Origin of the sequence: Paraplanobispora takensis (assembly GCF_016863195.1) — a bacterium.
Taxonomy (GTDB): Bacteria; Actinomycetota; Actinomycetes; order Streptosporangiales; family Streptosporangiaceae; genus Planobispora; species Planobispora takensis.
In genome coordinates this window covers 56,710-171,545 of the sequence record NZ_BOOK01000010.1, presented here as the reverse complement: position 1 = coordinate 171,545, position 114,836 = coordinate 56,710, and the positions used below count along the sequence as shown (strand labels likewise).

Below are 114,836 nucleotides of genomic sequence, written 5' to 3'. Positions count from 1 at the left end.
CAGGCCGAACTCCCCCGCCCTGATCTCCCGACCGCCCAGCGTGAGGTCCTCCTTCGCGCCGCGGAACATCACCAGATCGACGATCGACAGGTACCGCAGCAGCTCGTCGGCCGCTCCGGGGGCCCCCTCCCGGACCAGGGCGAGCTGGTCGGGGTGGTGCAACAGCAGCAGCGTGCCGAGGCCGAGCATGTTGGCGGTCGTCTCGTGCCCGGCGAGCAGCAGCAATATCGAGATATGGACCAGTTCCCCATCGGTGAGGGCTCCCTCGCGGATGAGTTCCCCGATGAGCGCGTCGTCCGGCTCCTCCCGTTTGGCGGCGATCAGCTTCGCCAGGTGGGCGCCGAGCCGGGCCATGGCGGCATCCGACTGCTCAGGCGAGGCGGTCATGTCGACGCCCGTGCGGGCGGCCTCCTGGAACTCGGCCCGGTCCTCGTACGGCATGCCGAGCAGCTCGCAGATGACCAGGGACGGCACCGGCAGCGCGAACTCGGCGACCAGGTCCACCGGGTGGGGCAGGCGCTCCATCGCGTCCAGCCGCTCGGCGACGATCTGCTCGATCCTGGGACGGAGCCGGTTCATCCGCTGGACGGTGAAGTGGGCGGTGAGCATGCGCCGGTAGCGGCCGTGCTCCGGGGCGTCCATGCTGAGGAACATCCCGGGCTCCGGCTGCGTCATGTGCAGCGGCTGCTCCGGGCTGAGGCCGCCGTCCACCGTGGAACTCCACCGGGGGTCGGCGAGCATCCGGCGGACCAGATCATGGCTGGTGACCAGCCAGAGCTCGGTGCCGTCGAGCGGCATCACGCGCCGCGTGATCGGTTCGGCGGCGCGTAGCCCGGCCAGGCCGGGAGGCGGATCGAACGGGCAGGCCCTCCTGATCGGGACCTCGAAAAGCCCGGAGCCCGAGGAGGAAGCGGGACCCGAAGAGGATCCGGGGTCCATGGGGTGTCCGGGAGCCTCCGGACGCCCGGAAGGACCGGCGGGCCCGGAGTGCAGAGGACTCCCGGAAGGACCGGCGGGCCCGGAGCCCACGAGGTGTCCGGGACGATCGAGATGCCCGGAAGGACCGGCGGGCTCGGAATCCGCGAAGCGCCCGGGACGGTCCGGACCCTCCGGACGCGGGGAGTGTTCAAGGCGCCTGGTCTGTTCGGAGATCTCAGGATTCGGTGTCATGCCCTCCACGGTGCGCGAGGGCGCTCACCGCGAGCCGACCCGGCGCTGACAACCACCGCGTCACCGCGGTGAGCGCCGCGTCACCGGTCATCCCCGCGCCCTCGTCATAGGCCGTGCCGTACCCGGCCTCGCCCAGTACGGCCCGCGCGCGGCGGCCCGTCTCCCGCACGTCCGGGTCGCAGATCGCCAGCCCGCGCAGCGCGCACGCCGCCCCCAGCAGGAACGCCGACCGCTCCGCGTCGCCGCAGGCCAGCGCCAGGCCCGCCAGCCCCTCGACGGCCGAGGCCGCGGACGGCCGGTCCCCGGCGCCGGCGGCGAGGCGGAACGCCTCCCGATAGCGCCGCAGCGAGGTCCCGAGGTCGCCCCGGCTCTCCGCCACCCGCCCGAGACCGGTCAGCACCCGTGCCCGGGCCTGTTCCACCCCGCCCCAGTGCGGCCGGCACCCCGCCAGGGCCAGCTCGTACAGCTCCCCGGCCTCCGCCACCCGGCCGCTCCGGTGGGCCACGGCAGCCAGGCCGAGCCGGGTCGTGACCCAGACCTCGGGAATGTCGAGCCCACGGGCGATCCCGGCCGCCTGCGCGCAGTCGGCCGCGGCGGCCGCCACCGCTCCGGCGTCCCCGGTGCGCAGGCGCTCGGCGGCGCGGCTGCACAGCAGGAAGACCCGGTCCTCCGGCGAGCCGATCTGGTCGATCAGTTCCATGGCCCGCTCGACGGTCGCCACGGCCCGCCGGTGCTCGCCCCGCCACCCCTGCGGCTCGGCGATCGACAGCAGCGCCTGGGCCATGCCCCACCGGTCGCCCCGGTCGGCGAACCCCTCCAGCGACCGGGCGAACTCCTCCTCCGCCTCCGCCACCCGGCCCGAGCTCAGCCGGACGAATCCGAGGACCAGCCGGGCCATCGCACGGGTCCACGGGTCGGAGTCGGTGGTGGCCCGCAGGACGTCCTCCCCGACGGCCCCGTACTCCCCCCGGGCGATGGTGACCATGGAGCCGATCACGAACAGCATCGGGTGCCGGGGCGGGGACGGCAGGACGCCGGCGAGCCTTCCCACCTGGTCGAGCAGGCTGCGGTCCGAGGTGTTCACCATCGCCACGGCGAGCACGCACAGGACGTACTCCTCCTCCATGCCGCGCGGCGGGGTCCGGCCGACCACGGCGAGGGTCCTCTCCGCGAACGCGGCGCCCTCCATCCGCATGCCGCGCAACATCCAGGGCCACCACAGCGCGGCGACCAGCCGCAGTGCCCGCTCCCCCCGCCCGGCGGCCAGGGCCCGGTGGAGCGCGGCCCGCAGCTCGTCGTCCTCGGCCGCCAGCCGCCGCAGCCACACCGGCTGGTCCCGGTCGCGCACCTCCGGAGCGGCCCGTTCGGCGAACGCGGTGAAGTAGGCGGCGTGGACCTCGCGCAACCGCTCGGCCTCCCCCGACTCGGCCAGCCGCTCGGCGCAGAAGGCCCGGATGGTCTCCAGCATCCGGTAGCGGCCCCCCACCACCTCGATCAGCGACTTGTCCACGAGCGCGGCCAGCAGGTCGAGGGCGTCCCGTCCGCCCAGGGCAGCCGCGGAACCGGAACCGCCGGCGACGTCGGGACCGCCGGGACCGGGCAAGGTGCCCGCGACCTCGGGGGCACCGGGAGCACGCGGGACCCGGTCTCCGCAGACGAGGTCTCCGCAGACGAGGTCCCCGCGGACGCGCTCGGCGTCCCCGCAGATGCGCTCGGCGGCCTCCAGGGTGGCGTCCCGGGCGAACACCGCGAACCGCCGGGCGAAGACCCGCTCCGGTTCCTCAAGCAGATCCCAGCTCCAGGCCACGACCGCGCGGAGCGTGCGGTGCCGGGGCAGCGCCGTACGGCTGCCGCCGGTGAACAGCCGGAACCGGTCGTCCAGCCGGTCGGCGACCTCCTCGGCGTCCATCGAGCGCAGCCGGGCCGCGGCCAGCTCGATCGCCAGGGGCAGCCCGTCCAGGGCCCGGCAGATCCGCAGCAGGACCTCGTCCCCGGGCTTCCCGGAGTGTTCGGAGGCTCCAGAGCGCCCGGCGCTCTCGGCGCTCCCTGCACTTCCAGCGTCTCCGGCATCTCCGGTGCTCCCCGCCTCGAAGTCGGGCCGTACGGCGGCCGCCCGGTCCCGCAGCAGCCGCAGGGCGATTCCCTCCGGCAGCGGGTGCACCGGGAGCAGCACCTCCCCGGTGATCCCGAGCGGCTCGCGGCCGGTCGCCAGCACCCGCACCCCGGGGCAGGCCGCGAGCAGCCGATCGGCCAGGCGGGCGGCGGCCTCCACGATGTGCTCGCAGTTGTCCAGGACCAGCACCAGGTCCCGGCCGGAGAGCGCGGCCAGGAGCCTCTCCTCCGGCTCGGGAGCGCGGGTCACGCGGAGCGCGGTCTCCCGGAGGCCGAGCTCGCCGAGCAGCAGCCGCGGCAGGTCGCGGCCGTCGCTCAGGTGGGCCAGCTCGGCGAAGCAGACCTCGCCGTCGAGCCCGGCGGCCGTCTCGGCCGCGAGCCTGGTCTTGCCCACCCCGCCGGGGCCGGTGAGGGTGACCAGCCGCCGCTCCCGCAGCAGCTGACGGAGGCGCAGAAGGTCCTCCCGCCGCCCCACGAAGCTGGTGAGCTGGGCCCGGACGCCGCGCCTGACCGGCTCGCCGGCAGGCCCGGCGACCGGTCCCTCGACCGGCTCGGTCCCGCGCAGGATCGCCAGGTGCGTCCCGGCCAGAGCGGGTGAGGGATCGGCGCCCAGCTCCTCGGCGAGCACGCGCCGGGTTTCCTCGAAGACGGCCAGGGCCTCGGCCGGCCGTCCCTCCTCCTGCAGGGCCCGCATGAGCAGCGCGCACAACCGCTCCCGCAGCGGGTGCCCGGCCAGCAGCGCCCGCATCTCGGCGACCGACCCGCCGCCCGCCTCGAACCTGTCCTCCAGGGCGCCGAGCCGCAGCTCCTGCAGGCGTCCGGCCAGCGGCTCGGGCGCCGGTCCGCGCCACAGCGCCAGCGCCTCCTCCACGAGGGCGAGCGCCCTGCGGCGTTCACCGGCCGCCAGCGCGCTCCGGCCCTCCTGCGCCAGTAGCTCGAACCGGTGCGCGTCGACGTCCTCGGGCCGGACCGCGATCCGGTAACCGGACGGGAGCAGCTCGACGGCGACGCCGAGCCTGCGGAGCCGGGAGATCTGGGAGTGCAGGGAGCGCGGGGCGCCGGACGGAGGACTCCCGCCGTACAGGACGTCGATCAGGCGGCCGGCGGAGACCGTCGTGCCGGGTTCGGCCAGGAGCGCGACCAGCAACGCGCGCAGCCCCGGCCCCGGGATCTCGACGGGCCCGCCGCCCTCGCCCACCAGACGGACGGGACCCAGCACCTCGAAGCGCATGGTTCGATTCTCACCGCCGGGCGCGTGACCCGCGCGCCGCCGATCTCCACACACCGGACCTGTGACCCGCGCGCCGCCCATCCCCGCGTGCCGGGCGCGTGACCCGCCCGCCGCCCATCCCCGCGTGCCGGGCCCGGAACGGGCCGCCGTGCTCCAGCGGCGGACCCTGCCGGGAAGCGGGCGCCCGGGGGCTATTCCAGGCGGCGGGTGCTCTCGCGGATCACGACCTCGCCGGCCACCCGCTCGATCCTGACCCGCTCCGCCGGGTCGAGGGCCAGCTCCATCGCCCGGGCGCCCATGTCCGCCAGCGGGAGCCGTACGGTCGACAGCGACGGGACCAGGTCCCTGAGAGTGGCGATGTCGTCGAACCCGGCGACGGAGACGTCCTGCGGCACGCGGACGCCGCGGTCCCTGAAGGCCGCCAGCGCGCCCATCGCCATCACGTCGTTGACGGCGAACACGCAGGTGATCTCCTTGCCCGCCTCGGCGAGCCCGGCCGCCGCCGCGTAGCCGCCGTCGCGGTCGAAGGTGCCGTGCACGATCCGCGGCTCCGGCAGGCCGAGCGCGGCCAGCGCCCCGCGGAAGCCGGTCGTGCGGTCGCGGGCGGTGACCAGCCCGGCGGGGCCGGCGAGCACGGCGAAGCGCCGGTGCCCGAGGCCGGCCAGGGCCCGGGCCAGCTCGGCGGCGCCCTCGGCGTTGCCGGGCGCCACCGTGTCGGCGCCGAGCAGGTCCTGGCCCACGCAGGCGACCTGGCCGCCGCTCTCGCGGTAGCGGTCGAGCTCCTGGCGCAGCCGCCGGGTCACCTGGACGTCGTCGAGCCGGGATCCGGTCAGCAGGACGGCGCGCACCCGCTGCGCGTTCAGGGTCGAGACGTAGGCGATCTCCCGCTCGGGGTCCCGGTGCGTGGTGCCCACCATGACCATCAGGCCCCGGCTCTCGGCCACCCGCATCGCCCCGTCCGCGATCGCGGCGAAGTAGGGGTCGACCAGGTCGTGCACCACGAGGCCGATCACGTTGCCGGCCCCGCGCGCCAGCGTCTGCGCCGCGACGTTCGCCCGGTAGCCGAGCTGTTCGGCGGCCATCTCGACCTTGGCCCGCAGCGGCGCGCCCACCTGGCGGGTGCTGCCGTTGAGCACCCGCGACGCGGTGGCGAGAGAGACTCCCGCGTGCTTGGCGACATCCTCGAGCGTGACCACGGGCGACCTCCAGGAAAACGATTTCCAAGTCTGCCAGACGATCACCTCCCGCGCATCCGGCCCCGCCGCGGGGAAGGCTCCGCCCTCACCTCCGATTCTGCGCCCCGCCGGGCCGCCGCGCACCCTGGACGGACCGAGTGTTGTTACCGGCGAGTAGCATAGGGAGGGTAGCCACCCAGCAACGAGGAGCTAACCCCGTGCCTTCGTCTCGTGACGTCGTATTCGTCGACGGAGTGCGCACGCCTTTCGGCAAGTCCGGCCCCAAGGGCCTGTACGCCGAGACGCGCGCCGACGACCTGGTGATCCGCGTCATCCGCGAGCTGATTCGGCGTAATCCGAACCTGCCGCCGGAGCGCGTCGACGAGGTGGCCATCGCGGCCACGACCCAGATCGGCGACCAGGGGCTGACCATCGGCCGCTCCGCCGCCGTCCTGGCCGGTCTGCCCAAGAGCGTCCCCGGTTACGCGATCGACCGCATGTGCGCCGGCGCCATGACCGCGGTCACCTCCGTCGCGGGCGGCATCGCCTTCGGCGCCTACGACGTGGCCATCGCCGGCGGCGTCGAGCACATGGGCCGCCACCCGATGGGCGAGGGCGTCGACCCCAACCCGCGGTTCGTGGCCGAGCAGATCGTGGACGGCTCCGCCCTGGTCATGGGCATGACCGCGGAGAACCTGCACGACCGCTACCCGACCATCACCAAGGATCGCGCCGACGCCTTCGCCCTCGCCTCCCAGGAGAAGGTCGCCAAGGCCTACGCCGACGGCAGGATCCAGCCCGACCTGGTCCCGGTCGCCGTGCGCTCCGCCGAGAAGGGCTGGGGCCTGGCCACCGCCGACGAGGCTCCCCGCCCCGGCACCACGCTGGAGGGCCTGGGCACGCTGAAGACCCCGTTCCGCCCGCACGGCCGGATCACCGCGGGCAACGCCTCCGGCATCAACGACGGCGCCACCGGCTGCATCGTGGCCGCCGCCGACGTCGCCCGGGAGCTGGGCCTCGCCCCGAAGATGCGCCTGGTCTCCTACGCCTTCGCGGGCGTGGACCCCGAGGTCATGGGCGTCGGCCCGATCCCGTCCACCGAGCGCGCGCTGCGCCTGGCCGGACTGTCCATCGACGACATCGGCCTGTTCGAGATCAACGAGGCGTTCGCCGTCCAGGTGCTGGCCTTCCTGGAGCACTTCGGCATCGCCGACGACGACACCCGCGTGAACCCGTACGGCGGCGCGATCGCCTTCGGCCACCCGCTGGCCTCCTCGGGCGTGCGGCTGATGACCCAGCTCGCCCGCGAGTTCGGTGAGCGCCCCGAGGTCCGCTACGGCATCACCACGATGTGCGTCGGCATGGGCATGGGCGGAACGGTCATCTGGGAGAACCTCGCCTGGGAAGGTGCGAAGTAGTGAGCGACATCAAGGAACTCTTCGCTGACGAGGTCGTCACCAAGGCGATCGTCCGCGACGTCGAACTGCCGTACGGCGCCGGCACGATGGCCCTGATCACGCTGGACAACGGCTTCGACCACACCAAGCCGTCCACCTTCGGCCCCGGCGGCCTGACCTCGCTGAACGAGGCCGTCGACGCCGTCGCGGGCCGGACCGACCTGGCCGCGGTGGGCGTCGTCGGCAAGCCGTTCATCTTCGCGGTCGGCGCCGACCTCAAGGGCGCCGCCCTGGTCTCCGAGCGCGAGCAGGCGCTGGCCATCGGCAAGCTGGGCCACGACGTCTTCCGCCGTCTCGGCGAGCTGCCGGTGCCGTCGTTCGCGTTCGTCAACGGCGCGGCGATGGGCGGCGGCCTGGAGGTCGCCCTGCACTGCACCTACCGGACCATCTCCTCCGGCGTGCCCGCGGTGGCCCTGCCCGAGTGCTTCCTCGGCCTGGTCCCCGGCTGGGGCGGCACCCAGCTGCTGCCCCGCCTGATCGGCCCGGAGAGCGCGCTCAAGCTGATCATCGAGAACCCGCTCGCGCAGAACCGCATGATCAAGGGCCGGGACGCGTTCAAGCTCGGCATCGCCGACGCGATGTTCGAGGGCGCCGACTTCCTGGAGGAGTCGCTGCGCTGGGCCGCCCAGGTGCTCCGCGGCGAGGTGACGGTCTCGCGTACCGACCACACCGCCGCCGACTGGTCCAAGACCGTCGCCGACGCCCGCTTCCTGCTCGACATGAAGCTGCGCGGCGCCAACCCGGCCCCCTACCGGGCGCTGGAGCTGGTCGAGCTGGCCCGCACCGCCTCCCGCGACGAGGGCTTCGACGCCGAGGACCAGGCCCTGGCCGACCTCCTCATGGGCGACGAGCTGCGCGCCGGGCTCTACTCCTTCGACCTGGTGCAGCGCCGCGCCAAGCGGCCCGCCGGGGCGCCGGACAAGTCGCTGGCCCGCAAGGTCACCAAGGTGGGCGTCGTCGGCGCCGGCCTGATGGCCTCGCAGATGGCGCTGCTGTTCGCCCGCCGCCTGGAGGTCCCGGTCGTCCTGACCGACCTGGACCAGGCCCGCCTGGACAAGGGCGTCGCCTACGTCCACGCCGAGGTCGACAAGCTGCTGGGCAAGGGCCGCGTCTCCGGCGACCAGGCCAACCGGCTCAAGGCCCTGGTGACCGGTTCGCTGACCAAGGACGCCTTCGCCGACGCCGACTTCGTCATCGAGGCCGTCTTCGAGGACATGAAGGTCAAGCAGAAGGTGTTCGCCGAGGTCGAGGCCGTGGTCTCGGAGACCTGCGTGCTGGCGACCAACACCTCCTCGCTCTCCCTCACCGAGATGGGCTCGGAGCTGAAGCACCCCGAGCGCCTGGTGGGCTTCCACTTCTTCAACCCGGTCGCGGTCATGCCGCTGCTGGAGATCATCCGCGGCCACGCCACGGACGACGCCACCCTCGCCACCGCGTTCGCGGTCGGCAGGTCGCTGAAGAAGTCCAGCGTGCTGGTGAAGGACGCCCCGGCGTTCGTCGTCAACCGGCTGCTGACCCGCTTCATGGGCGAGGTCATCACCGCCGTGGACGAGGGCACCCCGCTGGAGGTCGCCGACCACGCGCTCGACGGCCTGGGCCTGCCGATGACCCCGTTCGCGCTGCTGCAGCTGGTCGGCCCGGCCGTCGGCCTGCACGTCTCCGAGACCCTGCACGCCGCCTTCCCCGACCGCTTCGGCGTCTCGCAGAACATGGCCGAGCTGGTCGCGGCGGGCAAGCCCGGCGTCTACGCGCCGGACTTCTCCCTCGACCCCGAGGCGGTGGCGATCTTCTCCGGCGGGACCTCCCCGTCCACGGCCGAGCAGGTGCGCGAGCGCACGCTCCGGGCCCTGGAGCAGGAGATCCGCATCATGCTCGAAGAGGGCGTGGTCGCCGCGGCGCAGGACATCGACCTGTGCATGATCCTGGGCGCGGGCTGGCCGTTCCACCTGGGCGGCATCACCCCGTACCTGGACCGCGCCGGCATCGCCCGGCCGCGCTTCCTGGAGCCGGGCGTGGCCTCCGTCCCCGCCTGACCCGTCCCGCTCTCCGCCCTCCGTCCCCTGCCCGGGGCGGAGGGCGGAGGCGTCTCACGCGGTCGCTCTGCGGATTATCACGCAGTCGTTGTGTGGATTATGCGGAGGTGACCGATCCGTCCCGGCGGCATCGTCGGGTGCACCGGCCGAGGTGGCCGGTGACCCGGACGGCCCGCCTCGGCGGGCTCTCGCCCACGGGAGACCGCCATGACCGCCCTCCGCCCCGCGCCCCCCGTCCCCTCCCCGCCCGCCGGCGGGACCCCGCCGGCGGCGCCCGGCCCGCGGCGGATCGGGTGGGCCGACACCGCCAAGGGCGTGTGCATCCTGCTGGTGGTCCTGTGGCACGTGGTCGCCAAGCAGTACCTCCGGCTCGACTGGCGGCTCGGCCTGCCGATCCCGGGGGCGTGGGGTGCCCTGGGCGAGCTGCTCCTGCCGCTGCGGATGCCGTTGTTCTTCGCCGTCTCGGGCATGTTCGCACTCGGCGCGGTGAACCGGCCGTGGCGGGTGGTCGCCCGGTCGCGGGTCGCCAGGTTCCTGTACCTGTACGTCCTGTGGCTGCTGGCCCACACCGCGCTGCTGAACACGACGCCGGGTTTCCCCACCGACCGGGCCGCCGACGCGCTCGGGCTGCTGGAGCAGCTCACGATCACGCCGTCCAACCTGTGGTACCTGTACGCGCTGGCGCTGTACTTCGTGATCGCCAAGCTCACCCGGCGCTTCCCGCGGATCCTCGTGCTGGGGCTCGCCCTGGCGCTGTCGGTCCTCGCCTCCGCCGACCTGCTCGCGGCGCCCGGCAACCGCGCCGGGCTGTACCAGAACCTGGTGTTCTTCCTGGGCGGGCTGTACTTCCGCCCGGCCGTCGAGCGGCTGGCCGCGGCGGCGGACTGGCGGCTGCTCGTCCTGACCGGGGGCGTGTACGGCTCGGCGCTGCTGGCCATGACCCTCACGCGCTCGCAGGACGTCCCCGGCGTGTGGCCCCTCGTCTCGGCGGCCGCCACGGTCTTCGGCGTGACCGCGGCGGCCGTGCTGAGCCGCTGGAGCGCTCCGGCGAGGCTGCTGAGGAGCATCGGCCGGCAGACGTTGCCGATCTACGTCATGCACATGCCGATCCTCGCGCTGCTCGGCCTGGCGCTGGCCGGGCCGCTGTCCGGGCTCGCGGGCCCGTGGCGGGCCGTCGCCGCGCTCGTCCAGCCGCTCGTCCTGACCGCCGCCGTCGCCGGGATCTGCCTCCTGCTGCACCGGGGGCTGCACGCGGCCGGGGCCGGGCGGATCCTGTTCGACCTGCCCGGCCGCCGGACGGAGCGCGGGCCCGCCCCTCAGCCGCCCTTCACCGGGCCTCCCGCCGGCCGGTCGGCCACGCGGCTGTGACGGTAGCCGTAGGAGAAATAGATCACGACTCCGATGAGCATCCACGCCAGGAAGCGCAGCCAGGTCTCCACCGGAAGGTTGATCATCAGGTAGAGGCAGGCCAGCACCGACAGGATGGGCACCAGCGGGACCAGCGGGGTGCGGAAGGAGCGCGGCAGGTCGGGGCGGGTGCGGCGCAGGATCACCACCGCGATCGAGACGACCACGAACGCGAAGAGCGTGCCGATGTTGACCAGCTCGGCGATCGTGGACAGCGGCACCAGCCCGGCCAGGATCGAGATGATCACGCCCAGCAGGATGGTGATCCGGTACGGCGTGCCGTACACGGGGTGCACCCTGGCCAGGCCGCGGGGCAGCAGGTTGTCGCGGCACATGGAGAACATCACCCGCGACTGGCCCAGCATGAGGATCATCACGACCGTGGTCAGACCGGCCAGCGCGCCGATGCTGATCAGCGTCGCCGCCCAGGTCTGGCCGACCGCCTTGAACGCGTCGGCGAGCGGGGCGGCCTCGCTCAGGCTCTGGTACGGCTGCATGCCGACGACGACCAGGGAGACCGAGACGTACAGGACCGTGCAGATGACCAGCGAGGCGATGATGCCGATCGGCAGGTCCCGCTGCGGCCTGCGGGTCTCCTCGGCGGCGGTGGCCACCACGTCGAAGCCGATGTAGGCGAAGAACACGATCGCGGCGGCGCTGAAGATGCCCAGGACGCCGAAGGCCACCGGGGTGATCCCGAACATCACCTGGATCAGCGGCGCGGACAGCCCCTCGACGGCCGCGGTCTGCTTGGCGGGCGGGATGAACGGCGTGTAGTTGGCGCCCTTGACGAAGAACAGTCCCGCCACGATGACCAGCAGGATCACCGTGACCTTGATCGCGACCACGACCAGGTTGAGCCGCGACGACAGCTTCACCCCGGCCACCAGCACCGCGGTGAGGATCAGCACGATGAGCGAGGCGGGCAGATTGAAGACCGGGTCGTCGCCCGCCAGCGAGGCGGGCAGGTCGATGCCGAACGACGACAGCAGCGAGGCCAGGTATCCCGACCAGCCGACCGCGACGACCGCGGCGCCGAGCATCATCTCCAGGATCAGGTCCCACCCGATGATCCAGGCGGGGAACTCGCCCAGCGTCGCGAAGGAGAAGGTGTAGGCCGAGCCGGCCACCGGGACGGTGGAGGCGAACTCGGCGTAGCAGAGCGCCGCCAGCGCGCAGACGACCGCGGCGGCCACGAACGACAGGGCGACCGAGGGCCCGGCCATCTCCTTGGCCACCCGTCCGGTGAGCACGAAGATGCCGGTCCCCACGATGACGCCGATGCCGAACACGGTCAGGTCGAGCGCCGTGAGCTCCCTTCTCAGCCGATGCTCCGGCGCCTCGGTGTCCGAGATGGACTGCTCGACCGACTTCACGCGGAACACGCTCATCGGGTACACCTCCCGGGGTCGTGTGATCACCCGGGTGCTTCCCCCGCGAACGGCGGGTCATGCGGACCCGGAGCGTACGGATGTCCGCTCCGGCGGCACCCGGCCGGGCCGAAACCCCGGCGGCGGCGCCCCGGGCCGTCAGGACAGCCCGGGCAGGGTGGCGAAGCCGTCCAGGAGCGCCGCCAGGCCGACCTCGAACAGCGCGTCGAGATCGAGGTCGTAGCCGTCGGCGAAGAACGTCAGGGTCCTGGTGAAGACCGGGTAACGGCCCGAGGCGACTATCGCCTCGAACGCGGCCTGCTGGGAGTCCATCCACTGGTCGTCGGTGAGGCCGGTGGCGGCCTCGGCCTGGGCGCCCCGCTCCAGGTTGACCGCCAGGCCGTGGACGAAGGTGTAGAGCAGCAGGTGCAGCTCGAACGCCCTGTCCGGTCCGAGCCCGCGGGCGTCGAGTGTGGCCAGGGCCCACTCCGCGTGCCCGGCCAGTCCTCCCAGGGGCAGCGGCCGGGACAGTGAGCTGATCTGCGCCAGCCACGGATGACGGCGGTAGAGCGCCCACATCGTGCGCGCGCCCAGCTCCAGCCGGGCGCGCCAGCCCTGCGGGGGGTCGTCGGGGTAGGTCCCCTCGGCGTAGGCGGCGTCGGCCATCAGCAGGATGAGCTCGTCCTTGCCGTCCACGTAGCGGTAGGGCGACATGGTGGCCACGCCCAGCCGGGCGGCGACGCCGCGCATGGACAGCGCGTCCAGCCCTTCGGCGTCGGCGATCTCGATGGCGGCGCGCACGATCCGCTCGCGGGTGAGCTCCCGGTCGGGGCCGGCGGCGCGCGGGCGCGTCCGCTCCGATCCGGCGGCGCGGGGCCGTACCCGCTCGGGGGCGGGATCGCGCGGTGCCACCACGGTGCCCGCGCGGGGCCGCGCCTGCACGACGCCCTCCTGGCTCAGCTTGGCCAGCGCCCTGGTGGCGGTGGCCAGGGCGACACCCCATTCCCGGGCGATCCGTCTCGTCGAGGGCACCCGGTCACCGGGAGCCAGCTCCCCGTCGGCGATGCGCCTGCGGATCTCGGCGGCGATCCGCAGGTAGGGCGGATCGATTTCTCCGGTCACCGGCGTCCCTTTCCTGCTGTCCTAGTACAGACGATAGCAGGCGGTTTTCCGCAATCCCGCCCTCTGTACTAGCTCAGCAAGGCGAAAAGGCCAGTTGACCACCCTGTTCGTACACCGTACATTCAGCCGCATACGGCGTATCCCAATGATGCGAGGGGACTCTTCCATGACGACGGTTCTCATCTCCGGCGCGGGTGTCGCCGGTCCGGTCCTGGCCTACTGGCTGCACCGCCACGGCCTCACTCCGACGGTGGTCGAGCGGGCCCCCGCGGTGCGCGGCGGCGGGCAGGCCGTCGACGTCCGCGGCGCCGCGCTCGGCGTCGTCGAGCGCATGGGCCTGCTGCAGGAGGTAAGGCGCACCCGCACCCGCATGCGCGGCATGTCCGTGCTCGACTGCGACGGCAACGAGATCATGCGTGACACCGAGGCCACCTTCAGCGGCGGACGGCTCGACAACGACGACGTCGAGCTGCTGCGCGAGGACCTCGTCCGGATGCTGCACGAGATCACGTGTGACGACGTCGAGTACGTCTTCGGCGACTCCATCACCGCGCTGCGCGAGCACGAGCACGGCGTCCTGGCCGGTTTCGACAGCGGGGCGAGGCGCGACTTCGACCTCGTGGTGGGCGCCGACGGCCTGCACTCGAACGTGCGCGGTCTCGTCTTCGGCGAGGAGGGACGCTTCCTCCACCACCTGGGCACCCACCTGGCGATCTTCAGCACGGAGAACTTCCTGGGCCTGCAGGACTGGCAGGTCTGGCTCAGGGAGGGCGAGGCGGGGTACGGCATCTACCCGGTGCGCGGCAACACCGAGCTCAGGGTCACCATCGGCTTCGGCTCCGAGCCGTTCGACTACGACCACCGCGACGTCGAGCGGCACATGCGGCTCGTCGAGGAGCGCTGCGCCGGCCTGCGCTGGGAGACCCCGCGGCTGCTGAAGGCCATGCGGGAGGCGCCCGACTTCTATTTCGACGCGATGGCGCAGGTCCGCATGGACCGCTGGTCGTCGGGACGGGTCGCGCTGCTCGGCGACGCCGGCTACTGCCCGTCGCCGATGTCCGGGCAGGGCACCAGCCTGTCCCTGGTGGGCGCCTGCGTCCTGGCCGGCGAGCTGGGCCGGGCCGCCGGGACGCCCGGCGGGCACCGCGCCGCGTTCGCCCGCTACGAGGAGCGGATGCGCCCCTTCGTCGCGCTCAACCAGGCGCTGGCCACCGAGAACCCGGGCGGTCCCGCGCCCGAGGAGTCGGTCGAGCGGGCCAAGAACGCGATCTCCCTCGACGGCTGAGCCGCGGGGCCCCGGCCGGGAGCGGGGGGCGGGGGGCGGTCCGGGAAAGTAAGGGTTCTTCTCGGGGTAAGTCCGGATCTGCTCGGCGGCCCGGCCGAGGAGGATGGGAGCATGATCCTGGACATATTGGGCCAGCTGGATCCCGCCCTGGTGGGCGGGGTCCTGATGGCCGTGCTGGCTCTGGACAACACCCTGCTGACCGGGCTGGTGATCCCCGCCGACGCGTCGATCATCGTGGCCGGCGCCGCGCTGACGAGTCCGGCCGAGATCGCGCTGGTCGCGGCGGCCGGCACCGCCGGCTGCTTCCTGGGGGCCAGCGGCGGCTGGCTGCTGGGCCGCCGGTACGGCGCGCGGGTCCGCCACAGCAGGGCCGGCCGGTGGATCGGAGAACACCGCTGGGCCCGCGCCGAACGGATCGCCACGGGCAGCGGCGGCGGTCCCGCCCTGGCCGCCGCCCACTTCCTGCCGGTGGTGAACGCGCTGACCCCGATCCTCGCCGGGACGCTGGGCATGCCGTACCGGAGTTTCATCCGCTGGGCGCTGGCGGGCGGGGCCGCCTGGGTGACGACCTATCTGACGCTGGGATCCCTGGCGGCGGACTTCATGCGCGACAACCAGCACCTGACGGTGCCCCTGGCCGCGTGCGCCGCCCTGCTCGCCGTGGGCCTGGCCGTCGTCACCCGGCGGACCCGCGCGAGCAGGAACGCGCGGGCGGCGTCCGGGAACTCCGGTGGATCCGGCGAGCCGGGGCCCGCCGGATCCGGTGCCGCCGAGATCAGCGGGCCGGGTGGTTCTCCAGAACCGGAGAGCGCTTCGCGACCGCCTCGGTGACCTCCCGGGCGATGTCCTGGGCGGTCAGGCCGATGTCGCTGAGGACCTTCGCCCGCTTGGCGTGGTCCAGGAAGCGCTGCGGGATGCCGTAGGTGCGCACCGGGACGTCCACGTCGGCGTCGCGCAGCATCCTGGCCACCGCGTCGCCGACACCGCCCACCCGGCCGTTGTCCTCGACCACCACGACCAGCTTGTGCACCCGCGCGGCCGGCACCAGCGCCTCGTCCAGCGGCTTGACCCAGCGCGGGTCCACCACCGTGGCGGAGATCCCCTGGGCGTCGAGCAGCCCGGCCGCCTCCATGCACGTCTCGGCCATCGGGCCCGCCGAGACGATCAGCACGTCGGGGTCGCCCGCGCGCAGCACGTCCATCCCGCCGAGCTTGCCGACGGCCTCGATCTCGGGGCCGACCGGGCCCTTGGGGAAGCGCACGACGGTGGGGCCGTCGTCGACCGCCACGGCCTCGGAGAGCAGTTCGCGCAGGCGCGGCTCGTCGCGCGGCACCGCGATGGCCAGGCCCGGCACGACCTGCAGGATCGACAGGTCCCACATGCCGTTGTGGCTGGCGCCGTCGTCGCCGGTGACGCCCGCCCGGTCGAGCACCACGGTGACCGGGAGCTTGTGCAGGGCGACGTCCATCAGCAGCTGGTCGAAGGCCCGGTTGAGGAAGGTGGCGTAGACCGCCACCACCGGGTGCAGCCCGCCGAGCGCCAGACCGGCGGCGCTGGTCAGCGCGTGCTGCTCGGCGATGCCGACGTCGTAGAGGCGGTCGGGGTAGGCCTCGGAGAACGGGATCAGGCCGGTCGGGCCGAGCATCGCGGCGGTGATCGCCACGATGTCCTGCCGCTCGGCGCCGAGCCGTACGATCTCCTGGCTGAACACGTTGGTCCAGCCGTGCGGCTTGGGCTTCTCCTCGCCGGTCAGCGGGTCGAAGACGCCGGGCGAGTGGAAGCAGTCCTCCCCGTGGTTCTCGGCCGGGGAGTAGCCGAAGCCCTTCTTGGTGAGCACGTGCACGATGACCGGGCGGCGGAAGTCGCGCGCCCTGCGCAGCGCGGCCTCCACGGCCTGCTCGTCGTGGCCGTCGACCAGGCCGATGTACTTCAGGCCGAGGTCCTCGAACATGACCTGCGGGGCCAGGACGTCCTTGAGGCCCTTCTTGACCCCGTGCAGCGCGTCGTAGACGGGGGCGCCGACCAGGGGCACCTTCGTCAGGTTGTCCTTGACGAAGTCGAGCACGTCCTCGTAGCGCTGGGTGGCGCGCAGCGAGGCCAGGTGGTTGGCCAGGCCGCCGATGGTCGGCGAGTAGGAGCGGCCGTTGTCGTTGACCACGATGATCAGCGGCAGGTCCTTGTGCCCGGCGATGTTGTTGAGCGCCTCCCAGGCCATGCCGCCGGTGAGGGCACCGTCGCCGATCACCGCGACGACCGAGCGGTCGCCCTCGCCGCGCACCTTGTAGGCCTTGGCCAGGCCGTCGGCGTACGACAGCGCGGTGGAGGCGTGCGAGTTCTCGATGATGTCGTGCTCGGACTCGGCCTGGCTGGGATAGCCGGACAGGCCGCCCTCCTGGCGGAGCCTGTCGAACAGTCCCGCGCGGCCGGTGAGCATCTTGTGCACGTACGCCTGGTGCCCGGTGTCCCACAGGATGCGGTCGCGCGGCGAGTCGAAGACGCGGTGCAGGGCGATGGTCAGCTCGACCACGCCGAGGTTGGGGCCGAGGTGCCCGCCGGTTCGGGCGGTGGAGGAGACGAGCAGGTCCCGGATCTCGGCCGCGAGTCGCGGGAGCTCGTCGGCCGCCATCAGCTTGAGGTCCCGTGGTCCCTTGACCGACTCCAGAAGACTGCCCGGCCGTGCGGTCCGCTCGCTCACGGAATCATCCCCTCTGTCCAGTCACCTTCAAAGCGAGTCTAGTTCGCCTACCATGCGGTGCCGCCCATCGAGGGCGAACCTGCATGCTTTATTCACACATGTCATAACCTTTTGCACACCATGAACTCCCTCCTCTCAGGGTCACTGGTGTCCCTCGCCGTGGCCTCCCTCTCCCTTTCCCTGGCGCCCGGCTCGGGCGAGGCGGGCACGGTCGCCATTTCGGCCGTCGCCGCCGCCGGGAAGCAGGGAGTGCAGTTGAGCGGCAAGGCCGCCGCCACGTCGAACTCCCTGTACCGGACCGGCGAGATCGCCGGCGGCAGGTGCGAGGCCGGCCGGATCATCGCGGGGAACGCGGCCTCCTACCGGCGTTTCATGACCCGCGTCAACCGCTGCCTCGGCAGGACGTGGGCGGCCCAGTTCAGGAAGGCCGGCCTGCCCTTCAGCCAGCCGACGCTGCGCTTCGTCACCTCCAGGGTGAGCAGCCCGTGCGGCAAGTGGCCCACCGGGGCGGGCGGCTACTACTGCTCCAGCAACCGCACCATGTACATCGGCGTCACCCGCAGGGTGCTGCAGAACCCCTACGCCCCCAACCACGCGCAGTTCATGGCCCACGAGTACGCCCACCACGTGCAGCAACTGGCCGGCATCCTGCCGTACTACGGCCAGAGCGCCTGGCAGGCCCGCACCGGCGTCAGGCTCGCGCTCTCCCGCCGCCTCGAACTGCAGGCCGACTGCCTGGCCGCGGTCTTCCTGCGCGGGGCCGCCCGGGATCTGGAGGTCACCCCGGAGCACTGGGAGGCCATGCTGGAGTGGACCACCGAGAACGGCCACAAGACCTGGCCGACCAACGACCACGGCAAGGGCCGCAGCCAGGCGTTCTGGATGCGGCGGGGCTTCGACTCCGGCTCTCCGGCCTCCTGCAACACCTGGACGGCCTCCAGCCGCAGCGTCTCCTGAGCCGCGCACCGTTCCGGAACCGCGGGATCGCCGCGGTCCCGTCACGATCCGGCGCGGGCGAGGACCTCCAGGGGGTCGGCCAGGACCTGGGCGAAGGCCAGCTCGGCGGCGCCGATGAGGGTGGCGTCGTCGCCGAGGGCGGAGGTGCGAAGGCGCAGGTGCTCCCGCGCCGGGGGAAGCGCGTCGGTCGTGATGCGGCTGCGCACCTGGGCGGCGGAGCCGAGGTAGACCTCGCGGAGCGTGCCGCCGAAGACGACCATCTCCGGGTTGAAGATGTTGACCAGGTTGGCGACGCCCAGCCCGAGCCAGTCGCCGACCCTGCCCAGCGCCGCCTGGGCGACGATGTCGCCGCGGTCGGCCGCGTCGACCACGGCGCGGACCGCGTCCCGGCCGATCAGGGCGCCGGACCCGTTGGAGCCGTTGGATCCGTTGTACGGCTGGGCGCCGTGGTTCTCGAAGCGCCCGGCGGCCTCCAGCAGGGCCCGCTCCCCCACCTCGGCCTCCAGGCAGCCGAGCGAGCCGCACCCGCAGGAGCGGCCCTTGGGGTTGACGACCATGTGCCCCACCTCGCCGCCGAAGCCCTGGTGCCCGCCGAGCAGGGCGCCGTTGACGATCACGCCTCCGCCGACGCCGACATCGCCGTGGAGGTAGATCAGGTCGCGGCATCCGACGCCCACGCCGCGGGTGTGCTCGGCCATCGCCCCGAGGTTGGCGTCGTTGCCGACCGTCACGGGCAGGCCGAGCCCGAGGCGCCGGGCCATCTCCTCGCCGAACGGCACGTCCACCGAGTCCATGTTCGGCCCGAACCGAACGACGCCGTCCTCACGGGCCACCCCGCCGGAGAAGGCCGCGGCGGCTCCGACGCAGACCGTGTCCGGCCGGGTCTTGCGGTGCATCTGCCGGGCGAAGGCGGCCAGCGGCCCGACGACCTCCTCCATGACGAAAGGGCCGCGGCGCCGTACCGTCTCGCGCCGGTCCAGGACCGTTCCGCCCAGGCCCACGCGGGCGGCGACCAGCCGGTCGACGCCCACGTCCAGGGCGAACACGTAGACCCGCGCCGACTCCGGGCGGACCACCAGGGAGGGGCGTCCCGCGCGTCCGGTCTCGCGCGGCAGCTCCTCCCTGACCAGGCCCGCGGCGGTGAGGTCGGCGGTGAGGGCCATGATGGTGCTGCGGTTGAGCCCCATCCGGCTGGTGAGCTCCGCCCGCGAGGTCGGCCCGCCCAGATGAACGTGACGGAGCAGGGCGCCGAGGTTGTGGCGCCTGATCTCCTCTTGGGAGGGACCGGCTCGCATCGCGTGGCGTTCCTTAGGTCGGTCGGAGTCGTGGATCACCCTAGACCAGTTGCGGCGGCGCGCCTGCGGGACAGCGCGTCCACGCTGGCGGCCAGGAGCAGGACGGAGCCGGTGACGATGTACTTCACGCCGGAGCTGTAGCCCATCAGGCCCATGCCGTTCTCGATGACCGCGACCACCGCGCCGCCCAGGACCGCGTCCAGGACGCGGCCCTTGCCGCCGAAGAGGCTGGTGCCGCCGATCACGGCCGCGCCCACGGCGTACAGCAGCACGTTGCTGCCGCCGGTGTTGGGGTCGACCGAGGCGCCCCGGGAGGCCGCGATGATGCCGCCGACCGAGGCCAGGACCGAACAGAGCACGAACGCGGTGATCTTCATCCGGTCCACGTTGATGCCGGCCCGGCGGGCCGCCTCGGCGTTGCCGCCGACGGCGTACAGGTGCCGGCCGTACCCGGTGCGGCGCAGCACGAAGGTCAGCACCAGCAGGAGCACGACGATGATCGGGACGACGATCGGCACGCCCTTGAGCGAGACGACCGCCGCGTTGCGGCTGCGCTCCAGGTTCAGGAAGTAGACGGCCAGCCCGCCCAGGACGGCCAGCGCCCCCACGCGCAGCGCGATCAGCGAGATCGGGTCGGCGGCCAGGCCGCGCGCGGTCCGCTTGCGCGCCCGCAGGAGCTGGACCGCCGCGTAACCGACGACGCCGGCGATCAGCAGAGCCCAGCCCCACACCGGCGGCAGGTTCTTGTTGGCGATCGCGAGGATCGTCTCGTCCCGGATGGAGATGTTCGTGCCGCCCTTGACCAGCAGCAGCACCAGGCCCTGGAAGCCGAGGAAGCCGGCGAGCGTCACCACGAAGGAGGGGATGCCGAGCTTGGCGACCAGTGTGCCGAGGGCGGTGCCGATCGCGACGCCGGTGAGGATGGCCGCGGCCACCGCCACGTACCAGGGCTGGCCCTGGTCGGTGAGCAGGATCGCGAGCACCGCGGCGCAGACACCGCTGGCGAAGCCCGCCGACAGGTCGATCTCGCCGAGGAGCAGGACGAACACCAGGCCCATGGCGATCACGGTGATGGCCGCGCCCTGGGTGAACAGGTTGGCGAAGTTGCCCGAGGTGAGGAAGGAGGGCCGCAGGATCGAGAAGACCGTGCAGAGCACGATCAGGCCGAGCACCGCGGGCAACGCGCCCATGTCGCCGCCGCGGACCCGCTCGGCGTAGCCGCGGACGTTGGAGGCGATCGAGGGGGACTCTGGCTTGCTCTCGATGGTGGTGGTCATGCCGGAACTCCGTTGGTCAGGCCGAGGTCCCCGCTCCGGCCGGAGGTGATCAGTTCGACGACCTGCGCGTGGGTGACGTCCGAGGTCTTCACCTGGGCCGCCATCCGGCCGAGGTACAGCGCGGCGATCCGGTCGGACACGGCGAACACGTCGTTCATGTTGTGCGAGATGAGCACCACGGCCAGGCCCTGGTCGGCCAGCCGGCGGACCAGTTCCAGCACCTGCGCGGTCTGCGCGACGCCCAGCGCCGCGGTGGGTTCGTCGAGGATGACGACCTTGCTGTTCCAGAGCACGGCCTTGGCGATCGCCACGGTCTGCCGCTGGCCGCCGGAGAGGCTGGAGACGTGCTGGCGGATGGACTTGACGGTCCGGACCGACAGGCCCTCAAGCGTCTTGGCCGCCATCTCCTCCATGGTGTCCTCGTCGAGGACGATGCCGCGCTTGTGCTCGCGTCCCAGGAACATGTTCTGGACGATGTCGAGGTTGTCGCACAGCGCCAGGTCCTGGTAGACGATCTCGATGCCCAGGGCGGCGGCCTCGCGCGGGCTGTGGACCTGGACGGGCTTGCCCTCGAAGAGGTACTCGCCCGAGTCGATGGGGTGGATGCCGCCGACGCACTTGACGAGGGTGGACTTACCGGCGCCGTTGTCGCCGACCAGCGCGGTCACCTCTCCGGCGTGGACGGAGAGGGCGACGTCGTGCAGGACCTGGACGGGACCGAAGCTCTTGTCGATCCCGCGGAGTTCCAGTACGGGGGTCATATGGGGCTCCTCAGGTGCGGCGGGGTACGGCCGGCGGAGGGGACGCCGGCCGTACCCCGCCTGCGCGTTACTGGATTCCGGCCTCGGTGCACTTGGCGGCGAAGTCGCCGGTGCACAGCTCTTCCTTGGTCACGAAGCCGTCGGCGACGACGTCCTTGACGTTCTCGAAGAAGATCGGCTGCGGGTCGAGCAGGACCGAGGGAACGTCCTGGCCGCTCTCGGTGTCCTTGACCGTGCCGGTCGCCGCGGGCTTCTCCCCCTTGGCCAGGCCGATCGCGAGCGCGGCGGCCGCGTCGGCCTCCTTCTTGATCGCCTTGTAGACCGTCATGCACTGGTCGCCGGCGAGGATGTTCTGCAGGCCCTGCACGGTGGCGTCCTGGCCGGTGACCGGGATCTTGCCGTTGAGGTTGTTCTTCTTCAGGATGGTGATGGCCGCGTTGCCGAGACCGTCGTTGGCGGCCAGCACGCCGGCGATGTCCGGCTTCTCGGTCAGCATCTGCTCGAAGATCGTGCCGGCCTTGGTGTTGTCCCACTCCGGCACCGACTCGTCCGGGCCCTTGGTGTACTCGCCCGCGTCGAACTTGGGCTTGAGCACGCCGTCGTAGCCGTTCTTGAAGAGCGTGGCGTTGTTGTCGGTCGGCGAGCCGTTGAGGTAGGCCACGAGCGGCTTCTCGGCCTTCTTGTCCGTGAGGCACTTGACCAGGCCCTCACCCTGCAGGGTGCCGACCTTGGTGTTGTCGAAGCTCACGTAGTAGGAGGCGCCGCCGTTGAGGGTCAGGCGGTCGTAGTCGATGGTGGCCACGCCCTGGGCCTTGGCCTTGTCGAGCACGGCCTTGCCGGTGCCGCTGTCCAGGTTGACGATCATCAGGACCGTGGCCCCGTTGGTGATCATCTGGTCGGCGATGGTCTGGAACTGGTTCTTGTCGCCCTGGGCGTTCTGGATGTCGTAGGCCACGCCCGCGGCCTTGAACGCCTCCTCCAGGTACTTGCGGTCCGCGGTCTCCCAGCGGGCGGAGGACTTGCTGTCCGGCAGGATGACGCCGACCTTTCCGGCGGCCTTGCTCTCGGCGGGGGCGGCGCTGCTCTGGGCGCCGGTGTCGCCACCGTCGCTCCCGCAGGCGGCGAGGCCGACAGTCATCACCGCGGCGGCGGCGGTCAGGCTGAGGATCCCCTTGCGCATGGTGCACGGGTCCTTTCTTCGAGAACTTCGAGAAGTGGGGGGTCGGAAGTGCGGCATGCCGAATTCATCGGGACGGCCCGGCCGGGTTGCGGCTCACCGCCCCGTTGAATGTTGTTTGCGGCAACGTATTCCGCGTTGGCCAGGAACGCCAGACCTCCCAGAGGGAAAGTTTGTTGTGGCCGGTAACAATCCAGAAACGCGGGCTTAACCCAGGGTGCTCTGGAGGATCAGGCCCAGCGCGGAAAGCGCGGCCACCGTGAGGATCGCGGCCCTGACGCGCCCGCCGTCGAGATAGCGGCGCAGCGGGCCCGAGACGAGGAAGCCGGCGACCAGGAACGGGATCAGCACGGCCCCGAAGCCCAGCGCCCGCGCCGGCAGCCGCCCCAGGACGGCGAGGATGACCAGGGACTGCGCGGCGCTGAGGAAGAAGAACATCGCGAGGGTGGCGCGGATCTGCGGCCCCTTGGCGTTCTGGTAGACCAGGGCCATCGGCGGCCCGCCGATCCCGGTCGCGGTGCCGGTGACCCCCGAGACGAACCCCGCCCCGGCCAGGGTCGCCGGGTTGCGCGGTACGGCCGCCGCCCGCACGGTCAGGGCGACCGCGACCAGCACCATGGCGCCCACCATGACGCCCAGGGCCCGGGTGGAGACGTAGACGACCACCAGGCCGCCCAGGAGGCTGCCGGGCAGCCTGCCCAGCAGAGCGAAGCCGAGCCCGCGCCAGTCCACCCGGCGCCACTCGACCATGAGGGTGAACAGCGGCAGCGTGACGTTCACGACCTGGATCGCCCCGGGTGCCGCCGCCTCGGGCGGGGCCGTGTTCCGGGCATGACGCCCCGGGCGCGGCATCTCTGGCGTGACGCCCCGGGCGTGGCATGCCGGGCATGACGGAGCCACCCGGCGGCGGTGCGCCGCCGGGTGGCTCACGTCTGGGGTGTCTCCCCGATATGGGCGGGTCCCCGAGGGGCCCCGTCCCCCCGGCTCAGCTCTTGGCGAGCAGGGAGCGCAGGACGTACTGCATGATGCCGCCGTGGCGGTAGTAGTCGGCCTCTCCGGGCGTGTCGATGCGCACGACCGCCTGGAACTCCTTGTCCCCGGCCTTCACCGTCACGGTCCGGGGGATGCCGCCGCCGTTGAGCTCCTCGACGCCGGTGATGTCGAAGGTCTCCTCGCCGGTCAGGCCCAGCGAGGAGGCCGTCTCGCCCTCGGGGAACTGCAGCGGCAGCACGCCCATGCCGATCAGGTTGGAGCGGTGGATGCGCTCGTAGGACTCGGCGATGACGGCGCGCACGCCGAGCAGCGCGGTGCCCTTGGCCGCCCAGTCGCGCGAGGAGCCGGAGCCGTACTCCTTGCCGGCCAGGACGACCAGCGGGATGCCCGCGGCCTGGTAGTTGGCCGAGGCGTCGTAGATGAAGCTCTGCGGGGCGCCCTCCTGGGTGAAGTCGCGGGTGTAGCCGCCCTCCACGCCGTCGAGCAGCAGGTTCTTCAGCCGGATGTTGGCGAAGGTGCCGCGGATCATCACCTCGTGGTTGCCGCGGCGCGAGCCGTAGGAGTTGAAGTCCCTGACCTCGACCCCGTTCTCGCGCAGGTACTCGGCCGCCGGGGTGCCCGGCTTGATGGAGCCGGCCGGGGAGATGTGGTCGGTGGTGACCGAGTCGCCGAGCTTGGCCAGCACCCGGGCGCCGGAGATGTCCTTGACCGGCTCCGGCTGGGCGGGCATGCCCTCGAAGTAGGGGGCCTTGCGCACGTAGGTCGAGGCCGGGTCCCACTCGAAGGTGTTGCCGGTCGGGACCGGCAGCGACTGCCAGGTCTCATCGCCCTTGAACACGTCGGCGTAGTCGCGCAGGAACATCTCCTGGTCGATCGAGCCGTTGACGACCTCGGAGACCTCCTCCGGCGACGGCCAGATGTCGCGCAGGTAGACCGGGCCGTCGGCGCCCTCGCCGAGCGGCTCGTTGTCCAGGTCGATGTCCATGGTGCCCGCGAGCGCGTAGGCGACCACCAGCGGCGGCGAGGCCAGGTAGTTCATCTTCACGTCGGGGTTGATGCGGCCTTCGAAGTTGCGGTTGCCGGACAGCACCGCGGTGACCGCGAGGTCGTTCTCCTGGATCGCGGCCGAGATCTCCTCGTCCAGCGGGCCGGAGTTGCCGATGCAGGTGGTGCAGCCGTAGCCGACCAGGTTGAAGCCGATCTTGTCGAGGTACGGCTGCAGGCCCGAGCGCTCGAAGTAGCCGGTGACGACCTGCGAGCCGGGGGCCAGGGAGGTCTTGACCCACGGCTTGCGGGTCAGGCCCTTCTCCACCGCCTTCTTGGCCAGCAGGGCGGCGCCCATCATGACGTACGGGTTGGAGGTGTTGGTGCAGCTGGTGATGGCCGCGATGGTCACCACGCCGTGGTCGATCTCGAAGCCGGTGCCGTCGGCCAGGGTGACCGGGACGCGCCTGTGCGGGCGCTCGCCGTTCAGGTCGGCCGCGTGCGGCTTGTCGCCGTTGCCGTCGTGGGAGATCGCCGGGGAGTCCGAGGCGGGGAACGACTCGGCGGACGCCTCGTCGGCCGGGCCCTGGATGCTCGGGGCGTAGTCCTTGACGGCGGCGCGCCAGGCCTTCTTGGCGTCCGACAGGGCGATGCGGTCCTGCGGGCGCTTGGGGCCGGCGATCGAGGGGACCACGGTGGACAGGTCCAGCTCGATGTACTCCGAGAAGACCGGCTCCTCGGCCGACGGGTCCAGCCACAGGCCCTGGGCCTTGGCGTAGGCCTCGACCAGGGCGACCTGCTCGTCGGAGCGGCCGGTGAGCCTCAGGTAGTTGATCGTCTCGCCGTCGATCGGGAAGATCGCGCAGGTCGAGCCGAACTCGGGGCTCATGTTGCCGATGGTGGCGCGGTTGGCCAGCGGCACGCTGGAGACGCCCTCGCCGTAGAACTCGACGAACTTGCCGACCACGCCGTGCTTGCGCAGCATCTCGGTGATGGTGAGCACCAGGTCGGTGGCGGTGGCCCCGGCCGGGAGCTTGCCGGTCAGCTTGAAGCCGACCACGCGCGGGATCAGCATGGAGATCGGCTGGCCGAGCATCGCGGCCTCGGCCTCGATGCCGCCGACGCCCCAGCCCAGCACGCCGATGCCGTTCTCCATCGTGGTGTGGGAGTCGGTGCCGACGCAGGTGTCCGGGTAGGCCTTGCCGTCGCGGATCATGACCACGCGGGCGAGGTGCTCGATGTTCACCTGGTGCACGATGCCGGTGCCCGGCGGGACGACCTTGAACTCGTCGAAGGCGGTCTGACCCCAGCGCAGGAACTGGTAGCGCTCGCGGTTGCGCTCGTACTCCCGCTCGACGTTGCGCTGGAAGGAGTCGGGACCGCCGAAGAAGTCGACGATGACCGAGTGGTCGATGACCATCTCGGCCGGGGCCAGCGGGTTGATCCTGGCGGGGTCGCCGCCGAGGTCGCGCACGGCCTCGCGCATGGTGGCCAGGTCCACCACGCAGGGGACGCCGGTGAAGTCCTGCATGATCACGCGGGCCGGGGTGAACTGGATCTCCACACTCGGGGCCGCGGACGGGTCCCACTGACCCAGCGCCCGGATGTGATCGGCGGTGATGTTGGCACCGTCCTCAGTGCGCAGCAGGTTCTCCAGCAGGATCTTCAGGCTGTACGGGAGGCGTCCCGACCCCTCGACGGCATCCAGCCGGTAGATCTCGTAAGCCGCGTCTCCGACGCGGAGCGTGTCACGGCTGCCGAAGCTGTTGGCGGACACGATTCGCCTCCCTCATCACCATGTCGTCTGGCGCGCCTCGCCTGCGGGGCGCAATTGAATCCTGCCGCACCGCGGAAGTGCCCATGTCAGTTAGGTATGCCTAACCGTCGGCTCCCCGCAGGTTGCAGCGGTTGTCTCGACGTCAAGATATCCCCGTAGATATCTCGACATCAAGTTACCCACCAGTATGATCAGAGTGGCGCGAGACGCCAGTACAGAAGCCCGAGAACGACGACGGAAAGTACCGGGGCGAGAAACTTCTGCTCGAAGGCACGGCCCGTCTTGATGCCGATCTTCCATGGCAGCAGCCAGCGCTGCTTCATCGGCCACAGGACCGGGCAGCCCTTCTCGGTGCAGCAGTCCCCCACGACGTGCACCAGGCATCCGACCGCGACCGCGAGCCCCAGCCAGGCGTAGCCCACGTTGTCGGAGCGGAACACCGCGAACAGCCCGGCGGTCATGGCGATGTTCACCATCGCCGAGGCGAACTTCTTGCCCGGGATCCCGATGCCGATCGCCCGCAGCGCCAGGCCGATCAGCAGCACGACGAGGATGTCCCGGCCGATCGGCTGGCTGCTCGCCAGGTAGTGCGCGCCGAACCCGGCCCCGACCGCGAACAGCAGCGAGTGGGTGGCGTTGCGGTGCCCGCCGGCCAGCCAGTTGACCCCCTTGCTCAGCGCCCAGGTGACGGGTCCGAAGGTCTGCGCGATCGTGGCGCTGGGGTGGTCGAGGTCCGGGAGCATCGCGGCCCCGGCGCAGATCAGCGCCCCGGCGACGAACTCGGCCGGGCTGAGCGCGTTCACCATGACCCCGGTCTCGGCGAACCTGGAGGAGTCGGTCAGCAGCGGCAGCGCGGCCAGCGTCGGCGCCACGCCGAGCCAGGCGATCGCCCCCGTCAGCGCGTGCGTGTGTCCCATCAACGCTCAATCACCACCAACAAGATCACGGTGGGTGACTGTACGGCAAAGCCGACCCGAAGGACAGACGACGGCGGCAGACGCACCGGATGTGTCGCCTCCCCCGGGATCGCGGCAGGATTCCCCATGTCCACACCAGGTGAACGGACGGCGCGGGCGGTTGGTGCCCCGCGGGGACGGACGGGGCGGCCGATCGGCGCCCCGGAGCCGACACGGGGCCGCATGCTGCGCAAACGACAGACGGGACCGTTCCGCACCGAAAGCACCCCCCAGCCCTTCCGGCACGGAACGAATCCCGTCTATGTCATTTGTAACGCCTAGGTCTCGGTGCTTGTTCCGAAATCCGCCGAGAATCCAGTGATCTATCTCACTTATTTTTCCCGGGGGCAGGTAAGTCACCCTCCGTGACCGCCCATGAGAGGACAGTCCGCACAAAAGGGGGTTGGCAGTAGAACATTGTCGATATATCTTTGAAGAGTCGAGAACGATCGAAGGTCGATCGTGGACAGATCCTCAAAGGAGAACACCATGACATCCGCACACGCGATGGGCGGCCCGTGGGGGATGAACCCCCACCAGATGCGCCGCGAGATGAAGCAGGCCGTGGAGGCCCTGCGCAGCATGGCCGAGGGCTGGCAGCACACCAGGACGCACCACGCGGGCCCGCCGGGTCACCACGGCCCGCACGCCCCTCATGAGGGCGGGCCGCATGAACACCGCCGCCGCGGCCGGCGGGGTTCGGGCCCGTGGGGCGGGGACTTCCCGTGGGACTTCGGCCGCGGCCCCTGGGGCGGCCCCGGTGGCCGCGGCGGCCCGTTCGGGCGCCCGCCGTTCGGCCGCGGGCGCAAGGCCAAGCGGGGCGACGTGCGCGCCGCGATCCTCGCCCTGCTGTCGGAGGAGCCGCGCAACGGCTACCAGATCATCCAGGAGATCGCCGAGCGCAGCCAGGGCGGCTGGAAGCCCAGCCCCGGCGCGGTCTACCCGGCCCTGCAGCAGCTCACCGACGAGGGCCTGGTCCTGTCGGAGGAGAGCGACGGCCGCAAGACCTTCCGCCTCACCGACGCGGGCCGTACCTACGTCACCGAGCACCCCGACGAGGTGCGCGCGCCGTGGGAGGAGATGACGCCCGACGTCGACGACAGCACCTGGGAGCTGATGGACCTGGGCCGCCAGTCCGCCTTCGCCATGCTGCAGATCCTGCAGACCGGCACCGAGGCCCAGATCCGCCAGGCCAGGCAGCAGCTGATCGAGACCCGCCGCAGGCTCTACCAGATCCTCGCCGACGGCGACCCCGGCGAGGAGTGAGGACGGGAGTGAGCATGATCCCCGGGGATGACCTCCGCATCGGAGACGCGGAGCGCGAAGCGACGATGGCCGCCCTGCGCGAGCACTACGCCCAGGGACGGCTGACCCACGAGGAGCTCGACGAGCGCCTCGGCCTGGCGCTGACCGCCCGCACCGGGCACGAGCTGGCGCTGGCCCGGCAGAACCTGCCCGACCTGTACGGCGCCGCGGACCACGCGGCGCGGCGACCAGGCGACCAGGCGGACCGGAAGGCGTGGCACCACGCCGACCGGAACGCCTGGAGGGCCCAGTGGAAGGCTCGGCACCACGCCGACCGGGCGGCCTGGAAGGCACAGTGGCACGCCGACCGGAACGCGTGGAAGGCGCAGCACCATGCCGCCCACGCGGCCTGGAAGGCGCAGTGGCGGGCGGAATGGGCCGCCCGGTCCGGGCACCCCTCCCGGCATGCGGGCTGGCACCGCCACCCGGCGCGCAGGGGCGGACCGCCCGTCGCGCCGCTGCTGTTGCTGGCGCTGGTCATCGCGGTGATCGGCGGCGGCTTCGGGTTCCTGAAGTTCGTGCTCCTCGCCTGGCTGGTGATCGGCCTGTTCCGGATGATCCACCACCGCGGTCACGCCCGGCGGATCAGCCGCTCCGGCACCCCCTGAGACGGGCCGGCCCGCACCGCGCGGCCGGCCCGTACAACGCTTCCCGCGAGCCCGGGCGGATCACGCCTCCGGGCGTCCGATGGACTCCCGGAGCCGCCGCATCTCCCCCGCGATCCGCTCCAGGGACCAGTGGGCGTTCAGGCCGCTCGGGTTGGGCAGCACCCACACGGCCGTGCCGCCGACCTCCTCCTCCTGGGGACCGATCGCCGCCTTCGGCCGCCCGAACGCCGTGCGGTAGGCCGTCACCCCCGCCACCGCCAGCACCCGGGGCCGGATCTCGGCGACCAGCCGCGCCAGCCGTACCCCGCCCTCGCGGTACTCCTCCTGCGACAGCTCCGCCGCCTGCGCGGAGGGACGGGCCACCACGTTCGTGATGCCCAGCCCGAAGGAGGGCAGCAGGTCCTGCTCGGCCGGCGACAGCAGCCGGGGCGTGAAGCCGGAGCGGTGCAGCGCGGGCCAGAAGCGGTTGCCGGGGCGGGCGAAGTGGTGACCGGTCGCGGCGGAGTACAGGCCGGGGTTGATCCCGCAGAACAGCACGTCCAGCGAGGGACCGAGCACGTCCTCGATCGTCCGGTCCCCGGCGGCCTCGATCTCGGCTCTCGTGGGAGGCATGGGCGTGAACCTAACCCATCTCCTCCAGTTTCCTGCCCTTGGTCTCCCTCACCTTCAGCAGTACGAAGACCAGCGACAGCGCCGCGAACAGGGCGTATCCCACGTAGGCGCCGGACAGGCTCCACTCCGCCAGCGAGGGGAAGGAGACCGTGATCAGCCAGTTGGCCACCCACTGCGCGGCGGCGGCCACCGACAGCGCCGCGGCCCTGATCCGGTTGGGGAACATCTCGCCGAGCAGCACCCAGACGACCACGCCCCACGACAGTGCGAAGAACAGCACGAAGACGTGGGCGGCGACCAGGGCGACGGTCCCCTCCGTGCCCGGCAGGGTCACGGTGTCGCCCGCGCCCGGCACCCCGGAGGCGAACGCCCAGGCGGCCACGGCCAGGGAGACCGCCATGCCCGCAGAGCCCACCAGCAGCAGCGGCCGGCGGCCGACCCGGTCGACCAGCGCGATGGCGATGAACGTGCCGACGATGTTGATGATCGAGGTGGAGAAGCTGATCAGCAGCGAGTCGGCCTGGTTGATGCCGACCGACTGCCACAGCGACGCCGAGTAGTAGAAGATGACGTTGATTCCCACGAACTGCTGGAAGACCGAGAGCGCGATGCCGATCCAGACGATCGGCAGCAGCCCGAACGCCGGGCCGCGCAGGTCCCGCAGACGGGTGCGGCGTTCGCTGTGGACCGACTCCCGGATCTCCGCCAGCCTCGTGTCCAGGTCGATGTGCCCGCCCTCCACCTCGGCCAGCACCCGGCGCGCCCGGTCCGTACGGCCGACCGCGACCAGGAACCGCGGCGACTCGGGGATGATCGTCGAGAACAGCAGATAGAGCAGGGCGGGCACCAGGCAGGCGCCGAGCATCCACTGCCAGGCCTGCATGCCGAGCAGCTCGTTGTTGACGTCGCCCCCGGCCAGCTGCGCGATCGCGTAGTTGACGAGCTGGGAGACCGCGATGCCCAGCACGATGGCCAGCTGCTGGAAGGAGCCCAGCCGCCCGCGGTAGGCCGGCGGCGCGACCTCGGCGATGTAGGCGGGGCCGATGACCGAGGCCATGCCGATCCCCACGCCGGCCAGCACGCGCCACATCGCCAGGTCCCAGGTCGCGAACGGCAGCGCCTGGCCCACCGAGCTGATCGCGAACAGCACGGCGGCCAGCTGCATCGCCTTCGTCCGGCCCCAGCGGTCGGCCAGCCCCCCGGCGATCCAGGCGCCGAGCGCCGAGCCCAGCAGCGCGATCGCCACCACGAAACCGGTCTCCACCGGCCCGACGCCGAAGTGTTTCTGGATGCCGGTGACGGCCCCGTTGATCACGGCGCTGTCGTAGCCGAAGAGGAAGCCCCCGATCGCCGCCGCCGCGGTGATGAAGACGACGTGCCCGATGTTTTCTCTGTGGGTGCCCGTAGACAGCGTGCCGGCCATGACAGTCCTTTCCCCCGAAAGGCGCTTTAAGTCATTTCTGCCCATTTCCGTCGGCGGGCATCCCGGTAAAAGCGGCTTCGACCTGCCCGGATGCTTCATCGTGAACCGCACCCCCTCGGTCGGCTCCCGCCGCAGACCCGCTCGCAGCCTCGGCGGCTCCTCGGACACGCCGCCCACTCCCCCGGGCGCCGGTACGGCGGGCGGCCCGGGGGAGTTTCGCGGTTCTCTCGTCAGAGGCGGGGGTCGACCGGCTCCGACTCAAGGGCGAGGACGGCGAAGACCGGTTCGTGCACCCGCCACAGCGGCTCGCCGTCGGCCAGCCGGGACAGCGCCTCCAGGCCGAGCGCGTGCTCGCGCAGGGCCAGGGAGCGCTTGCGGCCCAGGAAGCGGTTGCGCAGGATGTCCAGGCTCTCGGTGTAGTCGGGGCCGTAGATGATCCGCAGGTACTCCCGCCCGCGCACCTTGATCCCCGGCTGCACCCGGTCCAGGCCCCGGCGAGCCGCCCCGGACCGGGACGGCTCCGTCCCGCCGTCCACGGCCGCGTCGCTCTCCGCCGCCTCCGGTCGCGCCCCGGGGACGGTGACCGGCTTGACCACCATGCCCTCGCCGCCGGCGACCGTCAGGCTCTCCCACCACGCCGTCGCCGCCCGCACCGACTCCGGCGAGTCCAGGTCGGCGTAGATGTGACGGGTCGGGGTGATCAGCGGGTCGTCCAGGCGGGACAGCAGGTCCAGGTGCCAGGGGTGCGGCTCGGTGGCCGCGGTCGCCCGGCCCTCGCAGGCCAGGATCTGGAACGGCGCCAGGCTCACGCCGTCAAGTCCCGATACCGGCCGGCAATAACGCGCGTAGGCGTCCCTGAAGCGGGAAGCGTTCACCGAGCGGAGCCGGGCGCGGTCCAACGCATCGCCCACATCCACGCCGCGCCCGGCCGCCGCCTCCAGCGCCGCGACGACCTCCGGCAGCGCGGTGCGGGCCGCGGCCCCCACCGAGGCGTACTGGTCGCGGATCAGTCCTTCGGCCTTGGCCGACCAGGGCAGCAGCTCGCAGTCGAGCACCAGCCAGTCCGAGTCCAGCTCGTCCATGAGCGGCGCGCACACCCGCCGGAGCCGCTCGACCAGCTCTCCGGCGAGCTCCGGGCGGTTGAAGAAGGGCCGCCCGGTGCGGGTGTACACCGCGCCCGCGCTCCCGTCGTCCACCCCGAAGCGCGCCGCCGCGGTCTTGTGGTCCCGGGCCAGTACGGCGACCGCCCGCGAGCCCATGTGCTTCTCCTCGCACACCACCCGGGTGACCCCGGCCTCGGCGAACTCGGCGAACGCCTCGGCCGGGTGCTCCAGGTAGCCCTCCCGCCGGGACGTCTCCGGCGGCGCCATGGTCGGCGGCAGGTAGACCAGCCAGCGCGGGTCCACCGCGAACCGGCTCATGACCTCCAGCGCGGCGGCGGCGTTCTCCTCCCTGACCTTGATCCGGCCGCCGCCGTGGCGCACCTCGATGTGCTTGGTGCCCCGCACGTCGTCGATGGACAGGACTCCCGGGTCGCGGTGGCCGGGGGCCGTCAGCGGCCTGACCGGGTCGTACCACGTCCTCTCCGCGGGCACCGAGATGATCTCCCGGCTCGGGTAGCGCAGCGCGGTCAGCTTCCCGCCGAAGACCACCCCGGTGTCCAGGCAGATCGTGTTGTTGATCCACTCTGCCTCGGGGACCGGGGTGTGCCCGTAGACGACCATGGCGCGGCCCCGGTACTCGCGCGCCCAGGGGTAGCGCACCGGCAGGCCGTACTCGTCGGTCTCGCCGGTGGTGTCGCCGTACAGCGCGAAGGAGCGCACCCGGCCCGAGGCCCGGCCGTGGTAGGACTCCTTCAGCCCGGCGTGCGCCACGACGAGCCGCCCGCCGTCGAGCTGGTAGTGGCTGATCAGGCCGTCCATGAAGGCCAGCGCGGCCGTGCGGAACTCCTCGGGCTCGGCGGCGAGCTGGTCGAGCGACTCCTGCAGCCCGTGGGCGAGGCGCACCTTGCGGCCGTTGAGCGCACGGGCGAGCTTCTGCTCGTGGTTGCCCGACACGCACAGCGCGGTCCCGGCCGCGACCATGCCCATGACCAGCCTGAGCACGCCCGGCGTGTCCGGCCCGCGGTCCACCAGGTCGCCGACGAACACCGCCGTGCGGCCCCCGGGGTGGGACGCGCCGGTGCCGCCGGGCTCGATCTCCCAGCCCAGCTCGCGCAGGAGCGCCTCCAGCTCGGCGCGGCAGCCGTGCACGTCGCCGATGATGTCGAACGGCCCGGTCAGCTCGCGCCGGTCGGTCCACGCCTTCTCGGTGACGACCGTGGCGGCCTCGATCTCCTCCACGCCGCGCAGCACGTGGACCCGGCGGAAGCCGTCCCGGGAGATCTTCCCCAGGGACCGGTTGAGCTCCTTGCGCTGCCGCCGGATCACGTGCGGCCCGAAGTCCCGGTCGGGCCGGGAGGCGTTGCGCCCGGCGGCGACCTCCTCGGGGACGTCCAGGACGATCGCGTCGACCAGCACGTCCTGCGACTTGGCCAGGTCGATCAGCTTCCTGCGCGCGTCCCACTGGACGTTGGTGGCGTCCACGACGGTGAGCAGGCCCCGCTTCAGGCGGGTGCGCACGATGTAGTGGAGCACGTCGAAGGCGTCGGGGGTGGCCGCCTGGTCGTTCTCGTCGTCGGCCACCAGGCCCCGGCAGAAGTCCGAGGAGATGACCTGGGTCGGCGCGAAGTGCCTGCGCGCGAAGGTCGACTTCCCGCTCCCGGACACCCCGACGAGCACGACCAGCGACATGGCCGGCACGGCGATCTCGGTCATCCGGTCCCTCCTGTCCTTTGTCTCTCCTGTGCTGATCCCGGCCATCACGCCTCCCTCCGGGTGAAGACGGCCATCTGGGTGGGCGGTCCCAGCTCGGGGTCGTCGTCGCCGACGGGCCGGAACGCGACGTCGTAGCGGTACTCCTCACCCGCCTTCGCCGCCCAGGCCGCGAACTCCTCCCGGGTCCACTCGAACCGGTGGTCGGGGTGGCGCATGCCCGTCAGGAACTCGTAGCGGACGTTGTACTCGGCGTTGGGCGTGGTCACGACCACGTGCCCGGGACGGGCCGCGCCGAAGACCACCCGCTCCAGGGCCGGCAGGCGGGGCGGGTCGACGTGCTCGACGACCTCCATGAGCACGGCGGCGTCGTAGCCGGCGAAGCGCTCGTCGGTGTAGGTCAGCGCCCCCTGGAACAGCTCCAGCCGCTCCCGCTGGCGCTCCGTCATGCGGTCGAGCTTGAGCTTCCTGGCGGCGATGGTCAGCGCCTGCGAGGACACGTCGGTCCCGGCGACCCGGGTGAACGCCGGATTCGCCAGCAACGCCCCGACCAGCTGCCCGGTCCCGCACCCCAGGTCGATGACCGTGCGCGCGCCCAGCTCCCCCAGCACCCCGAGCACGGCCTCCCTGCGCACCGTGTTCAACGGCCGCTTCCCCGCAACCCCCTCGCCCCTGAGCGCGGAACCCTCCCCGGTCCCGGCGGGCACCTCGGCCCCCACCGCGGACGCGGAACCCGCCTCGGCGGGCGGCGGAGCGGTGAGGGCCGGCTCCGGGGACAGGTCCTCTTCCAGGGGCGGCTCCAGATCCTCCTCCACGTCGTCGCCCAGCTCGGCCAGGCGGGCGAAGGCCGTACGGGTCAGGGCTCCGCGGCGGCCGAGGTAGCGGCGGGTGATGAGGCCCCTGTCGGGGTGGGCGGCCAGCCAGGACTCGCCCGCCCGGATGAGCTTGTCCACCTCGTCCGGGGCGATCCAGTAGTGCTTGGCGTCGTCCAGGACCGGCAGCAGCACGTAGAGCTGGTTGAGCGCGTCGGCCAGCCGGGCCCGCCCGCGCAGCGCCAGCCGTACGTAGCGGGAGTCGCCCCACTCGGGGAAGGCCTCGTCCAGCGGTACGGCGCGCGCCTCGACCTCCCAGCCCAGCGGGCCGAACAGCCGGTGCGCCAGCTCGGGGCCGCCCCGGCAGGGCAGCGCGGGAAGCGTGATCTCCAGCGGGATCGGCGTGGCCGCGAGTTCGGGACGGCTCGCGCAGCGCCCGGAGCGCGCCGTGCGGAAGACGTCGGCCAGCGCACCGGCCAGCAGCGAGGACGCCGCGTAGGGCCGGTCGTTGACATACTGCCCGAGCGCGTAGTCGGGCGTGGAGCGGCCCCGCGAGCGCACCAGGCGGATCGGGTCGACGTCGAGCATCAGCGCCGCCGTGCAGCGCTCCTCGCCCGCCTCCGGATAGAAGACGCGGGCGACGCCGTACGACTGGCCGAACTCCTGTACCCGATCGGGATGCTTGTGCAGCAGAAAGCCCAGGTCGGTGGCGGGACGCATGGTCGTGGAGATCGTCAGCAACACCCTGGACAGTCTGCCGGATGTCCGATTCGTCCGGCCAGCGATTAATGCCCGAGACGGTGCCGACGCAGCCGGAGGACCCTCTCCGGCCGCATCCCGGCCGCGTTCCGGCGAAGAGAAGCACGTTCCGGCGGACTGCGGCCACGAGGGGGCGCCGTCCGCCGGAACGCCGCGGCGCTACACGTGCGGCTTGACCTCGGCCGCGATGAGCTCCAGGTGATCGAGGTCGTTCAGGTCCATCACCTGCAGGTAGATCCGCTCGGCTCCCAGCTCGGCGAACTTCCCGATCTTCTCGACCACCTCGGCCGGGGTGCCCGCCAGCCCGCCGGCGCGCAGCGTGGCGAGATCCTGCCCGACGGCCTCGGCCCGGCGCGCCAGCTCGGCGTCGTCGGTCCCGACGCAGACGGTCTGCGCGGCCGAGAACACGATCGAGGAGCGGCCCTGTTCCTCGCACGCCTCCCGGATCCGGTCGAAGGCGGCGGCCGTGTCCTCGACGGTGCGGAACGGCACGTTGTACTCGTCGGCGAAGCGGGCGGCCAGCCGCGGGGTGCGCCGGGCGCCGAAACCGCCGATGACGATCGGCGGCCGGGGGCTCTGCGCGGGCTTGGGCAGCGCCGGAGAGTCGGCGAGCCGGTAGTGGGCGCCCTCGAAGGAGAACGTCTTGCCCGGAGGCGTGGTCCACAGACCGGTGATGATCTCCAGCTGCTCCTCGAACCGGGAGAAGCGCTCGCTCACCGGCGGGAACGGGATCCCGTACGCGATGTGCTCGTCGTCGAACCACCCGGTGCCCAGGCCCAGCTCGACCCGGCCCCCGCTCATCTGGTCCACCTGGGCCACGCTGATCGCCAGCACGCCCGGCAGCCGGAAGGTGGCCGGGGTGACCAGCGTCCCGAGCCTGATCGTGGAGGTCTCCCTGGCCAGGCCCGCGAGGGTCACCCAGGCGTCGGTGGATCCGGGGCCGGGGTCGCCCGGCCCGATCCGCATGTAGTGGTCGGAACGGAAGAAGGCATCGAACCCCAGCCGCTCCGCGGTCTGCGCGACCGCCAGCAGCTCGTCGTAGGTGCCGCCCTGCTGCGGTTCGGTGAAGATCCTCAACTTCATGCACCCATTATCCGGGCACTCCGGACGGCATCCGCAGAAAGGTCGCGCGATGCCGCCGTGGCTTGCTACCGTTCGAACTCCCGGTGCTCTGAGTATCCGTCCGAATACCCAGTGCGATCGCGCGCGCCGCCGAGAGGGGGAGACATGCCGGTGGCGACAGACCGCTCCGCCGCCCGCCACGCCCGCGGGCCGGGCACTCTGCCCCGCTCCGTCACCGCGTTCGCGTCGGTGACGCTCGCCGCCGCGACCGGCGCCGCCGTATGGCTGCTGCCCACCGAGACCGGCCAGTGGGCCGCGCCCGCCCGGGCCGCGCGTCCCGAGGTCTCGGTCTCCTCGCCGGTCCCGCCGCCCGTCGCCGAGCACGTGCAGGCCGTCGACCTCCCGGACGGCGGCGGCCCTTCGGGGTTCGTGACGTTCGTCGACGTGGTGCGCCACCCCTCCTTCGACCTGCCCCGCGCGGCCAGGCGCGGCGACGTGCGCTGGTTCGCCCTCGGCCACCTCACCGCCGGTCCCGACGGCTGCACCCCCAGGTGGGGCGGGCGGCAGGAGCAGGGCGACAACCCCGCCGCCGCCGGGCTGGGCCGGCTGCGCGCGGCCGGCGGCGACGCCGGTCTGGTCTTCGGCGGCCCCTTCGGCAGGGAGCTGGCGGCCGTCTGCGTCGCGCCCGGCGCCCTGGCCGCGGCCTACCGGCAGGCGGTGGGCGCCTTCGACGCCGTGCACATCGACTTCGAGGTCCAGGACTCGGCCGACCACGAGACCGTACGGCGCCGCGCCGAGGCGCTCGCGACCCTCCAGCGGGAGGCCCAGGCGCGGGGCCGCCCCCTGGCGGTCAGCTTCAGCCTCCCGGCGACCGAGACGGGCCTGTCCCCGCGTGACCAGATGATGCTCCGGACCACCCGGGAGGCGGGCGTGCGCATCGCCGCCGTCAACCTCCTGGTCCCCATCCGCCCGGTCCCCGCCGGCGGGAGCCGCCTGCGCCCCGCGGCCTCGGCCGTGCGCGCCGCCCAGCCCCAGATAGCCGCCGGCCTGGGCGAGCCCACCGCCTCCGAGCGGGTGGCCCTGACGTTCGTGCTGGCCGACCCCGGCGACCTGTCCACGGCCGACGCCCGCAAGGTCGCGGACTTCGCCGCCCGCAACGGGCTGGCCTGGCTGTCGGCCCGCGGCGCCTCCCCCGACCCCGAGGCCGTCCGCCTCCTGGGCGTGCCCCCGCTCTGAGAACCGCCCGTACGGTCCCCGCCCCGGATCCCCGGTCAGTCCCTGACCAGCAGGGCCACGGACTCCACGTGGGCGGTCATCGGGAAGGCGTCGAAGGCCCGCAGCCCGGCCAGGCCGTACCCCCGCTCGCCGAGCCAGGCCAGGTCGCGGGCCAGCGTGGCGGGGTCGCACGAGACGTAGACGATGCGCGAGGCCTGCAGACCGGCCAGGCGCTCGACGACCTCGCGGCCGAGCCCGGTGCGGGGCGGGTCGACGACGACCAAATCGGCGCGCTCGATGCCGTAGCGGTCGAGGGCGTCCTCGACCAGGCCCCGGCCGAAGCGGGCCTGGGGCAGGTCCCTGAGGTTGCGCTCGGCGTCGCGCACCGCCATGGGATCGGCCTCGACGCCGAACACCGCGCCGTCGGGACCGACCGCCTCGGCCAGGGAGGCGGCGAACAGGCCGACGCCGCAGTAGAGGTCCAGCGCCCACTCCCCCGGCTTCGGAGCGGCGAACTCCATGACCGCGGCCAGCAGCGTGGCGGCCGCGCCGGGGTGGATCTGCCAGAACCCGCTGCCGGTGACCTGGAACTCGCGCCCGCCGACGCGCTCGGTGAGGTGGTGGCGGCCGTGCACCGTGCGGGTGCGGCCCCTGCCCTCGTTCACGAAGACGGCCACGCTGTCGTCGAGGTCGGGCACGGCGACCGTACGGCGGGGCTTGGGGGCCACCGCGACGGCCTGGTCCCCCGTCAAGGAGGCGATGACCTCGACCGCGGAGGCGCCCCGCCAGTTCATCACCTCGGCGCCGACGTTCTCCACCTCGGGGTGGGCGATCAGGCAGGCGTCCACCGGCACGATGTCGTGGGAGCGGTGGCGGCGCAGGCCGGGCACGCCCTCGCGGTCGACGGCGAACTGCACGCGGGTGCGCCAGCCCAGCCCGTCGGGGGCGCCCGGGACCTCCTCGACCCGGCCGGTCCACTCGATCCCGGCCAGGCGGCGCAGCTGCTCGGCGACCACGTCGGTCTTCAGCCGGCGCTGCGCCTCCAGGGAGGCGTGCTGCCAGTCGCAGCCGCCGCAGCGGCCGGGGCCGGCGAAGGGGCAGGGCGGGACGACCCGGTCGGCGGAGGCGTCGAGGACCTCCACGGCGTCGGCCCGCAGGAACCGCGCCGTCTCCTCGGTGATCTCGGCCAGGACGCGCTCGCCGGGCAGCGCGTGCCGGACGAACACCACCCGGCCCTCGTGACGGGCGACGCACCAGCCGCCGTGCGCGACCGGGCCCACCGTCAGTTCAATCGCCATCGTCCCCAGATCCCGTCGTGTCGTGCCTCCCTGCCGCCGCAGAGTCGTCGCCGCAGAGTCGTCTACGAAAGGTTATGCCTTGTCGCCGCCGCCGCGTGCCGTCTCCGGCCGGGAACGGCGAGCCGCACCCGCGGCGAAGGGCTCTGGGCGGCCCTTCAGGCGGTCGGAGGAGTGCAGCTGCCAGGGCACGCTGATGACCATCACCCCGGGCTGGAAGAGCAGGCGGCCCTTCAGGCGCAGCGCGCTCTGGTTGTGCAGGATGTGCTCCCACCACCGGCCCACGACGTACTCGGGGATGTAGATGCTCACGACGTCGCGCGGCGAGCGGCGGCGCACCGACTTGACGTACTCCAGGATGGGGCGGGTGATCTCGCGGTAGGGCGAGTCGAGCGTCTTGAGCGGCACCGGGATGCCCCGCCGTTCCCACTCCTCCTGCAGTGCCCGGGCCTCGGCCCCCTCCACGCCCACGGTGACCGCCTCCAGGGTTGAGGGCCGGGTGGCCCTGGCGTAGGCCAGGGCCCGCAGGGTCGGCTTGTGGATCTTCGAGACCAGGACGACGGCGTGGTTGCGGGCGGGCAGCATCGACTCCTCCCCCTGCCCGTCCTCGTCCACGGCGAGCTCGCGGGCGATGTTCTCGTAGTGGCGGTGGATGCCCTTCATCATCAGGAACAGCAGCGGCATGGCCACGCAGACGATCCACGCGCCGTGGGAGAACTTGGTCAGCAGCACGACCACCAGGACCAGGCCGGTCATGACTCCGCCGAAGGCGTTGATCATCCGGGAGCGCTGCATCCGCAGCCGGACCCTGGAGTCGGGCTCGGTCTTCAGGTGCCGGGTCCAGTGCCGGACCATGCCGATCTGGCTCAGCGTGAACGACACGAACACGCCGACGATGTAGAGGTTGAGCAGGCGGCTGACGTCGGCCTGGAAGCCCCACAGCAGCAGGCAGGCCCCGGCCGCCAGGATGGCGATGCCGTTGGAGAAGGCCAGCCGGTCGCCCCGGGTGTGCAGCTGGCGGGGGAGGAAGCGGTCCTGGGCGAGGATCGAGCCGAGCACCGGGAAGCCGTTGAAGGCGGTGTTGGCCGCCAGGAACAGGATCAGCGCGGTGACCGCGGCGATCGCGTAGAAGAAGATCGAGGTGCCGCCGAAGACGGCCTCCGCCACCTGCGCGATGATCGGCTGCTGGTGATAGTCGAGGCCGGCGATGTGCCCGTCGATGATCACGTCCTGGGCGGCGTGGGCGGGGTCGGCGACCTTGACGCCGGAGGCCAGGCCCAGCGTGATGATGCCGGCGAACATCGTCACCGAGATCACGCCCATCATCAGCAGCGTCTTGGCGGCGTTCCTGCTCTTGGGCTTGCGGAAGGCCGGCACGCCGTTGCTGATGGCCTCCACCCCGGTCAGCGCGGCGCAGCCGGAGGAGAACGCGCGCAGGATCAGGAAGGCCGCCGCGAACGAGGTGAGGTTCGTCTGCTCGGCGAGGATCTGGTAGTCCGCGGTGGGCGCGCGCAGTTCCTCTTCGAGGATGAACAGCCGGAAGAAGCCGTAGGCGATCAACCCGAGGACCGCGGCCATGAAGGCGTAGGTGGGGATGGCGAAGGCCGTGCCCGACTCCCGGATGCCGCGCAGGTTCACCATCGTCAGCAGCAGGACGATGAGGATCGCGACCATCGGCTTGTGCTCGGCGACGAAGGGGATCGTGGCGCCGACGTAGTCGACGCCGTTGGCCACCGAGACCGCGACGGTGAGCACGTAGTCGACCATGAGCGCGCTGGCCACGGTGAGCCCGGCGTTGCGGCCGAGGTTGACGGTGGCCACCTCGTAGTCGCCGCCGCCGCTGGGGTAGGCGTGCACGTTCTGCCGATAGGAGGCGACGACCGTCAGCATCACCACGACGACGGCACTCGCGACCCAGGGGCTGAAGTTGTAGAACGACAGCCCCGCCAGCGAGAGGATGGCGAGGATCTCCTGCGGGGCGTAGGCCACCGAGGACAGCGCGTCGCTCGCGAAGATGGGGAGGGCGACCCGCTTGCGGAGCAGCTGCTCGTGGAGCTGCGTGCTGCGCAGTGCACGCCCAATGAACAGGCGTTTGGTGAGGTCCGTCACTTTCGGCACGTCTGACGATGCTAGCTTCCCGTGCACCCGCCCACTCACCCGACGCTCCAGAACGGGGCCATACTGGCTGGGTACCATCGTGAACCGAGATCCGCCTCAACACACCGGCGGGGGAGCATGCATATCGTGATCATGGGGTGTGGCCGGGTGGGTTCGACCCTGGCGCACATCCTTGAGGACAGCGGCCACTCGGTCGCGATCATCGACCGTGACCCGCAGGCCTTCCGGCGGTTGCGCGCCGGGTTCCGGGGCCGCCGGGTCACCGGGGTCGGCTTCGACCGCGACGTGCTGGAGGAGGCGGGCATCGAGTCCGCCGGCGCGTACGTCGCGGTCAGCAGCGGGGACAACTCCAACATCATCTCCGCCCGCGTCGCCCGCGAGACGTTCGGCGTCGACAACGTGGTCGCCCGCATCTACGACTCCCGGCGCGCCGAGGTCTACCAGCGCCTGGGCATCCCGACCGTGGCCACCGTGCGCTGGACCGCCGACCAGATCCTGCGGCGGGTGCTCCCCGAGGGTGCCGAACCGCTCTGGCGCGACCCGACCGGGTCGGTCGTGCTGGCCGAGGTCGCCTACCACCCCGGATGGATCGGCACCAGGACCAAGGATCTGGAGGAGGCCGCCGGCACCCGCCTGGCGTTCGTCAACCGGCTGGGCGAGACGCTGCTGCCCAGGCACGACTCCATGGTGCAGGAGGGCGACGTCCTGTACGTCATGGCGGCCGAGAACGACATGGACCGGATCAACAAGGTGCTCTCCGGAGCGCCGGAGGAAGGTCACTGATGCGCGTCACCATCGCGGGGGCGGGGGCGGTCGGCCGGTCCATCGCCGCCGAGCTCCTGGAGAACGGTCACGAGGTCCTGCTGATCGACGTCGACCCCAAGGCCATCAAGATCGATTCGGTGCCCCGGGCGGAGTGGCTGCTGGCCGACGCCTGCGAGATCTCCTCCCTGGACGAGGCCGGCCTGGCCGACTGCCACGTGGTCGTCGCCGCCAGCGGCGACGACAAGGTCAACCTCGTGGTGTCGCTCCTGGCCAAGACCGAGTACGGCGTGCCGCGCGTGGTCGCCCGGATCAACCACCCCAAGAACGAGTGGCTGTTCAACGAGTCGTGGGGCGTCGACGTCGCCGTCTCGACCCCGCGCCTGCTGAGCGCGCTGGTGGAGGAGGCGGTGAGCGTGGGCGACCTGGTCCGCCTGATGACCTTCCGCCAGGGTCAGGCCAACCTGGTCGAGCTGACCCTCCCGGAGAACGCGCCGGTGGTCGGCCAGCGCGCCGGCTCCGTGCCGTGGCCCACCGACACCGCCCTGGTCGCCATCCTGCGCGAGGGCCGGGTGCTGGTGCCCACCGCCGACGATCCGCTGGAGGCGGGCGACGAGCTGATGTTCGTGGCCAGCCAGGAGGTCGAGGACGAGCTGGCCCAGCTGCTGTCCCCCCACGCCGTCAGGGATCTGTCCGACCGCCCGTGAGCGGACGCGCCCGCCGTACCGCCCGGGGTACGGCGGGCAGGCCGGAGGCGCGCGGTACCGCTTGCGGCAGGGCGGGCGCGCCGGGGCAGCCGCCGGGCCGCGGGCGTGTCAGGACGCGGCGGGCCGCACGGGCGTACGGCCGCGGGTCAGCACCCACACCATCGCGGCCAGGGCCGCGATCTGCAGCGGCCAGCCCATCACGATCTTGAGGATGCCCAGCTCGGCCACGGCGTCGTTGCCGCCGATGAGATAGACCGGGGCCTGCACCGCCACCCGGACCACGCAGGGGATCATCAGCAGCCAGGTGAGCTTGGTGCAGAGCCGCACCACGGCCGGGTCGTCGCGCCAGGCGGTGGGGTCGCCGGTGACCGAGCCGATCAGGAAGCCGACCACCGGCCACCGGGTGACGATCGAGATCAGCATCGCCACGGAGTAGGCGGCGTTGTAGAGGATGCCGGGCAGATAGACGTCCTTGGCCTCGCCGGTGCGGGAGGCGAAGAACCAGCCGATGCCGATGCCGATGAGGCTGTTGATGACGTACTGCGGGGTCGAGCGCTGCACCAGCCGGACCACCAGCAGCAGCACCGCCGCCGAGACGCTGACGATCAGCGAGCGCTGGAGGTCGGCGGTGGCGATCCACATCACGGTGAAGGCGGCCGTGGGCACGGCGGCCTCGATGACGCCTCTGATCCCGCCGAACGCCTTGGCGAGCTGGGACCGTATCGCGGCCTCCACCGTCTCGTGCGCGGCGGCCTGTTCGGTGGTGCTCATCTTCTCGCTCACCGTTTCCCACTCGCCAGTTCTGGGCTCGTCGCGCACTTATGCCCCGTTCGCCGGGCGCAGCTCGTACCGCGGGTTGAACATCACCTTGCGACCATCCTGCATGCTGACGAGGCCTTCGGCCAGCACCATCCGGCCCGGCTCGATGCCGGCGATCTTCCGGCGGCCCAGCCAGATCAGATCGATCACATCCGACCCGTCGTAGAGCTCGGCCTCGAGAGCCGGAGCCCCGCCACGGGGCCTCAGGGTCACCGTTCGTAGTGTACCGGTGACGCAGAATCGGCGACGCCCACCGCATGAAGCGATGGGCGTGGCACCGTGCCTGTCGAGGTCCTGCTGCAGTTCATCGGCTTCCAGCTCGGCCTGGCTTGTGGCCAGCCGCTGGAAGAAGCCTCGCAATCCGCGTTTTCTATGCGGTTCCTGCGAACTCACGACCTCTCCTTTGCGAACGTGTCGAATCAGCGTACGCGATCCGGCACCTCAGCGAACCTCCGCAATCTCAGGTCCGCGCTCGAAGGGGTTGAGGTCGGACTTGCGCCGGCCGGGTCCCTCCTGCTCCGCCGCCTGGCGGGCCTCGGCGGGCAGGCGCAGCTCGATCGGCTCGTGCGGGGCCATCGGCTCGTCGCCGCGGACCACCACGATGTCGCGGACGACGTCCTCCAGCGTCGCGGCGACGTCGGCGTCCAGCGCGGCACGGCCGCTGATCGCCGCCCGCAGGAACCAGCGCGGCCCGTCGACACCGAGGTAGCGGACCGGCTGCATGGCCCCCTCGTTCGGGATCTGCGCGGCCAGCTCGGCGCCGAAGGGCCCCTCCTGCTCCTGCGAGGTGCCGCCGGCGTTCTTCACCGCCTCGGCGAGCTCGGCGCGGACGTCGTCCCAGATGCCGCTCTTCTTCGGCGCGGCGAACGCCTGCACCTGCAGGGCGCTCTCCTGGAACAGCACGACCGCTCCCACGATGCGGTCACCGGCCATGTTGAGCTGCACCTCGAACCCGGCGTCGACCGGCAGGCGCAGCCCGCCGAGGTCGACCCGCTCCCGCTCGGGGTGCGGCTCGTCGGCGTCCCACGGGCCGGACTCGCGTGCCGGCGCCGACTCGGCCTCCTCCACCACCGAGGCCGGTGTGTCCTTATGACGGCGACGTCCGAACATCTTCCTCACGCTCCTTGAACGATTGACTGGCGGCCCTGCGGCCGGCGGGCCGCACCCTGCCCGCTTCCCCTCAACGGCCCGTGGAACCGAACCCGCCGGCGCCGCGCGCCGATCCGGGCAACCGGTCCACCTCGTAGAACGCCGCCTTCTCCACCTTCTGGATCACCAGTTGCGCGATGCGGTCGCCTCTGCGCAGCCGCACCGCCTCCTTGGCGTCGGTATTGATCAGCGTCACCCTGATCTCTCCCCGGTAACCGGCGTCGACGGTGCCGGGGGCGTTCACCAGCGTCACCCCGTGCTTGACCGCCAGGCCGGAACGCGGATGCACGAACGCGGCGTATCCGTCGGGCAGGGCGATGGCCACGCCGGTGCCCACGCTCGCCCGCTCGCCGGGGAGCAGTTCGACGTCCTCCGCGGCGTACAGATCGGCGCCCGCGTCGCCCGGATGCGCGTAGGAGGGCAGGGGCAGGCCGGCGTCGAGCCGGTGGATCAGCACCTCGACCTGGTGGGTCACGGGTTCACCTCGTAATCATGGTGCTCGTCGAGGATGGTCTGGGCGTCACCGTGCTTGGCGAAGTGCTCCATGCCGACCTCGATGAAGAGCGCGGCGGCCCGCACGGCGACCGGGCCGTCCGGCGCCCCGATCCGGCCCTCGGCTTCAAGATATGCCTTCCTGCCGGACATGCCGGTGCACCAGGCGCGCAGGTGCAGCGTGGTGCCCACCGGGACGGGCGCCAGATAGTCGGTCTCCAGCCGCCCGGTGACGTAGGGACGCTGGAACAGCCAGACGGACATGCCGATGACCTCGTCCATCGCCGCGGCCAGCACGCCGCCGTGCGCCAGGCCCGGAGCGCCCTGGTGCGCCTCCCCCACGACGAACTCGGCGGTCACCGAGACCCCGTCGGGGGTGACGGCGGACAGGTGCAGGCCGGTCGGGTGCCGGTCGCCGCAGCCGAAGCAGCGGCTGTAGTGGGATCCGAGCGCGGCGCCGGGCGCGGGCGCGCCGGGCAGGGGCTCGGGGAGCGTGGCTCCGGGCGGAGGTGTGGTGATGGTCGAACGGGTCACGACGGAGAACGTTACCCGTTGTGCTGCGACGATTCCCTATTCACCCGGTGAACGGGAGCCCGCGGACGGCCTGGCGGGCTCCGCCGAGGGCGTGACGGCTTCCCCGGCGGGCGCGGCGGGCTCCCCGGAGGCCGTCCCCGGGGCGGCGGACGTCGTACCGGAGGAGCCGGGCACCGTCTCCGAGGCCGCGGGCGTCGCGCCGGGAGTCCCGGACACCGTCTCGGGACCCGCGGGGCCGGGGCCGGGGCCGGGATCGCCGGGCTCCAGCGCGCGCGCCGACGGTCCCGGGGGCAGCGGGACCGGAGGGTCGCCGGTCAGCTCGGGCAGCGCGCGGTAGATCACCGCGGCGATCGGCACCGCCACCGCGGCCCCGGCGATGCCGCCGACGATGCCGCCCACGGCCAGCACCAGGATGATCGCCAGCGGGTGGAAGCTCAGCGCCCGGCCGACGATCAGCGGCTGGAGCACGTGGTTCTCCAGCTGCTGCTCGACCACCAGGATGCCCACGAAGATCAGGGCGTAGATCGGGCCCTTGGCGCCGAGGGTGACCAGCGTGGCCACGGCCCCGGCGAAGAAGATGCCGACGATCGGGATGAAGCTGGCCAGGAAGATCAGCACCGCGAGGGGCGCCCAGAGCGGCACGCCCATCCCCGCGAGCACGATGCCCATGATCACACCGTGCACCGCCGCCACCGCCACGGTGCCCTGCACGTAGTGCGAGAGCGTCACCCAGGCGGCCCGCCCGGCCCGGTCCACCCGGGGCGTGGCCGAGCCGAACGCCTTGAGGAACCAGGCCCAGATCCGGTCGCCGTCCTTGAGCAGGAAGAACGTGACGAACAGCAGCAGGACGATCGAGGCCAGCACCTCCAGCGCCACGGTGGCGCCGGTGAGGACCGTCTGGGTGATCTGCTGCTGTTGCTGGGTGATCTGTCCCGCGATCCGGTCGATCCACTCGCTGATCTGGGTCGGCTGCAGGTGGAGCGGACCGGTCTGCAGCCAGCCCTGCACCTCCCTGGCGGTCGCCTGGACCTGGGTGACCAGCCGGGGGAACTCCTCGTTGGCCCGCACCCCGATGAGCCATCCGGTGCCGCCCAGTACGGCGAACGCGAACAGCATGGTGACCCAGGTGGCGTAGATCGGGCGCATGCCCGCCGATCTGAGCCTGCGGGTCACCGGGAACAGCAGCGCGGTGAGCAGGAACGCCACGGCCAGCGGCAGCATGACGATGCGCAGGGCGGCCACGAACTGGGCGACGTAGAAGACGGCCCAGCCGATGATGATCAGGCACACGCTCCACACCGCGAGGCGGAGCAGCGTGCTGGGCACCAACTTCGTCAGACGTTCCCGATCGGAGATCACGCGTTCCAGACTGTCACGCCCGGCCCCGGAACGCGCGCCGTTATCCCGCCGGTGCGGGCGTGGGAAGCCGGGGAGGAGGCGGACGCACGGGAGCCGATGGGGAGAGGCGGATGTGGAGGGGCGGCGCCGTACCGGCCTGCCCCCCACATCGCGATCGGGGTCAGCGCTCTTCCGGTGGGCGGGTGATCACCCGATCCTCCAGATAACAGTCGCAGTTACCGCACCCTGGGGGCATGCCGTGTCCTCCCCTCGCCTGTGACCCCTCGATCGTACGGCGGGCGCACCCCCGATGACCTGCCCGGAAGGGCCAGAGTGCCGTGCGCGGGGGCCACGGTGGTCGTGCCCGCGGGTTCGGGCGCCGGCGCCGGGAAGCCGTACGCGCCTCCTCTGCGGCATGAGAGCGCGCCGCGGATGGAACCCGGGCCGGAGGGATCGGCTGCGTCACGGTGGGAGATTTCTCCGGGGCCGTGTCGATCCGCGGGCCACCCCGTTCGACGTAAGGATGCGAGAGTCGACAGACGGCTCCGCCGGACGAAACGAGGAGAACGCGATGCCGAAGTACCTGCTGATCATGCGGGGGACCGACGAGTCGAACGCGGCCATGATGGCCGACATCGACGAGATGATGGCCGCGACCCACCGATTCATCGAGGAGATGGTCAAGGCAGGCGTTCTCCTCGCGGCCGAAGGGCTGGACGATCCGGGCCAGGGCGCCGTGGTCGACTTCGGCGGCGAGGCCCCGGTGGTCACGGACGGGCCGTACGGCGAGACCAAGGAACTGTTCGGGGGCTTCTTCCTGCTCGACGTCGCCTCGAAGCGGGAGGCGGTCGAGTGGGCCAAGCGGGTCCCGGCGGCCCCCGGTTCCAAGATCGAAGTCCGGCGGGTGCCCGGGAGCGACGAGGTCCCGCAGGTCGACAAGTGATCGTCGAGGACCGGGCCGGGCGCGAGAGCGACGGCCGGATCTGATGGGCGGAGCCGATGTCGAGGCCGTCTGGCGGATCGAGTCGGCGCGGATCGTCGCCGCGCTGACCCGGTTCACCGGCGATTTCGAGCTGGCCGAGGACGCGGCCCAGGAGGCGGTGGCCGAGGCGCTGGTGTCGTGGCCGCTCACCTCTCCGGCGAACCCGGCCGGCTGGCTGATGGCCACGGCCCGGCGGCGGGCGATCGACGCGATCCGCCGCCGGACCGCCCTTCAGGACCGATACGCCCTGCTGGCGGCCCGCTCGGCGGTCGGCTCGGCGATTGACGAGGAAATCGATCCCGACAGGATCGATGACGACGTGCTGGCGCTGATGTTCGTCAGCTGCCATCCGGTGCTCTCCCCCGAGGCGCGGGTGGCGCTGACCCTGCGCGTGGTAGGCGGCCTGTCCAGCGAGGAGATCGCCCGCGCGTTCCTCGTGCCCGTGTCGACCGTGCAGGCCCGCATCACCCGGGGCAAGAAGACGATCGCGGCGGCCGGGGTGCCGTTCGGGCTACCGTCGGCCGCCGAGCGCCGGGAGCGGCTGGGCGGCGTGCTCAGCGTCATCTACGTGATCTTCACCGAGGGGTCGACGGCCACGTCGGGCGACCGGCTGCTGCGCCCCGACCTCGCCTACGAGGCCGTCCGGCTGGCCCGCACGCTGGCCGCCCTGCAACCGGCCGAGCCGGAGGTGCACGGCCTGCTCGCGTTGTGCGAGCTGACGGCCGCGCGCTTCCCGGCCCGGACCGGCCCGGACGGCTCGCCGATCCTGCTGGAGGACCAGGACCGGCGGCGGTGGGACATCTCGGCGATCCGCCGTGGGCTGGCCGCCCTGGCCAGGGCGTCGGCCCGCGGCCTCGGCCCCTACGGCCTGCAGGCCGCGATCGCCGCGACCCACGCGTCGGCGCCATCGGTCGAGGCGACCGACTGGGACCGGATCGTGGTGCTCTACGAGGCACTCGGCCGCGTCGCGCCCTCGCCGGTGGTCGAGCTCAACCGGGCCGTCGCCGTCGCCATGGCCTCCGGCCCGGCGCAGGCCCTGGCCATCGTGGACGAGCTGATCGCCTCCGACCGGCTCCCCGGTTCGCATCTGGTCCCGGCCGTACGCGGTGAGCTGCTGGCCCGGCTCGGACGGCGGCCGGAAGCGCGCGCCGAGCTGGAGCTGGCGGCCCGGCTGTGCGCCAACCGGCGCGAACGGTCGGTGCTGCTGCGCAAGGCGGCCACGCTGAGCTGACCTCTCCGGATCAGCCGGCCGGGAAACGCGGACGGCCGCCGAGCCGGCGGGAGTCGTGAGCCCCCACCGGCTCGGCGGTCACGGACCGGGCGCGCCGGTCACCGGGCAGCCGCGGCGGTCGCGGATCAGGTGAGAACGACCTCCACGGTCAGCTCGCCCTCTCCCGGCTCCAGGACGAACTCCTCGACGGCCCCGGCGCCGCACAGGTCGTCCTGGGCCTGCCGCACCAGCCCCGCCGGGGCGCCGGCCACGGTCAGCCGGGAGACCTCGGCGCGCATCGACAGCTTGGCGTCGGACTTGGCCCTGCGGACGCGGCCGAGGACCGCGGCCACGGCCGGCAGCAGCTCCGGGTCGCCGCCCCGCCCGTCCGGCTCGGGCCAGGAGGCCCGGTGGACCGAGCCCTCACGCCACCAGGACCAGACCTCCTCGGTGACGAACGGCAGGAACGGGGCGAACAGCCGGAGCATGACGTCCAGCGCCTCGCGCAGCGCCTCCCGCGCCGACCGCGCGCCCTCGTCGTCGCCGTACGCCCTGACCTTCACCAGCTCCAGGTAGTCGTCGCAGAACTCCCAGAAGAACCGCTCGGTCCGCTCCAGCGCGCGGGCGTAGTCGTAGCCCTCGAACGCCTCGGTGGCCTCGCCGGCCACCTGCGCCAGCCGGGCCAGCATCGACAGGTCGAGCGGCTCGGTGATCCGCGGCTCCCCTGGCGCCTGGCCCTCCCGCTCCGGCCCGCCGAGGCCGAGGACGAACTTCGAGGCGTTCAGGATCTTGATCGCCAGCCTGCGGCCGATCTTGATCTGGCCGGTGTCGAAGGCCGTGTCGGTGCCGGGACGGCCGCTGGCCGCCCAGTAGCGGACCGCGTCGGAGCCGTGCTGCTCCAGCAGGTCCAGCGGCGTGACGACGTTGCCCTTGGACTTCGACATCTTCTTGCGGTCGGGGTCCAGGATCCAGCCGGAGATGGCCACGTGGCGCCAGGGCAGCGTGCCCTGCTCCAGGTGCGCCCGCACCACGGTCGAGAACAGCCAGGTCCGGATGATCTCGTGGGCCTGCGGGCGCAGGTCCATCGGGAACACCCGCCGGAACAGGTCGTCGTCCTGCTCCCACCCGGCGGCGATCTGCGGGGTCAGCGAGGAGGTGGCCCAGGTGTCCATGACGTCCGGGTCGCCGGCGAAGCCGCCGGGCTTGCCGCGCTGGTCCTCGGCGTAGCCGGGCGGCACGTCGATCGAGGGGTCCATCGGCAGCATGGACTCCTCGGGGACGATCGGCGAGGAGCGGTCGGGCTCGCCGTCGGCGTCCAGCGGATACCAGACCGGGATGGGCACCCCGAAGAACCGCTGGCGGGAGATCAGCCAGTCGCCCGCCAGGCCCTCCACCCAGTTGTCGTAGCGGACCTTCATGTGCGGCGGGTGCCAGGCCAGCTCCGCGCCCCGGGTCAGCATCGCCTCGCGCAGCCCGCGGTCGCGTCCGCCGTTGCGGATGTACCACTGGCGGGTGGTGACGATCTCCAGGGGCCGCTCGCCCTTCTCGTAGAACTTCACCGCCCGCTTGACCGGCCGCGGATCGCCCTCCATCTCGCCGGACTCGCGCAGCAGCTCCACGATCCGCTCGCGGGCGCCGTGCACGGTCTTGCCCGCCAGCTCGGCGTACGGCTGCGCGGGCACGCCGTCCGGCGGCTCGGACAGCAGCCGGCCGTCCCAGCCGATCACCGCCCGGGTGGGCAGGTCGAGCTCCCGCCACCACACGACGTCGGTGACGTCGCCGAAGGTGCAGATCATCGCCAGGCCGGAGCCCTTGTCGGGCTCGGCCAGGCGGTGCGCCAGGATCGGGACCTCCACGCCGAACAGCGGCGACCTGGCGGAGGTGCCGAACAGCGGCCGGTAGCGCGCGTCGTCCGGATGGGCGACCAGCGCGACGCAGGCGGGGATCAGCTCGGGCCGGGTCGTCTCGATCCAGACCCGGGCCCCCGACGGCAGGGTGAAGGCGACCCGGTGGAAGGCGCCCGGCCACTCGCGGTCCTCCAGCTCGGCCTGGGCCACGGCCGTGCGGAAGGTGACGTCCCACAGCGTGGGCGCCTCGGCCACGTAGGCCTCGCCGCGGGCGAGGTTGCGCAGGAAGGCCCGCTGGGAGGCGGCCCGCGCGTTGCCGTCGATGGTGGCGTAGGTCATGGACCAGTCGACCGACAGGCCCAGCCGCCGCCACAGCTCCTCGAAGGCCTTCTCGTCCTCGATCGTGAGCTTCTCGCACAGCTCGATGAAGTTGCGCCGGCTGATCGGGATCTGCTGCCTGCCCGGCTTGTCCGGCGGCCGGAACGAGGGGTCGTAGGCGATGGAGGGGTCGCAGCGCACGCCGAAGTGGTTCTGCACCCGGCGCTCGGTGGGCAGGCCGTTGTCGTCCCAGCCCATGGGATAGAAGACCTCACGGCCGCGCATGCGCTGGAAGCGGGCGATCGTGTCGGTGTGGGTGTAGGAGAAGACGTGGCCGACGTGGAGGGATCCGGAGACGGTCGGCGGCGGGGTGTCGATGGAGTAGATCTCGTCCCGCGTGCGCGAGCGGTCGAAGCGGTAGGTGCCCTCGGCCTCCCAGCGGCCTACCCATACGCGCTCCAGGCCGTCGAGAGTCGGTTTCTCGGGCATGGGCGCATGGCGCGGTCGCTGATTCGTCATGCCACCTTATGGTATGGCTTCGCGCCCTTCTTCGCCGAGAAGACTAGTGTTCGTTATCTGAAGCGACCTAGGTACCGCGCACTGGAGGGATCGTGGCCGACGAGAAGGAAAAGCAGGACATGGCCTGGCGTGCCATCGGCGGCCTGGTCGGGCTCGTCACGGCATGGGCCGCGAAGAAGATCCTGGGTTTCGCCTGGGAGAAGGCGACGGGCAAGAAGCCTCCGTTGGACAACGACTCCCTGGAGGTCGGCCTGGGCGAGGCGATCGGTTACGCCGTGTTGATGGGAGTGGGCATGCAGGTGGCGCAGATCCTGGCGGCCCGGACCGCCCGCAAGCGCTACAACGCCTGGAAGGCCCTGAAGGAGGCGGCCAAGGAGGTCTCCCCCTGACCGGCGGCGGGCCGGCGGCCCCCTGTGGTCCGCCGGCCCGCCGGCCCGTGTCCGCTCGTCGTGCGGTCCCGGTCCCCTCCGCCCGCCGTACGGCTCTGATCCCGCCCGCCGTACGGCCCGCGTGTGAGGTCAGGCCTCCAGGGCCGCCAGGAAGGTCTTCGCCCAGTGGTCCACGTCGTAGGTGGACACCCGGCGGCGCAGCGAACGCATCCGCCGCGACAGGTCGTGCGGCGTGGCCCGCATCGCCGACAGCATCGTCCGCTTGAGACCGTCGATGTCGTAGGGGTTGACCATGAAGGCCTGCTTCATCTCGTCGGCCGCCCCGGCGAACTCGCTGAGCACCAGCGCGCCGCGCAGGTCGTGGCGGCAGGAGACGTACTCCTTGGCCACCAGGTTCATCCCGTCGCGCAGCGGGGTCACCACCATCACGTCCGCCGCCAGATAGAGCGCGGCCAGCTCGTCGCGGCCGTACGACTGGTGCATGTACTGCACCGGCTGCTGCCCCAGGTCGCCCTGTTCCCCGTTGATCCTGCCGACCTGCAGCTCGATCGAGTCGCGCAGCCGCATGTACTCCTCGACCCGCTCCCGGCTGGGCGTGGCGATCTGCACGAACACGGCCTCGCCCGGCTTGATCGAGCCGTCGGCGAGCAGCTCCCCGAACGCCTTCAGCCGCTGGCCGATGCCCTTGGTGTAGTCGAGCCGGTCGACGCCCAGCAGCACCTGCTCGGGGTCGCCCAGCTCCCGGCGGATCTCCGCCGCCCTGGCGACGATGTGCGGCTCGCGGACCAGGGAGTCGAGCTCGGAGAAGTCCACCGAGATGGGGAAGGCCTCGGCCCGCACCACCCGGTCCTCGACGTAGATCTCGTGCTTCTGGTACGACAGGCCGAGCGTCTTGCGGCACAGCCGGATGAAGTTGGAGGCGCCGCCGGGGCGCTGGAAGCCGACGAGGTCGGCGCCGAGCAGGCCCTCCAGCAGCTCGCGCCGCCAGGGCAGCTGCTGGAACAGCTCGCCGGGCGGGAACGGGATGTGCAGGAAGAAGCCGATGCGCAGGTCCGGCCGGAGCTTCCTGAGCATGGCGGGGACGAGCTGGAGCTGGTAGTCCTGCACCCACACGACCGCGTCCGGGGCGGCGGCCTCGGCGGCGGCCTCGGCGAAGCGCTGGTTGACCAGGCGGTAGGCGTCCCACAGCACGCGGGAGTACACCGGGGTGGCAACCACGTCGTGATAGAGCGGCCAGAGGGTGGCGTTGGAGAAACCCTCGTAGTAGAGCTCCACCTCGCGTTCCGACAACGGCACCGGGATCAGGTGCATGCCGTCGTGGTCGAAGGGGTCGAGCTGTTCGTCCGGGGCGCCGTGCCAGCCGATCCACGCTCCCTCACGGCGTTGCAGCACGGGGGCGATCGCGGTGACCAGGCCGCCGGGGCTGCGCCGCCACATGTCCTCCCCCACCCGGTCGACGGGCAGACGGTTGGCGACGATCAGGAACGAGCTGGAGCCCGGCACTAAATCCTCCAAGTAGTTGACTTATCCAATCAACTACCCCATTAACCCCCTTTTATGACGTTCCAGGAGGTAGAGCTCGATGGCGGCGCAGATCGACGCGGACCACCTCCGAGAGCTTTCTGGTCGCCGCACGGTTGAGCGTCCCACCGGCCACGGCCCCGGTCAGGAAGGGGCCGAGCGTGGTGAGGTGCCGGCCGAGGGTGCGCATGAGGCGGTTGCGCAGGGCCGTCTTGGCCGCGGCGCCCAGGGCGAGGGTGACCGAGGCGGGGGCCATCGGGTCCACACCGCGCTGCTTGGACCAGGCCGTCACGAAGGCGATGGCCCGCTGGGGGCCGCCGCCGGGCACCTGCACGCCGTACACCTCGTGGAGCTCGGCGATGAGCTTGACCTCGATGGCCGCGACCACCAGGGTCTCGGCGACGAGCTGGGCGGGGGCGGACAGCAGGAGGGGCGGGGCGGCGAACTCGGCCGCCGCGAGGGCGCCTCCGATCGCGCCGACCGTCATGGTGGCCTTCGCCGCGGTGCGAGCGAGGTCGTCGGCCAGGGCCTCGCCGATGAGGCCGTGGTGGTGGGCGGAGAGGGTTTCCAGGTCGCGTATGGGGATGCGGGGCGCCACGGCCATGAAGACGTCGGCCAGCCAGCGTCCCCGGCCCACGCCGGACTCCCTGGCCTTCTTGGCGCCGGTGTTCAGTGCCCTGCTCAGACGTCCGAGCAGCCGCCGCCGCTCGGCCCCGTCCATCTCGCCGGGCTCGGCCAGGCGGCCGACGATCTCGGCGACCTCGTGATGGGTCTCACCTGCCGCGTCGTCGTGCGGTACGCCGGACGACTCCGCGGCCCCGGAGTCGTCCGGCATGGCACCGGTCTGCCTGTTCTCTGACGTCATGTCGCGGAACCTCCTCAAGGCTGTCCCTGGGCCCTACCCGTCCACGGGGGGACACACATCGGACAGGCCATCGGAACGGTCGTCAGGCAGCGCACTCCCGGCAGATCTGCTGCCCGTTCTTCTCCACGGCCAGCTGACTGCGGTGGTGCACCAGGAAGCAACGCGCGCAGGTGAACTCGTCAGCCTGGCGAGGAATCACCCGGAGCGAGAGCTCCTCGTTCGACAGGTCCGCACCCGGCAGTTCGAGCGACTCGGCGAGGTCGGTCTCGTCGATGTCGATGCTGCCCGAGGACTTGTCGGTACGGCGCGCCTGCAGTTCCTGAAGACTGTCCTCACTGAGGTCGTCGTCAGTCTTGCGTGGGCTGTCGTAATCGGTAGCCATCGGTCTGCTCCATCCCCCTCATCTATCTGTCTGCGCTCGCTCGCGCGTGTGTAACGTACGAGAGGCCCGTCTTGTGCCCGATCCGGCAGAGAGATTCCTGCTTCGGTACCCCGCCGGAATGGTCGCCGAACCTCCCTACACGTGAGGGGCCCGCCGCCAATGGGCATGGTTAGCCAAATATGGCGAAAACCACAGCCTTGCCAGCATGCACCACCGTGTTCGACGGCACATCCAACCACATGTACGGCGCGAACGAGACGCTCCCCGCCGGATCAACGCGGCTGAAGTCTCACGGTCACCACGAGACCGCCTCCGTCCCTGGGGACGGCGGTCACGTTGCCCCCGTGAGCCCGCACGACCGCGCGGACGATGGACAGTCCCAGACCCGCCCCCTTGGACGAGTCGACCCGCTCGGCGTTCAGGCGCCGGAACGGCTCGAACAGGCTGCTCACCTCGTACGCGGGCACGTGCGGCCCAGTGTTGGCCACCTGAACAACCAGAGCACCCTCCACCATTCCCGCCCGGACCCAGACATGTCCGGACTCGGGAAGGTTGTGCTTGATGGCGTTCTCCACCAGGTTGGCCACGCACCGCTCCAGGAGGACCGGGTCGCCCACGGTCTCGGCGCTCTGGATCTCGGAGACGACCGTGACGTCGGCCTCCTCGGCGCGCGGCGCCAGCTGCTCCACGGCGGTCTCGGCCACGTCCTTGACGTCCACCGGCTTGCGCACGCTCAGCTCCCGCTCACTGCGGGCGAGCAGGAGCAGGCCCTCGATGAGCCTCTCGTTGCGTGCGTTGACCTCCAGGAGCGTACGGCCCAGCGCCTTGAGATCCTGTGACGCCTCGGGGTCGCCCAGGGCGATCTCCAGGACCGTCCGGTTGATCGTCAGCGGCGTGCGCAGCTCGTGTGAGGCGTTGGCCACGAACCGGCGCTGCGTGTCGAAGGCGACGTTGAGCCTGGTCAGCATGGCGTCGAAGGTGTCGGCCAGCTCCTTCAGCTCGTCGTCGGGACCCTTGAGGTCGATCCGCTCGTGGGCGAGGGTGCTGCCGGACAGCTTGCGGGCGGTGGCGGTCATCTGCTGGATCGGCTTGAGCGCCCGGTCGGCGACGAGATAGCCGATGACCAGCGCGAGGATGCCCACGCCCGCCAGCGCCAGGAGCGAGCGGATGAGCAGGGTCCTGCGGACGCCGTAGATGGCGGTGTGCTGGTACCAGTTCCACTGCCGCTCGATGTCCGCGGCCAGGTTCGGCTCGACGGTGTCCAGCCGGAGGGGGAACTCGGGCCAGGCCGAGTCGAGCACCCAGCCCACCATCATGTAGATGACCAGCAGCAGCAGCGCGCCCGCGATGAAGAAGAGCGCGCCGTAGGTGAGCGTGAGCCGCCACCGGATGCTGACCCGGTCGGTGACCTTCTTCACCCGCTCCAGCAGGGAGGCGCCCGCGGGAGGGGGGCCCATCGGCGGCCCCTCCCAGACGGGCGGACCGGCCGGCGAGGGGGCCTGGACCGTCGCGGTCCCCGCGCCCCCGGGCCCGGGCGCCGCGCCGCCGGCGGGCGCGCCCTGGGAACCCGGGGCCGCGCCGGAGACGCCGGGTCCGGCCGGCCGGGCGGCGGGCCTCCCCGCGGGCGCGGCGCCGCCGATCTCCAGGACCTCCGGCGCGCCCGTCTCCGCGTCGCGGCGCGGCCTGCGCTCCCCGCGCTCGGAGTGCGGGCTGATCATGGGATGGGTCGGCTCGGAGTCCTGCCGCCCACCGGGCGGGACGGGCGCCGGCCGCTCCTGCGGCGTGCCGCTCACAGCTTGTATCCGACCCCGGGCACCGTCTCGATCGCCTGAGGCTCGCCCAGCTTCTTCCTCAGGGTCATCATGGTCACCCGCACCACGTTGGTGAACGGGTCGATGTTCTCATCCCACGCCTTGTCCAGCAGGTCCTCCTGGCTGACCACCGCGCCCTCGGCGCGCATCAGCTCCTCCAGGACCGCGAACTCCTTCTTCGTGAGATTGATCTCCTCGCCGTTCCTGGTCACCAGCCGCTTGCCCGGATCCAGCCGGATGCCGGAGCGCTCCAGCACCGGCGGCAGGGCCGGGGCCGAGCGACGGCCCAGGGCCCTGACCCGGGCGACGAGCTCGATGAACACGAAGGGCTTGGCCAGGTAGTCGTCGGCGCCCAGGCCCAGGCCCTCCACCTTGTCGTCGACGTCGCCCGAGGCGGTCAGCATCAGGATGCGGGAGGCGGTCCGCCCGGCCACCAGTCGGCGGCAGACCTCGTCCCCGTGCACTTTGGGCAGGTCGCGGTCCAGCACGATCACGTCGTAGTCGATGTAGCCGGTCCGTTCCAGCGCGCCGGCGCCGTCGTAGGCGACGTCCACGGCCATGGCCTCACGCCGGAGTCCGGTCGCGATCGCGTCCGCGAGCACCCGCTCGTCTTCAACCACAAGCACCCGCACGGCCTCTGGCACCTCCCGTGAAATCCGTCGGACAGCCGCTCGAGCGGCTTCTCATTGTCACCTCACCGGCTGTAAGCCGGTGGTAAGTCCACTGTCACGATAGACACACTTCCGGCGATCTGGACCATGGGAGGTTTAGAGCGATCGCGCGGGTGGGTAAGCACGCCCTCAGTCCCTTTTGTCGAGCACCCTCCGTCCCCCCATGAGAGAGAAGGTGAGATGGGCGAGTTCACGACCACGATCGAACACCGCCTCGACCAGGCCTACAGGAATCTGCAGGAGGCCCGGTCCACCGGCGACGACTACCTCGCCGACACCCTCACCGCCGAGATCGAGGACCTCCGCCGTCTCGCCACCGACAACGGTGTCCCGCTCCAGCGCTGACGCAAACATCGACGGGTAAGGCCCCGCACCTCCTGCGGAGGTGCGGGGCCTTGTCCGTGTGCCGGCGCCCGTCCGGGCACGCCCGTGTCACCCGGCGCGCCCGCGCGGGCCCGGCGGTCCGTACGGGCGCCGGGCTCAGGAGTCCCGTTCGGGGTTCAGCGGGGCCAGGAGCGCGTGCAGCTCCTCGAACAGGCCGGGCGCCGCGCACAGCGTCAGCCCCGGGTTGGCCGGCTTGCCGTGCAGCCCGCCGAACCTGGCCCCGGCCTCGGCGGCGATGAGCCCTCCGGCCGCGTAGTCCCAGTCCTGCGGGCCGCGCTCGTAGTAGCCGTCCACCCGCCCGGCCGCCACCGAGCACAGGTCCGAGGCCGCCGAGCCGCCCCGGCGGATGTCCCGCACGCGCGGCACCACCTGGGCCAGGACCTCCGCCTGGACCGCGCGCCGCCCGGGGCCGTAGCCGAAGCCGGTGGCGATCAGCGCCTGCTCCAGCGGCACGCCGGTGTTGCAGCGCAGCCGCTCGCCGGCCAGCCACGCTCCGCCGCCCCTGGCCGCGGTGAAGACCTCACCGCGGGGCACGACGTTGACCACGCCCGCGACCACCTGCCCGTCGACCTCCACGGCGATGCTGACCGACCACTCGGGCAGGCCGTACAGGAAGTTGACCGTGCCGTCGATCGGGTCGACGATCCAGCGGACCCGGCCGTCGCCGGTGCTCCCGCCCTCCTCGCCGAGGATCGCGTCATCCGGCCTCGCCTGCCTGATCCTGGTGCGGATCAGCTCCTCCGACGCCTTGTCCAGCGCGGTCACCACGTCGGTGGGGCTGGACTTGGTCGCCAGCACCTCGGGCCGGGCCGGCCGCTTGGCCAGGAGCATCTCCCCGGCCTCGCGGGCGATCCGCTCGGCCAGCTCCACGAAACCCGCGGCCTCACTCGCGGCGGCCTCACTCACAACGGGGTCACTCACAACGGGGTCACTCACAGTCGTTCACCACTCCTCGGTCGCTTCACGGTCCCATCGTCCCCCGTGGACCGTTCCGCGCGCCGGGCCGGGTCCACGACGCCGCGGACCCGGCCCGGTCGTGCTCGGAGACGTGCCGGGAAGGGCGGCTCCGGGTCAGAAGAGCGACTCCGGGCGCTTCCACTCCCGCTCCAGGACGTGCTGCGCCAGGAAGGCCAGCACGGTCTCGTACCAGGCGACCGCGTTGCCCGGCTTGAGCACCCAGTGGTTCTCGTCGGGGAAGTACAGGAACTTCGACTCCACGCCGGAACGCTGCAGGTCCCACCACAGGCGCAGGCCCTCGCCGATCGGCACCCGGTAGTCCTTGTCGCCGTGGATCACCAGCATCGGCGTGACGATCTTCTCCAGCGACAGGTGCGGGGAGAGCCTGTCGTACAGCTCGCCGCCCGGCCGGCCGAACTCGCGCTGCCAGTACATGGACGCGTCCGTGGTCCCGGCGAACTGGTCCAGGTGCCAGAGCGAGGCGTGGGTGACGATCGCCTTGAAGCGGTCGGTGTGCCCGGCGACCCAGTTGGCCATGTAGCCGCCGAAGGAGCCGCCCATCGCGGCGGTACGGCTCGCGTCGATCTCCGGCAGCTCCAGCGCCGCGTCGGTGACCGTCATCAGGTCGGCGTGGGTGCGCGGGCCCCAGTTCGCCCAGCCCCGGCGGATCATCTCCGGCCCGTAGCCGGTGGACAGGCACGGGTCGGGCAGCAGGACGGCGTAGCCGTTCGCCGCCATGATCCACGGGTTCCACCGCCAGGACCAGTCGTTCCAGCTCGACAGCGGGCCGCCGTGGATCCACAGCAGCAGCGGCGCCGGGTCCTCGGCCGAGGCGCCCTCGGGCAGCACCAGCCAGGCCCGGATCTCCGCCCCGTCGTCGGCGGTCGCGGTCACCTCGGTGAGCGTGCCGGGCACCTCCAGGTCCGGGACCGGGGAGACCAGCTCCTCGGCCGCGCCGGCCGCGTCGCCCGCGGCGATCCTGACCGGGCCCGCCGCCCGGTCCACGGCGCTGCGCAGCGCGTAGAGGGTGCCGTCGGGGGCGACGTTGAGCGAGGAGTAGGCGCCGTCGTCCGCGGTGAGCCGTACCGGCTCGGAGCCGTCGGCGGGGACCCGGAAGACCGGGCGGCGGCCCAGGTGGTCGGCGGCCGCGTACAGCGAGGCCGAGTCGGGCGCCCAGATCACCTCCGACGGCCAGAGCCCGCCGCCCGCGGCGTGACCCTCGCCGGTGGCCAGGTCGACGATCCACAGAGTGCGCTCCGGGACGGCCGAGGTCTCGGCGTGCTTCTCGCGGATGCAGGCGACCAGGCGCCCGTCGGGTGAGACGGCGAGCGGGCCCTCGAAGTCGTGGCCCTCCAGGCTCGCCAGGACCCTGCGGGTCCCGCCGTCGGCGGTCTCGATCAGCACCAGCTCGGAGCGGACCTCTCCGCCCGGCTGCGGGACCGCCCACGTGGCGACGACGGCGGAGCCGTCCGGGGTCACCTCGTAGGAGGCGTTGACCAGCGCGCCGCCCGAGTCGGGGGTGAGGTCCCGCACGTCCTGCAGCCGGTCCTCGCCGAGGGCGCCGGCGAACAGGCGGGGCCGGCCGGGTCCCAGGTCGTGATCCCAGTAACGCACCGGGTAGCCCTCGTGCAGGATCGCGCTGATCCCGGCGTCCTTGCGGGCCTTGCGCCGCTCGGCCTCGGTGGTCTCGTCACCGGGCAGCACGTCCGAGGAGAGGACGACCACCGGCCCGCCGGTCGCGAAGCCGCCGATCCCCCCGGGCCGGGAGGCGACCTGCCGGGCCTCCCCGCCGCCCGCGGGCAGCAGCCAGAGCGCGGAGACCTCCTCGTCGGGGTCCTTCACCACGGGGTCGGGACGGCGCGAGCCGAACAGGACGTCACCCGCGGCGGTGAACTCGGCCCCGGCCTCGCCCTTGACGGACCTGGTCAGCCGGTACGGCCTGCGCCCGTCGAGGGGGATCTCCCACAGGGACGTCCCGTAGGACTTGCCGTCCGGGTTGAGCGCCTGCACCACGCCCACCAGACGATTCCCGTCCGGGGAGAGACGCAGGGACACCAGTCGCGGTACACCGACGTATTCACGGATGTCAGAGAAAGGGGTCACGGAACCGAACCTACCTCTACTGCCGCCCCCCATCGCGCGCCCCCGCGGCCGGGCCCGTGCCCCGACCACGACCCCCCATGCGGTTGGATGAACCACATGGGGACTTACGACGCGCTTCTCGTCGTCTCGTTCGGAGGCCCGGAGAAGCCGGACGACGTGATGCCGTTTCTGGAGAACGTGGTGCGGGGCCGTGACATCCCCCGCGAGCGCCTGCTGGAGGTCGAGGCGCACTACCAGCGGTTCGGCGGGGCCAGCCCGATCAACCAGCAGTGCCGCGACCTCATCGCGGCCGTCGGGCCGACCGTCGACCTGCCGATCTACTGGGGCAACCGCAACTGGCACCCCTACCTGGAGGACACGCTGCGGCAGATGGCCGCCGACGGCGTGCGCAGGGCCGCGGCGTTCGTCACCTCCGCCTACGGCTCCTACTCCGCCTGCCGGCAGTACATCGACGACATCTCCCTGGCCCGCGCGGCGGTGGAGGGCGCCCCGGAGATCGTCAAGCTCCGGCACTACCACGACCACCCCGGCTTCGTCGCGGCCATGGTCGACCACGCGCGCGAGGCCCTGGACCGGCTCCCCGCCGAGCACCGCGACACCGCGCGCCTGGTCTTCACCGCGCACAGCATCCCGGCCTCCATGGCCCGGACGGCCGGGCCGGACGGCGGGCTCTACGAGGCCCAGTTGCTGCGGACGGCCGGGCTGGTCGCGGCCGGGCTGGGCGGCGGGCACGAGTGGGACCTGGTCTGGCAGAGCCGCAGCGGCGCCCCCCACATCCCGTGGCTGGAGCCCGACGTCTGCGACCACCTGGAGGAGCTCGCGGGGCGGGGCACCCCGGCGGTGGTCCTGGTGCCGATCGGCTTCGTCTCCGACCACATGGAGGTCGTCTACGACCTCGACGTGGAGGCCGGGGACATGGCCGCCAAGCTCGGCCTCCCGCTGACCAGGGCCGCCACGGCGGGCACGCACCCGCGGTTCGTGGCGATGGTGGGCGAGCTGCTGGCCGAGCCGGAGCCCGTGGCCTGCGGCGCGACCTGCTGTCCGGCCCCGCCGCGCCGCCGGGCGCCGCAGGAGGCCCGGGGGTAGGGACGGCCCGGGTTCAGGGGTAGGTGCGGGCGTAGGCCTCGGAGACGGCCAGGACCTTGCTCACATACGACCACGAGTGGTTGTAGAACCAGATGGCCTTCTCCAGCTTCTCGCCGCCCTGCCCGGCGCCGTTGGCGCACAGATAGTTGGCCGCCGAGGGCACGGCGTCGTAGGGGCTCCAGATGTCGGCGACGCCGTCCCCGTCGCCGTCCACGCCGTACGCCTTCCAGGTGGCGGGCATGAACTGCATGGGGCCCTGCGCCCCCGCCGACGAGGGGCCGTTGTTGCGCCCGTGCGAGCTCTCCACCTGCCCGATCGCGGCCAGCACCGTCCAGGACAGGCCGGGGCAGACCCCGGCCGACCTGCGGTAGAGCTCCAGATAGTTGCCGGGCCGCCCGACGGTCGCCCGGCCCGCCGCCTGCGGCCGCGCCGTCGCGGCGGGCGCCTGCCCGGCGGACTCGGCGGTGGCCTTCCCGGTGCCGACCGCCACCACCTGGGACCCCGCCCCCAGCAGCTTGCGCACCCCCGCCTCCAGGGTGCCGGCCGCCTTCTGCGGGGCGTGCACCAGCAGCGCCACCCCGGGCAGCAGGCCCAGCCGCCGCCCGGTCTCCACGCCCACCAGCCCGTCGACGCCGGGCAGCCCGAGGCGGGCCGAGGCGGCGACCCGCAGCCGGGGTCCCCCGTCCACCTGGTAGTGCGACCCCAGGACCAGCCCCAGCCGGCGCACCGCCCCGCCGTCGGCGACGACCTCGCCCCGCAGCAGCGCGTTCCAGACCTCCTGCTGACCGGCCACGCCCTCGGGCGCCCAGGCGCGGAAGAGCGCCGGGTCGACCGCGAGCAGGTTGAGGCCGGTCCCGGACACCGTCACCGCCCCGCCGTCGAAGGAGGCGATCTTCTCGACGTGCTTGAGCCCGGCGATGTCCTCCTTCGTCCGCTCCGGGAGGGTGGCGTGGGAGATCACCATCAGCCGGGGCGGGGTGAGGGAGATCCCGGGCCCCTCCGCGGCCTGGGCCGGCGTGGCGCTCTGGACGGGAGCGGCGGTCTGGACGGGAGCGGCCTGCGGGCGCCCGGCCTGCGGGGCGAGCACCGCCAGGTCGGGGACCTCGCTCCTGGCCACGGGGGTCGCGGCCGGCAGGAGGGGGCGCACGGCCAGGAACACCGCGCCCGCGGCGGCTCCGAGGACCGCCAGCCCGGCCAGCACCACGATCACTATCCTCATCCCGGGAAGACGCACCTTTCTGACGGCGTTTGCCCCAGCATGCCGTGATTCGTAGCTTCGTGGGAAAACTCACTTGCCGGGCGGCCGTCTTGTGAACGAGAGTCGGAGCGATCCACGCCTGGTGCGTGCGGAAGGGGTGTATCGGTGGTCGGGCCGTACCGGGGGCTGTTCAGCACGCCCGGCGTCAAGGGTTTCGTGATCTCGGGCTTCGTCGGGCGGATGCCCATGTCGATGCTCGGCATCGGCATCGTGCTGCTCATCGAGGCCCTCACCGGCTCGTACGGCATGGCGGGCGCGGTCGCGGCCACCGTCAACGTCTCCTACGCCATCGCCGCGCCCCTCATGGGACGCCTGGTGGACAGATTCGGTCAGGCCAGGGTAATCGTGCCGCTCGTCATCACGCACGGTGCCGCGCTGGCCGCCCTGATGCTCTGCGCCGAGTTCGGGGCGCCCACCTGGACGCTCTTCCTGACCGGCCTCGTGGTCGGCGCGGCCGCGGTGCCGCTCGGCTCGCTGGTGCGCGCCCGCTGGTCCCACCTGCTGGCCGGATCCAGCCGGCTGCACACGGCGTTCTCGTTCGAGTCGGTGGCCGACGAGGTCATCTTCGTCGCCGGCCCGGCGCTCGTCACCGCCCTGGCCACCATGGTCAACCCCTTCGCGGGCCTGATCGTGACCCTGGTGTGCACCGTCGTGGGCACCCTCGCCTTCGCCATGCAGCGCGGCACCGAGCCGCCGGTCCGCGTCGGCGAGCGGCACGCCGGCAGCCCGATCACGATCCCGGGGATCATCCTGATCTCCTGCGTCTTCCTGGCCATGGGCGCGGTCTTCGGCTCGGTGGACGTGATCACCATCGCCTACGCCGAGGAGCACGGCGTCAAGCCGGCGGCCGGGCTGCTGCTCGCCTCGGTCGCGGCCGGCAGCATGGTCTCCGGGCTCTGGTACGGCGTGCGGCACTGGAAGATCTCCCTGCGCAGCCGGTTCGTGCGCGCGCTGGCGGTGTTCGCGGTGGGGCTGACCCCGATCGCCCTGATCGGCGACGTCCGGGTGATGGCGGTGGCGCTGTTCCTGGCGGGGCTGGCCATCTCCCCCACGATCATCACCGGCTACTCGCTGATCGAGCGGCTGGTCCCGCCCGCCCTGCTGACCGAGGGGATGTCCTGGGTCTCCACCGCGATCGGGTTCGGCGTGGCGATCGGCGCCTGGGCCGGCGGGCGGCTCACCGACGAGTTCGGCGCCTCCAGCGCCTACGCCTTCTCCTTCGGGTGCGCCGTCCTGGCCGCCGTCATCGGGATCGCGGGCTCCACGTCGCTGCGCGCCCCTGTTGCTTCGCCCAAATCATGAGTACCGTTCATATTTATGCGCGAGTTCCGTAACTGGGCGGGCAACCAGTCCGTCACGCCCTCCGAGATCCGTACCCCCTCCTCGGTGGAGGAGGTCGTGCGGGCCGTACGGGACGCCTCGGCGTCCGGGCGGCGGGTGCGCATGACCGGCACCGGGCACTCGTTCACCGGCGTCGCGCTGACCGACGGCCTGCTGCTGCGGCCGCACGGGCTGACCGGGATCCTGGAGACCGGCGACGGCTGGGTGAGGGCGGCGGCGGGGACCCCGCTGCGGGTGCTCAACGAGGAACTGCACCGGATGGGCCTGGCCCTGGCGAACATGGGCGACATCACCGACCAGACGCTGGCCGGCGCCATCCAGACCGGCACCCACGGGACCGGCCGGGACGTCGGCGGGCTGGCCGACCAGGTGCTCGCGCTGGAGCTGGTGCTCGCCGACGGCGAGGTCGTCACCGCCCGCGCGGACGACACCGGTGAAGGGCGCGACCTGTTCGACGCCGCCCGGGTGGGCCTGGGCGCGCTGGGCGTGCTGACGGCGGTGACCTTCCGGGTCGAGCCGTCGTTCCTGCTGCGCAGCACCCGGGAACCGATGGCGCTGAGCGCGATCCTCGACTCGCTCGACGAGATCACCTCCAAGAACGAGCACCTGGACTTCTTCTGGCTGCCGCACACCGACACCTGCCTGGCCAAGCGCAACAACCGCAGCCAGGGGCCGGCGAACCCGCCGAGCGCGTTCAAGCACTGGCTGGACAACAGGTTCCTGGAGAACACCCTGTTCGGCGTGCTGTGCGCGGCGGGCGCACGCCTGCCCGGCGCGATCCCCCGGCTCAACGCGGTCTCCGCGGCGGCGCTGTCGGCGTCCACGCACACGGACCTCTCCTACAAGGTCTTCACCAGCGTGCGGGAGGTGCGGTTCCTGGAGATGGAGTACGCCGTCCCGCGCCGCCATCTCGCCCAGGCCCTGCGCGAGACCCGCGACCTGGTGGAGCGGCGGGACTGGAAGATCACCTTCCCGGTCGAGGTACGGGTCACCCCGGCCTCCGACGCCTGGCTGTCCACCGCCTACGACCGGGAGACGGCCTACGTCGCCTGCCACATCTACCGGCCCACGCCCAATCCCGCCTACTTCGAGGGCGTCGAGGAGATCATGACGCGGCTCGGCGGCCGCCCGCACTGGGGCAAGATGCACACCCGGGACGCCGCCTATCTGAGCACGGTCTATCCGCGCTTCGCCGACTTCCTGGCGCTGCGCGACCGGCTGGATCCGGGGCGTCTGTTCTCCAACGCCTATCTGGAGACCGTTCTGGGTCCCTGAGCCGCCACCCGATTCCGGGCAGGGCGGGGACGGCGCGCCCGGAACTCGGCACGACCGGAACTCGGCACGACCGGAACTGGGCGTGCCGGTAAAAGGGCGCGCCAAGGCTCCGGCGAAGAATGGCGCTCCCGCGTGTCCGGGGGTTCCCGCACCGTCTTTCCCGGGCACATTCACAGGGCCTCGCCCACCCCGAACCCCGAGGGAGCCCCCTGTAAATGATCTTCTCCTGCCGTCCGGATCCGCCGTATCCCGGCTCTTCGCCCAAGTGCACGGCGGCGCGACGGGTTATTCGGAAGAATCCCCGGGGAACGTCGGACCTGCTAGTCCATATTCGTGACCGATAAGGGATGAAAGACGTAAATGTGACGCGCGTCACATCGTCGCTAGCCCCCTCCGGGAAGGCGATGTTCGGACATGCCGGGTACGGTGCTGGCAGGCAACCGGCACACGCGAGAGACTCAAGGGTCCGGGGGAAGAATGAGCACGACGACGAAGGGACTCGCATGCAGGAGCTCCGACTCGTCGCGGTGAGCGAGGACGGGACCTATCTCGTGCTGGCGACAGCCGGCCGGGGGACCCGGTTCACGCTGCCCGTCGACGACCGGCTCCGTGCTGCCGTCCGCGGCAACTTCTCCCGTCTCGGCCAGTACGAGATCGAAGTGGAGAGTCCGTTGCGCCCGAAGGAGATCCAGGCTCGCATCCGTGCAGGCGAGACCGCGGAGGAGATCGCCGCGACGGCGGGCATCCCGGTCGAGCGCGTGCGGTGGTTCGAGGGTCCCGTCCTCCAGGAACGCGAGTACATGGCCCAGCAGGCACAGCGCTGCGCCGTACGGCTGCCCGGCGAGTCCTCCCCCGGTCCGACCCTCGGCGATCTCGTCGCCGAGCGGCTGACCCGGCGCGGCGTGCCCGCCGACGAGATCGACTGGGACTCCGCCAAGCGCGACGACAACCTGTGGCGGATCAAGCTCGGCTTCATGTGGAACGGTCACACGCGCAACGCCGAATGGCTCTTCGACCCGCGCCGCCGCCACATCACCCCGCACGACGACGAGGCCATGCGCCTGTCGGCGAGCGAATACGTCGATCCGGTCGAGGACAACACGGTCACGCCGTTCGTGCCGCGCGCGGCCAAGCTCGCCCCGGTGCCGCCGCTGGGATCCGAGCCGCTGAGCCAGCCGCCGGTGTCCTTCCCCACGGTCATACGGCAGGAGCCCGCGGCCCCGGCCCGGCCCGCCTACCAGCAGCCCGAGCCGCCCGCACCCTACTTCCGGCCCGACGCGCCCGTGGCCTCCGAGCTGCCCGCGGCGCCGGAGCCCCCCGCCGCCGGCACGGGCCGCGCCGCGCCCGAACTGCCCGCCCCGGGTGCCGGCCGCGCCGCCGCGGAGCTGCCCAAGGCCGCCCCGGAAGCGCCCAGGTCCTACGAGCGTCCGCCGATGCCTCCGCTGCCGGAGGGGTTCGAGGGCCCGTCCATCCCCTCGGTGCCGCCGCTGCGCGCCCCCGACCCGTCCGCCCCGGAGCCTTTCAGGCCATCGGCCAGGGCGGTCTCCGCGGAGACCCCTGAGACGCCCGTCAGGGCCACGGAGCCCGCTCCGGGGCCGATCGGGGCACCCGAGCCCGCCTTCCGGCCCTCCGAGCCCGTGAAGCCCCCCTCCGAGCCCGCGCGGACGGACACCGACGCCACGGCCGCCGCGTCCACCACGGCCGCATCCGCCGACCCGGCGAACGTCTCCCGCACCCCGGCCGAGCAGGTGTCCGCCACGGGGACGCCGTCCGGCCGGGGCACGGCCCCCGCCGGCATCACGGTGCCCGCGCCCACCGCCCCGGCGGAAGGGACCGGCCAGGTCGCCGCCTCCGGCCCCGGGCCCGCGGCGGAGACGGCGAGCGACCGCGCGCCCGAGGTGCACAGCGGGTCCCGCCCCACCGCCGAGAGCGCGTCTCATCCCGCCGCCGCCGAGGTGCGGAGCGGTGATGTCCGCACGCCCGGGCCCGATCCCGCCGCCGAGATACGGACCGGCGACGCCCGCGCGTCCGAGGCGGAGAGCGGATCCCCTCCCACCGCCGAGAGCGCGTCTCGCCCCGCCGCCGAGGCGCGGGCCGGCGACGCCCGCGCGTCCGAGGCGGAGAGCGGGTCCCGTCCCTCTGCCGAGATGCGGACCGGTGACGTGCGCGTGCCCGAGACCGGGCCCGATCCCGCCGCGACGGCGGGGCCGGACGCGGGTGACGGCGCGCGGACCGGCACCGGCGCCCACACCGCTCCCAAGGCCGACGAGGAGACCGCGTCCGGTCGCGAGCCCGCCGCCGGCCCCGCTCCGGAGGCCGAGCCCGCCGCCGACTCGTCGATCGCGGTGCCCGCGGCCCGGGTGAGCGTGGACAAGCTGAACGGCAAGCCCTCGGAGGGTGGCACGGCGCCGGTGGAGCCCGCGCAGGAGACGCGCACGGGCAAGCCCGCCGAGCCCCCCGCGGCCGAGCAGCCTCCCGCCGCGCCCGCGGAGCCCCCGGCCCCCGCACCGGTGCCCAAGCCCACGCCCGCACGTCCGGCGAAGAAGTCCCGAGGCCGCCGCGCCTCCGTACCGACCTGGGACGAGATCATGTTCGGCGCCCGCCGCCCCGACTGACCGCGCCCGGGCCGACCGCCCAACCTCGCACGCGCCCCACGACGGCCGCCACCGGCACCACCGGCGGTCCCGCCGTGGGGCGCTCGGCATTCGGCCGGAGGTCGCCCCGGCCCCCGCCCGGAGGCGTCCGACCGGCCGCCGGCGGCGCTCAGCCGTTCGATCGGTTACTGGATCGGTCACTGACGGCGCTCAGCCGTTCGATCGGCCGCCGGTGGCGTTCAATCAGAGGTCGCCGACGGCCGTCCGGAGACCTCCGGCGACTCGGCGGTTCCGGCCGGGGCGGAGGCGATGAACGGGACGAGCCAGTCGGGGGTGACCTCGGCGATGAAGTCGACGCCCTGGGTCTCCCCCATGTCCAGGGCGGCGTAGCCGCCGGTGCCCGCACCCACTCCCGCGGTCACGGTCAGCAGCCCGGCCTTGCGCTGGAACCAGGTCTGGCTGAGTGACCAGCCGACCACGGCACGCCGTTCCACCACCGCCTGGGACCGGCGCAGCGACCCGGACCTGACCGACAGGCGGGAGCCGTCGTAGGTGTGCCCGAGCGAACGGTAGCGGTCGAGGCCGAGCGGCACGCCCAGCGCCGCCAGGACCAGGGCCGGCACCGCGAGCGCCCACCAGAACCCGGACCAGGTCACGGCCGCCGCCGTCGCGCACGCGGCGACCACCAGCCACGGGAAGATCGCCCTGAACAGTCTGCGCCTGCGCGCCGCCGGGGGGTGGGGCCGCAGGCTCGTCGTGATCGGGCCGATCGCCTCCCCCACCACCTCCAGCGCCACCTCGCGCGGCACCACCGGCAGCAGCTGGCCGCGGGTCTGCGAGTCACCGAGCCCGGTGACGATCGCCCACGCCCTGGCCATGCCCGTCCTGCGCTCGGCCGGGCCCTCGACCAGCTCGAACCCGCGTACCCTGCGGCGCTCCAGCGAGACGCTCCTGCGGTTGACCAGGCCGCGGTCCGCCACGAGATAGCCCTCGCGCGCCCGCAGGGTGAAGTCCCAGTTGAACACCGAGTACATCACCACGCCGACGACCGGCATGGCCAGCAGCAACAGGACGAAGCCCGCGGCCAGCAGGAGGGGGTGCTCCCACAGCCACTCCCCCGCGTCCCACATGATCCGCCGGTCGATGTTGAGCTCTTCGCCCCACTGGAACGCGGCGCCCACGGCACCGGCCATCAGCGCGAACGGGGTGAGCAGGTACGCTCCCGACAGCGGACCGTAGGTGAGCCACTTGCGCGGCACCACGAGGAACACGCGCTCGGGGGTCCTCTCGCCGACCTCGTGACGGACTTCGGCGGGTCCCGCGGTGCCGGGCGCCATCCCGGCCGGGACGCTCACGCCGGGGCCGCCGAACGGGACGTCCGCACCTCCCGCGCCGGAGCCGCCGGCGGCCGGGGTCCCCGAGCCTCCCCCGCCGGGACCGCCGGGGGCACCGGCGCCCGGGATCCCGGCACCGCCCGTTCCGGGAACACCGGTCACCGGGACGCCCGGGCCGTACGCGCCCGGAGCGCCGGTCATCGGAACGTCCGGTGTGTACGCGCCGGGAGCACCGGCCACCGCGCCGCCCGCCGTACCGTGCCCGGTGGCCTCCGTGACGCCCCCCTGCGCCGCCGCGGCGCGCCGGGCCATGCGGGCCCGGGCGTGCCACAGCAGTACGGCCTGGAGCCGCTCGGCCTCGGCCACGGTCACGCCGTCGAGCTCGCCCTCCTGCTTCTCGGAGCCGCCCGCGCCGGTGTCGACCCTCAGTACGGCGATGCCGAGCAGGCGGTGCAACGGCGGCATGCTGACGTCGACGCCGCGTACCCGCTCCAGCGGGATCGTCCGTACCGACCGGCTGATCAGCGCCCGGGTGAGCTCCAGCCGGTCGCCGACGACCTGGTAGGTGAAGGTCGCCCAGCGCACGGCGGAGTAGACGACGGAGCCCACGACGCCGAACGCCGCCCACGCGAACGAGCCGGGCGAGAAGCCGCCGATGAACAGGACGCCGACCAGCGGCAGGAAGAGAGAGGGCAGCATCCGGATCGGATAGGTCAGCAGCACCTTCGGGCTGAGCCGCAACGCCGGTACGGCCGGCACGCCGTACGGCCCCGGGGCGGACGGCCCGAGACCGGGGACCCCGGGAACGATCGGCCCGGGGGCGGGCACGCCGGGGCCGGGTGGCCCCGCTTGGGACGACCCGGGACGGACCGGCTCGGAGGCGGACCGGCCGGAATGGGCCGATCCGGGGGCGGACGGCTCGGAGTGGACCGGCCCGGAGTGGACCGGCCCGGAGACGGACGGTTCCGGATGGACCGGCTCGGAGCGGACCGGCTCGGGGGCGGAGGGGTCGATCACGTCGCGTCGTCCCTCAGTTCTTCGGCCCGGCGGGCCAGTTCGGCGGCGAGTCCCGCGGCCACCTCGTAGTCGAGGCCCTTGATCGTGGACGATCCCGCGTGGGAGGCCGTACGGATCTCCACCGTGGCCAGGCCGAACATCCGCTCGAACCAGCCCTGCGCCTTGTCCACGGTCTGGATCCGGCTCACGGGCACGAAGACCCAGTCCCGGCTGATCCAGCCCGACCGCGCGTAGACCACGTCGCCGGTGAGCTCCCAGCGGTGCGTCGCGTAGCGCCACAGCGACTCGGTGACCGTCAGGCCGAGCAGGACGATCCCCGTCAGCCACGGCAGGAGATCGATGTTGCCGGCCACCCAGCCGGGCAGCCACGAGTCGTCGCCGGCTCCGCCGGCCAGCCAGGAGGCGTTACCGACCCAACCGGCCAGAAGGTACGCGACGAGGGTCAGGATCGCCGTCCAGATCACCCCTTGCAGCAGCCACAGGCCGATGGCCCGGCGGGACACCGGGTGGGCCGGGTCGCGCAGGGGGACGCCCTCGGTCCGCCCGGCCGGACGAAGGTGTTCGCCCACTCGGCCGCCTCTGCGCGTTCCGTCTGCTACGTCCCTTTTCGCGCCACTTTGGTCGTCCACACCATCAGCCTAAACGGTCATGTTCCGGCGGATGGGAGGGCCGTGTCAGCCATATGTCAGCGGCCCCGTCCCCCCGTCAGCGCGCGGTCGGAAAAGTGTCAGTGGGGCTCGCCATGCTGAAGGAACGAGCCGACGAAGGAGAAACGAATCATGCGGTATGCCATCCAGGCGGAAGGCTTGGCCAAGCGCTACGGGGAGACCCGGGCGCTCGACGGAGTCGACCTCGCGGTGCCGCAGGGGCGCCTCCTCGGCGTTCTGGGGCCGAACGGCGCGGGCAAGACCACCGCCGTGCGGATCCTGGCGACCCTGCTGCGCCCGGACGAGGGCCGGGCCGCGGTCGGCGGCTTCGACGTGACGAAGGACGCCCACCGGGTGCGCTCGCTCATCGGTCTCACCGGGCAGTACGCCGCGGTGGACGAGATGCTCACCGGCGTCGAGAACCTCATGATGATCGGCCGCCTGCTCGGCATGTCGAGGGCCGACTCCCGGCGCAGGGCGGAGGAGCTGCTGGCGAGGTTCGACCTGTCGGAGGCCGGCGGGCGGGCCACCAAGACCTACTCGGGCGGCATGCGCCGCCGTCTGGACCTGGCGGCGAGCCTGGTCGGGCGGCCGCAGGTGCTGTTCCTCGACGAGCCCACCACCGGCCTCGACCCCCGGAGCCGCACGGAGCTGTGGAGCGTCGTGCGCGGCCTGATGGCCGACGGGGTGACGGTCCTGCTCACCACCCAGTACCTCGAGGAGGCCGACCAGCTCGCCGACGACATCGTGGTCTTCGACCACGGCAAGGTGATCGCCTCGGGAACCTCCGACGAGCTGAAGGCGACCACCGGCGCGCAGATCCTGGAGGTCCGCCCGCTGGAGGCCGCCCACCTCGACCTGGTCGCGCAGGTCGTCACCGACGTCATCGGCGAGACCCCCGACCTGGACGGCGGCAGGGTCACGGTGTCCGTCCACGACCCGGCGGCCGTTCCCGCGGTCGTCCGCCGGCTCGACGACCTGGGCGTGGTCGCGACCGAGCTGGCGCTGCGCAAGTCCAGCCTCGACGAGGTGTTCCTGGCCCTGACCGGCCACCGGGCCGAGGAGCCCGCCGGGGAGAAGGAAGAGGTCTTCGCATGACGACGATGACGACGGCGGCCACGACGGCGATGCCGGCCGCCGGCAGGCACGTCACCCCGCTGGCCACGCTCAGGCAGACCATGACGCTCTCCTGGCGCAGCCTCGTGCAGGTCAAGCACAACCCCTGGGAGCTGCTCGACCTGAGCATCCAGCCCATCATGTTCCTGCTGCTGTTCACCTACGTGTTCGGCGGCGCGATCTCCGGGTCGACGGGTGACTATCTGCAGTTCGCGCTGCCCGGGCTCCTGGTGCAGAACGCCCTGTTCTACACGCTGTCCACCGCGATCGGCCTGAACACCGACATCACCAAGGGCGTCTTCGACCGGCTGCGGAGCCTGCCCATCGCCCGCACCGCGCCGCTGTCCGGGCGGATCATCGCCGACACCGTCAAGCAGGTGTGGGCCTTCGCCCTGCTCGTCGGCTTCGGCATGATCCTGGGCTTCCGGGTCGAGACCAGCGTCGCCGGCCTGCTGGGCGCCCTGGCGCTGCTGGTGGTGGTCGCCCTGGCGATGTCGTGGATGTCGGTGCTGATCGGCCTGAAGGCCTCCAGCCCGGAGAAGGTGCAGATGATCGCCTTCTCGACGATGATGCCGCTGACGTTCACCAGTAGCGCGCTGGTGCCGTCGCAGACCTTCCCGGGCTGGCTGGAGGCCTGGTCCGACATCAACCCGGTCACCCATCTGGCCGATGCCATCCGCGGCCTGATGATCGGCGGTGAGGTCGCGACGCCCACGATGGTCTCCCTGCTCTGGGCGGCCGGATTCGCCGTGGTCTTCGCCCCCCTGGCGATCCGCGCCTTCCGTAACCGCGTATGAACCGCATATGAGCGCCCATGAGCCGTGCAACGTATGAGCCGCAGATAAGGGCGCGACTCCGCGGGCCCGCCGTGGCATGATCCCTCAGATGCGTCCGCGGGGGGCGCGTCCGGGGCGGGCAGGTCGGCGAGAGGCGGGGTGGTCGCGTGCTGGTGGTCCACGGTGCGTGGGTGGACGGCAGGCTGGGGCTCTGGGCGGAGGACACCGCCCGGGGCCCCGTTCCCGTCTCCCGTGCCGCCTCGCGCCCCCACCCCTTCGCGGCCCCCGCCCACCTCCTCGGCGCCGCCCTGTTCCCGACCGGCGACACCCCGATCATCCCCTCACCGGCCGCCGACGGCCCCGCCACCGTCCCGCCCGCCGTCGGCAACCGCCCGGCCGCTTCCCCGGCGGCCGCCCTCTCGACGGCCGCCGGAGCAGGTCGGGCGGCCGAGCTGGTCCTTCTCCTGCCGGGGTCCGCGAAGGGCCCGTCACCGTCGCCCGAGTCGGGGCTCTCCACCACGGCGAGGAAGCCCAGGATCACCCCCTGGCGCGTCCCCGCCCTCCTGCTTCCCCCGGCCGAGGCCCTGCGCCTCCTCGACGAGGTCCTGACGCTCCAGCCGGGCGACGGCACGGCCGATCCCGGTCTTCCGGCCTCTCCCGGCGATCTCTTCGGCGGGCTCGGACGGGCGCCCCGGTGGATCCCGGGCCTGTCGCTGCGCTACCTCGCCGTCGTGGCCGAACACGCCCGTTCCCTGGTACGGCGGGGCCGGATCCTGCCCCAGCTCACTGTCGAGTACGGCGTGCACGCCGCCCGCTGGCGGCCGGTGCTGACCGGGGACGACCGGGCCGCCTTCGGTGCCCTCGCCGCCGCGATGCCGCCGGTCTGCCGTGCCGTGGGCGAGGAGCGGCCGTCCGCGGAGGTGCTTCGCGAGGCCCTGGACGGGCTGGCGGACGGCGCGGCGCGGTCGTCGCTGCCGGATCGCCTGATCACCGGACCCCGGCCGGGTCCGAAGACGGCGCTGTCCGACCGCTGGCTGCACGCGCTGACCGGTGAGGACGCCTCGCTCCCCGGGGCGAAGCCGGCCGAGGCGGCGGAGCTGGGCCGGGCCCTGGACGGGTGGTTCGCCGCCGCTCACGAGCTGGACGGCCCGGTCCGCGCCTGCTTCCGGCTCATCGAGCCGGCCGGGGACGACGACCTGTGGAAGGTGGAGTTCGGCCTGGCGCCGTCCGGTGCCCTCCTCACAAGACCGTACGGATCTGAGGCGGGGACCCGCCCCCGGCCCGCCCCGTCCGATGGCGCCACCTCCGGAGCGCAAGGGACGGGCTCCGGAACCCGCCCCCGGCCCGCCCCCTCCGGAGCGCGAGGGACGGATTCCGGAACCCGTCGTCGGCCCGTCTCATCCGGCGTCTCCGCCTCCCGGTCGCAGGCCGCGGAGACGGAGGTCCCGTACCTGTCCGCCGATCGAATCCGTTCCGGGGAACGGGCGGCGTGGTTGCCCGAGCATGCGCCGGAGCTCCTGCGCGCCGAGCTCGGGCGTGCCGTACGGCTCCACCCCGACCTGCACCTCGCGCTGCGCGATCCGGAGCCCTCCGGATTGGCGGTGGAGCCGGCCTGGGCGTTCTCTTTCCTGCGCCACGGCGCCCCCGTGCTGCGGGCCGCCGGGTACGGCGTGCTGCTGCCCGCCTGGGCCGGGCGTCAGGGTCTGGGGCTCAAGCTGACCGCCCGCATGACCGGTGACGATCCGGGAGCCGGGCTGGAGGGCCCGGTGAACGTCCGGGTCGAGGTGGCCGTCGGCGATCACACGATCGGCGAGGAGGAGCTGGCCGAGCTGGCCGCCCGCCGGATTCCCCTGGTCCGGATCGGGGACCGGTGGGTCGAGCTCGACGACGCCCAGCTCAAGGCCGCCATGCGGGTCGTCGGACGGCGGCGCGGCGGCGAGACGACCGTGGGACAGGTGATCCGGGAGGTCGTGGAGGGCGGTGAGGAGGAGCTGCCGCTGGTCGGCGTGGACGCCGACGGTTTCCTCGGCGCCCTGTTCTCCGGTGAGCCGGACCGCCGTCTCACTCCCGTCGCCACCCCGGACGCCTTCCGGGGCACCCTCCGCCCCTACCAGGAGCGCGGCCTGTCATGGCTGAGCTTCCTGTCGCGGCTCGGCCTCGGCGGCGTGCTGGCCGACGACATGGGCCTGGGCAAGACGGCGCAGACGCTGTCCCTGCTGCTCGCCGAACGGACGGCGGGCGGGCCGCCGCCGACGCTGCTCGTCTGCCCGATGTCGCTGATCGGCAACTGGCGCAAGGAGGCCGCCAGGTTCGCTCCCTCGCTGCGGGTCCATGTCCACCACGGCGGGGGCCGCAGGCGCGGGGAGGAGCTGGCGGCGGCCGTACGGGAGGCCGATCTGGTCATCACCACCTACGGCACGGCGCTGCGGGACCTCGGGGCGCTGGCCGGGCTGGAGTGGGACCGGGTCGTCTGCGACGAGGCCCAGGCGATCAAGAACAGCGCGGCGCTGCAGTCGCGGGCGGTGCGGTCGATCCCGGCCCGGACCCGGCTGGCGCTGACCGGCACGCCGGTCGAGAACCACCTCGCCGAACTCTGGTCGATCATGGAGTTCTGCAACCCCGGCCTGCTCGGCCCGGCCAGGCGCTTCCACCTGCGCTATCGCGAGCCGATCGAGACCAGGGGCGACGAGGACGCCGCCCGGGCGCTGAAGCGGGCCACCGGGCCGTTCGTGCTGCGGCGCCTCAAGACCGACCGGTCGATCATCTCCGACCTGCCCGAGAAGCTGGAGATGAAGGTCTGGTGCACGCTCACCCCCGAGCAGGCGGAGCTGTACAAGGCGGTGGTCGACGACATGCTCGGAAAGATCGACGGCAGCGAGGGCATCGAACGGCGCGGCAACGTCATGGCGACGATGACCCGGCTCAAGCAGATCTGCAACCACCCCGCCCACCTGCTCAAGGACGGTTCTCCCCTGGCCGGGCGGTCGGGGAAGCTGGCCCGGCTGGAGGAGATCGCCGCGGAGGTCGTCGAGGAGGGCGACAAAGCCCTGGTGTTCACCCAGTACACCGAGTTCGGCTCCCTGCTCGCGCCCTACCTCGCCGCCCACCTGGACCGGCCGGTGCTGTGGCTGCACGGAGGGCTGTCCGGGAGGAGACGCGAGGCCCTGGTCGAACGCTTCCAGAACGACGACGAGCCCATGCTGTTCCTGCTGTCGCTGAAGGCCGCCGGGACCGGGCTCAACCTGACCGCCGCCAACCATGTGATCCACGTGGACCGGTGGTGGAACCCGGCGGTGGAGCAGCAGGCGACCGACCGGGCGTTCCGGATCGGCCAGACCAGGAACGTGCAGGTCAGGAAGTTCATCTGCGTGGACACCCTGGAAGAGCGGATCGACGAGATGATCGAGAGAAAGAGGGCGCTCGCCGAGAGCGTGGTCGGCACGGGCGAGGACTGGATCACCGGTCTGTCCACCGAACGGCTCCGCGAACTGTTCGCTCTGGGCCCCGGAGCGGTGAGCTGACATGGGGCGGGAACCGTACGCCGGGATGGGGTGGGAGCGGTGAGCCGGGACGGGACGCGGGAGAAGCAGGAGCCGGTGAGGCACGAGGAGGGTCCGACCCCGGAGGCCGGGGCGCACGAGGAGAGTCCGACCCCGGAGGCCGGGGCGCAGGATCCGCCGTTCGAGGACCGGCTGGGCGACTTCTACTCCCCCGCCGTCTCACTGAGCGGCCTGCGCCCCCGCGCGGGAGGCGCCGGGGCCCCCGCCGACCTGCTGCTGCGCGCGGTGGAGCCGCCCCAGGTCAAAGTGCGCCACATCCCGCTGGTCGACCTGCTGAGAAGGCCCTACCGGGAACTGTCCGGAGGCTGACCCCGACCGGCGCACCGGCCCCCGGCCCCGGTCAGCCGGTCAGCCGGTCAGCCGGTCAGCCGGTCAGCCGGTCAGCCGGTCAGCCGGTCAGCCGGTCAGAGAGACGATCTCCTCGCGCGGGAGGGTACGGCCGTGCTCGTAGGAGCGCCGGAAGTCCTGCTCTCCCAGGGCGGTCCTCGCGCGTTCGGTGATCCGGACGTGGTCGAAGTCGATCACCGACTCGATGCCGCGGATCGTCGCGGCCCCGCCGAGCAGGACCGCCGCCCTGGCGGGGTCGGCCTCGGAGAGCGCCAGGCCCGCGAGACCGATCAGCACCATGCCGAGCACCCAGGAGTCCGAGGAGGTCAGGGCCTCCCGCAGCGCGGCGTCCAGGAGCCGCCGGGCCCGGACGAGGTCGCCCTCCTGCTCGGCCAGCAGGCCCAGCGAGGCGTCCGTCAGCGCTCTGACCTGGACCGGCATGCTGGCCTCCTCGTCCACCACCTGCAGGGCGCGGGCGTAGTGGCTCTTGGCCTCGATGAGACTCCCGCCCTCGCGGGCGAAGTCCCCCCGCGCGAGCAGCAGGGTCACCGCGGCCACGCGGTCCCCGCCCCTGAGGGCGTCGTGCAGGGACTCCTCCAGCAGCCGGCCGGCGGTCGCCCGTTCTCCCAGCAGGTTGAGCCCGACGGCGAGCCTGCCGCGCATGTAGGCGACCTCGTCGGCCGAGCCCGCCTCCTCCAGGACGGCGATGGCCTCGCGGACCTTCTCCACTCCCCTCTCCGGCTCGCCGCGCACGAAGTCCACCTCCGACAGGGCGGCCAGCGCGTTGCCCACGCCCCAGCGCTCCCCGATCGCCCGGAACCCGGCCAGGCAGGTCGCGAACTCCTTCTCCGAGACGTCGATCCGGCCCGCGGTGAGGTGCTCGTACCCGTGGAACAGGTGTCCCAGGGCCGCCACCCAGGGATCGGGGTGGGAGAACATGTCCTCCAGGTAACGGCTGTCCCCGCGGGGGAGCCCCTGGAAGACCGCGACGACCGGGCCCGTGATCACGACCATGGGATGCCAGGGAGGCGTGAGCTCCTCGCGGGCCAGCCGGATCGCCTCGGTCAGCTCGCTCAGCGCCCTGTCCAGCTCGATCCCGGCGCCCATCGCGTTGGTGCCGTAGGCCGCCCTGGCCAGGGCCAGCGGCTCGGCGGCGGCCTCTCCGTCCACCAGGTCGAGGACCTCGCGGGCGCGCTGGGCGCCCTCGACGCGGTGACCGCGCAGCCACCAGTACCAGCCCAGGGCGCCGACCAGGCGCAGCGCCAGGTCCAGCCGCCCGGCCTCGGTCGTCCGGCGCAGCGCCGCCGAGAGGTTGTCGTGCTCGCGGGACATCTCGGCGATGCGCACCGGCTGCCGGTGGTCGCGGAGCCCGGGGTCGGCGGCCTCGGCCAGGCCGGTGAAGAACTCCGCGTGCGCCAGCCGTACCCGGTCCCGCTCCCCCGATTCGGCCAGCCGTTCGGCGGCGTAGGCGCGGATGGTCTCCAGCATCCGGTAGCGCGCGGCGGTGTCGTGGTCGACGACCGCCAGCAGGGACTTGTCCACCAGCCGGGCCAGGACGTCGAACACCTCGGCCCGCTCCAGGCCCGCCCCGTGGCAGACCCGCTCGGCCGCCTCCAGGGTGACGCCGCCGGTGAAGACGGACAGGCGCCTCGCGAGCGCGCGCTCCTGCCCGTCCAGCAGGTCCCAGCTCCACTCCACCACCGCGCGGAGCGTCTGGTGGCGGGGCAGCGCCGTACGGCTGCCGCCGGTCAGCAGCCGGAACCGGTCGTCGAGACGGTCGGCGATCTGGCCGGCCGACAGCGACCGGAGCCGGGCGGCGGCCAGCTCGATGGCCAGCGGCATCCCGTCGAGCTCCCGGCAGATCCGCACCACCGCGCCCGCCTCCGCGCCGGGCAGGTAGCCGGGGCGGACGGCCGCGGCGCGCTCGGCGAACAGGCGGACGGCGGGATAGTCCAGAGCCCCGTCCTCCTGCCCGTCGGGGGGCAGCTCCAGCGGCGGCACCGGCCAGGTCAGCTCTCCGGTGATCGCCAGGGGTTCGCGGCCGGTGGCCAGGACGCGCACCCCGGGGCAGCCGGCCAGCAGCCGGTCGGCGAGCGCGGCCGCCGCCTCGACCAGGTGCTCGCAGTTGTCCATGATGATCAGCAGCCGCTTCCCCTTCAGGGCCGCGACCAGGCGGGAGACCAGATCGCGGGCGTCCTGCAGGGGAAGGGCGCCGGGCGGGGGTACCGGGGAGCCGTCACGCAGCTCCAGCGCCGAGAACACCGCCTGCGGCACCTGCGACGGCTCGGCCACCGGGGCGAGCTCGACCATCCACACCCCGTCGGGCATCCTCCCGGCGACCGCGTCCGCGCACTCGACCGCCAGCCGGGTCTTGCCCGCGCCGCCGGGCCCGGTCAGCGTGACCAGGCGGTGCTCGGCCAGCAGGTCCGCCAGCCGGGCCACGTCCCGTTCCCTGCCCACGAAGCTGGTCAGCCTCGCCCGCAGGTTGCCGGGCCGCGCGGGCCGGTCGCGCTCTCCGGGCGACCCGCTCCCGCCGGAAGACCCGCTGCGTTCGGAGGCTCCGGTCATTCCGGAAGAGCCGCCGGGCGTCCCGGGCCGGGTACGGCCCTGCGGCGTGACACGGCCCTCGGACCACTCGTGGCGCAGCATGGACAGGTGGAGCCCGGCCAGCGCGGGCGAGGGGTCCGCGCCCAGCTCCTCGGCGAAGGCGGCGCGGGCCTCCTCGAAGGCGGCCAGCGCCTCGACCCGGCGGCCCGAGCCGTACAGCGCGCGCATGAGCTGGCCGCGCAGCCGTTCCCGCAGCGGGTGGGCCGCGACCAGGGCGGGCAGCTCGGCGGCCGCCTCGGCGGCGCGGCCGAGCAGCAGGTCGGCCTCGATCCGGTCCTCCAGGGCGGCCAGGCGGAGGGTCTCCAGCCGGGTGACGGCGGCGGTGACGTCCTCGTCCGCGGACAGGCCGGCCAGGGCCGGGCCGCGCCAGAGATCGAGCGCGGCCCGCAGGACGGCGGCCGCCTGGGCCGCGGAGCCCGCGGCGAGCGCGTCCCGGCCCTCGGCCGCCAGCCGGGCGAAGCGGTGGGCGTCCACCAGGTCGGGGGCGACGGCCAGCCGGTAGCCGGCGGGGACGGCCTCGACCAGGCCCCGCAGATCGCCCAGGGACGCGCGGAGCCGGGACACCAGGGCCTGCAGGGCGTTGCCCGCCGCGACCGGCGGGCGGTCCCCCCACACCCCGGCGACCAGCCGGTCGACCGGTACGGGCCTGCCCGCGTCGAGGAGCAGCAGGGCCAGGAGCGTACGGAGCCGTTGACCGGCGATCTCCACCTTCTCGCCACGGCGGTGGATCTCCAGAGGGCCGAGGACGGTGAAACTCGTCTCCGTGTCCAAGCTCACCCCGCCCATTCCTCGATTCTGTCCGGTTGATGGCTATTGTCGTGCCATGGAACCTGGAGATCGGGTCGGCGCACCTTCCAGATCCGCGTAGCATCATCGGGCATGGGGCACTCGAACACGTCCAGTCGCCCGCGACGCACCGCCGCAGCGGTGGCGGCCGCGGCGCTCTTCGTGCTCTCCTCAGGGTGCGGGATGGTGGGCAACGCGGCCTCGGCCGAGCGTCTCCAGCTGGAGCCGCTCAGCGTCACGAGCCCCGCGTTGCGCGACGGCGGCGCCCTGCCCTCCGACTATTCCTGCAAGGGATCGGCCGGAAACCCGCCGCTGCGCTGGTCACGGGTGCCGGATGCCGCACGGTCGGTCGCCATCGTGGCCGACAACAACAACGCCCGTACCGGTGCCGAAGTCCACTGGGTGGTGTTCGACATCGACCATCGCACGAACGAGCTGGCCGAGGGCACGATTCCCGTGGGAGCCGTGGAGGGCAGCACGACGAACGGCAAAGTGGGCTATACGCCTCCGTGCCGCTTCCAGGAGAACTATCGTTTCACTGTCTACGCGCTCAAAGAGAAGGTTGACCTCGGCAAGGGTGCCCCCCTCTCCGAGACTCTCAAGAGCATCGCGGACAAAACGATCGCCTGGGGACGGCTGACCGCGACACACATCGAGTGACAAGGTAAACACCGGAGGTAGTAATGGTTACCAATTCTTCACTTAGGGTGTGACAACGCTCATAGTGGTCCGACACAATCAGATCCAATGTCCGAGCGCAGGTGATCACAGGGGGCAGGTCGCGTCGATGGCCGCGCGACCTCACCGGCGCCGCTGGGAGGCCATGGCCTTGAAGGTGGTGCAATGACCGCGGTCGTAGTAAGCCTGGTCGCCGTCGTGCTCCTCGTGCTCGTCGTCGTGGCACTGGGGATGCGGTCGATGAACCGCAGGGAGAGCGCGCTCCCCGCCGAGCGGCTGCGAGAGATGGCCGAGAAGGAGGCGTCGACGCCTACCCGGTCCACCGACGAGTTCGCCGCCAGGGAACCCAAGATGGACCATTTCACTCCCGACCTCTCGCCGTTCGACGAACCCAAGCCGCGTGCGCCGCGGCCCTCGGGCGCCCGCGGCAAGCGCGGCGTCAACGAGTTCGGCGAGCCGGACGACTACGACGACGACTACTGGACCCGGCTCCAGGCCGACGAGGGCGGCTTCGGCGGTTCCCTCGGGGCCAAGATGGGCGCCAGCCGTCCCGTCGACGAGCGGCCCCAGGTCGACGCCGACGCGGTGACCGTGCAGGCCCCGCTGCCGCACAGGCCGCAGCCGTCCCGTCCCGTCCCGCCTCCCACCCCCTCGCCCGAGCCCTCCCCGGCCGTGGCCTCCATGCCCTCGGGCCTGGCCGACCTGGTCGGTCCCGTCCAGCCCGTCCCCGCCCCCACCTCCGCGGCGCTGGCCGAGCAGAAGACCGTCACCTTCGCCGCGCCCACCCCCGGCGCCTACACCGACCGCCCGTCGCGGCCCACCCGCCGGGGCAGCCGCGCCGCGGCGAGCACCCCGGGCGGCACGGGCACCGGCGGCGGCCGTCCCACCCCGCCGATCGACCCGCTCAACGACCCCCTGGGCGCCCCCTACCCGCGCGACACCGGTTCCCCCACCGGCCCGATCGCCGCGTCCTCCCCCGCCTCCACCGGCCCGATCGCCGCCTCCGCTCCCTCCGGGGGCTCGGTCCCCGCGCGCGGCTCGGTCACTCCCAGCGGCCCGACGCCCTCGCGCGGCCCGGTCTCCGGCGGATCCTCCATGCCCCCCATGGGACCCACGACCAGCGGCGGCTTCCCCGCCTCGTCCCCGGCCTCCGACCCGCTGACGGCGCCGTACGGCTCCGCGCCCGAGTCCGTCTCGGACAACCCGTGGGCGCGGGCCACCGCCCCCGGCTCCGGCGGCTGGCAGGCCGCGAACACGGCCGACATCCTGGACGACCCCGCGCCGTCCTACAGCTCCTACCAGAACCCGGTCTACGACCCCCCGCCGGTCAGCTCCTACGAGGCCAACTCCAGCTACGAGGTGAGCTCCGGCTGGGCCACCATCGAGGACGACGTGCTCACCGGCCCGTCCCCCGCGGTCTCGACCCCGACGACCCCCTCCCGGGCCGTCGCCCCGAACGAGAGCCGTCCCTCCTCCGGTTCCACCGGCGGCTACGGCTACGAGGCCGGCTCCTACGTCTCACCCGCGACGCCGGCCTCCCCGGCGGCCTGGCCGGAGCCCGCTCCCGGCCCCGCCTCCGGCAACGGCTCCAACTGGCCGAGCTACGGCGACCTCTACGGCCCGGGGTCCGACGTCACCGCCTCCGACGGGCGCAGCCACGCGGGCTCCCGGGGCGGCCACCACCGGAATCAGGAACCGGACTATCCCGACTATTACCGCTGATTTCCCCCGCGCTTCGTAAAGTACGGCGTCGGCTCCCCGGACAACGGAGGGCCGGCGCCGTACTGTCTGCCCATGGCGATCGACACGAAGAGTAACGGATCAGTAACTCTACGTAGCATCACGACTGTGCTCCGGCATGATCTCCCCGCCTCCCTGGTGGTCTTCCTGGTGGCGGTGCCGCTCTCGCTGGGCATCGCCGCCGCCTCGGGGGCGCCCCTGATGGCCGGGCTCGTCGCCGGCGTGGTGGGCGGCGTCGTGGCGGGGGCCATGGGAGGCTCGGTCGTCCAGGTCAGCGGCCCGGCGGCGGGGCTTGCGCTGGTGGTCGCCGACCTCGTCACCCGGTACGGCTGGCCGGCCACCTGCATGATCACGCTGCTGGCCGGCGGCCTGCAGGTGATGCTGGGGGTCCTGCGGGTCGCCCGTACGGCCCTGGCCGTCTCCCCCGCCGTGGTGCACGGCATGCTCGCCGGGGTCGGCGTGGTGATCGCCCTGTCGCAGGCGCACGTGGTCCTCGGCGGCAGCCCGCGCGCCTCGGCGCTGGAGAACATCGCCGGGCTGCCCGGACAGATCGCGCGCGAGCACGGGGAGGCCGTCCTGGCCGGCCTGCTGACGCTGGCGGTCCTGATCGTCTGGCCGCGGCTGCCGCAGCGGGTGCGCTCCGTGCCGGCGCCGCTGGCGGCCCTGTTCTCCGCGGCGGCGGCCGCCGCCCTCCTGGAGTGGGAGGTCACCCGGATCGACCTGCCGGCGAGCCTGAGCCAGTGGTCCGCCCCGGCGTGGCCGCAGGGCGACTGGCACGGGATCGCCGGGGCGGTGGTGCTCGTCGCCCTGCTCGCCGGGGTGGAGTCCCTGCTGTGCTCGGTGGCCACCGACAAGCTCCACGACGGCGAGCGCACCGACCTGGACAGGGAGCTCACCGCCCAGGGGGCGGCCAACATCGTGACCGGCGCGCTGGGCGGGCTGCCCGTGGCGGGGGTCATCGTGCGCAGCACCGCCAACGTCCGGGCGGGGGCGCGCAGCCGCTGGTCCACGGTCCTGCACGGCGGATGGATCCTGCTGTTCGCCGTCGGCCTGGGCTGGACGGTCGCCTTCGTCCCCATGGAGGCGCTGGCCGCGCTGCTGGTCTTCATCGGCCTGCAGATGGTCAACGTCGGGCACGTGCGCAACCTGCACGGCCACCGTGAGGTGCCGGTCTACGTCGTCACCCTGGCCGGTGTGGTGCTGCTCGGCCTGGCCGAGGGCGTGCTGGCCGGTCTCGGCCTCGCCGCGCTGCTGGCGCTGCGCCGCCTCACCGGGGTGACCGTGCAGGCCCGGCCGGAGCCCGGCGGCCGCCGCTGGCACGTCCTGATCGACGGCTCGCTGACCTTCCTTGGGGTGCCGCGGCTCACCGCGGAGCTGCGCGCCGTACCGGCCGGCACCGAGGTCGACCTGGAGCTGAACATCGACTTCATGGACAACGCGGCCTTCGAGGCCGTCCACGCCTGGCGGCAGGAGCACGAGCGCGGCGGCGGGACCGTGCACGTCGACGAGCTCCACGACGAGTGGTACACCATGGCCGCCAGCGGCGCCCGCCTGTTCCCGGCCAAGACCCCGCTGCGGATCCCGGACCGCTGGTGGCTGCCGTGGTCCCACCGGCGGCGCCGCGGGCGGGCGGCGGACCTCCCGGCGCCGGTCCGGCACCCGGCGGAGGCCGCGCCCGACGACCTGATGGCCGGGGCCCGGGAGTTCCACCGGCGTACGGCCCCGCTGATCCGTCCCGTGCTGCACGGCATGGCCCGCGTGCAGCAGCCCTCGCACCTGTTCATCACCTGCGCGGACTCGCGGGTCGTGCCGAACCTCATCACCGCCAGCGGCCCGGGCGACCTGTTCACCGTGCGCAACATCGGCAACCTCGTCCCGCGCCGCGGCATGACCCCCGCCGACGACTCGGTCACCGCCGCGATCGAGTACGCCACCGGCGTCCTCGGCGTGCGGACCATCACCGTCTGCGGCCACTCCGGGTGCGGCGCCATGGCCGCGCTGCTCGGCGGGAGGGCCACCGGGGAACTGCCCGGCCTCGATCGGTGGCTGCGCCACGGCGGCCCCAGCCTGGCCAGATTCGTCGCCGACGGCGTGGGTGAGACAGGCCGTGCGGACGGCGGCGGGGACGGTCTCGGGACGGGTGAGGGCTGCGGGGACGACGGGCACGCAGGCGGGGGCTGCGAGGACGGCGGGCCGCTCGACCGGCTCTGCCGGCTCAACGTGATCCAGCAGCTCGACAACCTGCGGACCCATCCGCGGATCGACCGGCTCGTGCGGGCCGGAGAGCTGGAACTGGTCGGCCTCTACTTCGACATCGGCACCGCCCGTGTCCACATGCTCGACCGGACCGCAGTCCCCGCTGTGGCCTCCACTGCGGCTCCCACTGCGGCTCCCACTGCGGCTCCCACTGCGGCGCCCTGACCCCGCCCCCGGTCGGTCCGCTCTCGGCGTACGGCTTGCGCCGGAGGTGAAATCCATGGTCCCGGCTCCCATGGAATGCGAAGAATGAGGCGGCATGAGAACTCTGGTTATCGGCGGCTCGGTCTTCCTCGGCCGGGCGATCGTGGAAGAGGCCCTGCGCCGCGGGCACGAGGTGACGACGTTCAACCGCGGGAAGAGCGGGAAGGACCTGCCCGGCGTCGAGGCGGTCAGGGGTGACCGGCAGTCTTCCGACGACCTGGCTCGGCTGGCGGGCGGCCGCGAGTGGGACGCCGTGATCGACGTCTGCGGCTTCGTCCCCCGGGTGGTCGGCCAATCGGTGCGCGCGCTCAACGGCAGGGCCGCCACCTACGCGTTCATCTCCAGCATCTCCGCCTGTTCCGACTGGCCGCGTACGGGCCCGACGGACGAGAGCTCCCCCCGTTTCGAATGCGCGCCCGACGCCGGTCCCGAGGACGGCGACTACGGCGTGCTCAAGGCGGGCTGCGAGCGCGCGGTGGAGCAGGGCTTCGACGGCAACGCCCTGATCATCGAGCCGGGGCTCATCCTCGGCCCCCATGAGAACGTCGGCCGGCTGCCCTGGTGGCTGACCCGGATCGACCGGGGCGGGAAGGTCCTCGCGCCGGGCGACCCGGAGATGGCCATGCAGCTCATCGACGCCCGCGACATCGCGGCCTTCACGCTCACCCAGGCCGAGGCCGGCACGGCCGACCGGTTCTTCGTCAGCGGGGTGGAGGGGAACGCCACCTACGCCGGTTTCCTCCAGGAGTGCCGGACCGCGACGGGCTCGGACGCCGAGTTCGTCTGGGTGGACGACCGGTTCCTGCTCGACCGCAAGGTCCAGCCGTGGACGGAGCTGCCGATCTGGGCCCCCCGCGACCCGGAGTTCGCCGGGGTCTGGCTGCCCTCCTCCGCCAAGGCCCGCGCGGCCGGGCTGACCTGCCGTCCGGTGGCGGAGACCGTCCGCGACACATGGGCCTGGCTCCGCGAGATCCCGGTGGAGCGGCGGCCCGCCGGCAACGAGCGGATGCGGCACGGCATCGACCCGGACAAGGAGGCCGCGATCCTGGCCGAGTGGGCGCAGGACCGGCTGTCCGGCTGAGCTCCGGCGCCGGCGACGGCGGTTCCTGGGACATCGCCGGTTCCGGGAGTGAAAGGTTCCGGAGGCGAAGAGCTCCGGAGGCGAAGAGCTCCGGGAGTGAACCACTCCGGAGGCGAAGAGCTCCGGGAGTGAACCACTCCGGAGGTGAAGGGCTCCGGGGGGCGAAAGGCTCCGCCCCCGGTGAGCGTATTTCTCCACAGACGCCCCGGCACCGCTCGCCTAGTTTGATCGGTGTCCGGCCTCGTCCCCCGAATGCCGGACAGCGGTCCATGCTCCCAGGGTCGCGGGTGGAGGGTGGTGCGGATCACCCTCCACCACTCGCGTGCCCGCCGTCCGCAACCGCTCACCGGAGCTTCACCGGCGGAACCCCGCTGACGGGACTTCACCGCCGGAACCCCACCGCCGGAACCTCACGCCGGGACTTCGCCGACGGGACTTCGCCGACGGGGCGGCACTGGAGACCTCCGGGTCCCGCGGAGGACACTGGAAGTTCCGCCGTACCGGATGAGGGATTGACGATGGCCGATCTGAGCGCGTTGCGCGAGAGCATGGTCGCGCAGGTGCGCGAACGCCGGATCAGCGACGCCACGGCGCACGCTCTGCTGACGGTGCCCCGGCACCTGTTCCTGCCGGAGGTCCCGCCCGAGACGGCCTACCGCAACGAGGCCATCGTGACCAGGCGCGACGCCGGCGGCCTGCCCACCAGCTCCTCGTCGCAACCGACGATCATGGCGATGATGCTCGACCAGCTCGACGTCCGCCCCGGGCAGCGGGTGCTGGAGGTCGGGGCCGGGACCGGTTACAACGCGGCGCTGCTGGCCCATCTGGTGGGACCCCGGGGCGAGGTCGTCAGCGTCGACATCGACCCCGAGGTGGCCCGGCAGGCCGGCGATCACCTGAAGGCGGCCGGATTCCCCGAGGTCACCGTGGCGTGCGCCGACGGGTTCGAGGGCTTCGCCGAGCGCGCGCCGTACGACCGTGTGATCGCCACCGTCGGAGTCTGGGACCTCGCCCCGGCGTGGCTGGACCAGATGGCTCCCGGCGGGCGCCTGGTCGTGCCGCTCGACCTGCGCGGGGTGCAGCGCTCGGTGGCGATGGAGCGCGAGGGGGAGCGCTGGACCAGCCGCTCGGTGGTGGCCTGCGGGTTCATGCGCATGCGCGGCCCCTCCGCCGGGCCCGAGCTGGTACGGATCCTCGACCGCGACTCCGAGCTGATGATCTTCCTCCCGGAGGCCCGGGACGTCGGCGACGTCCTCGCGGTCCTCGACGGGCCCTCGATGGAGATCTCCACCGGGACGAGCGCCGAGGAGGCGCAGCTCCTCGACGGGCTCGTCCTGTGGCTGGCGGTGCGCGAACCGCGCTGCTGCTCGCTGGCGGAGGCGCGTTCGGGACGGCTGCCGTGCCTTTCGGAGATCCCGGGCTTCGCGATCACCTTCGGCGTCGTCGACCGGGACGGCCTGTGCGTGCTGGGAACCTCCGGGACGGACGGCAGGCTGACCGTCCACGCCTACGGCCCCGGCGGCGGCCGGCTCACCGCCGATCTCCTCGTCCACCTGCGGGAGTGGGACGCGGCGGGACGTCCCGGGTCGGACGGCCTGCGCATCGACGCCCGCCGCGGCCCCCTGCCCGCCGACGGACGGCCCGTCGTCCCCGCGGGTGCGCAGGTCATCGGGAAACGCCACACCCACCTCGTCCTGAGCTGGACCTGAGAAGTCCCGAGCCGGGCGTGGAAGTCCCGAGCCGGACGTGAAAGTCGTGAGCCGGGCACGGAAGGCCCGAGCCGGACCTGGGATCCGGGCCCGCCGGACCGCCCGGGACACGGCTCCTCCGGCGCCGCCGACTGAAACCTTCCGGCAACCGTCCGGCACCGTGCGCGCACTGCCCGGAACCGATGCTATGTAGCTGAGATATCCGGTTTCAGCAGATGGCGGATGAGAAAGAGCAGATGAGTCAGACGTTTCCTGGAGCGGTTCGGACCACAGGATCTTCCTTCACGGGCAAGTCGCGCGGCTGGCTGGCGTACCTCCTCATCGGTGGCGTGCTCACCGTCGTCACCCCGCTGCTCACCGCGGTCCTGCCCGGTCCGGGTCTGGTGACCCTGGGACTGCTGCAGGCGGCCTCGGTGGCGGCCGTCGTCATCGGCGTGCGCCGCAACGGGCTGGCCGACCGGTGGTCCTGGCGGCTGATCACCGCGGCCGCCGCGGTCTCCTTCGTGGAGGGCACCCTGTTCCAGGGGATCGGCTGGTACTGGCTGCAGATCCCCGCCTTCGACGTGCTGTCCCACATCGGCACCCTGATCTCCTACGGCCTGGCACTGGCCGGGCTCGCGCTGCTGGGACTGGGGAGCGGCGGCTCGCGCTGGATCTCGCTGATCGACGGCGCCATCTTCAGCGTCGGCGTCTCGATGCCGTTCTGGACCTTCCTGGTCGATCCCCTGGTCGACCGGGGCGCGACCCTCGACGTCGACATCGTCATGGCGATGATCATCCTGGCCGTCGACCTCATCGTGTTCGGCATGGTCGCGCGGATGCTCTTCGACGGCGGCCGGCTGCCCTGGCTGGTCTTCCTGGCGGCCTCCTTCGCCCTCCTCCTCGTGGGCGACACCGCCAACATCCTCGACCTGGCCGGCGGGCAGCCGGGCGGCACGCTGGCCGTCACCGCCTGGCTGGGCTGGGCGCTGCTGATCGGGACCGCCGCGCTGCACCCCAGCCTGGCGGGTTCACGGCGGCGGCTGACGTCCTCCGCCCTCTCCGGCCGGGCGCGGGTCACCGTGTTCTTCGCCCTGGCCCTGCTCAGCCCGGTGGCCTGCACCCTGATCCCGCTGATCTTCAGGACCGACGAGCTCGTCAACCCCTACGACGACGTGGCGCTCATCCTGCTGACCGTGGAGATGGCCGTCCTGTTCGTGGTGCGGCTCAACATCATCGCCGGCGTGGCCGAGAGCCGCGCCGTCGCCCTGGACGAGCAGGCCGAGCAGCTCATCGCCCAGACGGCCAAGCTGACCGTCGCCCTGCACAAGCAGGAGTCGCTCCAGCGCAGGCTCTCGCACCGCGCCTCACGCGACCCGCTGACCGGGCTGGCCAACCGCACGGTGCTCAACGAGGCCCTCCAGGAGGCCCTGGCCGACACCGACGCCCCGCTCGCCCTGCTCCTGCTCGACCTCGACGGCTTCAAGGACGTCAACGACACCTTCGGGCACCCGGTCGGCGACGAGCTGCTGTCCCAGGTCGGCCGGCGCCTGCGCGGCATCGCCTCCACCGGCCACACCCTCGCCCGGCTCGGCGGCGACGAGTTCGCCATGGTGCTCCCCGGCGCCGACCTCGCCACCGCGACCGCCGTCGCCCAGCAGATCCTGCACGCCCTGCAGACGCCCTACCGCTGCGCCGGACGCGAGCTGCACCTCACCACCAGCATCGGCGTCCTGGCCGGCATCCCCATCGCCAGCTCCTCCGAGGCTCTGCGCGACGTCGACATGGCGCTGTACGCGGCCAAGAGCGCCGGCAAGAACCAGATCGCCACCTTCGACCCGGGCCTGCGCGAGGCCCGCATGGAGCACGCGCGCCTGACCACCGGCCTGCGCCAGGCCATCGCCCGCAACGAGCTCACCCTCAACTACCAGCCCGTCGTGGCCCTCGGCAACGGCGAGATCACCGCGGTGGAGGCCCTGCTGCGCTGGACCCCCGAGGGGGGAAAGCCCGTCCGCCCCGACGTGTTCATCCCCATCGCCGAGGAGACCGGGCTCATCATCCCGATCGGCCTGTGGGTGCTGGAGCAGGCCTGCGCCGACGCGCGCCGCTGGCACGAGGAGTACGGCATCTCGGTGACCGTCAACGTCTCCGGCCGTCAGCTGCGCGACGAGAGCTTCAGCGACGCCGTCCTGACCGTCCTGCAGCGCCACCGGCTCCCCGAGCAGGCGCTGGTGCTGGAGATCACCGAGAGCATGCTGCTGGCCACCACGCCCGCCGAGACCCAGCGCATCATCTCCGTCCTGGCCCTGCTGCGCGAGCACGGTGTGCGCATCGCCCTGGACGACTTCGGCACCGGGTACTCGTCGCTGGCCTACCTGCGCACGCTCCCGGTCGACGTCCTCAAGATCGACCGCTCGTTCACCAACGCGCTCACCGAGGCCGACCACCACCAGACCCACGCCTTCACCAAGGCGATCGTGGAACTGGCCGGCAGCCTCAACCTGCGGACGGTCGTCGAGGGCGTGGAGTCCGGCGAGCAGGCCGGCATCCTCCAGCGGATGGGATGCCCGCTCGCCCAGGGGTACCTGTTCTCGCCGCCGGTGCCCGCCCCGCGGATCGACGACCTGCTGCACCTCACTCCCTGGCAGGACGCCGCCTGAGATCCGGGGAGGCGCTCGTCTACGCTGTGGGGCCATGACGGCCCTGCATGAGATCGCCCTGCTCAGGATCGCGGCGCAGGGGCTCGCCGATCCGGGAGCCGCCACCCCGGCCGAGGCCGTCCGGAGGCTGGCCGCCGTACAGGCGCAGGACTACGGCGGGGCGCTCACCTCGGTCGCGCTGCGCACCCGGGCGCGCACCCGCCAGGCCGTCGAGGCCGCGCTCGACGCCGGTGAGATCGTCAAGTCATGGCCCATGCGCGGCACCCTGCACCTCGTCCCGGCCGGGGACCTGCCCTGGATGCTGGAGCTGTCGGCCGCGCGGGCGGTGACCGGCTCAGCCGCCCGCCGTGCCGGCCTGGGACTCGGCACGCCGGAACTCGAACGGGCCCGCGAACTGGCCGTGGACGCGCTGGCGGGCGGGCGGGGGCTGTGCCGCGATGACCTGGTGTCCGTGTGGCGGGAGGGCGGGCTGGCCACGGCGGGCCAGCGCGGCTATCACATGCTGGGCCACCTCGCGCGGACCGGGACGCTGTGCTTCGGGCCGGTGCGCGACGGCGAACAGCTGATCGTGCTGATCGACGAGTGGATCGCGCAGCCGCGGCGCCTCGGACGCGAGGAGGCCATCGGCGAGCTGGCCGGACGCTATTTCACCGGCCACGGCCCCGCCACCGTGCGGGACTTCGCCAGGTGGGCCGATCTCGGCGTCACCGAGGCCCGCACCGGGCTCGCGCTCGCCGCCCCCGGCTGGCCCGCCTCGACGTCGACGGTGCCGAGCACTTCATGGACCCGCGAACGCCCGACCTGCTGGCCGCCTGCCGGAGCCGGGCCCGGGGCCTCTTCCTGCTGCCCGGCTTCGACGAGCTCATCCTCGGCTACCGGGACCGCCACGCCGTACTGCCCGCCGAGTTCGCCCACCGCGTCTTCCCCGGCGGCGGGATCTTCCGGCCGACGGTCGTCAGCGACGGCCGCGTCGTCGGGACCTGGAAGCACACCGGCCGCGGCGCCCGCCGGACCGTCACCGCGACGCCGTTCGCCCCGTCTCCCGGCGGGGACTCCGCGTTCCCCTGGAAGATCGCCGAGGAGATCGCGCGGGCGTACGCGGCCCTGCCCTAGCGGGTCCGGGGGCTTTGGTAGCGTCGCCCCCATGCCGGATGATCCCTACACCGTTCGAGCCGGGGTCCCCTCCGTGGAGACCTACCGGACCCTGCGCCCCGCCTGCGGCCTCAGCCGGAAGTCGCAGGCCGCGGCCCAGACCGGGCTGGCCGCCACGTGGTACGGCGTGACCCTCCTGCACGGGGACGAGCCGGTGGGCATGGGCAGGATCATCGGCGACGGCGGATGTTTCTTCCAGATCGTGGACATCTGCGTGCTGCCCCAGCACCAGGGCCGGGGACTGGGCAAGCGGATCATGGCGGCGCTGGTGGCCGAGCTGGAAGAGCGTGCCCCGTCGACCGCCTACGTCTCGCTGATCGCCGACGGCGACGCCCGTCACCTGTACGAGAAGTTCGGGTTCACCGAGACCGCCCCCGCGTCCGTGGGCATGGCGCGCACGTTCTGACGCCGGCCTGGAGAGGAGTCACGGCCGGGTCGTCGGCGCCGTCCGTCCCCCCGGCGGGGTCGTCTCATCGAGGATCTCCCATTCGAGTTCACCGGCGACCGCCTCGGGCTTCAGATACCCCAGGGCACCGCCGGTCTCCAGGGAGTCCGCCGTGGCCTTCAGCAGGGCGTAGTACGAGCGGAACCGGAGCCCCGCCACCGACTCGAAGCCGATGCTCCCCTCGTGGTCGGTGTTCCCGACGTCGCGTTCCGCCGAGTCGATCACGAGATGGTCGCCCATCCCGTTGGCGCTGAAGGGGATCATGCGGCCGTCCCACCATTCCGAGCGCGGGTCGGAGTACTCTCCGTCGACCATGTCATCGGCGTCGATCTCGCAGAGGCTCCGCCAGGTCCGGTGGATCTGCCGGGTGCTCAGGTTCACCTCGCCCACGAAGCCGAACTCCCAGGCGTCCCCCGCGGAGACGCTCCCGTCGTGCCTCAGCAGCGAGGCGCGCAGGGCGTCGGGGAACCGCAGTCCCATCCCCGCCTCCGCCTCCGCGATCGCCTCGGCGCTTCCGGGGCGGCCGAGCGTGCGGTGACTCCGGGGGGCGTTGGCCCTCAGCCACGTCTCGATCCGGCGCCACTGCCGGTTCACCGCCCGGGTCACCTCCGGGCTGATCGGACGCACCCGCGGGGCGCCGGTCCCGGGCCGGCAGTCCGCGTCGGGAATCGTCCCGACGTCCGGGATCGGCTCCGGCTTCTCGCCCTCCGGGGCGGGCCGCTGCCAGTCCTGAGCGAATTGCGAGAAGCCTTCGTCGCTCAACCCAGGCTCTTCCCGCACGCAGGAGGCGGTGCCGTTCAGCGGGTTCTCGGTGCAGGTCTCACCGCTCGCCTCCCTCGAATGCCAGGTCAAGACCTCAATCTCCGTCACCGGCTCCGGATCCTTGGAGAAGACCGCGCTCTCGACGAGCTGTGCGCCGCCCGCCAGGAGCAGGAGCGCGAGCCCGGCGGCGCCCCAGCGGTTCAGGCGGCGCCGGGTGGCGTCGTCCAGCGGCTCTCGCGGCGGCCTTCCGAAGAAGTCCTCGACGCCGGAGCGGAAGGCGGAGGGCCCGCCGGCGTACCGTCTGAGGTCCTCCGGGGCGGGGACGCCGAGGATCGGGACGGGAGGCCACGGTGATACGGGGCCGGATACGAGGTCGCTCTCGGCGCGGACCGCGGTCTCGGCGATCACGCCGTCTTGACGGACCGGATCGGAAACGGCATCGCTTCGACGGGCCGGATCCTGCGCACGGCGCAGGCGCAGGCACACGGCCGCGATGACCGCCGCCGCCACGACAGCCGCGAGCGCGAGCCGTACCCCTCGGGAATCGATCAGTCGCCGCACGCCGGGCAGACTATCCGGAACCGGTCTCACCTCGATAAACCACTCTGCCGGTGAGAGCAGGTGAGAGCATCCGCACAATCGTTCAAGACCGGCGCCGCCGCCCACCGCTACAACTGTCGTGCCGCCGTCCCACCGAGGGAGGCGGCGGAGGTGGACGGATGGACGTGGGTTTCCTCGGCCTCGGGCTCATGGGCTGGCCCATGGCGCTCAACCTGGTCCGCGCGGGCACGCCCCTCGTCGTCTGGAACCGCTCCCCGGACCGGTGCGACGCCCTGCGCGCGGCCGGTGCGAAAGTGGCGGCGAGCCCCGCCGAGGTGTTCGAGCGGGCCCGCGTGGTGATGCTGATGCTGGCCGACGAGGCCGCGACCGACGCCGTGCTGGAGCGTGGGACGCCCCGGTTCGCGGAGAAGGTCGCCGGGCACGTCGTCGTCCACATGGGGACGACCGCACCCGGGTACTCGGCGGAGCTGGAGACCGACGTCCGCGACGCCGCAGGCGCCTATGTCGAGGCTCCGGTCTCGGGGTCGCGCGGGCCCGCCGAGGCCGGGCAGCTGGTGGCGATGCTCGCCGGCGAGCCGGAGGCCGTGGAGGAGGTCCGGCCGCTGCTGCGCCCGATGTGCCATGAGAGGGTCGCGTGCGGCGCCGTACCCTCGGCGTCGCTGACGAAGCTCGCGGTCAACCTGTTCCTGATCACGATGGTGAGCGGTCTGGCCGAGGCCGTGCACTTCGCCAACCGGCACGACCTCGATCCGGAGGTGTTCCTGCACGTGCTCGGCTCGGGGCCGATGGCCAGCGCCGTCTCCCGCACGAAGGCCGCCAAGCTGGTCGGGCGCGACTTCAGCCCCCAGGCGGCGATCACCGACGTGCTGAAGAACAACCGGCTGATCGCGGAGGCCGCCCGCCGCTCGGGTACGGCCTCGCCCCTGCTGGAGGTCTGTCTGGCCCTGTTCGGCGAGACGCTGGCGCTGGGACACGGCGAGTCGGACATGGCGGCCGTCATCCACGCCATCGAGGCCAGGACGTCCCCTGACCGTACGACCCGCTGAACGTACGGCGGTGAACGTCACGGCCCGGCGAGCCCCGCCGCCCACGCCGCCGGAGTGAGCCCGTACGTCCGCTTGAACATCCTGGTCATGTGGCTCTGGTCGGCGAAGCCCGCCTCCAGCGCGGCCTCCAGCGGCGGCGTGCCGCCGATCAGCAGCCGGCGCACCCGGTCGAGCTGCCGCATCGTACGGAAACGGGTCGGGCTGGTGCCGAACGCGGCGCGGAACTGGCGGGCGAGCGCCCAGCGGTCCAGCCCCGCGACCTTCTCGAGCTCCTCGATCGAGTGCCTGGTCACCGGGTCCTCCGCGATCAGCCCGCGCACGCGTGACAACGCCTCCAGCGCCAGCGTGGACCGCCGCCCCGGACGGGCGGCGGAGTGCCGCTCCAGCATGTCCGCGACCAGCAGCGTCATGTCGATCCGCTCGAAGTCGTCGAGCGGACCGTCGATGTCCCGCAGGCACGCCGCCAGCGGCGAGCGCGCCTCGCGCCGCCGTACGACCGGGTCGGCGACGAACGGCAACGGCCGCCCGCCCAGCGCCTGCTGTACGAGAAACGGATCGACGTGGAGGATCCGGTAGCCGAAGCCCTCCTCCGTCCCCGGCTTGCCGTCGTGCACCTCGTCGGGATGCAGGACGTGCCAGTCACCGGGCAGGCAGTGCCGCAGCTCGCCCCGGTAGCGGAACGTCTGCACCCCCGCCAGGGTCACCCCGATCGCGTAGGTGTCGTGCCGGTGCGGCGCGAACCCCTCACCGACCAGCGACGCCTCAAGGCGTTCGATCCCCGCCGTCCCGGAACCGAACCGCAGCCGGTGCCCGCCCGCCCCTCCGGCCAGGTGGCGCCGCAACCCGCCGAGACCGCCCGACTCACTGCTGTCGTCATCCCGCTGTCCCACTCCCCCAGGCTAACCTCCGGCCTCCGGGGCGCCCCGGCATGAGAGGATCGGCACCGTGCCGCGAGATGTCCGCCGTCTGCTGATCGTGCACCACACCGCCTCCCCCGCGCTGCGGGAACTCTTCGAGACGGTACGGCGGGGCGCCGCCACCGACGAGGTCGAGGGCGTGGAGGTGGTCACCCGCGCCGCGCTGCGCGCCACCGCCGTCGACGTGTTCGAGGCCGACGGCGTCATCCTGGGCGCGCCGGGCAAGGACGACCTGGCGGCCTGCCGGGAACTCGGCGCCACCCTCGCCGCGACCGTCGGCTCCGGATGACTCCCGGGACGCGCCCGCGGAACCGGCGGCTCCGCCGCACTTCTTGACTGAGATCGTCATCTACATGACGCTTTGCCCCGGGGATTTATCTAACGGGGAGCTGGAATCGTGCGCACTGTCCGTGGGATCGGTCTGTTATTGGTCGCCGCGACGCTCGGCGGATGCACCGGCGCCTCTCCATCCGCGGGGCCGTCCGGGGAGCCGCGCACGCCCGCCCCGCCGCCGTCCCCGGCTCCCTCGCCCACCACGGCGTTCGTGCGGGAGGGGCTGGTCGGAATCGCGCCGGCGCAGCCGTACCGGGTGGAGGTCAAGGCCGTCGAGCGCCATGCCGGGCGCACCGTACTGAGGCTGGACCTCATGACCACCATGAGCGAGAGCGCCGGCGGCGGAGGCGCGTTCGGGCAGGGCTGGAGCCCCAAGGACTTCTCCGACTTCCGGCTGCTGGACCCGGTGGGCAGGAAGATCTATTACACGCTGCGCGATTCCAGCAGTGAGGCGTTCGGCACGCGCCGGCTCTCCCCGTACGACTCCTTCGAGCCCGGTGTGCACTACCCGGTGCAGGTCTACTTCCCGCCGCTGCCGCCGCAGGTGAAGCAGCTGACGGTGCTGGCGGCGGGCGCGCTGGGCGAGCTGACGGGCGTGCCGGTCGTCGACGGCGCCCCGCAGACCGCCCCCACGCCGTCCGATCCGCAGGCCCCGAAGACACCGGGGTCGGTGTTCACCCTGCCGGTGGTGGAGCCGTCGGGCGATGTCTGGTCCCACTCGGATGACCTGCAGGAGTACGTGGAGACGCCGCAGAGGTCGAAGGTGCGGGACGGCGAGGAGGAGACGGTCGGGCTGCGGACCGACGTGCTGTTCGCGTTCGACAAGGCGGTGCTCTCCCCCAAGGCGGCCACGGTCCTGGACGAGGTGGCCGAGGAGACCCGCAGGCGGGCCGACCCCGCCAAACCGCCGATCGTCATCGAGGGGCACACCGACGACAAGGGCGAGCCGGGCTACAACCGGGCGCTGTCGGTACGGCGCGCGCAGGCGGTGGAGAAGTACCTGGCCGCCAGGCTCGGCACGGACTACGTCTACGAGTCCACCGGCAAGGGCGAGAGCGAGCCGATCGCCGCGAACGAGCTGGAAGGCCGGGACAACCCCCAGGGCCGCGCCCGGAACCGGCGCGTGGAGATCTCCTACAAGATCAGGCAGGAGACGCCCGGTTCGACCACGAGCCCCGGCCCCTCGGCGGGCGCCGGAACCGGCCGGGTCCATCCGCCGGCCCCCTTCCGCCCCGGCTCCGGGGCCGTGGTCGGCGGCTTCGACGTCGGCGTGCGGGGCGGAGGCAGACTGCGCGTCGACGTCCACCCCTACTACCGCGACGGCGCCTACCTGGTCGCCGTCTTCGACGTCACGGCCGTCGACACCGACCTGCTCTATCCCATCAACCCCTTCGAGGCCCCCTACGGCCGCAAGTTCACCGAAGGCGCGCCGTTCGGCGGCATCACCGCCGTGGACCCGGCCACCCGATCCCGGTACTTCGCCCTGCGCGACCACGACAACCAGTGGTTCGCCCACAGCCACATCGTGCCCCTGAGCAAGGGGCAGAGCAGCCGCTGGTACGCCTATCTCCCGGCCCCGCCGGACACGGTGACCAGCCTCACCTTCGACATGGAGGGCGTGGGCAAGGTCGACGACGTCCCCATCGCCTGAGGTCTCCCTCGCCCGGAGCGACTGAAACTTTCGGCCGCCTATTGACACATTTCGGCACCCTCTCCAGACTGCTTCTCGGCGGAGCCCCTCCTTCCCGCTCCCGCGCCGGGAGCGGGCGACAGGGCCGAGTCACGGGACCGGCCCCGGCCACGTCGTTCCCGCCCGGACATCACCGCCCCGGACATCACCGCCCCGGACATCACCGCCCCGGACATCACCGCCCCGAACAGCGCCGAAGGACATCCCGATGCCGTCCCAGCCTGACTGCTCCGCGTTCGACGCCGACTCCCTCATCCGGCGGAACCGCACCGCGGCCGCCGTCCTCACCGTCACCGTGGACGGAGTGCCGTCAGCCGGCCGGGACGTAATCGTCAGGCAGCGGAACCACAAGTTCCTCTTCGGCTGCATCGGCTTCGACTTCATCCCCCTGGCCAACGGCGAACCCCTGCCCGATCCCTCCGCCGCCCCGAGGAGCGGATCGGAGCTGCCGGACGAGGCCGTCGCGGTGCACGACGAGGACCTGGCCGAGCGCTGGCTGGAGCTGTTCAACTTCGTCACGCTCCCCTTCTACTGGGGACGTTTCGAGCCCGTCCGCGGCCGGCCGGACACCGAGCGGCTGCGCAAGACGGCCCGGTGGTTCGCCGACCGGGGCTGCGTGGTCAAGGGCCACCCGCTGGCCTGGCACACCGTCACCGCCGACTGGCTGCTGGAGCTGCCGAACGAGGAGATCCTCCGCGAGCAGGTGCGCCGCATCCACCGGGAGGTGACCGGCTTCGGCGGGCTGATCGACATGTGGGACGTCATCAACGAAGTCGTGATCATGCCGGTCTTCGACAAGTACGACAACGGCATCACCCGGATCTGCCGGGACATGGGCCGCATCCCGCTGGTCAGGACGGTCTTCGACGCGGCGCGCGAGGCCAATCCGAACGCCACGCTCCTGCTCAACGACTTCGACATGTCCACCGCCTACGAGTGCCTGATCGAGGGCGTACTCGAAGCGGGCATCAAGATCGACGCACTCGGGCTGCAGAGCCACATGCACCAGGGGTACTGGGGAGAGGAGAAGACCCTCGCCGTCATCGACCGCTTCGCGCGCTACGGGCTGCCCATCCACTTCACCGAGACCACCATCGTCTCCGGGCAGATCATGCCGCCGGAGATCGAGGACCTGAACGACTACCGGGTCCCGGAGTGGCCGACGACGCCGGAGGGCGAGGAGCGCCAGGCCGAAGAGATCGTCCGCCACTACAAGACCCTGCTGTCCCATCCGGCGGTGGAGGGGATGACGTACTGGGGCTTCTCGGACGGCGGCTGGCTCGGCGCCCCGGGAGGCTTCGTCCGCCTCGACGGCACGCCGAAGCCCTCGTACGAGGCCCTGCGCTCGCTGGTCAAGGGCGAGTGGTGGCTGGAGCCGACCACGATGGCGGCCGATGACGACGGAGTGGTCCGCTTCAGCGGGTTCCTGGGCGAGTACGAGGTCTCGGCCGGAGGCAGGACGGCGACCTTCAGGCTCGACGAACCGGGGGAAACGGCGATCAGCGTGGCGCTGTGATCCTCGCCGGCCGCCGCTGCCCGCCGGTCACGGCTGGGAGTGCTTCTTTCGGCCGCCCGGGCCGCCATGGGGAACGGGCGGGGGACACCCCCCAGGGCCCCCGCCCGTGCTCGTGGGATGGATCGCCGGTTGCCGGCGGAGATCCGGGCCGTCAGGCGACGACCAGGGACTCCGCGGCGAACTCGCGACCGGCGACGATCTCGGAGACGAACCCGTCGGGGCCGACGGGCCGGTCGCCGATCAGGGTGACGCGGTGCAGCGTGCGCCGTACGTCGAGGTGGTCCAGGTCGGTGGGGGCCAGGTGGGCGGTGGCGCGGTTGTCCCAGAAGGCGACGCCGCCCGGCGCCCAGCGGAACCGGACCGTGTACTCGGGGCGGGTGATCTGCTCGTAGAGCAGGTCCAGAATGCGCCGGCTCTCCTGGGGGGAGACACCGACGATGCGGTCGGTGAAACCGGGGTTGACGAACAGCGCCCGCTCCCCGGTCTCCGGGTGGACCCGTACCACGGGGTGGACGGAGATCAGCAGGTTGTCGTTGATCCGCTTGAGCAGCTCGCCGTCCTCGTCGGTGGTCTGGTAGCCGGCCAGGAAGCGGTGCTCGGCGCGCAGGCCGTCGACGAAGGAGCGCAGCGGCCCGGACAGGCCCTCGTAGGCCGCCACCAGGTTGGTCCACTGGGTGTCGCCGCCGAACTCCGGGACGGTCTCCGCCCGCAGGATGGAGGCGGCGGGCGGGTTGACCGCGGCGGTGACGTCGGTGTGCCAGCCGGAGTAGTAGGAGTACTGCCGCTTGCGGTAGAGCTCGCGGTACTTCGCCCCGTAGCGTTCCTCGTAACGGAGCGGGTCGATGGTGAGGATCTGCGGGAACTCCTCCGGCGGCGCGTCCTCGTGCGGGTGGGCGTGGGTGAGCTCGCCGAACTGGCGGGCGAAGGCGATCTGCGAGGAGTGGTCGAGGGTCTGGCCGCGGAAGAACACGACCTTGTACGCGAGCAGGGCCTGGCGGATCTCGGCGACCGTGGTGGGGTCGAGCGGGTGGGAGATGTCGATTCCGGTGATCTCCGCGCCGATGTGCCCGGCGACGCGCCGGATCTCGAGGGTGCTGGTGGTTGCCGGCATGTGATGGCCTCCTGAGTTCTGATGCCGCCGGGCGTGTCCTAACCCGGCACGGGACGGTGCGAGCCGGTCGGGCCCGGCACCGGGGAACGGAGGTGGCGGGACCCGGAGGTCACCGCATCGCACACAGGGCGCTCGCCTGCCGCCGGAGGTCGACGTGGCGGCGCGAGGTCAGAAGCTCGCTGCTCACGTCTCCGACTCTGAGCCATATTTCCCTATAAGTCAATAGGAAATACATGAAATCGTGCGCCTCTTCGACCTACGCCGCTCGGCCCACCCTCCAAGGCCTGGCTGTCGTCTCGTGGCGGACAGTCGGAACGCCGAACCGCAGGGCTGCTTGAGAGGCGAACAACCACGACCGGACCTGCAGGAAAGCCGCTTATCAAATGCTGTGGGGTGATCGCCCACCATGAGGTGGCAAGTAATACCGGTGATCGTGCTCGGACTGACCGCTCCGCCTGCCCCCGCGCAGGCGACCGGGGTGGATGTGGTGGCTGCCGTGAAGCGGCTGCAAAGCCGGGGGCCGCGGTGAAGGTCCATCAGAGGTCCGAGGCGGGATGGCCGCCGACGTGAAACGCCAGGTGATCACCCAGCCCCGCCCTCTGCGGTTCCTGAAGGAGGACGCCGCCAACGGCGATCGGCGGGCGGCCGACCAGGTCAAGATCGCATCAGCGGTGCACCGGATGCGCACGCTCGGCGGCCGGCTCGATCCGCATGTCGGCAAGATCTCCTTGATGTGGGGCATCGGCACCGACCATAGGGGTGTGCCGGTAACGGTCACGACCGTCTGGCGGACGGGCCCCGAGTCGCTGCCGGGGGAGGCGTCGCCGCCACCCGGTACGGCTGGGATGTGAAGGCCTCCATCTCGGCCCCGGCCACCATCGGAGCCGGGCGGGATCCCTACAGCGACGAGCTGGTGGATGCCTTCGGTGTCCAATCCCGGTGACGTTCCCTGAGTCTGCGGACCTCACCCGGCCGAACGCCCTCGTCGACATGCAGCCCACTCGTCGGCTGAAGGTGGACGAGGACCATGCAGTTGCCCTTGTCCTCCGTGTAGGTGGCGCGGACCCTGTACTCCCCCGGGTCGAGATCGATGACGAGCCTGTCGTCGGGCTCCAGCTCAGCGCCGGGAATCACGGAGTCGAAGAGCACGACCGCCTCCCGTACCCGCCAGATCAGGTCTTCGTCATCGTCCCAGTCGGGCTGTTCTGCGAGAGCTCGCCGGGCCGCCGTGATCAGCTCGGCTTCGAAGTCCGCCGCAAGCCAGCGTACGAAAAGGCGTTCGGCCGCCAGATAGGTCGTCATGGCCGGCTCGTCGCCGAGCACCAGAGCCTGCTGCGCACCGACGGCGACGAGACCGATGAAGCCCTCGACGGCACAGGCACGACCATAGTCACCCCGCGTCTCCACGGGACCGTCGTTGTCGTCCGCACCCGCCCAGGTGTCCAGCTCGGACCCGGGAACGGCGATCAGCGGCCCTCCCCCGCTCTCGACCCAGGGGTACAGCACAGACGGCCTCGCCCTCATCGGCCCGTCCACGGAAGGCAGCGGCCCTGACACGACTGCTCGGCCATGGTCACACGGTATCTCCCTGTTCGAGGCCCTCTCGGAGAGGACGTCAGAGGTCGCAGTACGTCCGTAGTGCGTCTGGGGCGTCAACTGGCAGAAGCTCTACCCCGGTGCCACGCTCTCTGTCGCACGGGTCCTGAGACCGGACATCGCATGGTGCGGGGTCTGCCAGGCTGGTGGACATGGCCGTGACGCACCAGTTCGCCCGGGTTTCGGAGCAACAACTGGCTTCCTGCCGGGCACCGGTTGAGGAACTGGATCGGCTCTGCTCTTTTGCGACGGCTCCTCGCTCTGACTATCTCGATCTGGACTGGGCACCGGGGCCGCTCCTGCGCGTCGGTGAACTGGCTTGTGCCGATCCCGGCGTCCTCGCCGCCCTACGACGCGCACTGACCGGGGACGAGGAGGTGAACCCGGCTTACCGGGATCACCCCGCCACCGTGTGGGAACACCCGGTCACCACGTTGACCTCTGCCGCCGTCGCTCAGGTGGCACAGATGCTGCCGGACGCGGAAGCAGCGATATTGGCCGCGCTGTCCTCACCCGGCGGGGAAACCCTGGCCGTGGCCGGCGAGCTTCTCCCTGGCGTGGACCGCCCTGGGGAGTATCTGACGCGGCACCTCGCCGCGCTGCTCGATTTCTATGCCGGGGCCGCACATCATGAGCTGGCCGTGGTCGTGTGGTGGGACTGACCTCTCCGCCTTCGGAGACCTCCGAACCGGGGGTTCACCTTCCGGTCCTGGGCGCGCATGCCGCTTCAGTCTCACTCCAGAGGCGCTCGAAGCTGCCGAGACAGGTCGCTGCCGCGGTACCGGTCCCGCTGTGGGCCAGGTAGACGACCGGTGCCTCGGGAGCGCGGGTGCCGTGAGCATGCACGTTGATCAAGAGCTCATCTGCGCGGTAGATCGAGTCGTACAACACCGTCGGCACAAACCCGAGGACGCGCCGTCCCGCACGACGCGCGGCAACCTGATCCGCCGCGACTACGTCGACGCCGACATCCTCAAGCCCGCGATCCTCGCGGCCGGGGTGCCGGCGGATATGACCTTCCACGATCTGCGGCACACCTTCGCCAGCACGGCGCTCGCCGAGGGTGTCCCGATCTCCGAGGTGTCCCGATGGCTGGGGCACGACATGTGAGCGTCTGGCCGAACTTAAGCCCATTTGGAGCAGCTGCCTCAAGAACACGGTCAAGCCGCCACCCCTCTCGCTCGATACGGTCTATCGCTTCAGTGGCCTCCCATACAGTCTGGCTCTGGTCCATTTTCTTCATGCTGACCGCGATGCGCACCACGTAGACCTGAAACCCGCGTTCCACTGCGCTTCGCGCGTCACGAGAGAGCTGAGCCAGTTCTTCGTCATCGTTGTCGCCGAACAGCCCCGAAGGGACCGCCTCCGGTTGTTGAGGATGCGCTGAATCATGTGGTCAAACGATGCCAATCCCTACATCGTTCCGGCTTTGGCGAGTGCCCTCGCACGCATTTCCCACTCGCTTGATCGTCCCGTCTGCCATTCTGCAGGACCGGTACGGCTGGCGCTGGCGGTGGAGGGCACCACGGCGTGAGCGGGCGCTGTACCGCCTCGGTGAACTGACTCCTGCCGAGGCGGCGCAGGCCCGGCCGATCGCCACCGGAACCGAGGTCCCGGCACTTCTCCCGACTGCCGTCACCGCAGCAGCTGATGCGGAGTTCCCGACGGCCCAAGCGGTCCCGCTGCCCGTGATCCCTCCGGACGGCGAGGTGCACGCACCCGACGAAGGCCCCGGTGTACCCGACGACGCACCGGATCCGGGTCCCGGCGGACTCACCGAGAACCCGGCCGCACCCGAGGCGGCTCCCGCCGTACCCGGGGATGCGCTCGACGAGGACCCGCTGCACCAGGAAGCGGTGCGGCGCTACTCCGCCCTCGTCACGTCGGGCGAGGTCCCGTCACTGCGCACCGTGAAGGCCGACCTCGGCGTCCGGCGGGACGCAGTGCCGGTGGAGCGGCGCAGCCCGGTTGCCGGTCAGTGAAGTCGGGCTCGGGAGCGAACCGGTTCAGGATGTCGTCGGGGTGGCGTCGGTGACCTTCCCGCCGGGGATGCAGCAGGCGGTGGTGCCGCAGCAGGCGTCGCCGCCGGCGGTGATCGCGGCGCTCTTGCCGAGGGTGTCGGCGTCGGCCTTGACCACGTAGACCTCCCAGGGCTCGGCGCCGGGGCCGTGGACCCAGACCTTGTCCTGCACGGCGTAGCAGCAGGAGGTGTCGTTCTCCTCGAAGGTGGCCAGGCCGGCCTGCTTCAGGCGCTCGATCGCGGCGTCGACCTCCTCGGTGGAGGCGACCTCGACGCCGAGGTGGTCCAGGCGGGTGTCCTGGCCGGTCTCGCCTTCGATGAGCACCAGTTTGAGCGGCGGTTCGGCGATGGCGAAGTTGGCGTAGCCCTCGCGGCGCTCGGCCGGGGCGGCGCCGAAGAGCTTGGGGTAGAAGGCGATCGAGCCCTCCAGGTCGGCGACGCGCAGGGCGAGCTGGACACGGGACATGACGGTCTCCGGGTCGGCGAGCCCGTTTCGATGTCTATCTATACAGTCGAGGTTGGCATGCGGAATAGATGGGGGTCAACATAGAGGCGTGTCGAAGCAATTCCTTCCCGCGCCTGACCAGACCGTAGGGTGCTGTGCGCCGCTGGCGCGGGAGCCGATAGGCGCCGAGCAGGCGGCCGGGGTGGCGCGGGCGTTCAAGGCGCTGGGCGACCCGGTCCGACTGCGCATCCTGTCGATCGTGTCCAGCCACGTCGACGGCGAGGCGTGCGTATGCGACCTGAGTGCGGCCTTCGATCTGACCCAGCCCACCATCAGCCACCACCTCAAGGTTCTCAAGGAGGTCGGGTTGCTCACCAGCGAGCGGCGCGCCTCGTGGGTGTACTACCGGGTGGTTCCCGAGCGACTGGCTGAACTGTCAGCACTGCTGAGCCTGCCGACCGGCGCGGTCACGTGATCCCGCTACCGCGCCGGCTGCTGGCCGAGTTCATTGGTACGGCGCTGCTGGTGACGGTGGTGGTCGGCTCCGGGATCATGGCCCAGACCCTGTCGCCGAATGACGTGGGGCTACAGCTGCTGGAGAACGCCCTGGCCACGGTGTTCGGCCTGGGCGTTCTGATCGTCGTGCTCGGGCCGGTCTCCGGCGCACATTTCAACCCGGTGGTCTCGGCCGCCGAGTGGTGGCAGGCACGCCGTACCGGCACCGGGCTGACCGCCCGCGAGCTGGGCGCCTATCTAGTCGCGCAGACCGGCGGGGCGATCGGCGGGGCGGCGCTGGCCAACGCCATGTTCGACAAGCCCGCAGTCAGCTGGGCGGCCACCGAGCGGTCCGCGAGCCACCTGTGGCTGGGCGAGGTGGTGGCCACCGCGGGGTTGATCCTGGTGATCTTCGCTCTGGTGCGGGCCGGCCGCACCACGGTCGCGCCGGTGGCGGTGGCGAGTTACATCGGCGCGGCCTACTGGTTCACCTCCTCCACCAGTTTCGCCAATCCTGCTGTCACGATCGGGCGGGCGTTCTCCGACTCCTTCGCCGGCATCGCCCCGGCCTCGGTGCCCGGCTTCGTCGTCGCCCAGTTGGCCGGCGGGCTGATCGGCCTGCTGCTGGTGACCGGCTTGTTCGGCCGCGCTCCGGCGGGCGAGGAGCAGGGGGCGGTCATGCCGCATCCGGCGTCGCGACCGTGACCGGCCGAACTCACCCTTCACCGGCCGCACCCGGGCGGCCTGCAGAGAGGAACCTGAGAGATGAGTGACAAGCCCAGCGTGTTGTTCGTGTGCGTGCACAACGCCGGACGCTCCCAGATGGCCGCCGGCTGGCTGGCCCACCTGGCGGGCGATCGCATCGAGGTCCGCTCGGCCGGGTCCGCTCCGGCTGAGAGCATCAACCCGGTCGCGGTCGAGGCGATGCACGAGGTCGGCATCGACATCACCGGCGCGAGTCCGAAGATGCTTACCACCGAGGCCGTACAGGACTCCGACGTGGTCATCACCATGGGCTGCGGGGACGCCTGCCCGTTCTTCCCCGGGAAGCGTTACGAGGACTGGAAACTCGACGACCCGGCCGGACAGGGCATCGAGGCCGTACGGCCGATCCGCGATGAGATCCGCACCCGCGTCGAGCGGCTCGTCGCCGAACTGCTGCCCGCCTGAGGCGTTCCCCTGACGGTTTATCCGGTGAGGACGGATGGCAGGGCCCGGAGGGCGAGCAGGATGCGCAGCATGCTGGCCGTCACGGCCAGTGCCGTCGGCCAGGCCGGGACGGGACCCACCGTGACGGCCGTGAGCGACATCAGGACGTCGAGCGCGATGAGCGCGGCGAGAGCACCCACGGTCATCGCCCGGCCGCGGCGGTAGGAGCGCCGTTCCCGGATGGTCATGAGCAACAGCGCGACCGTGGCCATCAGCGCGCCTCCGTACAGGAGCTTTCCTGCGGGCGGGACCGGCCAGGCAAGCGCGTGGGCGGTCAGCAGGGCCGTACCCCACAGGACGGCCATGATCGGGCCGGTGGCCAGCAGCAGCAGGGCGACGCGCCGCTGGGGTGCGTGCCGCAGGAAGGCGGCCGTGATCGTGTCGGCGTCGCCGAAGTCGGTGACGGCGGCGTAGGCGGCGCGGTCGGGATCGCCGCACTCGTCGAGCCGGCGCTCGTAGGTCTCCCAGAGTCCGTCGGCGAGCTCCGCGGCCGCCGGGGCGGGCAGCCGCGCGGCCAGGGCGTCGAGTTGCGCGGTGATCAGGGGGTGGCCGGCCATGGGCGGGCCTTCAGGGCGAAGGTGACGGCGGTGGCGAACTCCTGCCAGCCGGCCCGCTGGTCGCTGAGCGCGGCGTGCCCGGCCGCGGTGAGCCGGTAGGTACGGCGGCGGCGTCCGTTGGCGACGGCCCAGGTGCCGCTGATCAGCCCGGCGCCCTCCAGGCGGTGCAGGGCGGGATAGACGGTGCCGGTGGGCAGGTCGATCCGGCCTTCGGTGACCTCGCGCAGGGCCTCCTTGACCGCATACCCGTGCAGCGGCCCGTCCTCCAGGGTGGCCAGGAGCAGACCGTCGAGGTGACCTTTGAGTGCCTCTGCCCGCATAGGTAGTAACGCTATATCGGGCCTTTCGGGCAGGCAAGCGCCGGAGTAGTGTTGCTATAGGTAGCAATGCTACTCATGGAGGTCGTTATGGACGACATCCTCGGCCTGCCGATCCCGGACGCCGGTCCGGCCTTCCTGGCCGCACTGGCCGTCCACGTCCCGGCCGGGCTGATGGGTGTGGCCGGCGGCGCGGTCGCCATGCTGGCGCGCAAGGGCGGCACCGTGCACCGGCGGGCCGGGCGGGTCTACCGCTGGAGCCTGACGGCGGTGTTCGCCTCGATGGCCGTCATGGCGGCGCTCCGCTGGCAGCACACCGCCCACCTGTTCGCCATCGGCTGCCTGGCCTGGACGGCGATGCTCACCGGCTACCGGAGCCGGCACCGCAGACCGCGCCTGCACATCCTCGGCATGGGCCTGTCCTACATCGCCCTGCTGACCGGTTTCTATGTGGACAACGGCCCTCATCTGCCCGGCTGGGACCGCCTTCCGGCGTGGAGCCACTGGGTGCTGCCCACCATGATCGGGGTGCCGATCCTGCTGCGCGCCCTGCGCATCGGCCGAACGGGGAAAGGGGTGACACGATGATCGTGCGGCTGGCGGACGCCGCCGGGGGTGATCGCGCCGCCGCCAAGCTGGGCGACGGCCCGTTCGCGGTGCGCTCCTCGGCGGTGGCCGAGGACCTGTCCGAAGCCTCCTACGCCGACGGCACATCCGCCGATGACCGCCGTCGCCGCTGGGAGCGCTACCGCCGCCTGGCCGCGCCACCGGGCCGGTACGCATCGTCCACGGCCCCGAGGACTTCGCCGAAGTCGCTCCCGGAGACGTGCTGGTGGCCCGCTCCACCGCGCCCGCCTGGACTCCGCTGTTCACCAAGGTCGTCGCGGTGGTGACCGACGGCGGCACGCCGGCGGCCCATGCCTCGTTGATCGCCCGCGAGTACGGCCTGCCCGCCGTCGTGGCCACTGGGGAGGCCACCGTACAACTATGCGACGGCCGGCGCGTGACGGTCGACGGCACCCGGGGCACCGTCACCCCAGCGGAGTGAGACCGGACATGCCGACCCAGCAGTATGCCCCGGGTGGCCAGGTGGTGATCACGATGGAGAGGCGCGTCATAGTGTGGCGGGCTCGGCCAGCGGGGCGAACAAGGCGCCAAGCCTGTTCACCGCCTCGGGGATGATGCGGTAGTAGACCCAGGTGCCGCGCCGCTCACCGTCGATCAAGCCCGCGGTGCGCAGGGTCTTGAGGTGATGGGAGATGGTGGGCGCGGTCAGGTCGAAGGCACCGGTCAGATCGCACACGCACGCCTCACCGCCCGCATGCGAGCCGATCATCGACAGCAGGCGCAGCCGGATCGGGTCGGCGACCGCCTTGAGCATGATCGCCAGCTCGGCCGCATCACTCTCCGACAGCGGCTCACGGGCGATCGGCGCACAGCAGGCAATCGTGACGGCGGTCATACGGGCTCCTTACTTTGAAACTCATCGAAATCATACGCGATGGTAGGCGACCAGGGCCGAAGCCGCGATCACGCAAGCCAGCGCCACCGCGCCCATCACCCAGCCGTAGCCGGCGACCGGGAGCAGGACGGCGGCGAGCAACGGGGCGCCGGCCTTGGCCGCCATCACCGGCAGGGCCAGCGCGCCGCTGATGCTGCCGTAGGCACCGGCGCCGTACCGCTCGGCCAGCAGGGCGGGCCGGGCGATGGTCGCCACCCCGAACCCCAGGCCGAACAGCGTCACCGCGCCGATCGCGCCCGCCGGGCTGCGGCCGACGATCGGCAGCGTGAGGGCGGCGGCGCCCTGCAGAGCGAAGATCGCGGCGGTGACCAGCGCGATGGGCAGGCGGGCTGACAAGGCGGTGCTGATCAGGCGGCCGGTGACCGACAGCACGCCCAGCAGCCCGGCCGCCCCGGCGGCGAAGACCGGCGCGTGGCCCAGGGCGATGAGGTAGGCGACCAGCAGCACGGCCATCACGGCGACTGCGCCGGTCTGGGCCAGGAACGCTCCTGCCAGCAGCCAGAACGCCCGCCCGCGTATGGCGGTGCGCACCGGTTCGGAGCGGCGTGGTGCGGCCGATGGGTCGGCCCGCTCGCGGGCATGGTCGCGGCCGGGCAGGATCAGCGCGTGCAGCGGGATGGCCAGGGCCGCGTAGGCGGCGGCGAGGATGAGCAGGGTGGTGCGCCAGTCGAAGGCGGCGACCAGCAATCCGGTCAGCGGGAAGAACACGCTGGAGGCGAACCCGGCCACGATGGTGATCGCCAGCAGCGCCTTCGCCCGGCGGGCGGGTGAGCAGACGGCGATGACGACGGTGAAGGCCGCCTCATACAACACCAGGGCCGAGGCCAGGCCGACCAGCAGCAGCGCCGCATACAACTGGATCAGCGTGGTGACCTGGGACCAGGCCAGCACCGCGGCCGCGCCGAGCACGGACCCGGCCGTCATCGGAGCCCGGCCGCCGCGGGCGTCCAGCAGTCGGCCCACCCACGGGGCGGCCAGCGCCGTGCTCAGCACCGAGGCCGTCAGTGCCCCGGCGATCTGGCCGGTGCCGGCGTGCAGGTCGCGGCTCATGGGAACCAGCAGGACGGCGAAGGCGTAGTACAGCACGCCGTACCCGGCGGTCTGAGTGATCGCCAGCGCTGCGATCAGCCGCGTGCCGTACCGGCCCCGGCTGCTGCCGCTCCGGCCGCTGACGTCGGCCGGGACGGCAGCGGCGGAGCCCGTCGATGAACTCACCTTGCGCACGCGATCTTCTCCTGGTGGCAGCACCGCAGCGGCATCAGCCGCAGCAGCCGCCGCCGCTGGATGCGGAGACGGTCGCCAGCGGCAGCGGGGTGGCCAGCAGGCCGCCGCTGATGCCGGTGGCCAGGCCGACGCGGGCCTCTTGGACCTCGGCGAGGCTGGAGGAGCACACGCCGGTCTCGGGCAGCTCCAGCTGCACCTGTCGGGCGGCCTCCCAGTCCCCTGCCAGCGCGGCGACCACCGAGCGGACCTGCTCGTAGCCGGTGGCCATGAGGAAGGTCGGGGCGCGGCCGTAGCTTTTGACGCCGACGGCGTAGTAGCCGGCTTCCGGGTGGGCCAGCTCGTCGGCGCCGTGGGCGGGCACGGTGCCGCAGGAGTGGTGGTTGGGGTCGATCAGCGGGGCCAGGGCGCGGGTGGAGCCGAGGATCGCGTCCAGGTCCAGGCGCAGCTCGCTCGCGATGGAGTGGTCGGGGCGGTAGCCGGTGGCGGCCACGACCCGGTCGACGGTGACGGACTGCTCGGCGCCGGACGGGTCACGGCTGATCACCTCGATGCCGTCGGCGGCCTGCCGTACGCGGTGGGTGAAGAAACCGGTCAGCAGGGTGATGCGGCCGGAGGTGACATGCTCGCGCAGCCGGGTGCCGAGCGCGCCGCGGGCCGGCAGCGCATCAGCCGCGCCGCCGCCGTAGGTGCGGGTGGCGTTTCCGGCGCGGATCGCCCAGGTGATCCGGGTGCCGGGGGCCTGCTCGGCCAGGGCGGCCAGGGCCAGCAGCGTGGTGGCGGCCGAGTGACCGGCGCCCGCCACCAGGGTGTGCCTGCCGGCATAGCGCTCCCGGTCGACGCCCAGCACGTCGGGCAGGGCGTGGTCGATGAGCGCGGCGGCCTCGCTCTCGCCGTGCGCGGGCAGGCCGGAGGCGCCCAGCACGTTGGGGGTGGCGTAGCTGCCGGAGGCGTCGATGATCGCGCGGGCCTGCAGTTCCTCGCCGTCGGCGAGGCGGATCAGGAAGGGCGCGCCCTCGCGGCCGGTGGTGCGCGTTCGGTCGTAGCCGAGGCGGCTGATCGCGCTCACCTCGGCGCCGAGCCGTACCCGCGGGCCGAACAGCTTGGCCAGCGGGGCCAGGTAGTCGGCGATGAGCTCGGTGCCGGTGGGCAGCCAGTCCTCGTCGGGCGCGGTCCAGCCGTCGGCCTGCAGCAGGCGGCGGGCGGCGGCGTCGATGTTGTACTTCCACGGGCTGAAGACGCGTACGTGACCCCACCGGGCCACCGAGGCGGCGACCTGCTCGCCGGCCTCCAGGATGAGGAAGTCCTGGTCGCGCTCGGCCAGGTGGGCGGCGGCGGCCAGGCCGACCGGACCCGCACCGATCACCACGACCGGCAGATGGCTCAGCTCCGGCCGGAGCACGGCCTGCTCGGCGGGGGCGCTGGGGGTGCTGTGCACGGTCGGCGCGTTCTGGGCGGCCGCGACGGCCTGCTCGGCGGGGGCGGCCGGGCCGCAGCATCCACTACTCATGATCGTTTCTCCTGGGTTCGGGTGGTCGTCGGGATTCAGCGGGCGAGCCAGGCGGCGGTGCGGGCGCGTTCCATGGCGGCCTCGGCCTGGCAGAGGTGGTCGCACACGGCACCGGTGGCCTCGTCGAAGGAAACGGTCACGGGGGTCGGGCGACGGCGGAACAGGGAGCGCATCTCACACCTCTTGTTTCGAAGCTTGTCTAAGTAGCGCCCAGCCTGCCATCTTGATTAGAGATCTGTCAAATTAGGTGGTGGTCTAATTTTTGAGCTCCTGGCGGTGCATCCATCTCCGCCTGTTGCCGTCTACCTGAGTGAGTTGTTGTCTCGAAGAAGAGGATGATCCGCCATGACCAGCACCGACACCGCTTCCGGCGCCACCCAGACCCCCTCCACCGCCCCGGCCGGCGCCGCCGAGGCCTGTTGCTCGACCTCTGCGCTGCAGACCTGCTGCGCGCCCGAGGACAAGGGCGCCTGCTGCGGCACCCCGGCCGGCGCCGCGCCGGCCGAGGGTACGGCTCAGGCGCCCAGCAGCTGCGGCTGCCGGTAACACCCATGGGTCCGGGGCCGGGCCGAACCGCCCCGGCCCCGGACCCCCTCGAAAAAAGGAGGGCATCATGACGACGCGCGCCCACCCGGCCGCCGGCGCCGCGACACCACGCACCCGAACTCCCGGCACCGTGACGACACGCGCCCAGCCGGCCGCCGACGCCATGACGGCGATCACGCAGATGCGCACCCGGCTGGTCGCCTTCGTCGCCGCCCGCATCGACCGGCCCGATGAGGCCGAGGACATCGTCCAGGAGGTGCTGGCGCGCATCAGCCGCAGCCCCTCTGGCCTGCGCGAGGCCGGACGGCTGGAGGCGTGGGTCTACCAGATCACCCGCAACGCGATCATCGATCACCACCGCGCGGTCACGGCGGCCGGGCGGGCGCAGCACCGGGCCGCCTTCGACCGCAGCCTGAGTGCCGAGGCGGCCGAGCCTGGCGCGCTGACGGCGCTGAGCGGGTGCCTGGCGCCGATGCTGGCCCAGTTGTCCGAACACGACCGCCAGGCCATCACCTTGGTCGACTACGACGGCCTGACCCAGACCGAGGCCGCCCGCCGGCTCGGCCTGTCGGTGCCGGGCATGAAATCGCGCGTCCAGCGGGCCCGGACCCGGCTGCGCACGCTGCTGACGGCCTGCTGCCAAATAGCCGTCGACGCCCGCGGGGATGTGCGCGAGGTACGGTCCACAGGCCCGTGCCCATGCGGCGGCTGAGCGGCCGGAACCCGATCGGCGGCCCGGCCTCAGGAGCACGCGCCCGGCGGGCAGTCGACCGGCGGGCAACAGGCGTGCAGGCACGCCTGCAGATCACTCAAGGCCCGGCCGATCCGGGCCGGGTCGGCCCGGTAGTAGACGGTCTTCCACTCCCGCCGGGAAGACAGCACTCCACCGTCGCGCAACGCGGCCAGGTGGGTGGAGGCCGCCGACTGGGCCAGGTTCAGGCGCTCGGCGACCTGGCCCACGGTCAGCTCGCCCCCTCCGGAAAACAGCATGAGGATCTGCTGGCGGGTCTCGCTGGCCAGCGCCTTGAGCAGGGCGCGGGCCGCCTCTGTCAATCCGATCGCCTCGTTCGCGGTCATGGCCTCACCTTATCGCATCATATTGTCATTTTCGTATTTGACGATATGATGCGATGGCATGAGCACCTCTACCTTCGATGTCGCCGTCATCGGCGGCGGCCAGTCCGGTCTGGCCGCCGCCCACGCCCTGCTCCGCACCGGACTGCGGCCACTCGTGCTGGAGGCCGGCGAGCACGCGACCGGATCCTGGCCCGCCTACTACGACAGCCTCACCCTGTTCTCCCCGGCCCGCTACAGTGCCCTGCCCGGCCTGCCCTTCGACGGGGACCCCGATCGCTACCCGCACCGCGACGAGGTCGTCGCCTACCTTCAGCGCTACGCCGCCGGCCTGGACAGCGAGATCCGCACCGGCACCCGCGTGACGCAGGTGCGGGCGGAGAACGACGCCTTCGCTGTCGAACTGGCCGACGGCACCGTCGTGGACGCTCCGGCGGTGATCGCCGCCAGCGGCTCCTTCGGCAACCCGTACCTGCCCGCCCTGCCCGGTCAGGACGGCTTCACCGGAGAGATCCTGCACGCGGCCGCCTACCGGGAGCCGTCGCCGTATGCGGGCCGGCGCGTCCTGGTGGTCGGCGCGGGCAACTCCGCCATCCAGATCGCCCACGACCTGGCCGATCTCGCCGCGGTGAGCCTGGCCACCCGGGAGTCGATCCGCTTCGTCAACCAGCGTCCCCTGGGCAAGGATCTGCACTTCTGGTTCGCCGTCACCGGTTTCGATCGTCTGCCCGCCCGCCGGGCCGACGCCCCGCCCAGGGGGCCGGTGCTCGACGACGGCCGCTATCGGCACGCCCTGGCCGACGGCCGCATCGAACGGCGCCCGATGTTCACCGGCTTCGACGGCGATCAGGTCATCTGGGCCGACGGCAGCCGGGAAGACGTCGATGCGGTCATCTTCGCCACCGGCTACCGCCCCCACCTGCCCTACCTCGACACCCTCGGCGCCCTGGACGAATCCGGCCGTCCCCGCCAGCGCAGCGGGCTCTCCACCACGCACGCCGGTCTCGGCTTCCTGGGCCTGGAATGGCAGCGCACCCCATCCTCCAACACGCTGCGTGGCGTCGGCCGCGACGCCACGCATCTGGCCCGGCACCTGGACCGCCACCTGACGGCCTCCCGCGGTACAGGCCTCCCGGCCCGGACCTGAGCCGCCTGGTCGCCGCCGACCGTGACCCGCCCCCCTGCCCGTTAGCCGCAGGTGTTGCAGGCGTCGGTCGCCCCGACAGAGGCGAGCGTGGTCTTGCCGGTGACACCGTCCGGGGCGGCGGCGCAGCAGACTCCGTTGTCGTGGGTGAGCTTGTCGGCCGCCTCCTTCACCACGTAGACCTCCCAGGGCTCCTGGCCGGGTCCCTCGGTCCAGATCTTGTCCTGTACGGCGTAGCAGCACGAGGTGGACTCCTCATGCGCCACCGTCAGGCCCGCCGCCGTGAGCCGGTCAGCCGCCTCGATCACCTCATGGCCGGTCTCCACCTCCACGCCCAGATGGTCCATGGCGGTGGCCTCGGCGGGATCGCCCTGCAACAGGATCAGCTTGAGCGGCGGCTGTGCGACGGCGAAGTTGGCGTAGCCCTCGTGCAGCTTGGCCGGAGCGGTCGCCAGCAGCTTGGTGTAGAACTCCACGGCCTGGGTCAGATCGGGCACCCGCAGGGCCAGCTGAAGTCGGGACATGACTACCTCCTGTGTGAGTTTCGGTTCTCGCCGAGGTAGACGGAGAGGGAGCCGGACGGATGCAGCGTCAAGCTCA

Annotated in this window: 97 protein-coding genes and 2 pseudogenes (1 of these 99 running past the window's edge); 47 read left to right on the top strand and 52 right to left on the bottom strand. The window is 72.3% G+C overall.

The genetic code is table 11. The features are described 5' to 3' along the window. The 3 genes from Pta02_RS08310 to Pta02_RS08300 form a co-directional block, all read right to left on the bottom strand. Nucleotides 1-798: the 5' portion of a cytochrome P450 gene (locus Pta02_RS08310; protein WP_239129979.1), read on the bottom strand. It extends 270 nt beyond the left edge of the window; 798 of the gene's 1,068 nt are visible here — the first part of the coding sequence; the start codon lies at nt 796-798; its stop codon lies off the left edge, out of view. Nucleotides 799-1,153: 355 nt separating this feature from the next. Then, nucleotides 1,154-4,513 carry an ATP-binding protein gene (locus Pta02_RS08305; protein WP_203874104.1) on the bottom strand — a complete coding sequence of 1,120 codons (3,360 nt, stop codon included), beginning with the start codon at nt 4,511-4,513 and terminating at the stop codon, nt 1,154-1,156. Between the two features lie 191 nt (nt 4,514-4,704). Then, nucleotides 4,705-5,709 carry a LacI family DNA-binding transcriptional regulator gene (locus Pta02_RS08300; protein ID WP_203874103.1) on the bottom strand — a complete coding sequence of 335 codons (1,005 nt, stop codon included), beginning with the start codon at nt 5,707-5,709 and terminating at the stop codon, nt 4,705-4,707. A gap of 197 nt (nt 5,710-5,906) precedes the next feature. On the opposite strand from Pta02_RS08300, the gene Pta02_RS08295 reads away from it, so the two are divergent. The 3 genes from Pta02_RS08295 to Pta02_RS08285 all read left to right on the top strand — a co-directional run bounded on the left by Pta02_RS08295 (nt 5,907) and on the right by Pta02_RS08285 (nt 10,546). Further along, nucleotides 5,907-7,106, top strand: coding sequence for a thiolase family protein (locus Pta02_RS08295; RefSeq protein WP_203874102.1), 1,200 nt, complete (start codon nt 5,907-5,909; stop codon nt 7,104-7,106). Further along, nucleotides 7,106-9,178: a 3-hydroxyacyl-CoA dehydrogenase NAD-binding domain-containing protein gene (locus tag Pta02_RS08290; protein WP_203874101.1), complete on the top strand. Its 2,073-nt coding sequence runs from the start codon at nt 7,106-7,108 to the stop codon at nt 9,176-9,178. Before Pta02_RS08295 ends, Pta02_RS08290 begins: the two co-directional genes overlap by 1 nt. A 207-nt stretch (nt 9,179-9,385) precedes the next feature. Beyond that, nucleotides 9,386-10,546, top strand: a complete 1,161-nt coding sequence (locus tag Pta02_RS08285) for an acyltransferase family protein (RefSeq protein WP_203874100.1) — start codon at nt 9,386-9,388, stop codon at nt 10,544-10,546. Here the strand turns inward: Pta02_RS08285 and Pta02_RS08280 are convergent. Then, on the bottom strand, nt 10,495-11,976 hold the full coding sequence (locus tag Pta02_RS08280; protein WP_203874099.1) for an amino acid permease: 1,482 nt from the start codon (nt 11,974-11,976) through the stop codon (nt 10,495-10,497). The genes Pta02_RS08285 and Pta02_RS08280 overlap by 52 nt on opposite strands. Before the next feature lie 138 nt (nt 11,977-12,114). Next, nucleotides 12,115-13,077, bottom strand: coding sequence for a TetR/AcrR family transcriptional regulator (locus tag Pta02_RS08275; RefSeq protein ID WP_203874098.1), 963 nt, complete (start codon nt 13,075-13,077; stop codon nt 12,115-12,117). A gap of 166 nt (nt 13,078-13,243) precedes the next feature. Here Pta02_RS08275 and Pta02_RS08270 point away from each other — a divergent pair, with 166 nt between their 5' ends. Then, a complete protein-coding gene (locus Pta02_RS08270) occupies nt 13,244-14,362 on the top strand; it encodes an FAD-dependent monooxygenase (RefSeq protein ID WP_203874097.1) in 1,119 nt (372 codons plus the stop codon). 111 nt (nt 14,363-14,473) lie between these two features. Continuing rightward, nucleotides 14,474-15,193, top strand: a complete 720-nt coding sequence (locus Pta02_RS08265) for a DedA family protein (protein ID WP_203874096.1) — start codon at nt 14,474-14,476, stop codon at nt 15,191-15,193. Here the strand turns inward: Pta02_RS08265 and dxs are convergent. Then, entirely contained in the window at nt 15,138-17,057 is a 1,920-nt protein-coding gene (dxs, locus tag Pta02_RS08260) for a 1-deoxy-D-xylulose-5-phosphate synthase (protein WP_203874095.1), read from the bottom strand. The genes Pta02_RS08265 and dxs overlap by 56 nt on opposite strands. A gap of 120 nt (nt 17,058-17,177) precedes the next feature. Between dxs and Pta02_RS08255 the strand changes: the two genes are divergently transcribed. Beyond that, complete coding sequence (locus tag Pta02_RS08255; protein WP_203874094.1) at nt 17,178-18,014, top strand: neutral zinc metallopeptidase; 837 nt, start codon at nt 17,178-17,180, stop codon at nt 18,012-18,014. Between the two features lie 41 nt (nt 18,015-18,055). On the opposite strand, the gene Pta02_RS08250 is transcribed toward Pta02_RS08255, so the two are convergent. From Pta02_RS08250 to Pta02_RS08220, 7 genes are all read right to left on the bottom strand, one after another. Beyond that, nucleotides 18,056-19,309 (bottom strand): ROK family transcriptional regulator, encoded by a 1,254-nt coding sequence (locus tag Pta02_RS08250; protein ID WP_203874093.1) that lies wholly within the window; start codon nt 19,307-19,309, stop codon nt 18,056-18,058. Between the two features lie 35 nt (nt 19,310-19,344). Next, entirely contained in the window at nt 19,345-20,586 is a 1,242-nt protein-coding gene (locus tag Pta02_RS08245) for a sugar ABC transporter permease (RefSeq protein WP_203874092.1), read from the bottom strand. Then, complete coding sequence (locus Pta02_RS08240) at nt 20,583-21,347, bottom strand: ATP-binding cassette domain-containing protein (RefSeq protein ID WP_203874091.1); 765 nt, start codon at nt 21,345-21,347, stop codon at nt 20,583-20,585. Before Pta02_RS08240 ends, Pta02_RS08245 begins: the two co-directional genes overlap by 4 nt. Nucleotides 21,348-21,414: 67 nt before the next feature. Then, nucleotides 21,415-22,527: a sugar ABC transporter substrate-binding protein gene (locus Pta02_RS08235; RefSeq protein WP_203874090.1), complete on the bottom strand. Its 1,113-nt coding sequence runs from the start codon at nt 22,525-22,527 to the stop codon at nt 21,415-21,417. Between the two features lie 204 nt (nt 22,528-22,731). Then, on the bottom strand, nt 22,732-23,376 hold the full coding sequence (locus Pta02_RS08230) for a sulfite exporter TauE/SafE family protein (RefSeq protein WP_203874089.1): 645 nt from the start codon (nt 23,374-23,376) through the stop codon (nt 22,732-22,734). 133 nt (nt 23,377-23,509) lie between these two features. Next, the gene (gene acnA / locus Pta02_RS08225; RefSeq protein WP_203874088.1) at nt 23,510-26,278 is read right to left on the bottom strand and encodes an aconitate hydratase AcnA; all 2,769 of its coding nucleotides are present in this window, start codon (nt 26,276-26,278) and stop codon (nt 23,510-23,512) included. A gap of 191 nt (nt 26,279-26,469) precedes the next feature. Beyond that, nucleotides 26,470-27,195, bottom strand: a complete 726-nt coding sequence (locus tag Pta02_RS08220; protein ID WP_239129896.1) for a metal-dependent hydrolase — start codon at nt 27,193-27,195, stop codon at nt 26,470-26,472. 528 nt (nt 27,196-27,723) lie between these two features. Here Pta02_RS08220 and Pta02_RS08215 point away from each other — a divergent pair. Then, nucleotides 27,724-28,500 (top strand): PadR family transcriptional regulator, encoded by a 777-nt coding sequence (locus tag Pta02_RS08215; RefSeq protein ID WP_203874086.1) that lies wholly within the window; start codon nt 27,724-27,726, stop codon nt 28,498-28,500. 14 nt (nt 28,501-28,514) lie between these two features. Further along, nucleotides 28,515-29,147, top strand: a complete 633-nt coding sequence (locus Pta02_RS08210) for a DUF1707 SHOCT-like domain-containing protein (protein WP_203874085.1) — start codon at nt 28,515-28,517, stop codon at nt 29,145-29,147. A gap of 60 nt (nt 29,148-29,207) precedes the next feature. Here Pta02_RS08210 and mug read toward each other — a convergent pair whose 3' ends face one another. The 5 genes from mug to Pta02_RS08185 form a co-directional block, all read right to left on the bottom strand. Further along, entirely contained in the window at nt 29,208-29,759 is a 552-nt protein-coding gene (gene mug, locus Pta02_RS08205; protein ID WP_203874084.1) for a G/U mismatch-specific DNA glycosylase, read from the bottom strand. 10 nt (nt 29,760-29,769) lie between these two features. Beyond that, on the bottom strand, nt 29,770-31,182 hold the full coding sequence (locus Pta02_RS08200; RefSeq protein WP_203874083.1) for a sugar porter family MFS transporter: 1,413 nt from the start codon (nt 31,180-31,182) through the stop codon (nt 29,770-29,772). 230 nt (nt 31,183-31,412) lie between these two features. Continuing rightward, the gene (locus tag Pta02_RS08195) at nt 31,413-33,998 is read right to left on the bottom strand and encodes a polynucleotide kinase-phosphatase (protein ID WP_203874082.1); all 2,586 of its coding nucleotides are present in this window, start codon (nt 33,996-33,998) and stop codon (nt 31,413-31,415) included. A 44-nt stretch (nt 33,999-34,042) separates the two neighbouring features. Further along, nucleotides 34,043-35,551: a 3' terminal RNA ribose 2'-O-methyltransferase Hen1 gene (locus tag Pta02_RS08190; protein WP_203874081.1), complete on the bottom strand. Its 1,509-nt coding sequence runs from the start codon at nt 35,549-35,551 to the stop codon at nt 34,043-34,045. 174 nt (nt 35,552-35,725) lie between these two features. Next, nucleotides 35,726-36,649, bottom strand: coding sequence for an LLM class F420-dependent oxidoreductase (locus tag Pta02_RS08185; RefSeq protein WP_203874080.1), 924 nt, complete (start codon nt 36,647-36,649; stop codon nt 35,726-35,728). A gap of 150 nt (nt 36,650-36,799) precedes the next feature. Here Pta02_RS08185 and Pta02_RS08180 point away from each other — a divergent pair, with 150 nt between their 5' ends. Continuing rightward, nucleotides 36,800-37,864: a glycoside hydrolase family 18 protein gene (locus Pta02_RS08180; RefSeq protein WP_203874079.1), complete on the top strand. Its 1,065-nt coding sequence runs from the start codon at nt 36,800-36,802 to the stop codon at nt 37,862-37,864. A gap of 35 nt (nt 37,865-37,899) precedes the next feature. Here Pta02_RS08180 and Pta02_RS08175 read toward each other — a convergent pair whose 3' ends face one another. Together Pta02_RS08175 and Pta02_RS08170 are read right to left on the bottom strand one after the other, a co-directional pair. Next, a complete protein-coding gene (locus Pta02_RS08175) occupies nt 37,900-39,141 on the bottom strand; it encodes a class I SAM-dependent RNA methyltransferase (protein ID WP_203874078.1) in 1,242 nt (413 codons plus the stop codon). A 72-nt stretch (nt 39,142-39,213) separates the two neighbouring features. Further along, nucleotides 39,214-41,256 carry an APC family permease gene (locus Pta02_RS08170; protein WP_203874077.1) on the bottom strand — a complete coding sequence of 681 codons (2,043 nt, stop codon included), beginning with the start codon at nt 41,254-41,256 and terminating at the stop codon, nt 39,214-39,216. A gap of 117 nt (nt 41,257-41,373) precedes the next feature. On the opposite strand from Pta02_RS08170, the gene Pta02_RS08165 reads away from it, so the two are divergent. Together Pta02_RS08165 and Pta02_RS08160 are read left to right on the top strand one after the other, a co-directional pair. Beyond that, nucleotides 41,374-42,039 (top strand): potassium channel family protein, encoded by a 666-nt coding sequence (locus Pta02_RS08165; RefSeq protein ID WP_203874076.1) that lies wholly within the window; start codon nt 41,374-41,376, stop codon nt 42,037-42,039. Further along, nucleotides 42,039-42,725, top strand: coding sequence for a potassium channel family protein (locus tag Pta02_RS08160; RefSeq protein WP_203874075.1), 687 nt, complete (start codon nt 42,039-42,041; stop codon nt 42,723-42,725). Before Pta02_RS08165 ends, Pta02_RS08160 begins: the two co-directional genes overlap by 1 nt. 108 nt (nt 42,726-42,833) lie before the next feature. On the opposite strand, the gene Pta02_RS08155 is transcribed toward Pta02_RS08160, so the two are convergent. From Pta02_RS08155 to Pta02_RS08130, 6 genes are all read right to left on the bottom strand, one after another. Next, nucleotides 42,834-43,496, bottom strand: a complete 663-nt coding sequence (locus tag Pta02_RS08155) for a DUF3159 domain-containing protein (RefSeq protein WP_203874074.1) — start codon at nt 43,494-43,496, stop codon at nt 42,834-42,836. A gap of 48 nt (nt 43,497-43,544) precedes the next feature. Continuing rightward, nucleotides 43,545-43,937 (bottom strand): OB-fold nucleic acid binding domain-containing protein, encoded by a 393-nt coding sequence (locus tag Pta02_RS08150; RefSeq protein ID WP_203874073.1) that lies wholly within the window; start codon nt 43,935-43,937, stop codon nt 43,545-43,547. 48 nt (nt 43,938-43,985) lie between these two features. Further along, complete coding sequence (locus tag Pta02_RS08145) at nt 43,986-44,654, bottom strand: DUF3710 domain-containing protein (RefSeq protein WP_203874072.1); 669 nt, start codon at nt 44,652-44,654, stop codon at nt 43,986-43,988. Between the two features lie 70 nt (nt 44,655-44,724). After that, on the bottom strand, nt 44,725-45,168 hold the full coding sequence (gene dut / locus Pta02_RS08140) for a dUTP diphosphatase (protein WP_203874071.1): 444 nt from the start codon (nt 45,166-45,168) through the stop codon (nt 44,725-44,727). Beyond that, on the bottom strand, nt 45,165-45,719 hold the full coding sequence (locus tag Pta02_RS08135; RefSeq protein ID WP_203874070.1) for a PaaI family thioesterase: 555 nt from the start codon (nt 45,717-45,719) through the stop codon (nt 45,165-45,167). Before Pta02_RS08135 ends, dut begins: the two co-directional genes overlap by 4 nt. A 36-nt stretch (nt 45,720-45,755) precedes the next feature. After that, on the bottom strand, nt 45,756-47,078 hold the full coding sequence (locus Pta02_RS08130) for an AI-2E family transporter (protein WP_239129894.1): 1,323 nt from the start codon (nt 47,076-47,078) through the stop codon (nt 45,756-45,758). Nucleotides 47,079-47,628: 550 nt separating this feature from the next. Between Pta02_RS08130 and Pta02_RS08125 the strand changes: the two are divergent. Further along, nucleotides 47,629-48,044 (top strand): annotated as a pseudogene (locus Pta02_RS08125) (YciI family protein). Next, nucleotides 48,044-49,270: an RNA polymerase sigma factor gene (locus Pta02_RS08120; protein ID WP_203874069.1), complete on the top strand. Its 1,227-nt coding sequence runs from the start codon at nt 48,044-48,046 to the stop codon at nt 49,268-49,270. Before Pta02_RS08125 ends, Pta02_RS08120 begins: the two are co-directional and overlap by 1 nt. 125 nt (nt 49,271-49,395) lie before the next feature. On the opposite strand, the gene valS is transcribed toward Pta02_RS08120, so the two are convergent. Then, nucleotides 49,396-51,933, bottom strand: coding sequence for a valine--tRNA ligase (gene valS, locus Pta02_RS08115; RefSeq protein WP_203874068.1), 2,538 nt, complete (start codon nt 51,931-51,933; stop codon nt 49,396-49,398). A gap of 92 nt (nt 51,934-52,025) precedes the next feature. Between valS and Pta02_RS08110 the strand changes: the two genes are divergently transcribed. Next, entirely contained in the window at nt 52,026-52,322 is a 297-nt protein-coding gene (locus tag Pta02_RS08110) for a DUF4235 domain-containing protein (RefSeq protein ID WP_239129886.1), read from the top strand. A gap of 129 nt (nt 52,323-52,451) precedes the next feature. Here Pta02_RS08110 and Pta02_RS08105 read toward each other — a convergent pair whose 3' ends face one another. From Pta02_RS08105 to Pta02_RS08085, 5 genes are all read right to left on the bottom strand, one after another. Continuing rightward, nucleotides 52,452-53,825 carry an alpha,alpha-trehalose-phosphate synthase (UDP-forming) gene (locus tag Pta02_RS08105; RefSeq protein WP_203874067.1) on the bottom strand — a complete coding sequence of 458 codons (1,374 nt, stop codon included), beginning with the start codon at nt 53,823-53,825 and terminating at the stop codon, nt 52,452-52,454. A 52-nt stretch (nt 53,826-53,877) separates the two neighbouring features. Continuing rightward, nucleotides 53,878-54,708, bottom strand: a complete 831-nt coding sequence (locus Pta02_RS08100) for a hypothetical protein (protein ID WP_203874066.1) — start codon at nt 54,706-54,708, stop codon at nt 53,878-53,880. Nucleotides 54,709-54,790: 82 nt separating this feature from the next. Beyond that, the gene (locus tag Pta02_RS08095) at nt 54,791-55,090 is read right to left on the bottom strand and encodes a DUF4193 domain-containing protein (protein WP_030914836.1); all 300 of its coding nucleotides are present in this window, start codon (nt 55,088-55,090) and stop codon (nt 54,791-54,793) included. 272 nt (nt 55,091-55,362) lie between these two features. Then, complete coding sequence (locus Pta02_RS08090; RefSeq protein ID WP_373872354.1) at nt 55,363-56,808, bottom strand: sensor histidine kinase; 1,446 nt, start codon at nt 56,806-56,808, stop codon at nt 55,363-55,365. A gap of 71 nt (nt 56,809-56,879) precedes the next feature. Then, nucleotides 56,880-57,533 (bottom strand): response regulator transcription factor, encoded by a 654-nt coding sequence (locus Pta02_RS08085; RefSeq protein WP_203874065.1) that lies wholly within the window; start codon nt 57,531-57,533, stop codon nt 56,880-56,882. Between the two features lie 219 nt (nt 57,534-57,752). On the opposite strand from Pta02_RS08085, the gene Pta02_RS08080 reads away from it, so the two are divergent. Next, a complete protein-coding gene (locus Pta02_RS08080) occupies nt 57,753-57,917 on the top strand; it encodes a hypothetical protein (RefSeq protein ID WP_176728563.1) in 165 nt (54 codons plus the stop codon). 135 nt (nt 57,918-58,052) lie between these two features. Here Pta02_RS08080 and Pta02_RS08075 read toward each other — a convergent pair whose 3' ends face one another. Continuing rightward, nucleotides 58,053-58,877, bottom strand: a complete 825-nt coding sequence (locus Pta02_RS08075) for an inositol monophosphatase family protein (protein ID WP_275423564.1) — start codon at nt 58,875-58,877, stop codon at nt 58,053-58,055. 150 nt (nt 58,878-59,027) lie between these two features. Continuing rightward, nucleotides 59,028-61,049 (bottom strand): S9 family peptidase, encoded by a 2,022-nt coding sequence (locus Pta02_RS08070; RefSeq protein WP_203874064.1) that lies wholly within the window; start codon nt 61,047-61,049, stop codon nt 59,028-59,030. 63 nt (nt 61,050-61,112) lie between these two features. Here Pta02_RS08070 and Pta02_RS08065 point away from each other — a divergent pair, with 63 nt between their 5' ends. Beyond that, on the top strand, nt 61,113-62,102 hold the full coding sequence (locus Pta02_RS08065; RefSeq protein ID WP_203874063.1) for a ferrochelatase: 990 nt from the start codon (nt 61,113-61,115) through the stop codon (nt 62,100-62,102). A gap of 13 nt (nt 62,103-62,115) precedes the next feature. On the opposite strand, the gene Pta02_RS08060 is transcribed toward Pta02_RS08065, so the two are convergent. After that, nucleotides 62,116-63,321, bottom strand: coding sequence for a lytic transglycosylase domain-containing protein (locus Pta02_RS08060; RefSeq protein ID WP_203874062.1), 1,206 nt, complete (start codon nt 63,319-63,321; stop codon nt 62,116-62,118). Between the two features lie 144 nt (nt 63,322-63,465). On the opposite strand from Pta02_RS08060, the gene Pta02_RS08055 reads away from it, so the two are divergent. From Pta02_RS08055 to sepH, 3 genes are all read left to right on the top strand, one after another. Beyond that, entirely contained in the window at nt 63,466-64,662 is a 1,197-nt protein-coding gene (locus Pta02_RS08055; protein ID WP_203874061.1) for an MFS transporter, read from the top strand. Nucleotides 64,663-64,677: 15 nt separating this feature from the next. Further along, nucleotides 64,678-65,976 carry a D-arabinono-1,4-lactone oxidase gene (locus tag Pta02_RS08050; RefSeq protein WP_203874060.1) on the top strand — a complete coding sequence of 433 codons (1,299 nt, stop codon included), beginning with the start codon at nt 64,678-64,680 and terminating at the stop codon, nt 65,974-65,976. A 503-nt stretch (nt 65,977-66,479) separates the two neighbouring features. Continuing rightward, nucleotides 66,480-68,591 carry a septation protein SepH gene (gene sepH, locus Pta02_RS08045; protein ID WP_203874059.1) on the top strand — a complete coding sequence of 704 codons (2,112 nt, stop codon included), beginning with the start codon at nt 66,480-66,482 and terminating at the stop codon, nt 68,589-68,591. Nucleotides 68,592-68,809: 218 nt separating this feature from the next. On the opposite strand, the gene Pta02_RS08040 is transcribed toward sepH, so the two are convergent. Both Pta02_RS08040 and Pta02_RS08035 read right to left on the bottom strand, forming a co-directional pair. After that, nucleotides 68,810-70,921, bottom strand: a complete 2,112-nt coding sequence (locus Pta02_RS08040; RefSeq protein WP_203874058.1) for a PH domain-containing protein — start codon at nt 70,919-70,921, stop codon at nt 68,810-68,812. Continuing rightward, nucleotides 70,918-71,490, bottom strand: coding sequence for a PH domain-containing protein (locus Pta02_RS08035; protein WP_239129882.1), 573 nt, complete (start codon nt 71,488-71,490; stop codon nt 70,918-70,920). The genes Pta02_RS08040 and Pta02_RS08035 overlap by 4 nt, the downstream gene beginning before the upstream one ends. A 210-nt stretch (nt 71,491-71,700) precedes the next feature. On the opposite strand from Pta02_RS08035, the gene Pta02_RS08030 reads away from it, so the two are divergent. The 4 genes from Pta02_RS08030 to Pta02_RS08015 all read left to right on the top strand — a co-directional run bounded on the left by Pta02_RS08030 (nt 71,701) and on the right by Pta02_RS08015 (nt 77,329). Further along, nucleotides 71,701-72,666, top strand: a complete 966-nt coding sequence (locus Pta02_RS08030; RefSeq protein WP_203874057.1) for an ATP-binding cassette domain-containing protein — start codon at nt 71,701-71,703, stop codon at nt 72,664-72,666. Beyond that, on the top strand, nt 72,663-73,481 hold the full coding sequence (locus tag Pta02_RS08025; RefSeq protein ID WP_239129873.1) for an ABC transporter permease: 819 nt from the start codon (nt 72,663-72,665) through the stop codon (nt 73,479-73,481). The genes Pta02_RS08030 and Pta02_RS08025 overlap by 4 nt, the downstream gene beginning before the upstream one ends. A 146-nt stretch (nt 73,482-73,627) precedes the next feature. Continuing rightward, nucleotides 73,628-76,981, top strand: coding sequence for a DEAD/DEAH box helicase (locus Pta02_RS41095; RefSeq protein WP_239129872.1), 3,354 nt, complete (start codon nt 73,628-73,630; stop codon nt 76,979-76,981). 75 nt (nt 76,982-77,056) lie between these two features. Then, nucleotides 77,057-77,329: a hypothetical protein gene (locus Pta02_RS08015; protein WP_203874056.1), complete on the top strand. Its 273-nt coding sequence runs from the start codon at nt 77,057-77,059 to the stop codon at nt 77,327-77,329. An 87-nt stretch (nt 77,330-77,416) separates the two neighbouring features. Here the strand turns inward: Pta02_RS08015 and Pta02_RS08010 are convergent, their stop codons facing one another. Further along, nucleotides 77,417-80,731 (bottom strand): AfsR/SARP family transcriptional regulator, encoded by a 3,315-nt coding sequence (locus Pta02_RS08010; RefSeq protein WP_203874055.1) that lies wholly within the window; start codon nt 80,729-80,731, stop codon nt 77,417-77,419. 102 nt (nt 80,732-80,833) lie between these two features. Here Pta02_RS08010 and Pta02_RS08005 point away from each other — a divergent pair, with 102 nt between their 5' ends. From Pta02_RS08005 to Pta02_RS42285, 8 genes and pseudogenes are all read left to right on the top strand, one after another. After that, the gene (locus Pta02_RS08005; RefSeq protein ID WP_203874054.1) at nt 80,834-81,400 is read left to right on the top strand and encodes a YbhB/YbcL family Raf kinase inhibitor-like protein; all 567 of its coding nucleotides are present in this window, start codon (nt 80,834-80,836) and stop codon (nt 81,398-81,400) included. Nucleotides 81,401-81,583: 183 nt separating this feature from the next. Beyond that, the gene (locus tag Pta02_RS08000; RefSeq protein ID WP_203874053.1) at nt 81,584-83,140 is read left to right on the top strand and encodes a hypothetical protein; all 1,557 of its coding nucleotides are present in this window, start codon (nt 81,584-81,586) and stop codon (nt 83,138-83,140) included. A 72-nt stretch (nt 83,141-83,212) separates the two neighbouring features. Then, nucleotides 83,213-85,579: a SulP family inorganic anion transporter gene (locus Pta02_RS07995; protein WP_203874052.1), complete on the top strand. Its 2,367-nt coding sequence runs from the start codon at nt 83,213-83,215 to the stop codon at nt 85,577-85,579. A gap of 94 nt (nt 85,580-85,673) precedes the next feature. Then, entirely contained in the window at nt 85,674-86,699 is a 1,026-nt protein-coding gene (locus tag Pta02_RS07990) for an NAD-dependent epimerase/dehydratase family protein (RefSeq protein WP_203874051.1), read from the top strand. A 518-nt stretch (nt 86,700-87,217) separates the two neighbouring features. After that, nucleotides 87,218-88,408: a methyltransferase, FxLD system gene (fxlM, locus tag Pta02_RS07985; RefSeq protein WP_203874050.1), complete on the top strand. Its 1,191-nt coding sequence runs from the start codon at nt 87,218-87,220 to the stop codon at nt 88,406-88,408. Nucleotides 88,409-88,737: 329 nt separating this feature from the next. After that, nucleotides 88,738-91,047 carry a putative bifunctional diguanylate cyclase/phosphodiesterase gene (locus tag Pta02_RS07980; RefSeq protein WP_203874049.1) on the top strand — a complete coding sequence of 770 codons (2,310 nt, stop codon included), beginning with the start codon at nt 88,738-88,740 and terminating at the stop codon, nt 91,045-91,047. Between the two features lie 34 nt (nt 91,048-91,081). Then, nucleotides 91,082-92,160, top strand: a pseudogene (locus tag Pta02_RS41090) (winged helix DNA-binding domain-containing protein). Between the two features lie 31 nt (nt 92,161-92,191). Further along, the gene (locus Pta02_RS42285) at nt 92,192-92,605 is read left to right on the top strand and encodes a GNAT family N-acetyltransferase (RefSeq protein ID WP_203874047.1); all 414 of its coding nucleotides are present in this window, start codon (nt 92,192-92,194) and stop codon (nt 92,603-92,605) included. A gap of 18 nt (nt 92,606-92,623) precedes the next feature. On the opposite strand, the gene Pta02_RS07965 is transcribed toward Pta02_RS42285, so the two are convergent. Continuing rightward, nucleotides 92,624-93,967 (bottom strand): SMI1/KNR4 family protein, encoded by a 1,344-nt coding sequence (locus Pta02_RS07965; protein ID WP_203874046.1) that lies wholly within the window; start codon nt 93,965-93,967, stop codon nt 92,624-92,626. A 158-nt stretch (nt 93,968-94,125) separates the two neighbouring features. Between Pta02_RS07965 and Pta02_RS07960 the strand changes: the two genes are divergently transcribed. Beyond that, nucleotides 94,126-95,013 carry an NAD(P)-dependent oxidoreductase gene (locus Pta02_RS07960; RefSeq protein ID WP_203874045.1) on the top strand — a complete coding sequence of 296 codons (888 nt, stop codon included), beginning with the start codon at nt 94,126-94,128 and terminating at the stop codon, nt 95,011-95,013. A 17-nt stretch (nt 95,014-95,030) separates the two neighbouring features. Here the strand turns inward: Pta02_RS07960 and Pta02_RS07955 are convergent, their stop codons facing one another. Next, nucleotides 95,031-95,903 (bottom strand): AraC family transcriptional regulator, encoded by an 873-nt coding sequence (locus Pta02_RS07955; protein WP_239129861.1) that lies wholly within the window; start codon nt 95,901-95,903, stop codon nt 95,031-95,033. 55 nt (nt 95,904-95,958) lie between these two features. Here Pta02_RS07955 and Pta02_RS07950 point away from each other — a divergent pair, with 55 nt between their 5' ends. The 3 genes from Pta02_RS07950 (at nt 95,959) to Pta02_RS07940 (ending at nt 99,469) form a co-directional block, all read left to right on the top strand. Beyond that, complete coding sequence (locus Pta02_RS07950; RefSeq protein WP_203874044.1) at nt 95,959-96,219, top strand: NADPH-dependent FMN reductase family protein; 261 nt, start codon at nt 95,959-95,961, stop codon at nt 96,217-96,219. A gap of 108 nt (nt 96,220-96,327) precedes the next feature. Then, nucleotides 96,328-97,914 carry an OmpA family protein gene (locus Pta02_RS07945; protein ID WP_203874043.1) on the top strand — a complete coding sequence of 529 codons (1,587 nt, stop codon included), beginning with the start codon at nt 96,328-96,330 and terminating at the stop codon, nt 97,912-97,914. Nucleotides 97,915-98,161: 247 nt separating this feature from the next. Beyond that, a complete protein-coding gene (locus Pta02_RS07940; protein ID WP_203874042.1) occupies nt 98,162-99,469 on the top strand; it encodes an endo-1,4-beta-xylanase in 1,308 nt (435 codons plus the stop codon). Between the two features lie 151 nt (nt 99,470-99,620). Here Pta02_RS07940 and Pta02_RS07935 read toward each other — a convergent pair whose 3' ends face one another. Together Pta02_RS07935 and Pta02_RS42280 are read right to left on the bottom strand one after the other, a co-directional pair. After that, on the bottom strand, nt 99,621-100,580 hold the full coding sequence (locus tag Pta02_RS07935; protein WP_203874041.1) for a TauD/TfdA dioxygenase family protein: 960 nt from the start codon (nt 100,578-100,580) through the stop codon (nt 99,621-99,623). 109 nt (nt 100,581-100,689) lie between these two features. Beyond that, on the bottom strand, nt 100,690-100,815 hold the full coding sequence (locus Pta02_RS42280) for a putative leader peptide (RefSeq protein WP_373872351.1): 126 nt from the start codon (nt 100,813-100,815) through the stop codon (nt 100,690-100,692). Between the two features lie 319 nt (nt 100,816-101,134). Between Pta02_RS42280 and Pta02_RS07930 the strand changes: the two genes are divergently transcribed. Beyond that, a complete protein-coding gene (locus Pta02_RS07930) occupies nt 101,135-101,431 on the top strand; it encodes a hypothetical protein (RefSeq protein WP_203874040.1) in 297 nt (98 codons plus the stop codon). Nucleotides 101,432-101,477: 46 nt separating this feature from the next. On the opposite strand, the gene Pta02_RS07925 is transcribed toward Pta02_RS07930, so the two are convergent. Next, a complete protein-coding gene (locus Pta02_RS07925) occupies nt 101,478-102,086 on the bottom strand; it encodes an Imm21 family immunity protein (protein ID WP_203874039.1) in 609 nt (202 codons plus the stop codon). 242 nt (nt 102,087-102,328) lie between these two features. Between Pta02_RS07925 and Pta02_RS07920 the strand changes: the two genes are divergently transcribed. From Pta02_RS07920 to Pta02_RS07910, 3 genes are all read left to right on the top strand, one after another. Continuing rightward, nucleotides 102,329-102,838, top strand: a complete 510-nt coding sequence (locus tag Pta02_RS07920; protein WP_203874038.1) for a hypothetical protein — start codon at nt 102,329-102,331, stop codon at nt 102,836-102,838. Between the two features lie 178 nt (nt 102,839-103,016). Then, complete coding sequence (locus Pta02_RS07915; protein ID WP_203874037.1) at nt 103,017-103,286, top strand: tyrosine-type recombinase/integrase; 270 nt, start codon at nt 103,017-103,019, stop codon at nt 103,284-103,286. A 353-nt stretch (nt 103,287-103,639) separates the two neighbouring features. Then, nucleotides 103,640-104,158, top strand: a complete 519-nt coding sequence (locus Pta02_RS07910) for a hypothetical protein (protein WP_203874036.1) — start codon at nt 103,640-103,642, stop codon at nt 104,156-104,158. 24 nt (nt 104,159-104,182) lie between these two features. Here Pta02_RS07910 and Pta02_RS07905 read toward each other — a convergent pair whose 3' ends face one another. Then, complete coding sequence (locus Pta02_RS07905) at nt 104,183-104,662, bottom strand: ArsI/CadI family heavy metal resistance metalloenzyme (RefSeq protein WP_203874035.1); 480 nt, start codon at nt 104,660-104,662, stop codon at nt 104,183-104,185. Between the two features lie 88 nt (nt 104,663-104,750). On the opposite strand from Pta02_RS07905, the gene Pta02_RS07900 reads away from it, so the two are divergent. From Pta02_RS07900 to Pta02_RS07890, 3 genes are read left to right on the top strand one after another with little or no spacing between them, the layout of a single operon-like run. After that, a complete protein-coding gene (locus tag Pta02_RS07900) occupies nt 104,751-105,116 on the top strand; it encodes an ArsR/SmtB family transcription factor (RefSeq protein WP_239129856.1) in 366 nt (121 codons plus the stop codon). Next, nucleotides 105,113-105,841, top strand: a complete 729-nt coding sequence (locus Pta02_RS07895; RefSeq protein WP_203874033.1) for an aquaporin — start codon at nt 105,113-105,115, stop codon at nt 105,839-105,841. The genes Pta02_RS07900 and Pta02_RS07895 overlap by 4 nt, the downstream gene beginning before the upstream one ends. Nucleotides 105,842-105,901: 60 nt before the next feature. Next, nucleotides 105,902-106,306, top strand: a complete 405-nt coding sequence (locus tag Pta02_RS07890; protein WP_203874032.1) for an arsenate reductase ArsC — start codon at nt 105,902-105,904, stop codon at nt 106,304-106,306. Nucleotides 106,307-106,323: 17 nt separating this feature from the next. Here the strand turns inward: Pta02_RS07890 and Pta02_RS07885 are convergent, their stop codons facing one another. Further along, the gene (locus Pta02_RS07885; RefSeq protein WP_203874031.1) at nt 106,324-106,902 is read right to left on the bottom strand and encodes a hypothetical protein; all 579 of its coding nucleotides are present in this window, start codon (nt 106,900-106,902) and stop codon (nt 106,324-106,326) included. Continuing rightward, the gene (locus tag Pta02_RS07880; RefSeq protein WP_203874030.1) at nt 106,884-107,222 is read right to left on the bottom strand and encodes a PadR family transcriptional regulator; all 339 of its coding nucleotides are present in this window, start codon (nt 107,220-107,222) and stop codon (nt 106,884-106,886) included. The genes Pta02_RS07885 and Pta02_RS07880 overlap by 19 nt, the downstream gene beginning before the upstream one ends. 87 nt (nt 107,223-107,309) lie before the next feature. On the opposite strand from Pta02_RS07880, the gene Pta02_RS07875 reads away from it, so the two are divergent. Together Pta02_RS07875 and Pta02_RS07870 are read left to right on the top strand one after the other, a co-directional pair. After that, nucleotides 107,310-107,807: a DUF2306 domain-containing protein gene (locus tag Pta02_RS07875; protein ID WP_203874029.1), complete on the top strand. Its 498-nt coding sequence runs from the start codon at nt 107,310-107,312 to the stop codon at nt 107,805-107,807. 238 nt (nt 107,808-108,045) lie between these two features. Continuing rightward, the gene (locus Pta02_RS07870) at nt 108,046-108,267 is read left to right on the top strand and encodes a PEP-utilizing enzyme (RefSeq protein WP_373872350.1); all 222 of its coding nucleotides are present in this window, start codon (nt 108,046-108,048) and stop codon (nt 108,265-108,267) included. A 66-nt stretch (nt 108,268-108,333) separates the two neighbouring features. Here the strand turns inward: Pta02_RS07870 and Pta02_RS07865 are convergent, their stop codons facing one another. Genes Pta02_RS07865 through Pta02_RS07850 form a run of 4 tightly spaced genes read right to left on the bottom strand, consistent with a single transcriptional unit; the run spans nt 108,334 to nt 111,645 of the window. Next, nucleotides 108,334-108,681 (bottom strand): ArsR/SmtB family transcription factor, encoded by a 348-nt coding sequence (locus tag Pta02_RS07865; protein WP_203874027.1) that lies wholly within the window; start codon nt 108,679-108,681, stop codon nt 108,334-108,336. A gap of 30 nt (nt 108,682-108,711) precedes the next feature. Continuing rightward, nucleotides 108,712-109,956, bottom strand: a complete 1,245-nt coding sequence (locus Pta02_RS07860; RefSeq protein WP_239129849.1) for an MFS transporter — start codon at nt 109,954-109,956, stop codon at nt 108,712-108,714. A gap of 43 nt (nt 109,957-109,999) precedes the next feature. Continuing rightward, complete coding sequence (locus Pta02_RS07855) at nt 110,000-111,472, bottom strand: FAD-dependent oxidoreductase (RefSeq protein ID WP_203874026.1); 1,473 nt, start codon at nt 111,470-111,472, stop codon at nt 110,000-110,002. A gap of 35 nt (nt 111,473-111,507) precedes the next feature. Beyond that, a complete protein-coding gene (locus Pta02_RS07850) occupies nt 111,508-111,645 on the bottom strand; it encodes a hypothetical protein (RefSeq protein WP_203874025.1) in 138 nt (45 codons plus the stop codon). Nucleotides 111,646-111,817: 172 nt separating this feature from the next. Here Pta02_RS07850 and Pta02_RS07845 point away from each other — a divergent pair, with 172 nt between their 5' ends. Further along, nucleotides 111,818-112,018 (top strand): hypothetical protein, encoded by a 201-nt coding sequence (locus tag Pta02_RS07845; protein WP_203874024.1) that lies wholly within the window; start codon nt 111,818-111,820, stop codon nt 112,016-112,018. A 67-nt stretch (nt 112,019-112,085) separates the two neighbouring features. After that, nucleotides 112,086-112,730, top strand: a complete 645-nt coding sequence (locus Pta02_RS07840; protein WP_203874023.1) for a sigma-70 family RNA polymerase sigma factor — start codon at nt 112,086-112,088, stop codon at nt 112,728-112,730. Between the two features lie 29 nt (nt 112,731-112,759). On the opposite strand, the gene Pta02_RS07835 is transcribed toward Pta02_RS07840, so the two are convergent. Further along, entirely contained in the window at nt 112,760-113,095 is a 336-nt protein-coding gene (locus Pta02_RS07835; RefSeq protein ID WP_203874022.1) for an ArsR/SmtB family transcription factor, read from the bottom strand. A 58-nt stretch (nt 113,096-113,153) separates the two neighbouring features. Between Pta02_RS07835 and Pta02_RS07830 the strand changes: the two genes are divergently transcribed. Beyond that, nucleotides 113,154-114,239, top strand: a complete 1,086-nt coding sequence (locus tag Pta02_RS07830; RefSeq protein WP_203874021.1) for a flavin-containing monooxygenase — start codon at nt 113,154-113,156, stop codon at nt 114,237-114,239. 41 nt (nt 114,240-114,280) lie between these two features. On the opposite strand, the gene Pta02_RS07825 is transcribed toward Pta02_RS07830, so the two are convergent. Further along, nucleotides 114,281-114,760 carry an ArsI/CadI family heavy metal resistance metalloenzyme gene (locus Pta02_RS07825; RefSeq protein ID WP_203874020.1) on the bottom strand — a complete coding sequence of 160 codons (480 nt, stop codon included), beginning with the start codon at nt 114,758-114,760 and terminating at the stop codon, nt 114,281-114,283. Nucleotides 114,761-114,836: the final 76 nt, after the last annotated feature.

Excerpts from the sequence above, each read along its gene's own strand:
- Pta02_RS08200 (WP_203874083.1), bottom strand. The coding sequence starts at position 31,182 with ATGGCCGGCACGCTGTCTACGGGCACCCACAGAGAAAACATCGGGCAC.
- Pta02_RS07830 (WP_203874021.1), top strand. The coding sequence starts at position 113,154 with ATGAGCACCTCTACCTTCGATGTCGCCGTCATCGGCGGCGGCCAGTCC.
- Pta02_RS08185 (WP_203874080.1), bottom strand. The coding sequence starts at position 36,649 with ATGAAGTTGAGGATCTTCACCGAACCGCAGCAGGGCGGCACCTACGAC.
- Pta02_RS07875 (WP_203874029.1), top strand. The coding sequence starts at position 107,310 with ATGGACGACATCCTCGGCCTGCCGATCCCGGACGCCGGTCCGGCCTTC.
- Pta02_RS08265 (WP_203874096.1), top strand. The coding sequence starts at position 14,474 with ATGATCCTGGACATATTGGGCCAGCTGGATCCCGCCCTGGTGGGCGGG.
- Pta02_RS07850 (WP_203874025.1), bottom strand. The coding sequence starts at position 111,645 with ATGCGCTCCCTGTTCCGCCGTCGCCCGACCCCCGTGACCGTTTCCTTC.
- Pta02_RS08160 (WP_203874075.1), top strand. The coding sequence starts at position 42,039 with ATGCGCGTCACCATCGCGGGGGCGGGGGCGGTCGGCCGGTCCATCGCC.
- Pta02_RS07890 (WP_203874032.1), top strand. The coding sequence starts at position 105,902 with ATGAGTGACAAGCCCAGCGTGTTGTTCGTGTGCGTGCACAACGCCGGA.
- Pta02_RS08250 (WP_203874093.1), bottom strand. The coding sequence starts at position 19,309 with ATGCGAGCCGGTCCCTCCCAAGAGGAGATCAGGCGCCACAACCTCGGC.
- Pta02_RS08025 (WP_239129873.1), top strand. The coding sequence starts at position 72,663 with ATGACGACGATGACGACGGCGGCCACGACGGCGATGCCGGCCGCCGGC.
- Pta02_RS07920 (WP_203874038.1), top strand. The coding sequence starts at position 102,329 with ATGGCCGTGACGCACCAGTTCGCCCGGGTTTCGGAGCAACAACTGGCT.
- sepH (WP_203874059.1), top strand. The coding sequence starts at position 66,480 with ATGCAGGAGCTCCGACTCGTCGCGGTGAGCGAGGACGGGACCTATCTC.
- Pta02_RS08235 (WP_203874090.1), bottom strand. The coding sequence starts at position 22,527 with ATGCGCAAGGGGATCCTCAGCCTGACCGCCGCCGCCGCGGTGATGACT.
- Pta02_RS07915 (WP_203874037.1), top strand. The coding sequence starts at position 103,017 with ATGCACGTTGATCAAGAGCTCATCTGCGCGGTAGATCGAGTCGTACAA.
- Pta02_RS08215 (WP_203874086.1), top strand. The coding sequence starts at position 27,724 with ATGACATCCGCACACGCGATGGGCGGCCCGTGGGGGATGAACCCCCAC.
- Pta02_RS07825 (WP_203874020.1), bottom strand. The coding sequence starts at position 114,760 with ATGTCCCGACTTCAGCTGGCCCTGCGGGTGCCCGATCTGACCCAGGCC.
- Pta02_RS08230 (WP_203874089.1), bottom strand. The coding sequence starts at position 23,376 with ATGCCGCGCCCGGGGCGTCATGCCCGGAACACGGCCCCGCCCGAGGCG.
- Pta02_RS42280 (WP_373872351.1), bottom strand. The coding sequence starts at position 100,815 with ATGTATTTCCTATTGACTTATAGGGAAATATGGCTCAGAGTCGGAGAC.
- Pta02_RS08080 (WP_176728563.1), top strand. The coding sequence starts at position 57,753 with ATGGGCGAGTTCACGACCACGATCGAACACCGCCTCGACCAGGCCTAC.
- Pta02_RS07940 (WP_203874042.1), top strand. The coding sequence starts at position 98,162 with ATGCCGTCCCAGCCTGACTGCTCCGCGTTCGACGCCGACTCCCTCATC.
- Pta02_RS07935 (WP_203874041.1), bottom strand. The coding sequence starts at position 100,580 with ATGCCGGCAACCACCAGCACCCTCGAGATCCGGCGCGTCGCCGGGCAC.
- Pta02_RS08240 (WP_203874091.1), bottom strand. The coding sequence starts at position 21,347 with ATGACCCCCGTACTGGAACTCCGCGGGATCGACAAGAGCTTCGGTCCC.
- Pta02_RS07880 (WP_203874030.1), bottom strand. The coding sequence starts at position 107,222 with ATGCGGGCAGAGGCACTCAAAGGTCACCTCGACGGTCTGCTCCTGGCC.
- Pta02_RS08175 (WP_203874078.1), bottom strand. The coding sequence starts at position 39,141 with ATGGCGATTGAACTGACGGTGGGCCCGGTCGCGCACGGCGGCTGGTGC.
- Pta02_RS08100 (WP_203874066.1), bottom strand. The coding sequence starts at position 54,708 with ATGACGTCAGAGAACAGGCAGACCGGTGCCATGCCGGACGACTCCGGG.
- Pta02_RS08065 (WP_203874063.1), top strand. The coding sequence starts at position 61,113 with ATGGGGACTTACGACGCGCTTCTCGTCGTCTCGTTCGGAGGCCCGGAG.
- Pta02_RS08220 (WP_239129896.1), bottom strand. The coding sequence starts at position 27,195 with ATGGGACACACGCACGCGCTGACGGGGGCGATCGCCTGGCTCGGCGTG.
- Pta02_RS08285 (WP_203874100.1), top strand. The coding sequence starts at position 9,386 with ATGACCGCCCTCCGCCCCGCGCCCCCCGTCCCCTCCCCGCCCGCCGGC.
- Pta02_RS08095 (WP_030914836.1), bottom strand. The coding sequence starts at position 55,090 with ATGGCTACCGATTACGACAGCCCACGCAAGACTGACGACGACCTCAGT.
- Pta02_RS08210 (WP_203874085.1), top strand. The coding sequence starts at position 28,515 with ATGATCCCCGGGGATGACCTCCGCATCGGAGACGCGGAGCGCGAAGCG.
- Pta02_RS08165 (WP_203874076.1), top strand. The coding sequence starts at position 41,374 with ATGCATATCGTGATCATGGGGTGTGGCCGGGTGGGTTCGACCCTGGCG.
- Pta02_RS08145 (WP_203874072.1), bottom strand. The coding sequence starts at position 44,654 with ATGTTCGGACGTCGCCGTCATAAGGACACACCGGCCTCGGTGGTGGAG.
- Pta02_RS08070 (WP_203874064.1), bottom strand. The coding sequence starts at position 61,049 with ATGGGGGGCGGCAGTAGAGGTAGGTTCGGTTCCGTGACCCCTTTCTCT.
- Pta02_RS08050 (WP_203874060.1), top strand. The coding sequence starts at position 64,678 with ATGCGCGAGTTCCGTAACTGGGCGGGCAACCAGTCCGTCACGCCCTCC.
- Pta02_RS08270 (WP_203874097.1), top strand. The coding sequence starts at position 13,244 with ATGACGACGGTTCTCATCTCCGGCGCGGGTGTCGCCGGTCCGGTCCTG.
- Pta02_RS07855 (WP_203874026.1), bottom strand. The coding sequence starts at position 111,472 with ATGAGTAGTGGATGCTGCGGCCCGGCCGCCCCCGCCGAGCAGGCCGTC.
- Pta02_RS07840 (WP_203874023.1), top strand. The coding sequence starts at position 112,086 with ATGACGACGCGCGCCCACCCGGCCGCCGGCGCCGCGACACCACGCACC.
- mug (WP_203874084.1), bottom strand. The coding sequence starts at position 29,759 with ATGCCTCCCACGAGAGCCGAGATCGAGGCCGCCGGGGACCGGACGATC.
- Pta02_RS08005 (WP_203874054.1), top strand. The coding sequence starts at position 80,834 with ATGGGGCACTCGAACACGTCCAGTCGCCCGCGACGCACCGCCGCAGCG.
- Pta02_RS07960 (WP_203874045.1), top strand. The coding sequence starts at position 94,126 with ATGGACGTGGGTTTCCTCGGCCTCGGGCTCATGGGCTGGCCCATGGCG.
- Pta02_RS07905 (WP_203874035.1), bottom strand. The coding sequence starts at position 104,662 with ATGTCCCGTGTCCAGCTCGCCCTGCGCGTCGCCGACCTGGAGGGCTCG.
- Pta02_RS42285 (WP_203874047.1), top strand. The coding sequence starts at position 92,192 with ATGCCGGATGATCCCTACACCGTTCGAGCCGGGGTCCCCTCCGTGGAG.
- Pta02_RS08195 (WP_203874082.1), bottom strand. The coding sequence starts at position 33,998 with ATGACCGAGATCGCCGTGCCGGCCATGTCGCTGGTCGTGCTCGTCGGG.
- Pta02_RS08155 (WP_203874074.1), bottom strand. The coding sequence starts at position 43,496 with ATGAGCACCACCGAACAGGCCGCCGCGCACGAGACGGTGGAGGCCGCG.
- fxlM (WP_203874050.1), top strand. The coding sequence starts at position 87,218 with ATGGCCGATCTGAGCGCGTTGCGCGAGAGCATGGTCGCGCAGGTGCGC.
- Pta02_RS08245 (WP_203874092.1), bottom strand. The coding sequence starts at position 20,586 with ATGACCACCACCATCGAGAGCAAGCCAGAGTCCCCCTCGATCGCCTCC.
- Pta02_RS08060 (WP_203874062.1), bottom strand. The coding sequence starts at position 63,321 with ATGAGGATAGTGATCGTGGTGCTGGCCGGGCTGGCGGTCCTCGGAGCC.
- Pta02_RS08280 (WP_203874099.1), bottom strand. The coding sequence starts at position 11,976 with ATGAGCGTGTTCCGCGTGAAGTCGGTCGAGCAGTCCATCTCGGACACC.
- Pta02_RS07885 (WP_203874031.1), bottom strand. The coding sequence starts at position 106,902 with ATGGCCGGCCACCCCCTGATCACCGCGCAACTCGACGCCCTGGCCGCG.
- Pta02_RS08255 (WP_203874094.1), top strand. The coding sequence starts at position 17,178 with ATGAACTCCCTCCTCTCAGGGTCACTGGTGTCCCTCGCCGTGGCCTCC.
- Pta02_RS07990 (WP_203874051.1), top strand. The coding sequence starts at position 85,674 with ATGAGAACTCTGGTTATCGGCGGCTCGGTCTTCCTCGGCCGGGCGATC.
- Pta02_RS07930 (WP_203874040.1), top strand. The coding sequence starts at position 101,135 with ATGGCCGCCGACGTGAAACGCCAGGTGATCACCCAGCCCCGCCCTCTG.
- Pta02_RS08030 (WP_203874057.1), top strand. The coding sequence starts at position 71,701 with ATGCGGTATGCCATCCAGGCGGAAGGCTTGGCCAAGCGCTACGGGGAG.
- Pta02_RS08090 (WP_373872354.1), bottom strand. The coding sequence starts at position 56,808 with ATGATCAGCCCGCACTCCGAGCGCGGGGAGCGCAGGCCGCGCCGCGAC.
- valS (WP_203874068.1), bottom strand. The coding sequence starts at position 51,933 with ATGACGAATCAGCGACCGCGCCATGCGCCCATGCCCGAGAAACCGACT.
- Pta02_RS07995 (WP_203874052.1), top strand. The coding sequence starts at position 83,213 with ATGGCGATCGACACGAAGAGTAACGGATCAGTAACTCTACGTAGCATC.
- Pta02_RS08305 (WP_203874104.1), bottom strand. The coding sequence starts at position 4,513 with ATGCGCTTCGAGGTGCTGGGTCCCGTCCGTCTGGTGGGCGAGGGCGGC.
- Pta02_RS07835 (WP_203874022.1), bottom strand. The coding sequence starts at position 113,095 with ATGACCGCGAACGAGGCGATCGGATTGACAGAGGCGGCCCGCGCCCTG.
- Pta02_RS08120 (WP_203874069.1), top strand. The coding sequence starts at position 48,044 with ATGGGCGGAGCCGATGTCGAGGCCGTCTGGCGGATCGAGTCGGCGCGG.
- Pta02_RS07865 (WP_203874027.1), bottom strand. The coding sequence starts at position 108,681 with ATGACCGCCGTCACGATTGCCTGCTGTGCGCCGATCGCCCGTGAGCCG.
- Pta02_RS07845 (WP_203874024.1), top strand. The coding sequence starts at position 111,818 with ATGACCAGCACCGACACCGCTTCCGGCGCCACCCAGACCCCCTCCACC.
- Pta02_RS08000 (WP_203874053.1), top strand. The coding sequence starts at position 81,584 with ATGACCGCGGTCGTAGTAAGCCTGGTCGCCGTCGTGCTCCTCGTGCTC.